We start from the raw sequence: 82210 nt of genomic DNA on the forward strand, positions 1-82210 counted from the left end.
CTCCACACAGAATGATGCCATCGCTGAGCCGTAAATAATCGCCCGTTTCATGTTCTCAAAAGAGATGTCATCCGTGCTGGCCAGGTATCCTATAAAACCACCGGCAAAAGAATCGCCTGCTCCGGTCGGGTCAAAAACTTCTTCCAGTGGGAGTGCCGGCGCAAAAAATATCCTGTCTTCCTGAAACAACAACGCACCATGTTCCCCCTTTTTAATGATCAGCGTTTTGGGGCCCATGCCCATGATTTTTACAGCCGCCTTCCTGAGAGAATATTCTCCTGAAAGCTGCCGTGCCTCTTCATCATTGATGGTTAACACATCCACAAGTTTCAGTACCGCGTGCAGATCTTCCAGTGCAATATTCATCCAGAGATTCATAGTATCCAGCATGATGAGCTTGGGACGCTGCGCCATGCGCTCGATTACCAGCTTTTGCGTAGCCGGTACGGTGTTTCCCAGCATCAGGAATTCGGTACCCTGATAGGACTTCGGAATAACAGGATCAAAATCAGCCATTACATTCAGCTGGGTTTCAAGGGTGTCACGGGTATTCATATCCGCATGATATTTCCCTGACCAGAAGAATGTTTTTCCATCCTGTTTCACTTCCAGCCCTTCGGTACTCACGCCATGTTCTTCCAGCAGTCCGATCATTTCCTTTGGAAAATCCCCTCCTACAACGGCTACAAGATTATTCTGTTTGGTAAAATAGGATGCGGCCAAAGTAATGTAGGTTGCTGCTCCGCCAATGATTTTATCCGTTTTACCAAATGGCGTTTCAAGGGCATCAAATGCAACCGACCCGACTGTCAATAAGCTCATAAATAGTATTGTGTTGATTTATAGAATGTTCGAAACAAAAAATACGCAAAACGCTGCGAAGATAATGAAAACAGCCGAATAGCATATTTTGAACCGGTGATTCTGAAATATGGTTAACAATGAATCGTCCCTTATTCCTATTTTTGCAGGGTGGGTAATAAATCCAGTTTAGGATACTGCATACCCCGGTTAAACCATTTATACTACTTCATCAAAACAGAATATCAGAACATGGAAGCGATCATTGAAGCCAGGCGGCATATTGATAACGCAAATGGATTTCTGCGTAATAATGCCCATAAAGAAGATGGCTTATACCGAGATCGCAAATATGTGAAGATAGCCGGTCATACGGCCTATACGGGAATCCTTCTTGCGCTTAATGAAATACTAATTCTTGAAAGGAAGAAAACAAGAAAAAGTGTGGAATGGTACCAGCAGGAACTGTCGAGGCTGGATAAAAAGATAAATTCCAGGTTTGCGACTGCTTATCAGATCCTGCACCTGGATATGGGTTATGACGGAACGAGAAGTGCCAAATTAGCGCAGCTGGGAATAGAAGAAGCTGAAAAAATAATAGTCTGGGTTGAAAACAGATTATCTCAATCCAGAACCTGACCACATTCATGCGCGCAATGTTACAGTATAAATCGGGATGTCTGAACCGTTTTTAGCCTATATTCGCAGACATTTCCCGAAAGTTGATCTTAAAAGAAGTAAAATACATGGCCGAAATTACCTACCAGCCTCTCCGAATTTTTAATACACTTACCCGCAAAAAGGACCTTTTCGAGCCGATAGCGGCTCCTTATGTGGGTATGTATGTTTGCGGGCCGACAGTTTACAACAATGTCCATCTGGGCAATATCAGAACTTTCCTGTCTTTTGACATCCTGTTCCGGTATCTGACACACATCGGTTACAAGGTAAGGTATGTCAGAAATATTACAGACGTGGGCCATTTGGTGGGAGATGGTGAAGAAGGCGAGGATAAGATCGGAAAGATGGCCAAGCTGCAAAAGCTGGAGCCAATGGAAATTGTACAAAGGTATACCAATGATTTTCATGATGTTACAGCCATTTTTAATCTTCTTCCCCCCAGTATTGAACCTACTGCCACAGGGCATCTTATTGAACAGATCGAAGCGGTGGCAGCTCTGATTGACAAGGGGCTGGCCTACGAGGCCAACGGTTCTGTTTACTTTGATATCATCAAATACAACGAAGGTGGTAATAGTTACGGAAAGCTTTCGGGCAGGGTTATTGAAGATTTGCTGAACGAAACCCGCGAGCTGGACGGCCAGGCAGAAAAACGGAACCCGCTCGACTTTGCACTCTGGAAAAAAGCAAGCCCGGAACATATCATGCAGTGGGACTCGCCCTGGAGCCGTGGTTTCCCTGGCTGGCACCTGGAATGTACCTGCATGAGCTCCAAGTATCTGGGCAAACAGTTTGATATTCACGGTGGCGGCATGGATCTCAAATTTCCACACCACGAATGTGAAATCGCTCAGGGAAAAGCGCTTACTGATACTGAGCCGGTCAGGTATTGGATGCATACCAACATGCTGACAGTGAACGGGCAGAAAATGTCCAAATCACTTAATAACTCCTTTCTTCCTGCGGAACTGTTTTCCGGAAATCATGAATTGCTCGACCAGGCGTACAGCCCCATGACGGTCCGGTTTTTCATGCTGCAGAGCCAGTACCGGAGTACGCTCGATTTTTCCAACGATGCGCTGAAAGCTGCGCATAAGGGATATAAAAAACTGGCGAACGGATTACGCATTGCCAAAATGCTGACATACCTGCACGAAGAAGACATTCCAACCGATGAGCGAAAAAAATCGGATGTAGAGAAAACAATCGAAGGGTTTTATGCCGCCATGAATGATGACCTGAATACGGCGGTAGCCATAGCGAACATGTTCAACCTGCTGAAGTACATTAATATGCTCAACGCAGGCCAGTTGAAGTCAGCAGCGCTGGGGGAAGCAGTATTTACCTCTCTTATTGAGAATTTCATCATTTTCTTTGAAGAGGTATTGGGCCTGAAAGAAGAACCCGCAGAAGGACAGGCGATCCTGGATGGCATGCTCAATTTATATCGTGAATATAAATTGGTACGTAACTACGAAAAAGTGGATGAGATTCGTTCTTACTTCAAAAACCAGGGCCTGGTAATCCGCGATACCAAAGATCGTATCGACTGGGCGTATGAGGAATAATTCATGAAGAACAGACAGTCTTTGTTTGCCTACATCCTGCTCGCTGTTTTTATCATTGGCGGGCTGGCTTATTTTTTTGCGCCTTTTCCTCCAGGAAAAAAAGCTGTGGATGCTGTTTCTTCGACACCTCCCTCCACAGCAGGGTTTGTTAAAGAAGGGGAAATTGTTTTTTTGCGTAACGGACAGAAGATCAAAAAGATCGATGTAGAGATTGCCGAAAATGAGGCCGAACAAAGCAAAGGTTTGATGTACCGCCCCTATCTGCCCGATTCAGCAGGAATGCTCTTTATATTTAACGATTCTGCTCCCAGAAATTTTTGGATGAAAAACACGATTATACCGCTGGATATCATGTATGTTGATGCAGGCAAAAAAATTATTTCAATTGCTAAAAATACCAAGCCCTATTCCGAAGAAAGCGTTCCGTCACTTGGAAATGCCCAGTATGTGGTGGAGGTTAATGCCGGATTTAGTGAACGTCACGATATAAAAACAGGAGATGCCATTTCGTTTTAATTTATTACCTGCCGGAAAAATATCCGCCATTTTATTTCTTTCGTTGCTGGCAATCCAAGGTTGCAACAACTCAACGAGTTCGGAGCAAACCAGCGAACAGCAAGCCCCTAAACTGGTTCCGGCACCCGCGTTCAACGCAGATTCGGCTTATCATTTTGTAAAACAACAGGTAAATTTCGGTCCACGGGTCCCCAACACTGCTGCTCATAAGGCCTGCGGGGATTATCTTGTGGCCACACTCCGGAAATTTGGATTCCAGGTTACCGAACAGACCTTTGTAGCCACAACTTTTGACGGCAAAAAACTGAATGCCAGAAATATTATCGGAAGCTATAATCCACAGGAACCCAAACGCATTTTGTTAGCCTCTCATTGGGATTCCCGCCCTTTTTCCGACCAGGACTCTACCGTTAAAACCAAGCCCGTTCCGGCAGCAAACGATGGGGCCAGCGGGGTAGGCGTCTTGCTTGAGATAGCACGGGTTATTTCAACCCAGGCCCAGAAACCCGGCGTTGGCGTGGATATCATTTTTTTCGACGCCGAAGACTGGGGCAACTCTTCCGAAGCTACGGATGAGTACAGTGGATTTTGCCTTGGATCCCAGCATTGGGCGGCTAACAAACATGTGCCCAACTATACCGCTTATTTTGGTGTGTTACTGGATATGGTCGGGGCAAAAGGTGCAACCTTCCAGAAAGAAGGATATTCCGTTCAGATGGCGGACGAAGTGGTACGGGAAATCTGGGGCCTTGCAAGCCGGTTGGGGTACAGCAATTATTTCATCGATCAGCGCGGTGCAGCCATTACGGATGATCACCTTCCGGTGAACAAAGTGGCCCGCATTCCCATGGTGGATATTATTCATACACAGCAGAATAACCTGTCCCATACTTTCTTTGACCAATGGCATACCAGCCAGGATACCATGGAACACATTGATCCCAAAACCTTGAAGGCGGTTGGGCAAACGCTGGTTCAGGTGTTATACCAGGAAGGACAGCCGGAGCCCGGTATGTGATTATCAGAGGGTAGGATTTTCAGGTCGAAGTGATTGACAGTCACATCCGTTTGACATCAATCCATATATCGGTATTTCGCCCTTTGTCGTCACTGCAGGAAATCTTGACCCTACCCAGTGGCGGGTTGATAAATACAACATCCTGCGGACCTGCCTTTTTAAAGAGTTTGTCGTTGAGGTACCAGAAAACCTCCTGGGCGTCACTTTGAGCCTGGCAGCTCAGCTGCAACTGAGGTGCCTCATCTTTACGGATATAATACTCGCTGCCATCATTCGGGCTGATAATCATCGGAGCTCCTTCATGAAAAACACGTTCACAGGCGGGGTTATGCGGAGGTAGCTTCGGATAAGGAATTTTCTGGATTTCATAGTAGGCCACCAGCTCCGGGGCAATATCCGGAAGGGCCCTTTTTTCATAATCCTTTTCGGGAAGGCAATAGGTACAATAAGACATCTCGCCATTTTTATCCGTATATACCCATTTCAGATGCCGGCACTTTTGGTAGGACGATACCCCCATAATATAATAATCGGTGATCTGATTGCTGCAGAAATCCGACGGGATATCCCCTGTTACCGCGCAGACTTTCCGCAATGCAACGTTCTGCGGCATGGTATACCACCCCTTTTCTGAATTGTAATCCAGTGAATTAAATACCGAGAACAATAAGGGAGTAGCTGTATTGGCTCCGCTGAGCTCAGGAACCCCTTGTCCGGAAAAATTGCCAACCCACACTCCTACTGTAAACTTCTTGTTGTAACCCACACTCCAGGCGTCCCGTTTTCCGTAAGAGGTACCCGTTTTCCAGGCAATTCGCGGTAAATGATAGGTATTGTCAAATTGTGTCGGAAGATCCGGCCGGGTTACCTGTGTCAATATATTGTTGAGCAGAAAAGATGATTCCTCCGAGATCAGCGTACTTCCTCTCACATTGTTATGTTCCTGAATATATCTTAAATCCCGAAATTTGCCTTTATTTGAAAATACGGCAAACAATCTGGTGAGTTCCTCCAGCGTAACGCCGCAGCCTCCGAGTATCATGGATAACCCCAGGTCCTTCTCCTGCCGGGCGACAGTCCTGAAACCCGCTTTCCTGAGCTGCCCCACCAGACCAGCCGTTCCCATATCCCTCAAAATCCTCACCGCCGGAATGTTAAGCGAATGAGAAAGTGCAAACCCAGCAGTAACCGCCCCGTTGAACCGCTGGTCAAAATTTTCAGGCTCATATCCTGCAAAATTTGTCGGGACATCGTAAACAACACTTCGGGGTGTCAGCATTCCTTTATCAAATGCAGTTGCATATAACAATGGCTTCAAGGTACTGCCCGGCGAGCGAACCGCTCTGATACCATCCACCTGCCCCCCGTCATAAGGATTAAAAAAATCTGCAGAACCAACATACGCTTCCACAGCCATGGTCTCATTATTCACTACCAGTACGGCCGCATTATGGATATTCATGCCGTTCAGACGGTTTATGTAGTTCTTCACCTGCCCCTCAATCTGTCGTTGTAAATGAAGATTAAGATTTGATCTGACAATTTTTTGGTCCGGAAATTCTTTCTTTAATCTTTGAGAAAAATGCGGGGCAAGCCGTGGCGCAGCCAGCCTTCTGATGACCAACGGCTCTCTTAACGCATCCTGAATAACATTTTTATCAAACAAGTTCGCCTTTTCAAATCTGAGGAGCCACCTGTTCCTGGCCTGGATCAGCTCCTCATTCCTTCTTCCGGGCTGTAGCCCAGACGGGCGGTTTGGAACTATCGTAAGCGCCATAATTTCGGCAAGGCTTAGCAGCTGCGGCAACTTCCCAAAATACAAAAGAGAAGCCGCCTTAATCCCTTCAATATTACCTCCATACGGCACACGGTTAAGGTACATCAGGAGGATTTCTTCCTTAGAATAATGGAATTCCAGCTGAAGGGCGCGAAATGATTCCAATATCTTATTGAAGTATGTCCTTTTCCGGGGTTCGAGAAGCCTTACAACCTGCATCGTGATCGTAGACGCCCCAGAAGTTCTTCTGCCTTTGACCATGTTAAGCGCTGCTGCCCGCAGCATGGCCAAAGGATTAATACCAGGATGATAATAAAAGAACTTGTCTTCCTTGTGTATCAATGTTTTGCGTAAAAGCGGCGTAATCTCAGAGATGTCCGCATAAAGCCGCCATTTATCATCCCCGCTTAAAAAGGTATGGATGACAGTACCGTCTTTCGCCAGAATCTGGGATGAATAATCAACCTCAGCCCTAAAAGGAAAAGTAAAATCAAGCAGTAAAAAGGTCAGGAAACACCCCCCCGATATCAGGGCGGCCCTCTTGAAAATAGAATGTGATTTCAGTTTCAGGTTCCGTTACAGGGTTACATAATTTTCGGAGGATCAAATTTAAATTTTAAAATGCCAAGGTAGCCAATGACATTTGTCCTAACCGAATAAATTTCCTTATTTACTAGCTTAATTGCAAATTAAGCCAATCATAGTACCATTATGTCTAGATTTATCGCCGCCATCGACCAGGGAACAACCAGCACCCGCTGCATACTTTTTAATCCCCAGGGAAATATTGTTTCAGTAGCACAGAAAGAACATGAACAAATTTACCCCCAACCCGGCTGGGTAGAGCACAATCCCGACGAAATCTGGAAAAATACGCAGGAGGTGGTTGCGCTGGCAAGGATACAGGCTTCGGCCAACGCTTCGGATATTGCAGCCATCGGCATTACCAATCAGCGTGAAACCACCGTTGTATGGAACCGTAAAACCGGTAAGCCTTATTACAATGCACTGGTATGGCAGGATACACGTACGACAGATTTCGTAGCTACTTACGAAAAAGATCGTAGAATCAATGAATTCAGGGCTATTACCGGGTTGCCCGTCTCTACCTATTTCAGTAGCCTCAAACTTAAATGGCTGTTATCCAACGTAAAAGGGCTTCGTGCCGACGCGGAAAAAGGAGATGCGCTGTTCGGAAATATGGATACCTTCCTGATATGGCATCTTACAGGTGGAGCGCAGGGCGGCATACACGTTACCGATGTGAGCAATGCGAGCAGGACCCAGTTAATGAATCTCCGAAGCCTTCAATGGGATGAAAAAATGCTTAAGGAATTTGATATCCCCGCCGTTATGCTGCCTGCAATTAAAAGCAGCAGCGAGATTTATGGTTATGTTACCAGCGAAGTGATCCCGGGTGTTCCGGTAGCTGGAGACCTGGGAGATCAGCATGCAGCCCTGGTAGGTCAAACCTGTTTTGAACCGGGGATGGCCAAAAATACTTACGGTACAGGCTGTTTCCTGGTAATGAACACCGGTAATGAAATCAAACTATCGGAAAACGGATTACTTACAACCATGGCTTATCAGTTTGGCAATCAGCCCGCTAAGTACGCGCTGGAAGGAAGTGTAGCTGTAACAGGTGCATTGGTACAGTGGGTACGCGATAATTTAGGATTGATCCGAAAAAGCAGTGATATAGAAAAGCTGGCCAAAACCGTGGAAGATAACGGAGGTGCTTACTTCGTGCCAGCGTTTTCGGGGCTTTATGCTCCGTACTGGCGAAATGATGCCCGGGGCGTAATTGCCGGATTAACCCGTTATGTTAACAAAGGGCATATCGCCCGTGCCGTACTTGAGGCTACCGCCTACCAGACTACCGACGTGGTGAAGGCAATGGAACAAGACTCAGGAATAGAACTTTCATCTCTGCGTGTGGACGGCGGCATGGTGGCCAATCAGTTGCTGATGCAGTTCCAGTCCGACATCCTGAACCGGCAGGTGGTCTCCCCAGCCGTGGCCGAAACCACCGCCCTGGGTGCAGCCTATGCTGCTGGCCTTGCCGTGGGCTACTGGAAAAACACTGAAGAACTCAAACAGAACTGGGCCATTGCCCATACCTGGAATCCCGCCATGGAAGAGCATAAAAGATCTGGGCTGTACCAGGGATGGCAAAAAGCGGTTACAAAATCTTTCGGCTGGATGGAATAGTAAGCGGTAATAACCCGGCTATTTCCGCTTTTTTACTATAATCTTTTAAAAAAAATATGTCTGATTCCTTAAAAAAGCCTTTTTGGAATCTGTATAAACTAATGGGTGATTTGCTCTATCTAACCGTAACGCTTAACTTCGCGGCGATAATCGTTTTTTATGAGTGACCTTATGCATACCCTTCAGCTGAAAAAACCACTGGCTTTTTTTGATCTTGAAACAACCGGCGTCAGCATTGTCCGCGACCGTATCGTTGAGATCTCCGTGGTGAAGGCTTTGCCTAATGGAGAAACGGAAATCAGAACGCGCCGGATCAACCCAGAAATGCCTATTCCGCTGGAAAGCAGCCTGATACACGGTATTTATGATGAAGATGTGAAGGATTGCCCTACTTTTAAAGGTATAGCTAAAAACCTGGCCGCGTTTCTGGAAGGCTGTGACCTGGCAGGGTTTAACAGTAACCGGTTTGACATTCCGATGCTGGTGGAAGAGTTTCTCAGGGTAGGTGTGGAATTTGACCTGAAAAACAGGCGTACAGTGGATGCACAGCGTATTTATCACATGATGGAGCCGCGTAATCTTTCTGCTGCCTACAAGTATTATTGCGGAAAAACACTTCTGGACGCCCACAGCGCAGAAGCAGATACCATCGCAACTTTTGAAGTATTACAGGGGCAGATCGCTAAGTATGAAGGCGTTAAGATTACGGATGCCCACGGGAACGAAACCGAACCGATCAAAAATGATGTAGCTGCCCTGCATGAACTTACCGCTTCCAACCTCATAGATTTTGCGGGACGGATGGTTTATAACGATAAAGGTGAAGAAGTTTTTAATTTTGGCAAGCATAACGGCAAGCGTGTGGCGGATGTACTAAAAAACGAACCATCCTTTTTCGACTGGATGATGAAGGGAGAATTTCCACTGGACACCAAAAGAAAGCTTACCGAGATAAAATTACGAGGTTTGACTCAGCGCTAAACCTGTTACAGGATTTTCAGTTGTTTCTAAGTCGTTTTTATAGCTATTTTTGTTGTCACTAATAAAATACCGGGCGTCGGATGCTCACGATATTTTAACTGAATTTGAAATTAATCATAACCGAATTTCCATAAAGGTAAATCTTCTATGTTCCCGAACCCCAATTTGTCACCAGTCGTCATACCGGAGGTTATTCAAAGTATCCCGTTGCAGAGTTACCTCATTCTGAGCACCTTACTTTTTGTAATTGGAATAATCGGTGTACTTACCAGAAGAAATGCCATTATTATCTTTATGTCGGTGGAGCTGATGCTGAACGCGGCCAACCTGTTGCTCATCGCCTTTTCATCCTATCGTTCGGATCCTTCCGGCCAGGTTTTCGTATTTTTTATCATGGCTGTGGCTGCAGCAGAGGTTGCGGTAGGCCTGGCTATTATTGTTATGATCTATCGAAATACAAGAAATACAGATATCGGTTTCCTGAACAAGTTAAAGTGGTAACCGGTTTTTTTACATTTGAGACGCCTTAATTAGCTGATATAAAAGGCATTAAAGAAAAGTCAACAGATATTCAGAGATTAAAGCATAATTCATAGACATGTCTGCATCATTACTTATTCTGATTCCCCTACTGCCTCTTGCAGGCTTTTTGATCAATGGAATCGGCTTTACCCATGTACCGAAAGGACTGGCAGGAATTATTGGCTCACTGGCCGCAATCGGAAGTTTTGTTTTATCAGTACTTACTTTTAATGCATTTCTGGCGGGAGGTAGTGAGCCTTCTGTTATCCCGCTTTTTGACTGGATCAGTGTGGGCACGCTCAATATCCCTTTCTCTTTCCAGATCGACCAGCTTTCACTTCTGATGCTGATGATCATCACTGGAGTAGGTTCCCTGATCCACATTTATTCTTTTGGTTATATGCACCATGATGGAGGTTTCGGTAAGTTTTTTGCTTATCTCAACCTCTTTTTGTTTTTCATGCTGCTGCTGGTGCTGGGCTCCAATTATGTCATTATGTTCATTGGCTGGGAAGGCGTTGGGTTATGCTCTTACCTGCTGATCGGATTTTGGAATAAAAACACAAACTATAACAACGCGGCCCGTAAGGCGTTCATTATGAACCGTGTGGGCGACCTTGGTTTTTTACTTGGTATCTTCACCATCATTGCTACCTTCGGCTCGGTTGAATATCTGGATGTCTTCCGGCAGGCAACGGGATTTAAAGTGGGGGATCCGGTTACCGTTACCATCACCCTGTTTCTTTTTGTAGGAGCAATGGGTAAATCGGCCCAGATACCCCTCTACACCTGGCTGCCCGACGCCATGGCCGGCCCAACGCCTGTCTCAGCGCTGATCCACGCTGCTACAATGGTTACTGCGGGTATTTACATGGTAATCAGGTCCAATGTCCTGTACTCTCTTGCTCCTTCTACGCTGGAAATTGTTGGAATAATCGGGGGTGCCACAGCCATTTTTGCGGCATCCATAGGACTTCTTCAAAATGACATCAAAAAAGTTCTTGCGTATTCAACCGTCAGTCAGCTGGGTTATATGTTCATGGGGCTTGGAGCCATGGCCTACTCTGCCTCTATGTTCCATGTCATTACACATGCCTTTTTCAAAGCTTTGCTCTTCCTTGGTGCGGGTAGCGTTATCCATGCCATGTCAGACGAGCAGGACATACGGTATATGGGTGGACTCAGAAAAAAACTACCCATCACTTTTCTGACATTCCTCATTGCAACAATTGCAATTTCCGGAATTCCTCCATTTGCAGGATTTTTCTCGAAAGATGAAATTCTGGCGCACGTTTTCGAACATAACAAAATATTGTGGGTGATTGGGGTGATTGGCTCACTGATGACTTCATTCTATATGTTCCGGTTGCTTTTCCTTACGTTTTTCGGGACATTCAGAGGTACTCATGAGCAGGAACATCACCTGCATGAATCACCGGCTTCCATGACCATCCCCCTGATTCTTTTGGCCGTTCTTTCGGCAGCAGGTGGATTAATCGGTGTACCCGAAGCCCTTCACGGCACACACCAGCTTGCTACCTTTATGAGTCCGTTATACGATGCCGCACGGCAGGTCAATCCGGCTGCATTTGCGGGAACCAGCCTTTCTCATTCCGAAGAATACATGCTCATGGCAGTCTCGGTAGGTGTTGCACTTATCTCGGCCATTGCAGCTTACGTCATGTATGTGTCCAAAGCCTCAGTACCTGCTCCGGACACAACGGAAAAATCAGGTTTACAGAAACTGATTTACAACAAATATTATGTGGACGAACTCTATGATACTGTTTTTGTAAAACCCGTTAAAATGCTTTCCAATATCTTGTACAGTGCAGGAGAGTTTGTCATCGACCTGTTTGTTTACGCAGCTGTAAAACTGGTTAATCTGCTTTCCGGATTGCTGAAGAAAACACAAACGGGATCTGTGGGAGATTATGTATTTGCTATGGTGCTGGGGATTGTTGCACTTTTGTTCTGGAAACTTTTGCTCTGATTTTGTTGATATACCGTTCACATTTGTTGCTGACCGTTGACCTGAAAATATGCTTACTCTATTTCTTATACTTTTACCAATTGCCGCCGGCCTCATTACCTTCCTTGTTGGTGACCGTCTTGCAAAGCAGGTAGCACTCATTGGCGGACTGGCTGAACTGGCCCTTGCAGCTTCGGTATGGTCTCAGTTTGACCCTTCTGCCGGTATTCAATTCTCTTTCAGATACAACTGGCTGGCATCAGGAAGCATTTCGTTTGCAGGCGGTATTGATGGTATAAGTATGCTGCTTGTATTGCTGACCACTTTCCTCACCCCTCTGATCATACTTTCTGCATTTGGCAACAATTATAAAAATACAGCTTCCTTTTACGCACTGATCCTTTTCATGGAAGCAGCGCTCATAGGGGTATTTACGGCAACAGATGCATTCCTTTTCTATCTTTTCTTTGAAGCCGCGCTGATTCCCGTTTATTTCCTGGCGGCAGTCTGGGGCGGGGAAAACAGGCTGAAAGTTACATTCAAGTTTTTTATCTATACCATTTTCGGAAGCCTCTTCATGTTTGTTGCGCTGGTATACCTGTACTATCAGACACCCGGTGCACACTCTTCGGAGATTCGCGCATTGTACGGCCTCCAGCTCAGTCCTTTAAGCCAAGGCTTCGTTTTCTGGGCATTCTTCATTGCCTTTGCTATTAAAATGCCTTTGTTTCCCTTCCATACCTGGCAACCCGATACCTACACCGAGTCTCCTACCCCGGCAACCATGTTACTTTCTGGTATTATGCTGAAAATGGGGGTATATGGGCTGATCCGTTTGCTGCTGCCCATTGTTCCGGAAGCGCTGGGTTCCTGGGGAATTGTCGCTGTCATATTATCGGTAATAGGGATTATATATGGATCCATTATCGCGATTCAGCAAAGTGATATGAAGCGGCTGATCGCCTATTCATCCTTTGCACACGTGGGGCTGATGGCCGCGGGTGTGTTTTCCTCCTCTGCCAACGGCCTGCAGGGAGCCCTGATTCAGATGCTTGCGCACGGTATCAATGTAGTTGGCTTGTTTTTCATTATTGATATTATCTACGCCCGCACCAAAACAAGGTACCTGGACCAGCTCGGGGGTATCAGTCAGAGCGCTTCTCATTTAAGTGTTTACTTTATGATACTGCTACTGGGAAGTGTGGCATTACCTCTTACAAATGGCTTTGTTGGTGAATTCCTGCTGCTTTCCAGCGTATTTCATTACGACCATTGGCTAGGTGCTATTGCCGGTCTGACGATCATACTGGGTTCTGTTTATATGCTGAGATTATTTCAGAAGTCGATGTTCGGACCGAAATCCAAGTGGGTGGAAGGCTTTCAGGATTTAACGCTTAAGGAAAGAGCTGTTTTGTTGCCGCTAATCATTATGGTTTTCTGGATTGGTATTTACCCCAACACCTTCCTGAAACTCACAGAACCGGCTGTTAATCAACTGTTAACACTTGTGAAGTAATCAGTGAGATATCCGGACTATGTACCGGTTGTCTGTATTAAAATGATAAACGATAAATAATAGATATGTATCCCATTATCCTGTTGTCAGTTCTTGGAGTCGTGACACTGTTTCTAGGGTTCTCGAAATCGAAGAATGTTTTATTGCCTTCTGTTCTGTTTTTTCTGATCGTTGCTTTGGCGGGTAACTTCATTGAATGGAACCAGGGTCCCCTGCTTTACTTTTATGACATGTTCAGGGTGGACAACCTCACATTGGCATTCAACGGGATTGTGCTGGTTTCAGCATTTATGATCGTGGCAATATCCGGTGGCTTTCGCGACAACTCAGATTCCGAACCGGCTGAATACTATGCTCTGATGTTATTTTCAATTGTTGGTGCCATTATGATGATCGGATTTGAACACCTGATCATGCTTTTCATCGGCATTGAAATCCTTTCTGTTGCCATGTACGTCCTCACCGGAAGCAACAAACGAAATTTACGCTCCAATGAGGCCGCATTGAAATACTTCCTGATGGGTGCTTTTGCTACCGGATTCATCCTTTTTGGAATAACACTCATCTACGGTGCAACTGGCTCGTTCAAACTGAGCCAGATACAGTCTTTTGTCACCATTACCAATACCGCAGCACCTTCCTATCTGCTTTACGCGGGTCTGATGCTCCTACTGATCGGTATGCTGTTTAAAGTTTCGGCAGCACCCTTTCACTTCTGGACACCCGACGTTTACGAAGGAGCACCAACCATCTTCACAGCATTCATGTCCACCATTGTTAAGACAGCAGGCTTTGCTGCCATTTACCGGTTGCTGGATCATTCCTTTGGAAGTGCTTACAGTTTTTGGGGCATTGTGATTGCTGCCATTTCCGTGCTGACACTCGTTGTGGGAAATATCGGAGCAGCCGGGCAAAGCAGTTTCAAACGGATGCTTGCTTATTCAGGTATATCACATGCCGGTTACATGCTGATCGCCATCACTGCTTTCACCAGGCCATCCGAGAACGCCATCGTCTTTTATTCGATCGCTTATTCTCTTTCCACGATATGCGCCTTCGCAGTGCTCATGCTTGTTTCAAAAGAGAAGACCGTCGAAGGCCAGCCATTTGAACATTATGATGCTTTCAACGGCCTGTCTAAAAAGAATCCTTTACTAGCGTTTGTCATGACAGTTTCTATGCTGTCGCTGGCAGGTATACCTCTGACTGCCGGTTTTTGGGGCAAATTTATGGTCTTCAGCAGCGCTGCTGAAAGAGGTATCATCTGGATTGCAGTAATCGCGGTACTTATGTCCACAGTCGGAATATATTATTACTTCCGGGTCATTATTGCGTCTTATCTTAAAGAGGGGAATCTGATTCAGATACGGATCGCTCCTTTTTATCAGATCATACTGGTTGTAGCTACCTTTATAACGCTCTTATTAGGTTTAGCTCCTGGTTTGCTGGAGGGTATCATTTAATGCAAAAAACTCGTTTTCTAAAGGAGGCTTAGAACGAGCCTCCTTTTTTTGTAATGTTTAATACTGGCACGACAATTATACAGTATTAATTATCTATCGGAGAATAATTTTAAGTATGCTTCTGTATATTTGGTGTTCGCACGCATTCCTATGTAACTCTTTGACCCGTTAAGAATGATTGCTAAATCTATAGAATTCTTATTCACCAAAGTACTGGAGAGTTACCAGCATCGTTTCGTATCACGCCGTCTCATACTTTCTATCGATCTCGTAATCGTCACATTTTCCTTTTTGCTGGCATGCACGTTAAGGTTTAATTTCAATTTTGACGACATCCCCTGGCGTATGTATCAGTACTTCCTGCTGATACTGCTACTGGTAAGGTCCGCTTTTTTTATCTTTTACAGGTCTTATTACGGAATTGTCAGGCATACGAGCATGGAAGATATCAAGATCATCTTCCAGACCGTCAGTTCAAGTACGTTGATGATTGCTTCATTTTCCGGGCTTGTATACTACTTTTCCGGAAACGTTTATCTGTACATACCTGTTTCCGTACTCCTTATTGAATATTTCATCTGTCTTTTCCTGCTGATCGCCAGCAGGTTTTTTGTTAAATCGATGTATGTCGATATCATGAAAGGGACCAAAAGGCAATCCGTGCAATCTGTGATCATTTATGGTGCCGGGTCGCTGGGTATCATTACGAAAAATGCCCTGCTACAGGAGGCCGGAAAATATGAGATCAAATGTTTTATTGACGACAACCCAACCCTTACCAACAACTCGGTTGAAGGCGTGCGGGTATTTGACCTGCCTACCGCACTACAGAGATTTGTCGAGGGGCAGGGGGCAGTTCCCCAGATTATTCTGGCGGTGCAGAGTATATCCTCAGCAAGAAAAAAAGAACTCGCCGAGTTGTTTCTAAAATATAATATTGTGATGCGCATTGTTCCGTCCACGATTCAGTGGATGAATGGAACGTTTAACAGTGAACAAATCAGGAACATTAAAATTGAGGATCTGCTGGAGCGGGAACAGATCATTTTGCATGATGAAAACATCCGGGCACAGATCACCGGGAAAAGGATAATGATCACAGGTGCGGCAGGGTCTATCGGAAGTGAGCTCACCCGTCAGATTTCGGTTTATGCCCCGGCAGAGCTTTATCTGCTCGATCAGTCGGAGTCTGGCCTGTACGATCTGGAGTTTGATATCCAGCAGAACCTGGACAAGAAAACAAAAATGTCCGTCCATTCCGTGGTTTGTGATGTGAAGGATGTCGTTCGCATGCATACCGTTTTTGAGGAGGCGCGTCCCGAAATTGTTTTTCATACCGCTGCATACAAACACGTGCCCCTGATGGAAAAATTTCCGTATGAGGCGGTAAAAACAAATGTGCTGGGAACCAAAACCGTTGCAGACCTCAGTGCCAAATTTAAGGTAGAAGAATTTGTTTTCGTATCTACCGATAAGGCCGTAAACCCAACCAACGTAATGGGTGCTTCCAAGCGGCTGGCAGAAATATATCTTCAGGATTTAAACAGTAACCCAAATATAAAAACCCGCTACATAGTCACCCGTTTTGGTAACGTGTTGGGCTCCAACGGGTCAGTGGTTCCCCTTTTCAAAAAACAAATCCAGGCGGGCGGCCCTGTGACCGTAACGCATCCGGAAATCATAAGGTATTTTATGACGATCAGCGAAGCCTGCCAGCTGGTACTGGAAGCCGGGGCAATGGGTATGGGTGGCGAAATTTTTGTTTTCGATATGGGCGAGGCTGTCAGGATTCAGGATCTTGCCCGCAAAATGATCCAGCTCTCGGGTTATATCGTGGATAAGGATATCTCCATCTCTTATACCGGCTTACGTCCCGGCGAGAAATTATATGAAGAACTTCTGGCCGACCACGAGCATAATATTCAGACGCATCATCCAAAAATCATGATTGCCCGCATGCAGCCAATGGATTTGTCGGGTATACGTGAAAAAATTTCTCTGCTTTCTTTAGCCATGCAGTCTGCGGATGCAGAACAGATTGTAGCCCTTCTGAAAGCATGTATACCGGAATTTATAAGTAATAATTCGGTCTTCGAGAAACTTGACATAAAGCCCGATCATAAAATCGGAAAGTCGACCTTACCTTGGCAGAAATCCAGTGTCTGACATCCAAGCCAGATTTCGTCCGAACCATTCTGCAAAAGCTGGCCTTTTAAGGTACCCGTGTTCCCCCCTGGCATAAATATGCATTTCTGACAAAACCTTATTCGCTGTTAACGCTTCATAAAACAGGATACTGTGGGCAACAGGAACCACAGTGTCATCACTGGCGTGGGTTATGAAAGCTGGTGGCGTCTTTGACGTTACCTGAAATTCGTTTGAAAAATAACGCTGCTGGCCTGAGGATGTAGCAGATCCCAACAAATTCTTGGCGGATCCGACATGTCCTATCCCGTCCATGAAACTGATGACCGGATAAACCAGAATCATAAAGTCGGGGCGCAGACTTGTTTTGTTTTTATTTTCTATGAAAGTACTGTCAAAGTGCGTTCCGGCAGTGGCTGCCAGATGCCCTCCTGCGGAGAAACCCATTACCCCTATTTTCAGAGGGTCCAATTTCCAGCCCGTTGAATTCTCACGGATTGTTTTTATAGCCTGCTGAACATCCTGCAACGGGCCGACCGCCTGGTTCTGCATGTGCTTACTGTCTGGCAGCCGGTATTTCAGTACAAATGCTGTAACCCCGGCTTCGTTAAAGGCCTTAGCCACCTGGTACCCTTCCCTGTCGATCACCAGTACGCCGTAGCCGCCCCCCGGGCAAATGATGACGGATGTACCATTTGCCTTTCCTGCTGGCGGTGTAAAAATCGTTAAGGTCGGATGAGAAACTTTTCTTGCCACTCCATCTTTGATAACCTCTTCATCGGCTGCGCCTTTAGCCCCCGGAATTTCACCAGGATACAGATCCATTACCTTTTGGCTATATGCCACGCCCGAAATCATCACGACTCCAAGGGCAATCAAAAATTTTCTCATCCGGATATTTTCAGAAATATACTATTCGCTGATCGCACGATCCAGGTGAACATAACCGCCATCCACATGAATAAGCTGCCCGGTGGTGTGGCTGGAACGTACGGATAAAAGGAAGACCGCCATATTTGCAATTTCCTCCGCAGTGGTCATGCGGTTTTCCAAAGGAATTTTGCTCACAATGGAAGCAAGTTTCTCCTTAGGATTTGGAAGAGTCTGTATCCATTTCTCATACAGCGGTGTATAGCACTCCGCAACAATTACGGCATTGACACGGATTCCAAATGGCAACAATTCAACTGCCCATTCGCGGGTGAGTGCGTTTCTTCCTCCGTTTGCAGCCGCATACGCCGAAGTTCCTCCCTGCCCTGTTTCAGCGGTTTTCGAACCTATATTCAAAATTGCGCCCCGCGATTTCTTAAGAGCAGGAAGTGCATGATGCGCTATCAGATAATAATGGATGAGGTTACTGTGCAAGCTTTGCATAAACTTTTCGTAACTGCCTTTTTCCAGCCCCACACCATCATTTACACCGGCGTTATTCACAAGGCCATCAATGCTTCCGAAAGTATCCAGCACGGTATCCACCACTTTTGCGCATTCCTGCGGGTCAGACAGCTCCGCCGTAACCTGAAACGCACGGTATCCCTCTTCTTCTATTTCCGAAACAGCCTGCTGGTTATCCGCTCCGTTACGGCCGATGATCACCGGTACGGCCCCTTCCTTTGCTAATACGCCCGCTATTCCGCGGCCAATTCCCTTTGCCCCTCCCGTAACGATGATAATCTTGTCCTTTAATTCCAAATCCATGATACCTGTTGTTCTAATTTTTTTCTAATAATGATAAATGATACTATTTCTTAACTTTCAGCTGCCTATCGTTCTGATACACTTTTTAAACCGCATTATAGCAGAAACAGGCTATCCCGGGCACATTCATATTAAGGCTCCGACTGCGGGAATTTACCGTATAGGCTGCCGGATTGTACCAGCTCTTTCCTTCTAAATGCATATCTGAGAATTGCATCATTCTATGTTTATTGTGTTAATATCATTAATTTAATATAATATTTACAAGAAAATAAAATTATGTTTGTCGCCCGTTTACTTCATGAAATGCAAAAAATTAGTTAGTTTTGTGTACTATCCGAAAGTTACACTAGTTTCTTTGATGAGTGATATATCGAATTATTGAACTCTTTTTTACTATAATGACTTTCCCTTTACAAATAAAAACTGATTGAAGAGAATGAAATATTCAATACATGCCGAAGGCAAGTTTCAATTTATCGACGAAGGAAAAGGCGAAACGTTGCTCCTTTTACATGGCCTTTTCGGTGCCTTGAGTAATTGGGATGGTATTATTGACGGATTTTCTTCCCGCTTCCGGGTAATTATCCCTTTGCTTCCCATTTATGAACTGCCTCCGCGCGAGGCCGGGCTGGAAGCACTGCTGGCATTTCTGGAAGATTTTGTTTCATTTAAGAATCTGACAAATGTAACCGTCATCGGAAACTCTCTGGGCGGACATATAGGGTTGTTGTATACCTTAAAAAATCAGGACAATGTGGTCCGGCTTGTTCTGACAGGCAGTTCAGGGCTTTTCGAAAACTCGATGGGCGGCTCGTTCCCCAAAAGAGGAAGTTATGAATATATTAAGGAAAGGGTTGCTTATACCTTTTACGACCCCGCAGTGGCAACAAAAGATCTGATCGACGAAGTTTTTGAAACCACATCGAGTATTCCAAAGTGTATGAGTATTGTAGGGATAGCCAAATCCGCTCAGCGGCACAACCTTGCAAAAGATCTGCATGAGATAAAAGTTCCGACTTTGCTCGTCTGGGGACTGAATGATACAATCACCCCACCACATGTGGGGTATGAATTCAACCGTCTGATTGAGGGTTCTGAACTTTATTTTATTGATAAATGCTGCCACGCTCCCATGATGGAGCATCCGCAGGAATTTAATACCATCCTGGAAAGCTTTTTAGAAAAACATATTTCGGTTCCGGTCGAATAATTTTTTAAAGAGCCTGCTGGCTCTTTTTTTATAGGAAATAATATCTTTTACATACGAAAGTTGACACATATTCAGTTTTTTTATAGCTTCGGCTAAACGACACCAAATTATGATTGCCACCTCCTTGATAAATCCTATGATCCCAGCGCTCAAGCTTACCGACACGGTAAGCATGGCACTAGACTGGATGGATGAGTTTGAGGTAAAGCAACTGGTTGTCGTAGATGCAGGAAGTTACAAAGGCATTGTTTCCGAAGATATTCTGTTTGACTTCACCGACAGTTCGCAGCCACTCACCAAAATAATCATTCAGCACGAAGATATCTTCGCATTGGAAGATCAGCATACTTATGAGCTACTACGGCTGGTCAACGAATTCGGACTGGCTGTCGTTCCTGTGTTACACGACGACCGTACCTTTGCTGGTACCATTATCGCCACCGATCTTGTCGAACGTTTCGTTAATGATCTGGGTATTCAGGAAAAAGGTGCCGTTCTGGTACTGAAAATTGCTGAAAGAGATTACTCCCTGTCCGAAATAAGCCGGCTTGTGGAGTCCAACGGCACCAAAATTCTGAGCAGTTACTATTCGTCCGGTGATTCGATGCGGCCCGTTTCCGATGCCCGTCTTACCCTAAAGTTAAACCGTACGCACATTACACCTTTAATTGCTACGCTGGAAAGGTTCGGATATGATATTGAAGAGGCTCATGCCAATGATCCGATCGAAAGCGTTGACCAGGAACGGCTTGATATGCTGCTTCGCTACCTGGCCACCTGATACCTTGCACTTAATTTTATTTCTTCCTTCAAAAGCCGGGACTGTTTTTGAATCGGTATTTTTGCCCGTATCTTTCGGGTGAAACAAGCTCACTTAGATTTTCTTTCATGAAAATTGCAATTCACGGACGGAATTTTAATGATTCTGCCCGCCCGTTTATCGAAAACATGTTCCATGAACTGGCAAAGAGGCAAATTGAAGTTCAGCTATCCCTGCCTTTTCGCTCCTTTCTGGACAAAAACGGTATATCTCATTTTTCCACGTTGGTTTATGACAAGCCCGAAGAGCTTTTCGATGCACGCCTCGTAGTGAGCATGGGTGGTGACGGAACGCTGCTTGAAACAATTTCACACGTTGGAAAAAGACAGATCCCCGCTATAGGGATCAACGTGGGTCGTTTGGGATTTCTGGCCACGGTTCCTCCTGAAAGGATTTCGGACATGATCACTGCCCTGGAAGTAGGCGAATTTAAAATTGATGAAAGATCCCTGGTTGCCATCGAATCTAATATCGATTTATTCGACGGGCTTAATTTCGGGCTAAACGATTTTACGATCACCAAAACGGATACTTCGTCCATGATCACGGTCCATACCTATCTGAACGAGGAGTTCCTGAATTCATACTGGGCCGACGGCCTCATCGTTTCCACGCCAACAGGCTCAACAGGATACTCGCTAAGCTGCGGCGGACCGGTACTGGTACCCCATTCTCAGAATTTTATCGTAACGCCCATCAGTCCCCATAACCTCAACGTACGCCCGCTGGTGGTGGAAGATACCGCTGTCATACGTCTTGAAGTGAAAAGCAGAAGCAGCAACTTTCTGATTTCCCTCGACGCCCGCTCACGGGTGGTGGACGAAAACACGCAACTGACGGTCCGGAAAGCTAATTTTACAGCACGGCTCATCAAAATGCTCGACGACAGTTTCCTTAACACATTGCGAAGCAAACTTTCGTGGGGCCTTGATATGCGGAACTAATTACCTGGTACTCTAAAGTAATAATCTGGCAGATTTATATATGCAACTTCTTTTTCATCCGTTTGACCTCCATCTGAAACATACCTTTACCATTGCCCACGATTCGCGGGATATCCAGAAAACGCTCGTTGTGGAATTACGGGACGGCGATTTCCGCGGATTCGGTGAAGCAACTGCCAATCCTTATTATGGCATAACCGTTGACAACATGATGGACGCATTGGCCGGGGCCAGAGTTCTGGTTGAAAAAGGGCGATTCTCCAGCGCAGAGGAGCTATGGGATCATGTTCATCCGGTATTACAATCCAACTCATTTGCGCAGTGTGCGTTGGACGAGGCCGCACACGACCTTTTTGCCAAACAAAACGGGCAGAAATTATACAAAAGCTGGGGCTTGTCAATCGACCGCAATCCGCTCACCAATTTTACAATTGGAATAGATACCGTTGAAAAAATGGTATCTAAAATGAAAGAACTTCCCTGGCCCATTTACAAAATAAAACTCGGGACGGATGACGATCTGAAGATCGTCAGAGAGCTCAGAAAAAATACTGATGCCATTTTCCGTGTGGATGCCAACTGTGCCTGGACGGCAGAACAGGCTATTGCCTTTGCCCCGGAGCTGAAGCAGCTCGGAGTGGAATTCATAGAACAGCCTCTGGCAGCAGATGATACCGCAGGGATGAAAAAAGTGTTCGCAGAAAGCGCTTTGCCGGTGATCGCAGACGAAAGCTGTATTCTGGAATCAGATGTAAAAAAGTGCCATGGCCTGTTCCACGGCGTGAACATAAAACTCACCAAATGCGGAGGCCTTACTCCTGCGAAAAGGATGATTGCAGAAGCCAGGTCACTGGGAATGAAAACGATGGTGGGATGCATGACTGAAACCAGCGTAGGTATCTCTGCTATTGCGCACCTGCTTCCCCTGCTGGATTATGTGGATATGGACGGCTCACTGCTTATCCGGAATGATCCGGCTTCGGGTGTTACCTTTGATTTTGGCAAAGTAATTTATTCCGCGGAAAACGGAACCGGCGCCGTATTGAAATAACTTAACACCTGCTTTCGATTATTTCAATGATCTACCCAACAAACCAGCTCCCTGGCAGGAAAGTGATAATGACGGACGGAGCGGAATATCTTTGGTTCAGCGGAACCGACTACCTCGGTATGGGCCACCATCAGGCTTATAAAGAATTCTTAAAACAGGGATTTTCGAGATACGGTACCCATTTTGGCAGTTCCAGGAATAACAGCCTTCGTCTGGAAATATATGAGGAAACCGAGACACTGTTTGCCGGATACGCGGGGGCCCCTGCCTCACTTCTGGTATCTTCAGGCATGTGGGCAGGCCAGCTGGTACTTAAGGAAATAGAATCAATCGCAGGAAATTCAACAGCTGATTTGGCGAAGGAGCGCATCCGGTATCATTACGCACCTGGATCACACCCCGCTATCTGGGGAAACAATTTCTGTAGTAACAATCTTGCCTGGCAGCAATGGGCTTCGCGAACGATACAGGAAATCCGGGAAAACCCGGATCATATCCATATTGTTTGCTCCGATGCCGTTGGTTCTCCCTGGGTAGCGAAACATGATTTTTCCCTGTTTTCCGATCTTCCCCGGTCCCAAAATATTTGGTTTGTAGTGGATGATTCACACGGGATTGGGGTAACAGGTGATAACGGAAAAGGTATTTATTCACCGCTTGACAAATTGCAGCAAAATAGTATTGTCGTAGCCTCTCTCAACAAAGGTATGGGGATTCCTGCAGGCGTAATTTTAGCGGCTCAGGATATCCTTGACAGACTCCGCCAATCTCCCTGGTTTGCAGGTGCGTCTCCTTCCGTGCCCGCTTACATATATGCCTTCAGGGAACTGCTCCTGGCCAATGCGTATCAGGAATGTTACGAAAAAATGATCACCAATATCCGGTATTTTGCCGATGCGCTAACTAGTTCCGGTCTTTTTGTCGGAATAGCGGATTATGCCGTCATGTGCAGCCGGAATATATCCCTTTTTGACTATCTGCTGACAAACGGGATATTCGCTTCCTGTTTTTCATATCCCCTCCCTACAGACGAACCTGTAACCAGGCTGGCCATTTCAGCATTACACGAAAAAGAAGACCTCGACCGGTTGGCCGAGGTCTGTATTCACTTTGAAAGTTAAGTTCCCTTCATGGATCAGGAATCCCTTCCGTCCAATTTGGCAAGTCGTTTCTCTTCCCTGAGTTTTTCCCTTTCCACCCTGGCCGAAACCAGAATACTTACTTCATAAAGCAGGAACAAAGGAATTGCTACCAGGATCTGGCTGTAGATATCCGGTGAAGGAGTAATGATAGCCGCTACAATCAGGATAACGATGATAGAATGCTTCCGGTACTCTCTCATGAACCCTGGCGTTAATACACCTACTCTTGAAAGCACATATACCACAACTGGAAGCTGGAACGCCACACCGCAGGCCAAAGTTAAAGTTGCCACCAGCGAGATATAAGAGGATAAGCTGAATTCATTGATGATCGACTCGTCGAGCGTAAAATTGGCGAGGAAGTTCATCGCCAGAGGTGTGACGATGTAATAGCCAAAAAACACGCCGGAAAAGAAAAGGAATGTCACATAAAATACAGCACCACGAGCGGACCGTCTCTCATAGGACCGAAGGCCCGGTTTGATGAAACGCCAGATTTCCCAGAATGCGTAGGGAAAAGCAAACACCAGTCCGGCAATAACAGCCGATGTCATACTCATCGTAAACTGATCTCCCACTCCGATGGCCTGGAGCTTGAAATTCAGCGCCTTAATACACAATTCGTCGTAACCCACTTTATCCGCCAGCTTACAAAGCATCCTGTAAGTCCAGAAGTCGGGCTGCGAAGGTGCAATGATAACATAGTGATAAATTTCCTTAATATAGACAAAAGAAAGTATGGCGAATACCAGAATCGAAGCTCCTGCCCTGATCACATGCCACCTTAACTCTTCCAGATGCCCGAGAAACGACATCTCTTTCCCTTCTTCTCCTTCTTCTTCTTCGTTATCAAATTCCTGATCTAGAGGCATACTTTTAAAATAATACTTGAAGACCTGTAATGTTTTTGCAGGATAATTCCCGCATCCATACTACCGGTACACCCGTTTTTACTAATGTTAATTAAATGCTACCTACGTGTAAATAACAGGATGCGATTATTTTACTTCCCATTAAATGAAATTACTTAAAAAAACCCGCCGGATATTCGACGGGTTACGGTATAATTTTCCTGTCCTGGATCAATCCATTACGAAAGGATAATCATTTTCCACATACACGTCTGTATATGCTTCGGATGCATCCGGAAATTCTGACTCTTCCGCAAATTGTACTGATTCAGCAACGATATCCTTTACTTTTTTGTCAACTGCCTCCAGTTCCTCTTCTGTTGCAAGCTTATTTTCCAGTATTACTGCACGGATCTGTTCAATCGGATCACGGTGTTTGTACTCTTCCACTTCCTCCTTGCTACGATATTTCTGAGGATCAGACATCGAATGTCCGCGGTAACGGTAGGTCCGGAATTCCAGGAAGGTAGGTCCGTCACCTTTACGTGCACGTTCTGCTGCTCTGGAAACAGCTTCGTGAATGGCTTCAACACTCATGCCATCCACTGGTTCAGAAGGAATGTCATATGCCTCTCCCAGTGTATAAAGCTCCGTAACATTGGATGAGCGCGCCACCGAAGTTCCCATGGCATAACCATTGTTTTCAACAACGAATATCACGGGCAGTTTCCAGCTCATGGCCATGTTCAGCGCTTCGTGAAATGCTCCCTGGCGAATTGCTCCGTCACCAAAATAACAGATACACAGGTTGCCGGTTTTATTGTATTTCTCTGCAAATGCAATACCTGCACCCAGCGGAATCTGTGCACCTACGATACCGTGCCCTCCAATAAAGTTATTTTCCTTATCGAAAATGTGCATGGAACCGCCTTTTCCCTTAGTAGTACCGGTTTTTTTACCATACAACTCTGCCATAATCGCTTTTGGATCCGTGCCCAGTGCCAGCGGAATGCCATGATCGCGATACGCGGTGATATACTTATCTCCCTTTGTCAGCGCTGTAACCGCGCCGGAAGAACAGGCTTCCTGGCCGATATAAAGGTGACAAAAACCACGGATTTTCTGCTGGCCGTAAAGCTGACCGGCTTTCTCTTCAAAACGTCGTTGTAAAAGCATATTCTCGAACCAGAACAAATATTGTTCTTTCGGATGCTGTAATTTTTTGGAGGCTGCTGCTTTCTTTTTTTCAGTAACGGTGGCCATGTATTTGGTTCTCGTTTATAAAGACAGAACTTTGTCTTAAAGTTAGTGGTTTGAACAGAGTCTGTTTTTTGCCGTACTCACGCAAATGATTTGCGAAAATAAGCATAAACTATATAACAAAGAAGTTCATGTGGCTAGAAAAGCTCCATCTTACATACTTTAAGAGTTATGAGGAGCGGGTGTTTACGTTTGGAGAACATGTAAACTGTATCATTGGCGAAAATGGAAGCGGTAAAACCAACCTTTTGGACGCGATTTATTTCCTTACGCTCACCAAAAGTGCTTTTCATAATCAGGATGCCCTGGGTATCCGGCATTCGGCAGATTTTTTTTTGATCGATGGTATTTTTTCAGATCTGGGCAGACATACACAAATTACCTGCAGCCTCCAGCGTGGACAGCGTAAAGTTTTTATGGCCGACAAAAAAAACTATGACCGCCTCAGCGAGCATATCGGCCTTTTTCCATTAGTACTGATTGCCCCCAATGATACCGACCTGATCCGCGACGGCAGTGAGGAGCGCCGCCGGTTTTTTGATGGCGTACTGGCGCAAGCCACACCGGGTTATCTCAACGATTTTTTGCAGTACAATAAAATTCTGGCACAGCGCAATGGCCTGCTCAAACTTTTCGGCGAAAGGAATTATCTTGATGAAGACCTTCTGGAAACTTATGATGAGCCGTTGATCTATCTGTCGCAAAGTATTTACGCGCACCGGAAAGCCTTCATGGATCGGTTCATGCCGCTTTTCAGAAAACATTATGCTTTTTTGAGCAGTGAAAGAGAAGAGGTTGATATCTCCTACGAAAGTGAGCTCGCCGGCGTGGATTTCCCGGCGGCATTCAGGAAAAACCGTTCCAGAGACCTGTACGCGCAAAGAACCGGAAAAGGCGCGCATAAGGATGAGTTTGTATTTGAAATCGATGGTGTTACCCTCAAAAAATTCGGATCACAAGGGCAACAAAAATCCTTTGTTATTGCCCTGAAACTGGCTCAGTTTGAGCTATTGAAAGCCGAAAAAGAAAAAACGCCCATCCTGTTGCTGGATGATATCTTTGACAAGCTGGATGACAGAAGAATCCACAAACTGATTGAACTGATCGATATCGGATTTCTCGGGCAGGTATTTATCACCGACGCTCGCCCCGAACGCTCCGAAAAAATCCTAGAAAGGGTACAAGCCGATGTGCGTTTTTTCGAGATCAGTAAGTGATGCACTCACCTGCTGGCTTATCTCATTTCATTAACAGATCATACCGTCCTTTTCCCTTCCCATCTTAAAATCCACTACACATATTTCGGATCCAGTTCCTTTGCCTCATTTACGAATTCCTTTACCTTTTGCTCATCCTCTTTTCGGCAGATCAGCAACACCCCGTCGTATTCGGCTACAATGAAGCCATCCAGCCCATTGATCACCACCAGCTTGTCTTTGGGTGTTTTGATGATCGAATTGGTTGTATTGTATAATAACAGGTTCCCGTCGGTAACATTCTGATTTTCATCTTTTTCGGATACTTCATAAAGCGATTTCCAGGTGCCCAGATCCGACCAGCCAAAACTGCTCAGCACCACATGGACGTTCTCTGCCTTTTCCATAATACCGTTGTCGATGGATATGCTTCCGCAATGCTGATAAGCTCTGCCGATAAACGCCTCTTCGGAATCCTGGTAGTAATGCGGAATCCCGCTCTCAAAAATTTCGGCGATATCCGGCTGGAACGATCCGATCGCCTTTTTAAAGGCGTTGATATTCCAGACAAAAATTCCGGCATTCCAGACAAAGTCTCCGCTTTCCAGAAATTTTATGGCCAAGTCCAGGTGTGGTTTTTCGGTAAACGATTTTACACGTTTGATCGTGAGTTTATCAGGTATATACTGAATGTAACCATATCCCGTGTCGGGTCTTGTAGGCTGTATCCCCAGCGTCACCAGGATATCTTCGTTCCTGGTGGCACCAAGTGCGATCCTGATGGTATCCTTAAAAGTTTCTTCTTTCAGAATGATATGATCGGCCGGAGCCACAACTACGTTAGCGGCCGGATCTCTGGCTGCTATTTTGTAACACGCATAAGCAATACAGGGTGCTGTATTACGCCTGTGAGGTTCCAGCAGGATCTGGTCGTCCGTAAGGGCAGGCAGTTGCTCTTTCACCAGTTCCTTATATTCCTGACTTGTAACAATATATACATTTTCTACTGGGCAAACCCCCTCGAAACGATCAACCGTTTGTTGTAAAAGCGTTCGTCCCGTCCCCAAAACATCGTGAAACTGTTTTGGAAAGTTAGTCCTGCTAAATGGCCAGAACCTCGAACCCACTCCCCCAGCCATTATAATTACATACGTATTTTGCATTGTGGAAATATTTGTTGCTATCAAACCAATAATACAAAGCTAAACATTAAAGTTTTACCATCACTCCCTTCCCCATACCCTCAGCCTGCGAAAATCTATTTATTCACTGACACTCCCGAAAAAAGTACCGATCAGGTATTGAACCGGGCAAAAGTTCTTCCCGTAATAACTTCCTAAATGATGCTGCATCCAACATTCCACATTTAAGTGATGATTCAAAGAAATTATTGAAATATAAGACGAATATTTTGTTAAAACATCTAACTTGCTGCGTACAACTTCAACAACTACCAACCATGTATGCTACATTTTTAAAACTGCTGATGATCCTGCCACTGCTTCTGTTTGGCGGGCTGTCTTACGGACAAATAACGCTTACCGGTACCGTAACGGAAGAATCTACAAATGAGCCGCTTATCGGAGTAAACCTTCAGATCAAAGGCAAAGTTATCGGGACAACAAGTAATGCACACGGTCATTTCAGTTTCACAAGTTCCACACTACCTCCTTTCGTACTCGTCGTATCCTCGGTAGGGTTTGCAACCCAGGAAATAAATATTTCCGCCGGACAGACCAACGTTGACATCAAGATGAAGGAACAGGCCGTTCTGGGGCGGGAGCTGATTGTTTCAGCATCCAGGGTCGAAGAAAGTGTGATGAAGTCACCGGTTTCGATTGAGAAGATCGATATCCGGACCATTCGTGAGACGCCGCAGGCCTCCTTTTACGACGCGTTACAAAACCTGAAAGGTATTGAAATGAGTACCCAGTCGCTCACATTCCGGTCCGTAAGTACCAGGGGGTTTGGTGCCAACGGAAATACGCGGGTTGTTCAGATGATCGATGGCATGGATAACCAGGCACCAGGTCTGAACTTCCCAGTCGGCAACATTGCAGGTATGCCGGAGCTGGATGTCGAAAGTGTGGAAGTACTTCCTGGCGCCGCCTCTGCGTTATACGGCCCCAATGCCATAAACGGCATCATCCTGATGAACAGCAAGTCGCCTTTTACCTATCAGGGATTGAGTGCTTATGGGAAAACCGGAATCATGTCTGCCTCTAACAGAGATCAAAAAAACACCCCTTTCTACGACTTCGGGATCCGTTATGCCAAAGCTTTCAACAACAAAATAGCTTTTAAGGTAAACGCCTCCTATCTGACTGCAAAAGACTGGCAGGCAACAGATTACCGGGACCAAAGCCTGCTGAACGGCACTACGCTTGAAAACAATAATATGAACGTCATGAAAAATCCCAGGTATGACGGAGTCAATTATTTTGGTGATGCGGACGTAGGTGCAAATGTTTACAACGTATTGTATGCAAACGGGTTACCCGGAGATGGAACCAACGGCACTTCTGGTGCACTTGGAATTATTTATTCCACCAAAATTCCCCAGGCCGGGAATATTACGCTTCCTCAGCTGCTGGGCGGGCAAACCCCTCAGGACCAATTGCGGATTGCCCGGGATATATTTGGCAAAGTAGTTCCGCAGTATTACCTCAGCGCACCCGGCTATGCAGAGAATTCACTTACCAACTATCCCGCCAAAAGCCTGAAACTGAATGCTTCCTTACATTACCGGATCAATGATAACATTGAAGCCATTCTGCAGGTCAATTGGGGGAAAGGTTCTGCCGTTTACACAGGCGCCGACCGTTACAACATCCAAAATTTTACCATAGGACAATACAAAGCCGAAATCCGTGGCAGCAATTTCTTTGTCAGGGCCTACACCACCCGCGAAAATTCGGGCGACGCCCATGCACTAGGTGTATTGGGAAGCCTGCTGAGCAAACGCTATCTTGAAGCCACGCTGGGTGCTGCTCTGCCCTCCTTTCTGAATACTGCCATTACCCAGTATGGAGGAGCACTTTTACAGGCCTACCAGACAGCACTCGCCGGAGGAACTCCACAGCAACAAGCTCTACAAATGGCGTATCAAACGGCTAACAATTATGCCACAGCCAATAATGTGCAGTGGATGAATACAGCAGTGGCACCCGCCGTAACCGCAGCCAACGGCCTATACCTGCCGGGAGGAAGTCAGTTTCAGTCCGCCATTTCCGAAATCAAAAAAGCACCTATCCCGAACGGTGCCAGGTTCCTGGACAAATCTAATCTGTATCATGCCGAACTGATGTACAATTTCAGCAAGATCATCAACCCCAAAACACTTGAGATTGTTGTAGGTGGTAACTATCGCCAGTACGACCTCAATTCGGAAGGGACATTATTTGAAACACAGGATGGTACGCCGGAGGGAAAAGAATTTAATATCAATGAATACGGTGCCTATGCCCAAGGTTCAAAAAATTTCAACGACATTTTCAAACTGACTGCATCGGTCAGGTATGACAAAAACGAAAATTTCAAAGGACAGTTCAGTCCGCGGATTTCAGGGGTTCTTACAGTGGCCAGGGACCATAATTTCCGTTTATCCTTTCAGCGAGGATTCCGAATACCAACGACTCAGAATCAGTATATTAACCTCAATACTCCGACGGTCAGGCTGGTGGGAGGTCTGCCACTTTTCCGGGATAAGTACAACATGACGGGTAATCCGGTGTATGCGCAAACCGATATCACGCAGGCAGCAATCCAGAACGGGACACTGAAACCGTATCAGTTTAAAGAATGGCAGCCTGAGCGCGTAGAAACTTACGAAATAGGATACAAAGGAGCCGTGGCCAATAAATTGTATGTCGACGCTTTTTATTATTACAACCGTTTTCTAAGCTTCGATGGCGTACAGGTAGTACTTCAGAAAAAAGATATGAATGGCCCCGTTACCGACTTGCTGGATCCCTCCAAAAGAAACGTATTCAGTTTTCCTGTTAATGCAGGACAGATCGTCAAAAATTCGGGATGGGGATTTGGTCTGGAGTATGTGCTCGGAAAAGGATACACCTTCAATGGAAATGTAACACAGAACATGCTGAATAACGGTAAAGAACTGAAACAGAATGACCCCTCTTTTGTTTCCTTTTTCAACTCTCCCAAATACCGGTTTAATCTGGGGCTTGCCAACAGGGATATTAACAGAACCGGCTGGGGTTTTGGCCTCACTTTCCGGTACCAGACCGAAATGGTATGGCACGCTACTGTTGCCAGCATAGCCGCAAATCTTGCCGATCAAACGGTCATTCCTTCCTATTCAACCCTCGATGCACAGATCAGCAAAAAGATTTCATCCATCAAGTCGATCATCAAAGTGGGAGGCACTAACCTCACAGGGAAGTTGTATACCACCGGCTGGGCCAACCCATCCGTAGGAGCCATGTATTATGTATCTATTACTTTTGACGAATTGCTGAATTAATTTGATTAACAATCGAAAAAAGTAACGATTCCCAGTTACAAGGGAGGCTGGGGCTCTGGCCTCCCTTTTATTTGGGCCCGAAGGAGAGATCTCCCGCATCACCCAGGCCGGGCACAATGTAATATTGTTCGTTTAATTTTTCATCCACAGCACCAAGCCACAGTCTGCATTGCGGCATTCTGCTCTGAAGAAAATTGACTCCTTCCGCACTGGCTATCACCGCTGCGATATGCGTTTGAGAAGGAATACCAAAACGGAGCAAGGCGTGGTATACCTTTTCCAGCGACCTCCCCGTAGCAAGCATAGGATCCATGAGTATCAGTGTTTTACCGGTAAGGTCAGGGCTGGTGATGTAATCCATCTCCACCTCGAAATCATCCTCGTCGCTGATATGATGCCCTCTGTATGCGCCGATAAAGGCATTGTCGGCGTGGTCAAAAATATTCAGGAAACCTTGGTGCAGTGGCAAACCTGCCCTGAGAATTGTACCCAGTACCACCGGCTGCAGCAAAGATCTCGACGAGGCTACTCCAAGTGGTGTTTCTACCTTTCCGGTACGAAAAGTAAGCGTTTTAGAAATTTCGTAAGCCAGCAATTCTCCAATTCGTTCAATATTACGCCTAAACCGCATTCTGTCCTTCTGACTGTTGAAATCACGTAATTCGGCCAAATAGTGGTCAGCAATAGAAGGTTTTTGGGAAAGTAAATACATAACTTTAAGGGTTTTTTAGGCTCAACTATGCAAGATAATACAAATTCATTGACGTAATTTGAAACATTTGTTTCCAGGATCGTCTGCAGGAATCCCAATATATGTGAAGAATCTACTTTTACAACCTATGTATCAAAGATTTAAAGAGTGGTTGTCGTTTTTATTTTTCGTACTGATTGCAACAACTTTTACCCAGGCTCAAAGTTCTTTTATACCACTCAATGACGACTACTACCACCTGATCGACAGACTTGAAATAAAAAGAGGAAAACTTTCTGAGGGGTTTCATTCCAATGTAAAGCCTTTCGAAAGAAAGGCGGTAGTTGCTCTGACAGACTCCATCCTGAGGGAAGGTAATGTTAAATTAACCTCCAGGGACTGGGAAACCATTGACTATCTCCGCGAGGATAGCTGGGAATGGACGGGCGGTTCCGCTGCAACGGACTCTGTCAGGTATAACAAACTGGCCAGGCTTGGATGGAGGAAATCACTTCCGGACGGCCAAAAGAGAAAGTTTTGGGAACATGCCGCAGACCTTTACGGAAAACACAATAAAGACTGGGACCTTCATTTCAATTTTGTTACTACAAACTTCATCGGTAAAGACAATGACTCCGATACCAGCCGTACCTTGTGGTTCACTGGCCGGGGTGTGGAGATCAGGGGAATGATCAACGACAAGCTGGGATTTTATACTTTTGTTTCAGACAATCAGGGACGGTTTCCAAGGTATGTAAGGGACTTTTCACCGCAGTACAGCTTCCCGGGTGAGGGCCTGGCCAAGTACACCAAAAACCAGGGAACCGATTTTCTCTCCGCAAGGGGATATATCACTTTTCGTCCGCTAAAAAGTGTCAATGTAAAATTCGGGCATGACTACAACGTGTTCGGAAGCGGTTACCGGTCTTTGATTTTATCGGATAACAGCAGCCCCTATCTCTTCCTGAGGCTGGATACCCAGCTGGGCCGTTTTCATTATACCAACCTGTGGACCAGCATGTTGGATAGTGACGTAAAGGATGGACTACGTGGCAAGAAATTCGGAGCCATTCACCATTTAAGTTTGAACCTGACCGACAAAATCAACCTTGGAATTTTTGAAGCGGAGGTATTCAGCAGGGATTCGGTCGGTGGTGGTTATGATCTTAACTATCTTAATCCGATTATATTTTACAGATATATCGAGTCCTATATAGGAAGCCAGGACAATGCGCTGTTAGGACTGGATTTCAGATGGCTGGTAGGGAAAAAAGCTTCTATTTACAGTCAGTTCATTCTCGACGAATTCCTGACCAGGTATATGTTCAACGGCAGTAAGTCGTGGACCAACAAGTACAGCTTTCAGCTGGGTACAAAATACGTTGACGCTTTCGGAATTCCCAACCTGGATATTCAGGCGGAATACAATCTGGTAAGGCCTTATACCTACTCCCACAAGGATTTGGGGCGCAACTATGCACATTACGGTCAGTCGCTCGCACACCCTTTGGGTGCCAATTTCAGAGAATTCGTTGGTATCGCACGTTACAAAGCTACTTCCCGGCTTTCTGTTTATGGTACATTGATGTTTGCCTCGCAGGGCAGGGATTCTCTTTTCACCGACAGGAGTTTCGGAGGTGATGTCATGAAAAGCTATGAACTGAGGTACACAGATGAAGGAAATAAGCTGGGGCAGGGTATCTCCACTAAAACGGCTTCGCTGGATCTGAGGCTCTCTTATTCACTCGCACATAATTTATTTCTGGACGGACGCCTGCTTGTTCGCAACGTAGCTTCACCAGAACCACGTTATGATGCCAGGACAAGTGTATTTTCGCTGGCTATTCGTTATAACATGGCTTACCGGCAACAGACTTACTGACAACTACATTTTAAAAGATCCTGGTCTTTTAAAAAATATCTGTTCATTCACATGACTTCAACAATTGAAACCGACCCACATCAGATCAAGGATTTAATTCACCTGGCACTGCTGGAAGACATCGGTGACGGAGATCATTCTTCTTTATCCTGTGTACCCGAAGGTGCTACAAAAAGGGCCCGTTTGCTCGTAAAACAAGACGGTATACTGGCCGGTGTGGAAGTAGCCCTGATTATTTTTGAAGAAACCGCCAGACAATATGGCCACAAACCGCTTGAAATTAAAGTGTTACTTCCAGACGGTTCCGAAGTCAAAAAGGGCGACGTGGTATTAACGGCTGAAGGAAGCGCCAGACTGATCCTGAAAGCGGAGAGGCTGGTACTGAACATCATGCAGAGAATGAGCGGTATTGCAACCTATACACGCCAGATGGCGGCGCTGGTCAGCGATTTACCTGTAAAGCTGCTCGATACACGCAAAACCACTCCCAATTTCCGGCTGTTTGAAAAAATGGCAACAAAAATCGGAGGGGCCGTCAACCATCGGATGGGACTCTACGACATGATCATGCTAAAAGATAACCATGTTGATTATGCGGGTGGGATAGAACAGGCCATTCTGAGAAGCAATGAATATCGGAAAAAAACGGGAAAGTCGCTTAAGATCGAAATAGAAACCAGGAATCTGAACGAGGTAGACGAGGTATTGAGAGTGGGGAAAGTGGATATCATCATGCTGGATAATTTTAACCTGGCAGATTTAAGCGAAGCCGTGAAGCGGATCGCAGGAAGATTTGAAACCGAAGCATCGGGAAACATTACAGAAAAAACACTTCGTGAAGTAGCGCTTACGGGCGTCGACGGGGTTTCGAGCGGTGCACTCACACACCAGGCCCGAAGCCTTGACCTGAGCCTGAAGGCCTTCTGAGCCTTAAACCCCCAACAAGCGTATGCAAATACTTTTAAAGCTGGCATACGCTTTTTCTCCTGCGGAATACCTTGCTTCTGCGTTTATTTTTTGCTGTATCTTCTTCCCTGCTTCATTAAAAGCGCAGGAGCCACCCCGGCCTGAAATTGATATCAATACCTTCATTCAGAACCTCCTGCCAATTCCAACAGAAGATGCGGATTATACAGATGTGTATGAAGCTCTTTTTCAGCTGTACACCAATCCGCTAGACCTTAATCAAGCCACTCGTGACGAGTTATCCGCGGTTTTTGTATTATCAGAAATTCAGCTAAATGCATTTATCGATTACAGGGAAAAATCAGGGGCCCTGCTCTCTCTTTATGAGCTACAGGCCATCCCCGGCTTTGACCTTACAACCATTGGCAAGCTGCTTCCATTTGTGACCGTTGAGCCACGGCAAATCACACTGAGAGAATCCTTCAAGAATCCTACCCAGCATTTTCTGCTGCTGCGTTCAGCAAAGTTACTGGAGCAACAGAAGGGATATTCCTCTTTGGACTCTACTTCACGGTCGGCCACCCGGTATGCCGGTAAACCATGGAACGGTTATGCCAGATACCGTTATGCCCGCGCCGGAGTTTACAGCCTGGGTTTCACTTTTGAGAAAGACGGAGGAGAAGTTTTTTGGGACTGGAAGCCTAAGAACCAGATTTTCGGGATCGATTTTACTTCCTTTCATGCCCAGATTATGAACAGGGGGCAGCTTAAAAACTTAATCATTGGTGACTTTCAGATGCAGGCTGGGCAGGGCTTGGTGATGGCAGCCGGCTTTTCACTGGGGAAAGGCTCCGAGGTGATCCGGACGACGTATCGTAGTACTCTGGGACTCAAACCTTACACTTCTGTTCTGGAAGCCAATTTTTTCCGTGGCATGGCAGCCACTTTTGCCTTTCACAGCCAATTGGAAATGACAACCTTTTACTCCCTTACCCGCCGTGACGCCAGTCTGGATAATACAGCGGATGATCCAGACGCGGTTGTTGTTTCCTCCCTGCTGGTTTCGGGGTACCATCGTACGGCTGCCGAGCGTGCCAAACACGGAACCATTCCTGAACAAAATGCAGGGCTACATTTTATTTATAAAATGCCCTCCCATAACGGCCAGCTGGGACTTACGATACTAAATACCCACTACGGAACTTCACTCCGCAAAAAAGATGTACCCTATAACCGCTTTGAATTCACAGGCAACAATAACCTGATCTTTGGTTTACACGGTGATTATCACTGGCAGAATTTCCATTTTTTTGGTGAAGCCGCACGCTCCCAGAGCGGAGGTACCGGGGCTGTCGGCGGATGGATAGCTGGCCTAGGGAAGACGCTGGATTTCACCATGTTGTTTCGCCGCTACGATAAAGATTTCCACTCCCAGTATGGAAACGCTCTGGCAGAAGCGACCCGCCCTATCAACGAAACCGGTATGTACTGGGGACTTCGTTATATGCCGAACCGGAAATGGCAGTTCAGCGGGTTTTATGATTACTTCAGATTCCCCTGGCTGAAGTATCAGGTGAATGCCCCGTCGGACGGTCATGATATTTTTCTTCATTCCTTATGGAAACCCAGCAAAAAATTGAACACCTATTTGCTGTTTCATGAAAAACACAAACAGCGAAATGCCCCGGAAAGTGATGCTAATGTTATTCCGGTGGTCAACTCGGTCAGGCGGACAATTATGTTTAATCTTGAATATGAAATACCGCTGAAGTATGCTATCCGGACACGTGTTCAATATGGTGACCTCCGTTATGAAGGCGGCTCCAAATCAGCAGGTTTTACTGTAGTTCAGGACGTCACCCGGCATTTTCCAAAATTTGAAATCAGTGCCCGGATTGCCTTTTTCAAAACAGACAATTATGATTCGCGCCAGTATGTTTACGAAAAAGATATGTTATACGCCTTTACCATTCCTGCATATTACGATACAGGAACGCGGCATTACCTGATCTTGAAATATAATCTGTCCAAAAAAATGAAAGTCTGGGTTCGCTGGTCGCAAACCAGGTACAGTAATCTGGAAAAAATCAGTTCGGGACTCAGTGAGATTCAGGGAGATACCCGAAGTGAAGTAAAAATGCAGATGATGTATCAGTTTTGAGTAACTATTTTTGCAGCACTTTTGAAATCCCGCATCATGCCCGTTCATAAATCAGACGCTTTAAAAAAATATTTTGGATACGATTCTTTCCGTCCGCAGCAGGCCGAAATTATTGACAATGTTATGGCGGATAAGGATTGCCTGGTACTGATGCCGACGGGAGGGGGAAAATCCATCTGTTTTCAGATACCGGCCATTCTGCGCCCCGGGCTGACCGTCGTTATTTCTCCGCTGATCGCCCTGATGAAAGATCAGGTGGAAGCACTGAAAGGCAATGGGATTCCTGCCGCATTTCTTAACAGTACTTTATCCGCCACCGAAGCCGATCAGATTATGTGGCAGGCAAAACTCGGCGAACTCAAATTACTCTATATCGCTCCGGAACGGTTGTTCTCCGGAAATACTTTTGATTTCCTCCGAAGCTGGAACGTGGGCCTCTTCGCCATTGATGAATCACATTGTATTTCTTCCTGGGGACACGACTTCCGACCGGAATATCGCCAGCTGAATGCGCTGAAAAAACATTTTCCCAATATTCCCATCATCGCGCTCACTGCCACTGCCGACAGAGTCACACGCCGCGACATCCTGAAACAACTTGGTATTGAACATGCTGAAACTTTTGTGGCCAGCTTTGACCGGCCCAATCTTAACCTGACGGTATCTCCCGGCAGAAAAAGGATTGAACAGATCAGGCGTTTTATTTCCAAGCACGAAAATAAGGCGGGTATTATTTATTGCCTGAGCCGCAAGGGGACCGAAACGGTAGCTACCAGTTTGAAAAACGCGGGATTTAAGGCTGAATATTATCACGCCGGGATGGGAGCAGAACAGCGGTCCAAAGTACAGGAGCAATTTTTAAAAGATGATATCCAGATCATCGTCGCCACAATTGCTTTTGGAATGGGTATTGATAAATCCAACGTGCGGTGGATCATTCATTACAATCTGCCTTCCAATGTCGAAAGCTTCTACCAGGAAATAGGGCGGGCGGGGCGAGACGGGTCTCCGGCAGATACTGTATTATTTTACAGTTACATGGACATCATCACCAGGCAGGATATGATCAACCAAACGGAACAGCCTGAAATTCAGAAAGAAGTGCTGCATGCAAAACTCAACCGGATGAAGCAATATGCCGAAGCGGATATTTGCCGCCGCAGGATATTGTTAAGTTATTTCAACGAAGCCGTTGACCAGGACTGTGGAAATTGTGATGTATGCCGCAATCCCAGAACCCGTTTTGACGCCACGATCATTGCACAAAAAGCACTTTCGGGAATTGCCCGGACAGACCAGAAAGTAGCGATGGGTATGCTGATCGATATTTTAAGAGGAAGCCGCAACCGTAATATTCTTCAGCATGGCTATGACCGGCTGCCGACCTTCGGCGTAGGCGCAGACCTGCGTGCAGAAGAGTGGGCCGAATACATCATCCAGCTACTGAACTCCGGAGTGATAGATATTGCCTATGATGAGGCACATGCCTTTAAATTAAACCCGGTAAGCCGCCAGGTGCTGAAAGGCGAGCGCAGCGTGGAGCTTGTGAAATTCATCCCGCTGTCGGAACGGAAAGCGAAGGAAGAATTAATTCCACAGGAAAAACCGAAGCAGGAAATTGTCAGAGATGCCCTTTTTGAGCGGCTGAGGTTATTGAGAAAACAAATGGCAGACGCCATGGCTGTTCCCCCCTACGTAATTTTCAGCGACGCTACCCTGTCCGAAATGGCCCAAAAGCGCCCTGTTTCCGAAGCGCAGATGAAAACTGTTTCAGGTATAGGTGCTGAAAAATACCGGCGGTACGGGGAAGTCTTTATCAATGAGATATTATCGTTTGACAAAGTTAACCCACCCGCAAAAACCAGGCTGGCAAAAGGCATGACTTACACCGAAACCCTGGAATTATTTACAGAAGGCTATTCGGTGAAGGTAATTGCTGAAAAACGTGGACTAAGTACAGTTACCATACTCTCACATTTGATAAAGCTCAAAGACGATGGCCACGAGATAAACCTGAAAGCACTGATAGACGACCAATCGTATCAGACCATCACAAAAGCTGCACAGGAAATGAACATCCGCAAAGACGATGCCTTAAAGCCTTTGTTTGAATTACTAAACGAGCAGTTCGACTACGGCCAGATAAGGCTGGCACTGGTGATCATGGAGGAAGGTTATCACTAAATTTGACTAGCCGAAAGTCGCGTTAGGGACGTAAGCTTTGTAGAAAAAGATAATCATCGTTCGAAGTACGGTGTGCCGTAGGTACACAACAGGAGTATTCTAAGGCATTGTTTTGTACATAAGGCACAAGGGATCTATTTTCTGATGTAATATGCTACAAAGCTTAGGTCCTTGACGAGACGGGAATCAGAAAATAACCCTGAAATCTATTCCGGATGATGAGTAAACAGAATCCCAAATGGTCATATTTTCGGAGTCTGAAATGAACAAAGGCCTGTTCGGTACTGCTTATCCGCGGCCAGCTGAGCCAATTTCAGATCTTTGATTCCAGACTCGAATTCCCTGGCGAAATCGCCTGCAATGCAAACCCGAATTCAGGTTATTCAGATAATTTTTGTGCTGCCGATGTTATTAAATGCCGCCTGCTAATATCTTTACCTGAAGTATTCACGAAATTTTTAATTAAATGCCAAGACAAAATATCCTTTCCGGCTCTCCCTGGGAAGACAAAATGGGTTACTGCCGTGCAGTAAGGATCGGTAATATTGTGGAAGTAGCCGGAACCGTAGCCATTGTGGACGGTGAAAAAGTGAGAGCCGACGACGCCTACGCACAAACCAACAACATTATTGAGCGGATTGCCAAGGTACTGGAAGATGCGGGTGTAAGCCTGAGTGATGTGATCCGTACGAGGATTTTCACAACGGATATCAACTACTTTGATGATATCGCCCGGGCACACGGTGATTATTTCCGTGATATAAAACCCACAACGGGTATATACGAAATCAGCAAGCTTGTTTCGCCTGATTACCTGGTAGAGATTGAGTTCACAGCTGTGGTTGCGTAAAGTAAATTATTGAGGGTCAAATGAATTTGTTCCGGAGATGGATTTTGAAATTTCCGGAATATTTAGGCCCAATATCTTTTTCTTCTGAATTTCCTCGTAAATTTGCGGCACTTTTGCTATCCCTTCTAAAACCGGAGAAGCAGAAGTGCTGAATCATTTATATTCCATTTAATCCTAATGCAAGAATGAAAATCGCAGTAGTAGGCGCTACCGGTCTGGTAGGCAGCGAAATCCTCAAAGTGCTCGAAGAGCGTAATTTCCCGGTGACGGAATTGTTGGCCGTTGCATCTGAAAGATCTGTTGGTAAGGAAGTTACATTCAAGGGTAAACAGATAAAGGTGATCGGCTTTGAAGATGCTATTGCTGCAAAACCTGAGATTGCGATCTTCTCCGCTGGCGGAGGTACCTCTCTGGAACTTGCTCCTCAGTTTGCCGCTGCAGGAATTACGGTTATAGATAACTCATCGGCTTGGCGGATGGACGTTACCAAAAAGCTGGTAGTACCCGAAATCAACGCCAAAACTTTAACCAAGGAAGACAAGATCATTGCAAATCCTAACTGCTCAACCATCCAGATGGTGGTTGTACTGAATCCTTTGCATGAAAAATATAAAGTGAAACGTGTGGTGGTATCCACCTACCAGTCAGTAACCGGAACGGGAAAAGCGGCTGTGGATCAGTTATTTTCGGAGCGTGTGGGAGATCACAGCAAATCCAAAGTATATCCGCATCAGATTGACCTGAACGTACTGCCACATATTGACTCTTTCCTGGATAACGGTTATACCAAAGAAGAAATGAAGATGACCAATGAAACCAAAAAGATCATTGGTGACGATAGTATTGCAGTGACCGCCACAACGGTTAGAATTCCTACGATCGGAGGTCATTCTGAGGCAGTTAATATTGAGTTCGAAAACGAGTTTGACCTGGAAGAGGTTCGTCAGATACTGAGAGAGGCTGAAGGTGTTGTTATTCAGGACGACCCTAAGAATTTCCTGTATCCAATGCCGCTCACAGCTCACGGCAAGGACGAAACTTTTGTAGGACGCATCCGTCGGGATGAATCCCAGCCTAAAACTTTAAATCTGTGGATCGTTGCGGATAACCTTCGCAAAGGTGCCGCCACCAATGCTGTCCAGATTGCCGAGTATCTGGTAAAACATGAACTGGTTGCAGTACCTCAGGAGGCTTAATATCTCCTTGTAATGATTTTGGAAACCACTTTATTCTGAAGGTATCCTTCCGGATGAAGTGGTTTTCTATGAAAGGCTTATCGGTCTACTTCTCCCATGACCATATCAATGGATCCAATAATGGCGACCAGGTCGGCAATTAAGGCTCCTTTGGAAAGTTCTCCGATGGCCGAAAGGTTATTAAAGGAGCACGCCCGGGCCTTGCATCGCACAGGGATATCCGAGCGGCCGTCGGTGCGGAAGAAAAAGCCCAGTTCTCCTTTAGGGTTTTCGGCCCGGACATAAAAATCCATGGCTTTGGGGCGTATCTTTTTGGGAACCATTGCCTGCGGATCAAAATCGGAAGTTCTTTTATAATTTCCCATCAGCTGTTGCAGGCTTTGTTCTATGATTTTTACAGATTCCCGACATTCCACAACACGTACCCAGGTACGGTCCCAGCAGTCACCGGTTTTCCCCATTTTTCCTTCGCCAATGGGTACTTCAAAATCAATATCTGGGTATACCGAGTAACCGTCTACTTTCCGAAGGTCATATCTCAGCCCTGAACCCCGGAGCATGGGGCCCGTACAACCGTAATTAATGGCAACCGGCAATGGCAAAACGCCAACATTGGCCGTTCTTTGGATAAATATTTTATTGTCTATTACAAGCTGCTGCAATTCGTCCAGCTTGGGTTTGAGGTATTGTATAAACTCAAGGCAGCGCTCTTCAAAACCTACGGGCAGATCATAAAATAACCCGCCAATCCAGATATAATTATAAAGCATCCGCGCACCGCAAATCCATTCCAGCAGGCGCAGGATCTGCTCACGGTCACGCATCATCCAAAGGAATGGCGTGTAGGCCCCGATATCCATGGCATAAGATCCCAGTGCCACAAAGTGAGAAGCCAGCCTGTTGAGTTCCGCCGTTACTACCCGAATATATTCAATCCGTTTCGGAATATCATTTTCAATCCCCAGCATACGTTCCACGCCCATTACATATGCATGCTCCGAATTCATGGCAGCTACATAATCCAGACGATCCACATAGGGGATGATCTGATTAAAAGGCAACGCCTCCGCGTGTTTCTCAAAACATCGGTGCAAATATCCCAGGTGCGGTACCACATCCACAATCACCTCTCCGTCCGTAACCACCTCCAGCCGCAGTACACCGTGCGTGGAAGGATGCTGCGGTCCTATGTTCAGTACCATTTCTTCGGTCCTGAGATTTTCCGGCTTATATTTGGTAGGTACCGAAACCGCCATATGTTCCGGGCGGTACTCGTATTGGATTTTATTACTCATGCAGGATGTTACGGTCAGCGGGATATGCAACAAATATACGAACAAAAGGGAGGCCTCCCCGGTTCGGCCCAATCACCTGATCGGATCAGAAACGGATCACCTTTTGATCCTGTATTTCAACCTTCAGTGGCCCAACCGGTCTTCCTTCGTTATGCAGCCTGTCCACCGCAGTGATGTAGTATACATATCTTTTCCCGTTCTGCACGGTTGCATCCACAAAGTGCTCTCCTTCGTAACACAAAGCGACGATATTCCTTGGGTCGTGAGCTGTTGGTTTTTCATCAGGGGCAAAGCGGTAAATGACATAATACCAGGCACTTTCTCCATCCGAGGCAGGGTCTGGTTTCTCCCAGAAGAGCTCAAGGCCCTGTGGCAAGAGAGTCGCCTTCAGATTTTTAGGACTTAACGGTGCGATACGGTCCTTCCAGGGCATAGTGGGAACCAGGGCCGGATAACGAAAAAGTTCTGTCCTCAGGGAATCAACAAAACCCAGGCTATTGTTTTTTAACGATCTGGAACTAAAAAAAATAGCCCCGTCGCTTTCATTCTCTCTGAGGTATCTGATCTGGTTCGGCAGCTCCGAAGGGTTGGCCCAGGTTTTATCCTTCTCTTTGTACCCTACCCGGTAAGCACCCAAGCCTACATAAAAATGCCGTCCATAACTATTTTCAATCCACCAGTCCACCATGTTACGGTAGGGAACCCTGGCAAAACCGGAGGAGAAATACAATTGCGGCGCAATGTAGTCGACCCACCCCTCCTTCGCCCATTTCCGGCTATCGGCAAAAAGATCGTCATAGGAGGCCAGTGCGCCATAGGTTTTGGACCCCTCCGCATCGGAATCCTTATTCCGCCATACGCCAAATGGGCTGATCCCGAATTTTAACTTGGGCTTTACTTCCTGCAGGGCATCATGGATCTGCTTTACGAGCATATTGATGTTATGCCTTCTCCAGTCTGCCTTGCTTTCAAAATCCTGCCCGTATTTGCTAAAAGCCTCCTCGTCGTGGATTACCTCTCCGGCCACTGCATAAGGATAAAAATAATCGTCAAAATGAATTCCGTCGATATCATAATTTTTTGCCACATTGACCGTCACATCCGTAATAAACTGCCTTACCTCCGGTATTCCGAAGTTGAACAGCTTATAACCATCATAACTCAGTATCCATTCAGGATGTTTGCGGCTGATATTTTCGGAGGAGATACTCTTTGCCGATTTGTGAACCAGCCTGTTGAGGTTAAGCCAGGCGTGGAATTCAAGGCCTCTTCTGTGTGACTCCCTGATCATGAAGTCCATCGGGTCCCATAAAGGGCTTGGCTGGCGGCCCTGCAACCCGGTGAGCCATTCAGACCATGGTTCAGCACTTTTAGCATAAAATGCGTCTCCGGCCGCTCTTACCTGGACAAAAACTGCGTTCATACCGTTTTTTTTATGAAAGTCCAGCAGATTCGAAAATTCTTCCCGCTGTTCGTCCGGCATAAGATTTTTACTGCTCGGCCAATCGATGTTATCGACAGTGGCAATCCAGACGGCTCTGAATTCCCTTTTAGGGGGAGCATCACTTTCAACGTCCGCGCTCTGAGCCTTACAACCGCAAAGAGAAAATAAACTCAATATTAATGAAAGCGTACAAGCCTGAATTTTTTTCACTAGAAAACCAATGCAAAATGTTAATCTGACCAAAGTAACGTAATTTGGTCCAAAGTTAGCCCAGAACATCCGAATTTTGTAAATGGGGTAAATAAACATATACCTGTCTATTGTTATTCTGAATTATTTTTCTGGATATTTATTGTGTAATTACAAGGAAATTTTGTGTGATATCTGAATTTGTTATTTGTCAGACCGCTATAACGCTTTAACCTGTATCCGATATTGGAACCATTTGTCAAAACCACTAAAAAAAATGTCCTCTTTGAGGTTGCATGGGAAGTTTGCAACCAGGTAGGAGGAATTTACACTGTTATAAGGACCAAGGTGCCTGCAATGGTTGAAAAGTGGGAGGAAAATTACTTTTTACTTGGGCCCTACTTTGAGAAAAAAGCTTCATCAGAATTTGAATCAATAACAGACCTGGACGATTCTCCCGCCGGCCGTATCGTACGACGGATGCGAGAGATGGGCTATGCTGTTTATTATGGTTACTGGCTGGTTACCGGCAAACCCCGTGTGATACTTTTTGACCTGGACAGCGTTACCAAAGACCTGGACGGGATCAAGTACAACCTGTGGGAAAGAAACCGGATTCCCACCATTAACGTAGAGCATCTGGTTAATCAAACCTTGTGCTTTGGTGAAATGGTAAGGATTTTCCTGAAAGAATATGCCGAGGAAAATGCAAAGAGAGAAGAAATTTTCGCGCAGTTTCATGAGTGGATGGCCAGCAGCGGCCTGCCCGATCTGAAAAAAGATAACGCCAAAATTGCTATCACATTCACCACGCACGCCACCATGCTGGGCCGGTATCTGGCGCAGAATGTGGACGGATTTTACAGTAAGCTTCCTTTCTTTGACTGGGAGCAGGAAGCCCGCAATTACAATATCGTGGCCCAGGCTTCCATTGAAAGGCAGGCAGCACTTAACGCGCACGTACTCACTACGGTGAGCGACGTTACCGCAAGGGAATGTGAAGTGTTCCTGGGGCGCATGCCTGACCTGGTAACCCCTAACGGCCTGAACGTGGTCCGTTTTCAGGCAGTTCATGAATTTCAAAATCTGCATTTAAAATACAAGGAGCGGATTCATGAGTTTGTATTAGGGCACTTTTTTCCGAGTTATTCTTTTGATCTGGATAAAACCCTCTATTTCTTCACTTCCGGGCGTTATGAATATAGTAACAAAGGGTATGACCTTACCCTGGAAGCACTGGCGAGGCTAAACTGGAAAATGGTACAGGCAGGGATGGACATGACCGTGGTCATGTTCATCGTTACCAAGCAGCCCTATTATTCTGTGAATCCGGATGTACTGCAGTCCCGGGCGGTGCTCAATGAACTTCAGGAAACCTGCACGGCTATTGAAAAAGAGGTTGGCGAAAAATTGTTCCTGGCGACAGCTTCCGGTGCAGATCACAAAATGCCCGATCTTAATAATTTTGTAGATGAGTACTGGCGTCTGCGCCTTCGGCGTACCATCCAGAGCTGGAAAACGGAGAAACTCCCCGCCTTTGTCACTCACGACCTGAAGGAAGAAGACGGTATTACTGAATTCTGCCGGAAGGCCAATCTGGTGAATAATGAAAGGGATCGTGTTAAAATCGTTTATCACCCTGATTTTATCTCTTCCACTAATCCTCTTTTTGGTCTGGACTACGGCCAGTTTGTGCGGGGTTGCCATCTTGGCGTTTTCCCAAGTTATTATGAACCATGGGGTTACACCCCGCTCGAATGCGTCGTTCGCGGGGTACCTACCGTCACCAGCGACCTTTCGGGCTTTGGAGATTATATCATGCAGATCATGCGTGACTACGAAAACCGGGGCATTTATGTAATTAACCGCAAATCCCAGACCTACTCTCAGGCTGCGGACCAGTTGGCTGATATCCTTTTCAAATTTGTAAAAATGCAGCGCCGCGACCGTATCATGCAGCGGAACCGGGTGGAGAATATTTCTGATGTATTCGACTGGATGAACCTGCGCTCTTACTATGATACTGCGCACGATCTCGCCGCCAAGCGCAAAAAGCCCTGATCGTACCATTATCCCTTTCAGCAAGCCCGGCTTATCAGCACAGATAACCCGGGCTTTTTGATTAACCGCCATGGTATGGCCGAGGCCTTCCGATTTGCCCGATCTGCTTTACAAACAGCGCTGCTAATCAAATACCTTCATGAGATCTGCCGCTTTATCTTTTCTTTCCTGAAAAAAATCTACACCTTCACAAACAATTAGACAATATAAATTGGCAATGAATTACATAGAAGTTGATCTGCAGGCCGACTCCGATTTTACGGAAATATTAATGGCCGAACTGGGAGAAATCGGTTTTGAATCCTTTGTTGAAACAGATGAAGGGTTACTGGCTTACATCCAGGAAAATGATTTCAGCGAAAACCGTATGAACGAACTGATCGGTAAATACCAGGATCTGACGACAATAGCAATATCCTGGAAATCGTTAGAAAGAAAGAACTGGAACGAGGAATGGGAAAAAAGTTATGAACCCATTGAGGTAGGAGATCAGGTACGTGTCCGTGCAACTTTTCATGACCCGGACCCCTCTTTCACCTACGACCTTCTCATTCAGCCCAAAATGTCGTTTGGTACTGGGCACCACGAAACCACCTGGCTTGTCATGAATGAGCAGCTTAGCCTTCCTCATCAGGGGCTTAGCGTGATGGACGTTGGCTGTGGTACCGGAATCCTGACCATTCTGGCCTATAAGCTGGGTGCTGTAAAAATGCTTGGATTTGATATTGACGAATGGGCTGTGGAGAATACCAGGGAGAATTTCGAAATGAACGATCTGCCCGAAGAAGCAGAAGTTTTTATGGGAACCATTAAGGATGTACCGGCCTCACGGATGTTTGGCGGTATACTGGCCAACATCAATCGAAATATATTACTCAGCGAAATACCTAAATACGTAAAACATCTGGAGCCCGGCGGCTGGCTTGTGACCAGCGGATTTTACGAAACCGACCAGCGTGACATTGAAAATTGCGCTCTGGAAAACGGTTTGAAAAAAGTAAGGTCGAACACACGCAATCAATGGGCAACCGTTGTATTTGAGAAACTATAATTTATCCCGGCCAAACATCGTTTCAGCTTTAAACGGACTGGCACAGAAACCGTTGGGATTTAGATAAACTATGAAACACATTACTATCTGCCTGATTCTTTCCCTGGGAGTTTTTACAGGACCTGTTCTGATGGCCCAAAACCTGAAGGCCGCCCAGGATCCCGCACAATTTATGGTGCAGGTAAAAAAGCTGATGGATGGAAGCCGCAATCCGCAGTATATGAAGGCAGCAGCACAGTTGGACAGCGTTTGGCTGAGCGGCGTTTCCTCTGCCCAGCAGGCAAAATTTATTTCAGTGGTAGGAACCCAGTTCGCAAAAGGGCAGAAGGCCGGGCCGGTACTTTTTCTCCTGCTTCGCAACGCACATACATTCACCCGGCAATCTCCTGCCCAGTTGGACGGCTTCCTGGATCTTGCGGTACAGGCAGGCGAAAAATACGATTCCAAAACTTTCCAGAAGGTACTCGAAACAGTAAAGACAATCAGCGAAACCAATAAGTTATACAGCGCCAAATACAATTCACTATACCTGTTGGAAGGCACATATCAGTACCGTTTTGACACAACAAATGCTGGTACAGCCAGCGCCGACGCCAAGTTAGCGGCGGCCAATGACAGCTGGGATACTCCTGTAGATTCCAATTTTGTGATCGCCCCGGTCTCCAATCCCCTGCCCGCGATCTCAGGTGCCATACTTGAACTTAAAAATGCTGTTTTCGCCATGGTAACCGCTGGCGACTCCGCTGTTTTCGGGCCCGCCAATGGGAGTGTCTCTTTAAAAGACGGCATTTTTGTAGGACAAAATGGGAAATTCACCTGGGAAGTGGCCGGCAATCCTGATATATATGCGGATCTGGATAAATATTCCTTCAACATCACTCAGCCGAGGATCCTGGCAGAAAATGTGACCATTCACCATGACACCAAACTGGCGGCTCCTGTAAAGGGGACGCTCGAATACCGTGGTATTAAAAAAATCAAAAATCAACCTCCACCTTACCCGCGCTTCGTATCTAACGGAACAGACGCCCGTCTCAAGGAATCCAGCAGGAACATTCAGTACAAAGGCGGCTTTACATTAATAGGTACCGATGTTTACAGCTCTTCCCTGAGCGGACATCCCTCTGTAATTACAGTTGCATACAAAGAGAAACCGGCTTTCAAGGTTGTCAGTACCAAGTTTCAACTGAAAGACTCCGTTTTCAATGCTCCGCTGGCTTATTTCTCCATGCCCCTGGGAGAAGACTCTCTGTATCATCCGGGCATAAGGTTCAAGTACAACGATACCGAAGGGCAGCTCAGGCTTGAGCGCGCCGACAAGACGGATTTTGCCCCGCTGCCCTATAAAGATACCTACCACAAAATGGATATCTGGTCGCAGGCGATGCGCTGGAATTTCCCTAATAACAAGGTAGAATTTTATCGCATTGATGGCAAGCAGGTAGTACCCGTTAAACTGGAATCTTTTGATTTTTTTAAAAAGGAACGTATTAAGGATATCAGCAAGGAATATGGTTTTCAGCCTTTGCTAATGGCCGCTAATTATACCCAGACCGAAAAAAAGCAAGGATTCCTGGCCGAAGAACTGGCGGTTAAATTCAAACAGAATCCCAAAATCCTGAGACGCACCATGGAGCGGCTTTCGCTGGAAGGTTACTTCATCTATGACAAAGTCACAGATCAGTTTGCGTTGAGTAAAAAAGGCATTTTGTATGTCCTGGCCAATCTGGAAAAAACTGATTACGATAATTTCCAGATCACCTCGCAGTACACCGCCAATAATGAAATTGCCAATGCCACGATCAATCTGTCAGATACCCTGCTGACGGTACTTGGTGTTTCGCGGTTCGTTATCAGTGACAGCCTTAAGATTTATGCCGTGCCCGCCGACAAAAAAGTCGTGATCGGGAAAAACCGTAATTTTACGGTGAACGGCCAGCTTGTAGCATCCAATTACCAGTTCCGGGGCCAGAACCTTAAGTTTGATTATAAACAGTTTTTTGTAAACGTCAGCCCTACGGATTCCATTACTTTCACGCCGAGGGAAAAATATGCCAAGGGCCAGCAAAGCGAAGTGGGCGGACACGTCAAATATGAAAAAGGGGGAACATTTTACCTGAGTGACCCCTCGAATAAATCAGGGATACTGAAAGGAAAAAAATCTCCCAGGCTGGTCGTCCCCGATGGCATGATCGTTTATTTCGATCAGCCAGAGCGCGGTACGCTTCTCTACCCCAGAGAGGTATTCTTCAAAATCCCGAAAATAGACATGGACGGATTGGATAAGCGCGATGTCATTTTTGGAGGTACATTTAACGCCAATGGCATTATTCCGCCGATCCAGACCATCCTGAAAAGTATGCCTGACAACTCCCTGGGATTTGAATATAAAGCCCCGCCTGTTGAAATGAAAATTTATGACGGAAAGGCCATGGCTAAGTTCACAGATACCCTGACGATGGATAATTCCGGTCTTCACTCCAGCGCCATTCTGCGGTATCTGTCGGCCTCCATCACCGCTAAGAAAGTACACCTCGGCTCTGATTCCCTTTATGCAACCGGCGAAATGGCCAGTATCAAGGAAGCGGTAATAGGCAAAGGGTACTTCCCCGCCGTAGACTTGAAAGATTATGCTTTACAATGGTTCCCCACGGCAGACAGCATGCTGATCAATACACAGGGGAAATCTTTTGCCTTTCATAAAGGGACTACCAACCTCGAAGGAAGCCTGTTACTACGATCGTCGGGTCTTTACGGCAATGGAAAACTCAAACGTGCCGATTCCGAAATTTCTTCAGCAGATATTAAATTCAACAAAGAAGGCTTTCTTGCTAACAAGTCGTTGTTCTCCATTCATACGAGCGGCGCCAACGCGGGCAAAAAACTGCTGACGGGTAAAAACGTCAATATTGATTTTAACTTTAAAACAGGTATTGCCAGTTTCCTCACAGACGAGTCGGGCTTCGGGACTGATTCTTCCGGAATGGATATCCCCACGGCATCTTACCGGACCTTAATCGGTTCGGCCAAATGGGATATGACCAAAAAAACAATCCTGATGAAAGGATTTGGAGAAACTTCGTCCTATACTTCCACTGCCCCCGAACAGGAAGGGCTCTCCTTCCAGGGGTCGGAAGCCATATATGATATCGAAAAAGTTACGCTTAACGTCAAAGGAGTTCCTTATATACAGACCGCTGACGTAAAAATCATCCCCGACAAAGGTTATGTTGCCATAGACGGCAAGGGAAAGATTAGCCCCTTGAAAAACGCACGCATCGAAATTGACACACTCAATACGTCTCACCGGATGCGCGACGCCAATATCCGGATTGACTCCCGAAATCATTTTGAGGGTTCAGCCACTTACCAGTACATCACAGCACGTAAGGATACCTTCAATGTTAAAATGCAGAATTTTGAACTGAGGGAAATTGAAACCGCCACAGCGGGCCGGAAGTCTCGGCCCGACAATACCAATGCTGCGCCGGTTAAATTCTATACTACTGCCCGCGCTGATATCAAGGAAACAGAAAACCTCTTCCTTTCACCACGCATCCAGTTCAAGGGCGGTATCAACCTTATTGCCTATCAACCGTCTCTGAAGCTCGACGGTTTTGTGAAACCTGTACTGAAATTCAGAAAAGATTTTCAATCTTCCTGGATTGTCTATAATGAGTCTCCGGGGGAAACGGTGGCAATCAAAATTGACAAAAATCTTAAAAATGAGCATGAGATCCCCCTATCGGTGGGTTTACATTATAATGAAGCAAGAGGAATGTACATGTCATTTTTATCTCCAAAAGATTCCGACGGTGACGAGGATATATATACAGCAAGCGGCGCCCTCAATTTTGATGAGGAAAGCAAAGCCTTCAAAGTAACCCCTCCTCCGGGCGCCGACGGGCTGATAGATGAAGCAAATACTTTAAAATTTGATGATAAAACAGGTCTGGCTACTTTTTCAGGCCCTTTTAAATTTATCGGGTCCGATTGGCTAAAATCCACCGGTTCGGCGGAAGTACAGGTAGACAGTGCCCGGTTTTCCTTTAATGCACTGCTTATTCTGCAAATGGCCGGATTGGAACCGGTACTCCAGCCGCTGGCTGCAAAAATCGTTGAAACCAACCTGGAAGAACAAAACAGTACCGCCGCGGACGACGACGCAGATCAGCTGAATGCCAAATTATCGGCCCTCATCGGCCCCAAAGCCACGGATGCCTACGTAAAATTAACTGCAGCAGGATACAAACCCCTCTATGACGCCTCGCCGCTTTTGGATGCACCCATGGTACTGTCCAATGTTAACCTCCGCTGGTCTGCCGCACATGGCGCGTATTATTCACAAGGCCCGATTGGCGTGGCACATTTTGGGAAAAACAATATCAACGCTCAGATGGAAGGCGTCATGGAGATCCGCAGAACCGCAGAAGGCGACGAGTTCAGCTTGTATCTGCAGGCTTCTCCGGATATCTGGTACTATTTTGATTACCGTCAGGACGAGATCGGCGTGGTATCCTCTCAAGTCGATTTCAACGATCAGCTCACGGCTAAATCAAAGAGCGGCAAATCTAAAATGGCGCTCGTATCCCTCGGCGTAGAAGAAAAAGATATGTTCGTTAACCGGTTTGATGATTTTTACCAGCCTGCCGTGAAAAAAGCGAAACTCGTGAAAGCAACTGCCAAGAAAAAGGTAGCTCCCGCAGCCGAAAAGAAGAAAAAAGAAGAACAAGCAGACGGCTTCTGATCTCTCTTTGTAGTAATTGTTTGACAGTGTCCGAATATTATCTTAATTTTGTATTTGCGGTTCTGTTTGCTAAATCCGGGCTTTATTGTATATTTGAAATCTGCTTATTCAAGTTCAAATTAATCGCCGAATAGTACAAAATGAGTGTTGCCTTATTTATATTTACAATTGTTGCCGCTTACTTGCTAGGCTCTATCCCAAGTTCAGTCTGGTACGGAATTGGTTACTTCGGTATTGATGTCAGAAAATACGGCAGCGGAAACGCAGGTGCAACCAATACCTTCAGGGTACTGGGCAAAAGAGCAGGTACAGTTGTGATGCTGATAGATGTACTGAAAGGCTGGACAGCAACCTGCCTTGCTTCTCTCCTGTTTTATATGGGGACCATCGGTCAAACCGAGCTTTTGATGTACAAGATCCTCTTCGGCATTATTGCGATTATTGGGCATATTTTCCCTGTTTTTGTTGGCTTTAAAGGCGGAAAAGGCATTGCCACGCTTTTAGGAATGGTACTGGCCATTCATCCTGAACTTGCCCTTGTTTGTATTACAATTTTCCTGCTGACGCTGATCGCTTCGCAATACGTTTCGTTAAGTTCGATACTGGCCACGCTGGCATTTCCGGTACTTTCCTGGGCAGGCCTTTTTGGACATCCTGAGCCGCTACTTATTGTTTTTGGGTTTGTTATGTTCCTGCTTGTGGTACTAACACATCAGAAAAATATAATAAGGCTGGTCAACGGAAATGAAAACCGTGTCAATCTGTTTTCTAAATCCAAATCAGGCAGGACTCATTCATAACTACGGCCGGATCACCAGAAATTCCCACCCCTAAGGTCCTTACCTTAGGGGTTTATTTTTTAACTTGGCTCCCTTAAAGTAAATACTCTTTCGCATCAATAAAACCGGATAATGAATACTTATATTGAACAAAACAAGGATCGCTTTTTGAATGAACTACTGGAGTTGCTCAGGATACCTTCCGTCAGCGCTGATTCCAAATTTAAGGGTGACATGATTGCCGCAGCGGAATACGTCAAAAAAAGTATACTGCAGGCTGGTGCCGACAAAGCCGAAATTTATGAAACTGCCGGACATCCGGTGGTGTATGGTGAAAAAATCATAGATCCGTCCTTGCCCACTGTTCTGATTTATGGCCATTATGATGTACAGCCAGCAGATCCTTATGACCTTTGGGATTCTCCGCCATTTGAGCCGGTTATTAAAAATGAACGCATTTACGCCCGTGGCGCCTGTGACGACAAAGGCCAGTTTTATATGCACATCAAGGCACTGGAAACGATGATCGCCACCGGGTCCCTCACCTGCAACGTCAAAATGATGATCGAAGGCGAAGAGGAAATAGGCTCGGATAATCTTGAAACTTTTGTAAAGGCGCACCGTGACCTGCTGAAATGTGATACCATCCTTATTTCTGATACCAGCATCATTGCCAATGATGTGCCGTCCATTGAAACAGGGCTAAGAGGTCTAACCTATGTGGAGGTTGAGGTAGTGGGTGCCAACCGTGATCTGCATTCCGGTGTTTATGGCGGAGGCGTTGCCAACCCGATCAATATCTTATGTGAGATGATCGCGTCAATGAAAGATGAAAATGGGCATATTACCATTCCCGGGTTTTATGACAAGGTGGTTGATCTGTCGGAAGAGGAACGCAACGCATTGAATTCTGCCCCTTTTGATCTGGACGAGTACAAGCGTGACCTTGGTATTGATGATATTACCGGAGAAAAAGGATATACAACCATTGAAAGAACCTCCGTCAGGCCCACGCTTGATGTAAACGGCATCTGGGGAGGTTATATCGGAGAAGGAGCTAAAACCGTTCTGCCCTCCAAAGCAAACGCTAAAATTTCCATGCGCCTGGTACCTCACCAGACCGACAAGGAAATATGTGAATTATTTAGCCGTCATTTCGAATCCATTGCGCCGGCATCGGTGAAAGTGAAAGTAACACCCCATCATGGCGGCCTTCCTTATGTAACCCCTACCGACTCGGTTGAATACAGAGCAGCCGAACTTGCCATGGAAGAATCGTTCGGCAAAAAACCGATTCCTACCCGGGGCGGCGGCAGTATCCCGATTGTAGCTCTCTTTGAGCAGGAATTGGGCCGGAAAAGTATACTGATGGGCTTTGGGCTCGATATTGACTCCCTACATTCTCCCAACGAAAGTTACGGCCTTTTCAACTACTACAAGGGCATTGAAACCATACCCCTGTTTTTTAAACATTATGCGGAGCTGAAAAAATAATGGGTTGGGGCAGTTGACAGTCCAATTTCTGTGAACTGCCCTCTTAAAATTATAAACCGGTCAACGCTTCCTCCGCTGCTCCCGACGTAGTTTTTTAAGATTCTCAATCGCTTTTTTGGCCTCCTTATTCTGGCTCGACTTTCTGTCCGCTTTGTCGTCTGCCAGTTTATAGTACCTCAAGGCCTCGTCGTAGTTCTTTTTCATTTCGGCTATCTTGCCAAGCCCCAGCAAAGACGAAACGTAATACCCGGCGTTGAGGGAATTGGTTTTCACGGAAAAATCAATCGCTTTCTGGTAAAACTGTGCAGCTAAATCGTACTCTTTATGATACTGCATATTGTAGTAGGCCAACACATAAGCCGCGTTTCTCCCGCTGACTCCCTCATAACCCGGCATACCCTTTTCAATTTTGTCAAGGATATTCCGGGCCGCCTCAGTTGCTTCTGCCATTTTTCCCGTAACGAAAGCCGTACGACAAAAATACCTTTCAAAATAGGGGTTATTTGGAAAAGTCTGCCACATATACCTGGCCATTTCATAGGCTTTGGTATATTCATTTTCCATGCTGTAAATCTGCAGAAGAAAATAACGGGCTTCCACACGGGTGTAAAAAGCATTGTTGGCAACCTGCTCGAGCTGTTTTTCACCCAGTTTTTTATTCCCCTTAGGAAAAAGGGCCATCACCGGTTTCAGGATCGGGTATTCCTTAGGTACCCACTCTGCATAGTAGTTATACAGCCCGTCGCCAAATAACAACTCAGGCGAAAGGTCCCCGTTTCCCTTACATACTTCAAAGTACTTCAAAGATTTTTTGCCGGCAAAAGCGGCTTTGGTCCAGCTCTCTCTTTCTGCATATAATCTTCCCTTAAAGGCATAGGCCGCAGCAAGAAAAAAGGCAGGCTCTATTTTGTTTTTTTCGTCGTCATATAATTTCTCTGCCAGCACAATGGTGGAATCCATATGTAACAGAAACTTATCGTCATACTGTTCATTGTCTGTGTTCGGAACAATTTTCCACCATTCTGCCAGGCCTAGCAAAAAATGAGGCATAGGATGCTTGGGATACCTGTACTTTAGCCAGCGGAATTCCACATCGGCCTCTTCAAACCTATAGTTGTACAACATATTAATCGCTTCCGACGACTCTATCTGCACACCAGGGTTTTTGAGCACCATATCATACTTCTTATCCAGCTCGGCTGATGAATAAAGCTGAGCAAAAGCCGGTACTGAAAATAGCATCACGGCCACATAGATCATCCATATTCTCTTTAGTCCAATCTTCATATCAGGGGTAAAATCTGTCATTAGTAACGCCGGTTTTTTATTTTACGTTTGCCGGCAAGCTGGTTTTTGAAAAAAGAGTTAATATTGAAGTCTTAGAAAATAAAGTTATGATAACGATACTCGATAAAACTTTTGTCCCCTTCATTTCGCGGAGCAACATCGAAAGCCGCATTGCCGAAATGGCGGTGCAAATTAGTAAAGATTATGAAGGTAAGTCTCCCCTATTTATTATAGTGCTCAACGGAGCTTTCCTTTTTGCGTCAGAGCTTTTAAAAAATGTTTCGCTTCCCTGCCAAATCACTTTTGTAAGGCTGGCCTCCTATCAGCAAACAGAAACTACCGGACAAGTACGTCAGATCATAGGGCTGGAAGAACAAATTACCGGGAAAGACGTGGTGATTGTCGAGGATATCGTTGATACCGGGCTTACAATGAACCAGCTCCTGGAGCAGATACAAGCGCTGCAGCCTGCTTCGGTGGAGATCGCTACGCTGCTTCACAAACCGGAGGCGATCCGCAAGCCTGTCAGCATGCGGTATATTGGCTTTGAAATAGAAAATCGTTTTGTAGTAGGATACGGTCTTGATTATGACGGGCTCGGCCGGAACGAAGATGCCCTGTACGTTTTAAGTGAATAACCTGCTTTTTAACATATTCTGAATATGATCCCGTCCTATTAATATGATCAAACTCCAGCTAAGATCAAAAGGAGATGCCGTGGCTATGCTGCAGGAACTGCTCAATGAGTTTGGCTACGAAATTATAGTCAACGGAAAGTTTGATGCAGCCACTGATATGGTCGTGAGAGACTTTCAGAAAAGCAACGGGCTGGTGAGCGATGGTATCGTATATACCAAAACATGGACCAAACTTATCAATAACGCGCCGGTCGATCTCAGCCAGATGGACGCCTGGTTCCTAAAGGAGCAGGACATTAAGGATGCCGCCGAACAGCTTGAGATTGAGGTGGCTGTGGTAAAAGCAGTTAATGAAGTGGAAAGCAGCGGAAGAGGTTACCTGATAGACGGCCGGGTAAAACTCTTGTTTGAAGGACATATTTTCTGGCAGCAGCTAATGGCCAGAGACATCAACCCTGTCCCCCTGGTTTCGGGTAATGAAACGGTGCTTTACCCCAAATGGACCAAAAAATTTTACCTGGGCGGCAAATCCGAATATTCCCGGCTGAACAAAGCAATAGCCATTCGTGACGAGGCAAAAGTAGCAGAAGCCGCCTATGCCTCTGCATCCTGGGTCCTTTACCAGATCATGGGCTTTCATTACAACTCACTTGGTTACACCGAGATCATGCAGTTTGTAGCCGAAATGAAAGAAAGTGAGGGTAATCAGCTGAAAATATTTTCAAAATTCCTGCAAGTAAACAACCTGACCAAATACCTTAAGAAAAAACAATGGGCCGAGTTTGCAAAACGTTACAACGGAGAGGGTTACAAAGAAAATAAGTATGACGTAAAACTGGAAAAAGCTTACAAAAAGTATAAGGCTTTGGAAAGCTAAAAGTTATCAGGACAACAGATTGCCGGAATGAATACATTTCTTCATCTAAACATCAACAACTATGCACATACAGTTTTTTGGAGCCGCCCGCACCGTGACGGGAAGTAAACACCTGATTACCACCGAAAAAGGCACTAAAATACTTTTGGATTGCGGCCTCTTTCAGGGGATACAAACCGACGAATTTAATCAGGAATTCGGTTTCAAACCGTCTGATATAGATTATGTTATCCTTTCCCATGCGCATATTGATCACTCCGGTCTACTGCCCCGCCTGGTAAGGAAGGGATATAAGGGCCCTATTTACTGCACCTCGGCCACAGCTGATCTTTGTCGCATTATGCTTCTGGACAGTGCTCATATCCAGGAAAAAGATCTGGAACGTATCAACAAAAGGAGGCTCCGCCAGGGCCGCCCGCTACTGGAGGAATTGTACAATGCCCAAGATGCCGAAAACACCATGGCCCTGCTGCAATCCGTTGCTTACGGGCAACCTTTCCATTTGGGAGACAATGCAGAAATCACCGTTGTACTCACAGATGCTGCGCATTTATTGGGAAGTGCTGCGGTGCACTTAACCATACCGGATAAGGGAACCTTTAAACAGTTGACCTTCACCGGCGACATAGGGCGGCCGGAAGACAGAATCCTAAGAAAGCCAGATATTTTTCCACAAGCTGATATCATCATTTGCGAGTCTACCTACGGCGACAGGCTTCATGAAAAAGAGATCGATATGCACGCGCACCTGCTTGAAGTTGTGAAAGCAACCTGTGTGGAACAAGGCGGAAAACTGATTATTCCTGCCTTCGCCATTGACCGCACACAGGAACTTATTTATGCGCTCGACCAGCTGTCCAGTTCCGGCCTGCTTCCGCGTATTCCTGTGTATATAGACAGCCCGCTAGCCATCCGTGCCACGCAGGTGATGAAGGAACATGACGAATGCTTTAATCCTGAAATTCTGGATTATATAGAAAAAGACGGCGATGCTTTCGCCTTCCCTAATCTGAAATACATTTCCGCAGTAGAGCAGTCGATGGCGCTGAACGACTCACGAGAACCCTGTATCATCATTTCGGCATCCGGGATGGCGGAGGCGGGCCGTATCAAGCACCATATTAAGAATAACGTTGGCGATGTACGTTCGACGATCCTTCTGGTGGGATACGCTTCGCCTAATACTTTGGCAGGCGCTTTAAAAAGGGGGGATAAACAGGTAAATATTTTTGGCGAAACATTCGACGTCAAATGCAAGGTATCCGTAATGGACTCCTTCTCCGGACATGGCGATTACAACGAAATGTTACGCTTTCTTTCCTGCCAGACCCCTTCCAGGGTAAAAAAAGTGTTTCTGGTACATGGTGAATACGAAACCCAGGTGGTTTTTAAACAGAAGCTGGAAGCCGTGGGTTTCAAGGACATAACCATTCCTGCCTTGTACCAGAATATAGAATGTTAGAAATTTTTATAAGTAATGTGGGCTATTTACTTTGCATAAACACAATAATTACTATTTTTGCGCTCCCTGACTGCAAGCCGAAGTGGTGAAATTGGTAGACATGCACGTTTCAGGGGCGTGTGGGAGTGATCCCGTGCGGGTTCGAGTCCCGCCTTCGGTACTAAGCCGAACTTTTGTGAGAAATCACTTAAAGTTCGGCTTTTTTCTTGTCCTAAATCACTGTTTATCTGAAAGATCAGAGCTGCTGCTTCATTGATTTTTGTGGTTCGATATCCACTTTCCGAAAACACCAGTTTTTCGGGGTATATCGAACCAATGATTTCACGCTTCTGATTTGTATCTGATCTTGTGTAGACAAGGTCGATGCTTGAAAGTGCGTTCACTGCCTTATCTAACATCTTTTGAAGATTTACAGGACTGTTGACACTCGTTGCCATCTCCGTTAAATTGGCTTCCAACCGCACAAGCTTTTCCTCAATTTCTGCTTTCATCGTCCGGTAGTCTTTTGGGTCAATATCAGAAGTCAACAAGAGTTCTCTTGCCTTACCAAGTTTACTATTCAGTGCATCGATCTGGTCGAGAACATGTTTCTTCTCGATTTGTGAATGCTTTGTCTGCCCGTTGAATGCTTTATTTACAGCCAGTTTAAAAAGCTCTGTCACACCTTTGTGAGGTTTAAACTTTTGAAGTTCTTTTACAAACTGATCGTTAACCACGCCGCATGTATATCTTGGCCCGCAGGAGGCCACACAGTGATAATAGTGGTACCTGCCGTTTCTGCCTTTCGAAGCGCTTGCCGTTAACAGCCTATGACAATTAGGACATTTCAGAAAACCCCGCAGCGGAAACATATCATTGGATATTTCTTTCACATTAGGCCGCTGTCTCTTCTTTTTTCCGTCAATCGAATCCTGTACTTCGTAAAACAGATTCTCGGATATCAGCGCTTCATGCTGCCCTTGCGCTAACCGGCTTTCTTCATCCTTGTAACCGGGTATGAAGATCTTACCGAAATAAAGCGGATTTTCGATTGCACGCCAGAAGCAGGTTTTGCTGCATCTGAGTCCTTTACGAACCGCCTGTCTTCTGACTTCTTCTACCGAATATATACCTTGCGCCAATTCTTCAAAGGCCCATTTTAAGACGGATGCCTGCGGCTGTTGTAGTGCGATGTATTTTCTGCCGCTTTCAGTGATCTTATTTATGTAACCCACCGGAGCTACACCCATATACCTGCCTTCCTTCCTAGCCCTTCTCATGCCGTGAAACGTATTGAGTGCCCGTCGGTCATTTTCCACTTCGGGTGCAGCCAGGTAAAAGGCCAGCATCATTTTATTTTCCGGAATAGAAAGATCCAGCGGCTGCTCAATGGCCTGGGGCTCCACGCCCAACCTTCTAAGTATACTGATCATCTGGTAGGCATCGCCCGCGTTGCTGCTGAACCTGTCCCATTTGGTAAAAAGAACCAGATCCACCTTGCCTTTTGATTTTTTCAGGTCCAGGAGCAACTGTGACCATTGAGGGCGGTTGAAGGTTTTGGCCGAATGGTCTTCATAAATCACCTTTCTAACCTCAATATGATTGATGCCACAATACTTTCTAAGCATTTCCTCCTGTCCTCTTTGGGAGTAGCCTTTATCTGCCTGCTCGTCCGTGCTGACACGGACATATAAATCTGCCGTTTTCATCTCAATACAGTTACATCATCAATAATTAAATAAATCAGATTTAGTTACAAAACATCATCCTTTAAATCTTTAAGACATTGATTTACTGCTATATTAGCCAATTTTTCCAAAAATTCCAAGATTTTCTTAGCCTGACTTTCTGTTACTTCGAGTCCTTCACGCCTTAAAACTTCCACCGCTTTTTGTGGAGATACCCTCTCTTTTTCTATCGCCTCCATCCTGCTCACCATGTTTTGGACCAACATGCCGGAAAATAATCTTTGATGGCCAGCAAGATCTTCCCGCGATACTTTCCGGAATAAAAAGAATCTAATTTCTTCTTTTTTATAATTAGACACGGTCTGACATTCCTAAATCAGACCGTGCTGTTTAATAATCAGTCCATAAAAACATGACCTTCGTACTGTGAATAGCCATCTAAAAATAGGTCCCTTGCATAAGCTTCGTAATCAAAATATCTTTGCAACAGCTCGGGCACGTCTGAGAGCATTCCCGTATCTTCAATGTACTGATAGGTAAACTCCAACTCCGGATCTTTCGATCGTGAAAAATAACCTTGGTAAGCATCTTCAAATCCTTGCAGTGTTTCATCTAAATCATATCCGTTTGAGGGCCATGATACGATCTTGGAACAGTAAATCTCAAATGCCTCCGCGCGTTCCTCACCCATTTCATCCGTCAGTTCAAAGTACTTGAATGTGTCCTCATGCAGACTGCATTCTGAAATCAGAAAATCCGGAATATATTCCCAATCCTGGAACATTAACTCAGGCAGAAATTCATTTCGGTGATATTCATAGCAGTCCTTGTAGAACGCTTGGCTATCAGAGTAGTCTGAGAGATCAAACCATTTACCGAAAAGTGATCCGTCGTTATACTGCCCGTAAGTTCCAACATAAATTTTTGGAATGTTTTCAAGATTTTTCATGATTGAAAGACTTTAAAAGTAGCTTAGCCCAGCGTTGTGCTCAGGGCAATCGCTATCTCCACTCAAAGAAAAAATGACGGGGTTCACCCCTTGGCTGCAAGAGTGGCCAGCGGTTTAAGGAGCGGCATTAAGCCGGGGGCGCCAAGCCGCGGTAAATAGCGGGCTACTCTTGTAGTCGTCATTTTTTGCTTTGTAACTTTCGTTGCTCTGACTGACAACCTGTGCGGCTGGTGCTTTTCTCAAAGCTTTGGACATTGCAGTTTAATCATTCGAGATATTCTACAGAATTTAAAGTCTGACCAAGTTACCTTTCAATATTTTTGTCCTTTAGCAGATTCCAAGCCTGTTATGGTCATTATCTGACAAGGTTATATTCGAGCAGCAAAAGAACGCCGGAATTGAATACGCCATAGGTTGCTAACCCAACTTTTCTTTTTGGGCGTTACATCCACTCCACCAAGAGAGAAATAAATTTAAGTATCCAAGATTCCGCATCCTCGTCAGGTTACTTTTCTCTACCCGAAAACGGGATTACTTCGCCATGCATAGTTTTTATATACCGAATCGTTAAATTTGTAAGTAACCATAAAAGTAAGGGTATGGCGGTCAAGGAAATGAGATATGAAAATGGGAGACTTTCGGGTCTTTTCATACCTATTGAAGATATAGAAGAACTTAAAGGCGACCTTAAAGGCGATTCACAATTTCTGAGTTATCTGGATGAAATTCTGTTCAAACAGCAGGAATCGGAATCGGCCTTACAGCAGCCTCTACCCAATGGTCTTTCTTTGCAGCAGACCAATGAAAGAACGGCGGAAGTAATCACAAATCTTCATAGAGAAGCCTTTTCCAAAGGAATCCCTATGTATTACCGGGACGCCAGGGCAACTCCCCCCAAAGAATTTATCAGGGCTAACCCCGACGGTTCAGAGGATTTGGTCTCATTGGATCTTTCGACTGCTGACTATACCTTAATAAAACAGTTAGTGCCTAAGGGAAAAGGAAGTTGGGCGTTTGTGGTTGCGGACAGGTAATTTCTCTACTTATGAAGCCGCAATTCTACATTCTAGGTGGTCCAAACGGAGCAGGAAAATCTACCGTAGGCCATTTACACGTTATTGCCGGTACCCATATTTTTAACGGTGACCTGATCTATGCTGCACTCCTCGAAAAATATCCTAATTACGACCCTGAGAAACTCAAGGGTGGCGTACCATCACAACTGGAAAAAGACAAGGCCGTAGCTATTTCCCAACAAAAGCATTTTGCCTTTGAAACAAATTATTCCACCGATCTGGCAAAAGAGCTCACCCAAGAGTTCAGGAGCAATGGTTATGAATCTACAATGATCTATTTTGGTATCGATGACCTGGAAAGCTCGCTTTCCAGAGTTAAAGTGCGTGTGTCGCTCGGCGGACATGATGTCCGGTTAAAGGATATCGCCTTCAATTTTTCAGAGGGTATTGTTAGAGTCAAAAAGGATATCAGGATTTTTGATAACGTTTTGTTTGTTGACACAAGCACCCTAGGAAAAGCGTCCGTGATTGCTTCATATCGTAAAGACACAGGAGATCATCTAATTCTTCAAGAGGACGTCAATTGGTTTAACCTCAATTTCAGGGAACAGATAATAGAAATGGCTCTTCAAAAGAAAAAAGCTCTCAAAACGCTGGAAAGGTTGCAAGCCGAAGAGGAAACATCAACCCAAAAAAAGCAAGGGAGAAAAGGGCCGAAGTTTTGAGATTTTATCCTTGACGGAAATCAGAATTTAAGACTCCACAACTCTAAACAGGAGACAATCTTATTTGACATTATTAGCAATCATCTGAAAAAATCTTATTAATATAAGACTCACAATACAATCCCATTTATATATGCTAATTCAAGCTGCACAAAAAGACATTTTGCTCACATACTTCGTAACTGAATGTAAACTAGGTAAATGGACTGAAAGGGGGCTAGGTGAACTCAATGAAAGCTTGGAAGAGGTTGATGAAGAGAAAGCTATGTATTTGTATTTTGAAAGGATAGGACTAATTAATTGCAGAGACAACGAATTTAGTTTTATGAGTGTATCCTTCAAAGTCAATGTGGAAGCCCATGACTTCTACAATCGTGGAGGTTTCTACGGACAGGAAGATCTGTTTAAAAAGAACGTCGAAAAGCTTCTTTTGGAAGTTGAAAGATTAGAAATAATTGACTCATCTGGGTATTTCGGAGAAGTTGACCACCTGATTCCGTGGCAAATTGACCACCTAATTAACTGGCGGCCGGTAGTAGAAAATGCTAGTAGAAGCGATTCAAAATTAGTAAATAAAAGTTATAATTATTCGTAGCTGGTTTCGAGCTCCGTTTTTCGTTTTCTTCTCATTGATTCCCCCTTTAATTCAACCCGGTGTGCATCATGTACTATACGATCTAAAATGGCATCAGCAATGGTTTTTTCTCCTATTACTTCATGCCATTTGCTAACAGGCAACTGAGAAGTAATTATCAGGGATGTTTTTCCGTGCCTGTCTTCTATGATTTCCATCAGTGCTGCCCGGCTCTGGGCATCGAACGGCTGGATACCAAAGTCGTCCAGGATAAGAAGTTGTTGCCGTTCTATTTTTGTAATTTCTTTGATATAGGATCCATCCGCCTTGGCCATTTTGAGTTTGGCAAACAATTTGGGAGTACTGGCATACATTACGCGGTAGCCAAGTATACATGCCTGATGACCAATCGCAGATGCTACATAGCTTTTACCGATTCCGGTACTGCCTGTGATCAGTAGGTTTTCATTTCGGCCAATAAAGGAGCATTCTGCTAGGCGCATGATCTGATTACGGTCAATACTTCTATCAGCATGATAGTGGATATTTTCGACCATGGCCTTATAGCGGAACCGTGCGTACAAGATCTGGCGTTCGACCCGACGGTTATTTCTGTCATCCCATTCAGCGTCAACTAGATGAGCTAAAAGCTCATCCGCCGTGTAATCATTAGTCTTTCCACTTTCCAGGCTACTTTTAAAGGCATGGAACATGCCGTAAAATTTTAGCTTGCGTAACTTTTCCAAAGTGTTTGTGTTCATTTTTATTAATTGTTTAAAGGATTATTGATAATAGTCTTCGCCTCTGATATTATCGTGTTTGGGCATGGGTAATTCGTCTGCAAACAGGCTGTCTTCATATTGATCCATATTTTTTTCCAGTATAGTCTGGATTGTTTTATAGTTGTAGATACCATAGCTTAAAGCCCTTTGGCACGCGCTGATCAGGCGTTGTTCACCAGCTTTCTTCGCAAAAGAGAGGATACCAATACAGGAGCGGTAGGCCTGTTCGGGATGCTGTTTGCGATCCAGGATTTTAAGAATATACAACCTGACATCTTCATGGATCGAGGAAGCCCACTCCAAGAATCGATCTGGTGTCCAGTCTGTTACGAAGCGGTGTGTACTGGCCAGATGTTCTTTATCGGTAGAATAATTATAGGGACTTTTAAGCCTTTTATGAAGGGCGATACGTTCGTAATGATAATATGCTTCAACCACAGAATTGGAATACAACAACTTGACTTTCTTGCCGATAAACCGGTATGGGACACTATAATAGTGCTTGTCAACGCTCAGGCAGACATGTCCGTTCTTCATTACAGTGGCATGTAGCTGTTTTTTGAACTCATAATGCAGGATCGGAAGCGGGGCCAGAGCACTGCGCTCAATTTCTTCAAACTGGAGTCTGCGACTGTAATTACGGCCCCGAAGCAGTTGGTTATTATGAGCCTCGAGAGCAATCAATATAGCTGCGTTTAACTCTGTCAGTGAGTTGTAAACCTGCTTTCTTAAAGGCGCATAAATACGGCTGTAAACGATTTTGACAGCACCTTCCACCAACGCCTTATCTCTTGGCCGGTAAGCGCGTGCAGGTAATATCGTAGTCCCATAATGATCAGCAAAATCGGCAAAGGCCTCGTTCAGCGTAGGTTCGTATTTATTGCTTTTTATAACAGCAGCTTTAAGGTTATCCGGAACAATTGCTGCCGGCACACCACCGATATAATGAAGTGCATTCTCGCAAGCTGCGATCAGATCTTCTTTTTGCTGGCTACTGACTGCTTCCACGTAAGTGAGTTGACTCGCTCCCAGGATAGCCACAAACACTTCAACCTCAGTTAATTCACCAGTCTCTTTATCTACAATACTTAATTTAACACCTGCAAAATCGATGTACAGCTTATCGCCGGCCTTATGGTCCTGATGCATCACAGGGTTAACGCGGGCCTTCCATTTGGTCAGATGAAAGCAAAACTGGGTATAAGCAAATCCTTCCGGAAATTCCTTTTTATAGGCTTCCCAAAGCATATGACGGGTAACACCTGTCCGTTTTAATTCTTTGTCTATTTGCGGAAAACAACGTTGCAGATTCAACAATCTGTCTTGCGGTGGCTGCTGTTTAACCGTTCCGAAAAAGTCATCCAGCTCTTTATCATTCAGGCTGTTGATCTGTTCAAAGGTAAGTCCGCTCGCATCAAAAGTGGTCATGTACTTCTTAGCGGTATTGCGGGAAACACCTGTCTGTTCCGCTATCCAGAGCTTGCTGCGGCCCTGGCTGTACATCCGTAAAATCTGTCTTATTTTGCTCATGCTGATTGTCGAATTGGCCATACCTTTTACACGATTGGTTCGTGCCAAAAATATGGTTGATTCTACAGCATTTTCTAATCTCTCAGGTGGTCAGTTTACTCCGGAATCAGGTGGTCAGTTTGATCCGAAATGGGGTGGTCAATTTCGCCCGGAACAGGTGGTCAGTTTAAACCGAATTGGGGTGGTCAGTTTCACCGAATTTTCCAATTAAATGGCTCAAAAGCTTTAAATCTTCCAGCAAATGGTTCGAGATTTGTCCCAGCGGGATCACACAAACGTCTTTGTCGTGATCCCGCTGGGATTCGAACCTTAAAAAAATCCACGGGGCATTGCCTAAAACATTTCCCCTGTCAATACATCAATGTCTAAATAATTTGGATATTGTTTGTAAATCATCGAGGAATTGGTTCGACAACTGTTCGGGAAGGGGTACTAAGCCGAACTTTTGTGAGAAATCACTTAAAGTTCGGCTTTTTTCTTGTCCTAAATCACTGTATATCTGAAAGATCAGCTCTGCCGCTTCATTGATTTTTACAGTCCCCCCCTATTTCAGAAACTCTTCTGGAATTGGGCTGCCTTTCAAGAGCTGCTTAACGTCTTCGATTTTATCCTGTACAGCTTTTGGCGCAACATAATGCTTCCCAGCGAAAGGATCTATCTTCTCCGCGAAACCTGTGATTTTCTTCTTCTTCAACTTAATAGCAGGCTTATGTTCTACGTATTCGATGTTAGCGTGTACATCTCTGTTAGCAGAACCCAGTATAGTAACACCATCTACTCTTAAGCATTGTGCTGTAAGAGGTTTTGAAAGATCTGCTGCACATTTATAAGGCGTAAAACCATCACGAAATATCAGCCTAGCTGTTGCTTGCTTCCTCTCTTCCGGTTGAAGTGTTTGATTAGTCATGTTTTCTACTATCTACACTTGTTCTTCTACTTCTTTCTTCAAACTTAACAAAAAGGCATCATAATTAGTGCGTTCTCTAAATATTTCCCATCTTCCTGTCCAGTTGGGATACTTACCTAGTATATTACCTTTACCATCCTTATCAGCAACAAGTGCTCTGATATCATAATGCTGTGATAAGAAGTCGTGGTACTTATTTATCCCCATCTGGTATTTCCTAGTTCTCTTCCTTGGTAAATCATTGCCATCTTTATCTTTGATAACTGTACCTGCTGCTATTAGTGTTGCATCAGGGTTTTGTGCCAAGAACTCTAAGCCTATCACTCCTGCAGTTGCAAGTATCTTCTCATCATCACCGTTCTTCGTCTCGATCCTATCGCTCCATTTCCCTCTCTTGTCCAATACAAGTAGGGCCAGATTGAATATCTGCTTATTTTCGAAGACCCGATCCACGGACACAAGCATCGGAAAATATCCATTTTCACCTTCGCTGTAAAAAAGGTATGCATTTTCACTTTGCTGTTCGGTCTGATACCTTTCTAACTCCATGCCTTCGTTTTTGGAAATGAGATCCCAAATCTATGGAAAAAATCTCCCCATTTGCACTTTTCGATTGTCCCAGGGACACATACACTCTATCCATTAACTTTGGTAGGATTTTTGAAATTTACTGGATTTTCTTTATCTAGTGATTGTGAATCGAGATAACTTCCTTCTTGGCCTTGCCGGACTTCGATTGTCTGTAAAAAAAATTGCATATTCAATAATCTGCTGCGCCTGTCTATACGTTTCAGTCACTTTACTGTCTTGCAAAGACGAACAGAGAAATTCGGCGGCAAAAGTCCGCATTGTTCAATCTGACAATGGCTATGCTATTCTGCGCAATGGGAAAGTATTCGAGATTAAGGGAGCAAGCGGAACATCAAACTTCCAAACGCTTCATGAGGCTGGCGGGAATTGTCTTCGTGTTTGGGACACACTGCACCTTCGCCAGATTCTAGACAGTGCGTACGCGAACGATATTGCGGTCATAGCAGGCCTTCCCATCCAAAATAGTGATCAGACCGAACTTTACAATGATCCTATTAAAACTTTAAGACAATTATCTAAATTTCAGTCAGTTATTGATAGACATAAGAATCACCCCGCGCTTTTAATGTGGTGCCTGGGTAACGAGCTGGACTTTCCCTACAAACCTTCTTACAACAGTTTTTACGCTGCATTCAACGCGATCACAAAAATGATCCGCCGGATAGACCCTGATCATCCGATCACCACCACCGTCATGAATTTTAATAAAAAATACATTACAAACATTCAGCTCCGCTGCGACATTGATGTGGTTTCCTTTAATATTTTCAGCAATCTAGGCCTCCTGAGAAAAGATCTCAGCGAATTTTCATGGTTTTGGAACGGCCCCTATATGTTGTTGGAATGGGGAACCGATGGGCCCTGGCCTGGATGCCAAAGCACTGCATGGGGCGCTTTCATTGAGTACCCAAGCAAAAAGAAGGCTGACATTATCCTACATCGTTACCGACAACACATGCCGCTGGAAGACCCTCGCCTGATAGGCAACTTTATATTTTTCTGGGGGAGCAAACAAGAAACTACCCATACCTGGTTCAGCATATTTGATGAACACGGCAGAAAGTCGGAGCCTGTTGCAATAATGCAATACATTTGGAAGAGAACCCTTCCAGACGAGCACTATCCGCAGATCCGTTATATGCTGCTCAATCACAAGGGCGCCGGCGACAATATCTTACTCAATCCAGGACAAACAATGCTACCTGAACTGGTCATGCATGACAAAGACAGCGTCATGTCCGTCAATTGGGAAATATTCAAGGAGGATTGGTATAAAGAAAATGGACAAAACAATACGCGCAAGCTTATCCCTCTTGATACGAAATTTGAGACCGACGGGAAACTTACCACTCTGTTTAAGTCGCCTATGGAGGAAGGCCCCTACCGTATTTTTGCAAAAATATATGACTACAATGGCAACTTCGCAACCTGCAATACGCCTTTCTATGTTATGAGTGATCGATGAGGCACATTTCAATCACACCTCCAACAAAGAAAGAGCTTATCACACTTCGGGTGATGATCTTGATTGGATGCGTTGCAATAGTCTTTTTTCTTTACAGTGTTCTGAACCGCGCCGTGCACGGATACGCGCCGCTCTATTGGATGCTGATGGTAACGTTCCTTTTCACCTGCCTTAAACTGCTTTACGAATGGTACCTTTATCTTTATATTACTGTTCCAGCGACTCCACCACTGACCAGCGATTTCACGGTTGACGTATTCACAACTTTCTGTGCGGGTGAGCCTTATGAGATGATCCTGGAAACACTTAAGGCAGTTAAAGCAATCACCTATCCCCATGAAACCTACCTGTGTGATGAAGCAAATGATCCCTTCCTAAAAGAGGTTTGTCATCAGCTAGGCATTCATCATATCACCAGGACTTGTAAGACAGATGCAAAAGCAGGAAACATTAATAATGCCTTAAAACAGTCAGCGGGTGAGTTATGCCTCGTTCTGGACCCGGACCATGTCCCTGCTGCCGATTTTCTAGACCACGTTGTTCCACATTTCGTCAATCCTCAAATCGGTTATGTCCAGGTTGTCCAGGCTTACAGAAACGCAGACGAAAGTCTTATCGCCAAGGGGGCAGCCCAGCAGACCTACCAATTTTACGGGCCAATGATGATGACCATGAACAAGTATGGAACCGTACAGGCTATTGGCGCCAATTGCACCTTTAGACGAACTGCCCTTGATTCAATTGGCGGGCATGCAGCAGGTCTTGCAGAAGATTTACACACCTCTATGCGCCTTCATGCGAAAGGATGGAAGTCGGTGTATGTGCCGGAAGTTGTAGCACGCGGGCTGGTGCCGTCGACGCTTTCTGCCTATTACAAGCAACAATTGAAATGGTCCAAAGGTGTTTTCGATCTATTTGTTACGACATATCCTAAACTGTTCAGCCAGTTTACCTGGAGGCAAAAACTGCATTATGCCTTGCTTCCGATGCATTACATGTCCGGCATAATTTACCTGATTAATTTTCTGATCCCGGTTATCGCACTTTGTTTTGGAGCAAGCCCTATGCACATGGATATCTCCGAATTTGGTCTGGCTGTTTTTCCATTAACTGCATCCATTGTATTGATCCGGCTTTTTGTCCAATGGTGGGTGATGGAAGACGAAGAACGCGGTTTTCACATAGTTGGGGGTTTACTGCTGATCGGCAGCTGGTGGATATTTATTCTTGGCTTAATTTACACAATCGTCGGGAAAAAAGTGCCTTACGTGCCCACGCCCAAAGACGCAAATGAAGCCAACAACTGGCCGCTCAATATCCCTAATCTCATTGTGCTGGTTATTTCTGCTATCGCAATAAGTTACGGATTACTCACAGACTGGAACCCTTACAATCTGGTCATGTCCGGTTTTGCCGGACTGAATTGCCTCTTTATGTGCTTTTCGATTGCGGCAAGCCGTCAGCAGCAGTTTCGGCTCTTGAGGGCAAATCATCGCTGGCTAGATGCACTGATGGGCCGGGTACAAGTTGTAAAAGGTATCTTATGGACGTTAAGGCGCCAGCTTTATACCGGCCTGCGCAACACATCCATGCTGGTCATGCTGCTGCTGCTCGGTGTCTGGATCTATAGCGCAAAGTTTAAGTTTCTGGGAAATGAACCGGGGTTTGACAGAAATGAAATTAATAAAATGCCCAGTCAGAACCCACCTGGAGATAATCCAAATAAAGCCGAAAAGCAGTATAATCAAGTCTCAATTGACCGCGGGTCTTGTCAAATAGATTCTAGTTCTTTGACTTCATTTACAGGAGCGCATGGAATAAATTATTTAAAAGGCTCTGATTGGAAAAACGAATATCAGGCGTTTACAAAAAAAGAACTCGTCGCAGATTTTCAAGAAATGAAAAAGATTGGCATTAACACTGTCAAGTTCTACGGCCCAAGCTTTTACGATCATAATATACTCAGCGTTGCGGGCCAGCAAGGAATGAATCTTCATTATGGATTTTGGGTACCAGATAACCTTAACTTTGCAAAGGACAAACAAAGTTTAGAAGCGTTAACCCAAAAAATATTACGAGTCATAGGCAAGAATAAAGCAAACAAGAATATCATTTCCTGGAACCTTGGAAATCCTGTCTTTCAGAATTTGATCCTGTATCATCGGCAATCGGATCTGGTTCATCAGCAGGATGCATATCTTGTTTGGCTTAAAAAGCTGATTTTGCAAATGAAAAATGCTGATCCCACACGCGAGATCACATTAGACATTGAGGTATCTGAAAAGATGCTTGCCGTCGTTGCGAGGATAAGCGCTGCCATACCAGAAATCGGATCTTATGGACTCGTATATAACAATAACACGCCCGATTTTACCATCCCGACCCACTTTCCACATTTCATCAGTTACGCCGAATTCGATGTATATAATAAACTTTCGGATGATTCTGCCGGTATATTTATTTCAAATTGGCAGGATAAACATACTTATGAGCGTGTAAGTTTTGATGGGGTCAAAGACCAGGCTGGCCGCAAAAAAAATGTATTTTTAAAGCTTGCCGCCAAATGGAAAGGTGGCGAAGAACCAATGGAATCACCAAAAATCAAAATACTGAGACCCGCTGCCTCGACCGTTGCCGGCTCAGTTCTTGACTATCATGCAGTAATAAAAAGGGATGAAAATTGGTCGTTGGCAAAAAACATTAAGACCAATCTAAAATTTGAATGGAAGCTGGTGCAAATGGATGATTTCTTCAACCTCATTTCCTCGAAGGACGTGGGTAACGGCACTGATCTTAGCCTGCGAATACCCAATGATCCGCTCACTTACAGGCTTTACTTGTTTGTGCTCAATAATGACCTGGTGATAGATATTATTGATTCCAGCCTCAACACACCGCTTACCCTGCCTGCCAAATCATCGGGCCGTTGATAAGGTTTTTACAAAATGCTGAAAGGTTTGTTTGCTCACACTCCAGTCTGGAGCTGGAATATCACCCCAGACTTTGGGGTTATCGACTAGATTGAAATAGCTGACCCCTTTGATCTCGGGGGCATTACCAATGATTTTGGCCGCTTTTTCCAACCATCTTTTCTGGAAATCTTCCGGGCCCTTCACACCAAATTCAGTGATGAAGATTGGCTTCTTTACCAGCCGCATCCGGTAACGTTTGCGATTGTAAACGGTCTCGAAAGACTCCTGTTGCTCAGGATCTGTAATATTTTTATCAGGCAAACCGTATATGGCGATGCTGATGTAATCCACAACATCATCACCGGGCCACCATTCAATTGCGCCCCGGTCGCCAGCCGGCCCCCACACTTTTTTAATGCGCCTATTTTTTGACCCGTTAAAATGCATAAAATACCGAAAGGCTTTAATATAGAGTACCGGATCCTGGCTCTGCCACGCATACCTGTGGATCGGGATCTCCATTTCGTGTGCAAAACGCAGGTAAACGGTGCGTTTACTGGTTGAAAGCACACGGTAGATCTCAGCAAACTCAGCATCATAAATGCCGTTAATAACATTGCTAAGCACATTTGAATCTTTTTTGACTGCTGCATTATGCCACGGCTCTACGCTCACAATTACGTCGTGCTGGCGAGAAACGATTGCATTGAAATCCCTTTCGAACTGCCCGTTCTGCACATTAATCAGATCAACAAAAACATGTTCTGCACCAATCAGTCCGGAATTGACCAGCAATTCTTTTGGATCATACACACCGACCAGCGGTGCTCCCCTCTGAGTAACCTTTGAAGTGCTTGCAGTGTCTTGTGTCTGATACAGAAGCTTAGCATTTAGCCGCGTACCTGCAGCAGCTTTTGCCAATGCCGCTTTAAGATCAGCCTCACTGCCGGTTCCTGCATTTATTACAAGCACCGGCTTTCCAAACATCCGCATTCGCTGTATTTTCCGTCTGACATTCTCCTCAAGGTCCTTGACATCCGGGAAGGCAGTCGCTGCCGATTCTGACTTACCGTTGATCGTCACGCTTATGTAGTCCACAAAAGCAGGTCCAGGCCAATATTCATCTGAACCAGGGTAACCCGCTGGCCCCCACACAAATTTTACCGCCGGAAAAACGGACTTAGCTAATTTACAAAAGTGATTAAATGCTTCAATGTAGTCATTTGGCGCCTGGTATTGCCAGGGATGCAGCTTCACAGGAACTTCCATCTCTGGATTCCAGCGCAAATAGATAGTACCAGACCTCTTCGCCAATGCCAGGCAAAACGCCTCGATCTTTGCGTCATAATCCCCTTCACGCACCTCTTCAAGCAAATTCGGTACCGAAGCAAAGTCGGTTCCCGGCATTAAAATAGTAATGATCAGATGCTCTGCTTGCGGGATTTGTGCAATCAATTTGTTGATTGACCCCGCATCAGCGTGCTTATCAAGTTTCAAAAAGTAGTGTGAGAATGAATACGTCATTTTCTGCTCATTGAGCTCGAAAGTGCCAATGACAGGTTCATGAGATGTTGAGTCCAGAGAATCGCGGGATATTATGGAAGACGATTTCAATTTTTGAATGAAGAGAACCAGCAAAAATGTCGAAATAACCCCTGCTGAAATCATTAAAATCCTGGAGATTTTCATACTGTGACCCAACGTTTGTTACAGAAGCCAATTTAATGTTTTTAAAGTCGGATCGAATTATATGAGTGCCATTTAATCAATAAAAACCTGGCAAGGGGAAAGCAGCATCCGATATTGCCTTAACATTCGGCTCCCCGCAACAATTAAAGATTGAAAAGTAACCGATTGATCCGTTCGAGCGGTTTTTTTTACTAGCTTTCGGACAACATTAATCCCACCAGTATGAAGCGGTACGCGCTATTCTTGTTATTCGCCATTGTTTCTTGTAAAAAGGAAGCGAACCCCGACCTTGCAAACGGCTTCGTCGGCAATTATTACTTTAAAGAAAAGACGCCGCTTTCCGTCATCGAAACGATTTGGAAAATTTCCAGGATAGACAACAACCACGTCAAGATAGCAATCGAAGAAAATACTGACTACGCGGATACCACACCAGATGAGCAGGAGGTTATGACGATGAATAATGTTTTCGTGGAATTTCAGAACGCATTGATATTCAACAGCGAGTATGAATTAAATGGGAACAAGGGTCTGCTGACAGGTACTGCATTACTTCTGGGAGATACGCTCAGCTACGATATCATTGCCACAGAAAAGGACGTTTCCCTAGCAATATCAAAGGTGGTTGTTCGGCGATAATCTCCTGATTACCAATCTGATTCAATTGTGTTACATCAGGTTTGATAATAGATCCGCTAATATGAAAATAATCTGTTTTTTATGTTTTGCAGTATTTCTGTTTTCCTGCACAAAAAGGAACGTCCTGCATACCGAAAGTATTTTATCCGTACATCCGGTTTTTCAGGACACTTCTCACAATCACTGGCAAGGATATAGGGTCAAAAAAGAATTGATTCCGTATGATGTAAATAACGGTTATGTAAAAGAGTATTTGTCAAGAAATCTGAATAACATTAATTCCTTTAAAGAAGAAGAAAATTTAAGCCGGATAGCTGATAAAATTAAAAATAGCAAAACCAATAAGTATTTTCCAATCAAGGTTATCCCGCTCAACGAGTTTGGCTATGTCCGATTAACAAATAACAAAACCATTCTTTACGGCCTGATGGGAAACTCAGCATTCATCGATTTAACCAATAATAAAGTATACATGAGATAAATGCTCCGCCCGTTGGTGTATTTTAAAGAATAACTTTTATTCAAAACGCCAGTTGAGGATATATCTTAAACCCCGGCTAAACCCTTGGATATAGGAATTTCCATGATCGTCATTCAGATGTTCGGTTTTGAATTTCAGGTGATTCTGGTCATGGGATTGATAGAGGTACTTTCGGAAAATCGAAAAGTCTGCCTGCATATCTGCGGCCACATCCTCCATAAATCCATACGCCACATCAGAAGAAGCCAGGTAAAGTCTCTTTTTGTCCAGATTTTGCCGTAAAAGGGTATCCGTTTCGGAATACATATTTTTAAGACTGGGATCTGTGGCAAGGTAACCATCAAACATGGATGGGTTGGTTAAAAGTGTATGAACGACAAAAATACCTCCATGAGAATGCCCGGCAATATATCTTACCCCGCTTGTTTTAAAATTTTTCTCTATAAAAGGAAAAACTTCCGTTGACAGAAAGTCCGTAAAGTTTTTTGATTCACCTCCCATTTTTGCAGGCAGATAATCCCGTTTCCTTGCCTGAGGGTTTGGATTACTGATTCCCACAATAAGCACTTTCGGTATTTTAGTTGTAATGTAAAAATACGAAATGATGCTTTGAGCCAAGGCAAATCGGTATTCAGCATCCAACACGTAAATTACCGGAAGGTTACCTGTCAAGGTATCATATCCGGGAGGTTTATTGATGTAGATTTCTCTCTCTTCCTGCAAAATCTTTGAATGCAGGGTTAATATTTCTCCTGTTTTTATTTCCTTATGCTTACCCATTTGAGGTTGCGCCAAAAGCGTAACTGTCAGGAACGTGCCTACGAATACCATCAAAATCAATTTTGCTTTCAAAAGTACATTAGTTTGGTTTTTCATTTAATTGAGTTGTTGCTGGTTACCATTGGTTTATGGCTCTTATTTTCAGAATATTCTAATACACACCTTACTTATCTTAAATATAGCTATTTACCAGTCTGGAAAACCCCGGTATATCTAAAAACTCCTATTCTCCGGTCGTAATCAAATTTCCTGAGTTATTTAATAGACTTTTCTAGCCAGACAGAAGTATCCTTAGCGTCAAATCTTAATCTACCAGCGCACATGTTACGCATTTTTCTTATACTGTCTACAGTACTTTTTAGTATACTGCCCGGGATGGGGCAAAGGTCTTCCTCCGAAAATCTTGTCGTGATTGTCCTGGATGGCATGCGCTGGCAGGAAGTATTTGCCGGTGCAGATTCGGCTTTGATCAACAATCCCTCCTTTACCCGTAACAAAAATCGCGTTTTAAGCCGATTCTGGGACGCAGATCCTCAAATCCGAAGGAAAAAGCTCTTTCCATTCTTCTGGCGGACCATTGCAACATCCGGCCAGTTGTACGGCAATCGTTGGCAGCAAAGCTATGTAAACGTCCGGAACCCTTATCAGCTCACTTATCCCGGTTTCAGTGAAATGCTGACAGGACATGTGAATCATGAGATCAGTTCCAACCGGTTGGTCACCAATAAATCGACCAACGTACTCGAGACGATTAACGCACAAAAGGGTTTTGAGTACAAAGTGGCGCTCTTTGCTACTTCGGATCTTTTTCCATTTCTGATGGATAGAAAAAATAGTAAGGTATATGTTAATGCCGACAGCGACTCTCTGGCTTTCGCAGCACCGGAGTTCATGCTGCTGAACGAAATGCAGCACCTTACCGCTAAACCGACAACCGAACGGCCCGATCTGCTCACTTATTTTGCTGCAAAAGAGTATGTAAAAAAATACAAACCTCGGGTGCTGTATCTGGCAATGGGTGAAACAGATGCCTTTGCGCACGAAGGAAACTACGATCAATACCTTGAAACTGCATTAGCGCAGGATAAGATGATCGAGCGTTTCTGGACAATGATCCAATCCATGCCGCAATACAAGAACAAGACCACACTGCTGATTACCTGTGATCATGGCCGTGGCGATGCGGCGAAACAGCAATGGACCTCACATGGACCAAACATTCCGGATTCGGGGGAAATCTGGATTGCTGCAATGGGGCCGTCTACCAAGGCCTATGGCGAGATGAAAGGACATCCGGCTATTTACCAGGAGCAGCTGGCTGCAACCATGGCAGCTGTACTGGGACTCCCTTACAAACCTGCTACACATATCGCCGCTCCGCCTGTTGAATCAATTTTCAGTTTTAAATAACAAAGGAATACCCGAAGTCGCTTGAAGTAAATTTTAGTAATTTGAGCACCCGGAATAGCAAATCCATCCAACCCATTTAATATTCTACCGCTTATGACCGAAACAGAAATATACATCCGCCAAACCTCCGATGCTTACGAATGGGTCAATAAATTGGTTGGGACAACTCCTGTTGAGAAATGGAAAATCATTCCAGATATTATTGAAACCAGTATCGACTGGCAGGTGGGGCATTTGATTATCAGCCATTACTTCCACTCCATTATGGTCATCCGAGGGCACCAAATGGATATTCTCAAGCAGCTTCCGATCAAAGAATATAGTACCTGGTTTACGGAGACATTCCCCTCCTACTCCGAAGGAAAAACAGACTCCCTGCAATTATGGGACGATTTGAAATTTATGCAACGAAGATCTTTGGAAATTCTGGCCGCTCTGTCGCCGACAGAACTGGATAATCCGCTTGAACCAACGCCCACACCTCACCCCATTGCCCTGACCAAGCGCGAAGCAATTGAGTGGAACATAAAGCACACCATGTACCATTGCGGGCAGATCGGTATCCTCAAGAGGGTTGTTGACCAGCGTTACGACTTTGGGCTGAGGCTTGCCAAATGAAAAATAAACCAAGGGATCCGGTGCTGATCATGAAAAGATAAGCCCCCAGGCAAGTACTTTGACTGCTTTGCCTAAAAGACGTCAACCTGCGGTTATTTTTTTCACAACAAATGTGGCTCATAAGCTGCCCTTGTTAAGTCCTGAGACGAGGTACCAGCCTGTGATCCTATGTTTAAAACGTATAAACGTCACAGCTTGGCTTTTTCAGCTTAACCAGCCGTAACAAAGGCTGCTGATAGACCGTATCAATATTTTCCCTGGGGATAAGCTCTCTTATCAGATTCGCATCATCGGCAAGGATATAATCATAGCAAAATGGTTTCTTCGCATTCTCAAGCACAGAAAGTTCCTTTCGATACCGTATGTATTTCATCATGCCGGGATTCTCTTGTTTCTCCGCCATAGCTGCCCAATAATGATAAAAGCCAACATCTCTCAGAAATAAGATCCCTACATTTTTATGGTTGAAATTCATGTGATCAAGCAGGGGCCCAAAGCTCTGGTAATTCGCCAGATGACTTAAAAAATAACCCTTCGCACGAGATGTTCTGAAAACCGTAGCATTTCGGTCTTCATCATAATATCCGTATTTTTCCAATATAGAAAAAACCTTTCTTCTCTCCCAGTAACCGGAGGGCCATTGTTTTAAAGGGTGGCAATCATTTCCATCCTTAAATAAGTAATATTCACTCAAATGCTTGCGGAACATTTCAAGCCTGAGGCTGTCCTGATAACAAATGGCCACAGGAATATGCGCAACTGCCTTCTGAGTCAGATAAACAACAGGAACCAGCGCTTTGTTCGGATTACCATATACGAAGAGACTTGACATGACCAGGAAGGGGATGACCAGAAATTCAATCCTCCAGCGGAGTACATCGCTGTAAATATAGCTCACCAGTACAATGCCCATCGCGAAAAACGGCATGTGGGTTCGGCTGCTCCATAATTGGAATTTAAGCAGGGTACAAAAAAGAACAAAACCCAAAAACGAACACACCCAGAACCACTTTATAGTGCGTGCTCCCGAAATAAAGAAAACAAATACTCCTCCAACAAGAATCAATAGAAAATGAAAGGTATTAGGAACCATATCTTCATGCACAGAATACCTTACCCGAAAGCGGTCTAACCTCAAAGCGGGGTCATCAATGTCTACGCCCATTTTATCATGGAGGTTTCTCACCACTTTTTCAATAGAAAAATTAACCGCCGTACTCGGGATATTCAGGTGCAGGCTTGCATTTTTTACTATACCGGATACCGTAAAGAGAAAAGAATGCTTGTCCGAAGGTATTTTCTCAGCAAAGAGCCGGCTATCTTCCGGCGGGCTCATAATATGGCCCAACAATTGGTAGTTTCTGCTAAAAAAAGGCGCGAAAGTGACCAGCAGGATCACAATAGCTGTGATAACTACCTTAACCGCGTAAGTAAATCTATATTGTATGAGAATACAAACTGCAAAGTAGACCGTAAACGGAATCGCGAAAATCAGGACAGGGTATTTGGTAAAACCACCGAGCGATAGCGATACAAGCATTGCCGAAAGTGTAATCCAGGATCGCTCTTCGAGTAAGCTGTACCCGAAATAAACATAGGCAATAAAGAAAAAACAGGCCACGTAATCTACCTGCACACTTGTACTTTCGAAAATGCCAATGGGCAGGGTGAGCAACAATAGGCAGGCAAGTAGCTGAGTATCTGTTTTCAACCCCAATTTTTTGACAAGCAAGCTAATTAGAGACAAGGAACCAATAAAGGAACCAAATTGAATGAGTCCTGAGAAATAGTCGGAACCTGATAATAGAAATGTCTGAAGTACCAGGTATTCCGCAAATACATTCAGATACAGCTGAAAAATGTGTTGGGTGGGAAAATGTCCAAGATTACCATTATCAATCCAGAACAGCACACGGTTCAGGTGATAGCTGTGACCATCAAAGTTGTTTGCAGGGGCGTAAACCGCCAGAAAAAATAACGGAATGACTATTAGCAACAAACTCACCCAGGTAATGATTTTATTGGAAACACTAAGTCCTTTAAGGCGACTGATTGCTTTAAGAAGGAGCAGATCGTCCAATCGTATTTTTCCTCTTCTGTTGAGATACCAGAGAAAAGTACCAGACAATATGACCACTAAACTCCAGAATATACTAGCCGAAACCTGCCCTATTGCGTCAAAAAAAGAAAAGAGTTCACTGTAAAAAAAGGTAATGATTCCGTTTGCGATCAGAGACAGGACTATTGATAAACGAGCTCTCGTATAAAGGCCCCTTTCTGCCATGTTAAGAAAAAAAAGGCAAAAGAGCAGGAAAAATGAAGATAATAACAAAAAGATACCCATAAAAATATGTTTTTGAAGTCAACCATTAGTAATGGCATTCCTTAACGAGTGTTTCGCTTTTACCATTCCTGACCAGATCCGTTGTCTGGGTTATCTGACAAGCACAAAAAATCCATCCTTTTGAGACGGGCTTTTAGATTTAATAATTGTGGCGGCTAGACTACGCGTCCCGGACTGCGCGTCCCGCCTACTTTACCAGATCGGACCGCGCAAGTTTGACCCAAGAGAGCGTCTCCCGGTATCATCGGCGGTTCGGGGCCGAGCCACGCTGGCTAGGCGCCCCCGGCTTAGGCAGCCCCGCTTAACTTCTCTGTTCGGGACGGGGCGCGTAGCCTGGGAAGAGGTGAACACCAGGCCAATGGCTCAAATGAAAAAAGCCCATCCTTTTGAGACGGGCTTTTTCTTCTTATGGTATTGTGGCGGCTACCTACTTTACCAGGTTTGACCCAAGTATCATCGGCGGTTCGGGGCTTAACTTCTCTGTTCGGGATGGGAAGAGGTGAACACCCGGCCAATAGCCACCAACAAGATCTTTTGAGTCATAAGTATTTAGTTCAGAGTTCGCAATAATCATATTAACTACTGCTTACTTAAAACTGTTTACTTAGTTTTCATGTCATATTGGAAGTAGAAGAGATAAAGAATGATATTAATAATGCAAGCTGTTGGGTAATTAGTACTGCTCAGCTCAATGTGTTTCTACACGTATACCTGCAGCCTATCAACGTCGTAGTCTACAACGACCCTTATGTGGAAGATTCATCTTCGGGCTAGTTTCGCACTTAGATGCTTTCAGCGCTTATCTATTCCCCACATAGCTACCCGGCCATGCTACTGGCGTAACAACCGGCTCACCAGCGGTGGGTCCACCTCGGTCCTCTCGTACTAAAGGCAGCCCCCGTCAATCTTCCTACGCCCACCACAGATAGGGACCGAACTGTCTCACGACGTTCTGAACCCAGCTCGCGTGCCACTTTAATCGGCGAACAGCCGAACCCTTGGGACCTTCTCCAGCCCCAGGATGTGACGAGCCGACATCGAGGTGCCAAACCTCCCCGTCGATGTGAGCTCTTGGGGGAGATCAGCCTGTTATCCCCGGCGTACCTTTTATCCTTTGAGCGATGGCCCTTCCATACAGAACCACCGGATCACTATACCCTGGTTTCCCACCTGCTCGATCCGTCGATCTCGCAGTCAAGCCTGCTTGTACTATTGCACTCCACACACGGTTACCAAGCGTGTTGAGCAGACCTTTGGAAGCCTCCGTTACACTTTTGGAGGCGACCACCCCAGTCAAACTACCCACCATGCACGGTCCTGCTCATTGAGCAGTTAGATCCCAGGCCAGCGAAGGGTGGTATTTCAACGTTGGCTCCCCGATGCCTGGCGACACCGGCTCACAGCCTCCCACCTATCCTACACATCCCTGACCCGAAAACAATGCAAAGCTATAGTAAAGGTGCACGGGGTCTTTCCGTCCCGTGGCGGGTAAGCGGCATCTTCACCGCTACTACAATTTCACCGAGCTCACGGCCGAGACAGTGCCCAGATCGTTACACCATTCGTGCAGGTCGGAACTTACCCGACAAGGAATTTCGCTACCTTAGGACCGTTATAGTTACGGCCGCCGTTTACTGGGGCTTCGATTCAATGCTTCTCTTGCGATGACATCCCCTCTTAACCTTCCAGCACCGGGCAGGTGTCAGGCCCTATACGTCAACTTGCGTTTTGGCAGAGCCCTGTGTTTTTGCTAAACAGTCGCCTGGGCCATTTCTCTGCGGCCTCTCTTGCGAGGAGGCTCCCCTTCTCCCGAAGTTACAGGGTTAATTTGCCGAGTTCCTTAGCCGTGATTCACTCGAGCACCTTAGAATATTCTTCTCGACTACCTGTGTCGGTTTACGGTACGGGTTGCAATAAGCTGATGTTTCAATAGCTTTTCTTGGAAGTATCTTCGATGATTCGCTTCGCCCGTAGGCTCTGCTCAACGCACTATTCCGTCAGTACGTACCATCCACGGCACTCCGTCACTATTTCACACTCATTGCAAGGGCAGGAATATTAACCTGCTGTCCATCGGTAGTCGCCTGTCGGCTGTACCTTAGGCC

Annotated in this window: 62 protein-coding genes, 1 tRNA gene, 2 rRNA genes and 1 pseudogene (2 of these 66 running past the window's edge); 42 read left to right on the forward strand and 24 right to left on the reverse strand. The window is 45.2% G+C overall.

Annotated features, from left to right (window positions below; translation table 11 throughout):
* Positions 1 to 822, reverse strand: the 5' portion of a protein-coding gene (locus KOE27_RS22085; protein ID WP_215240953.1) for a PfkB family carbohydrate kinase. It extends 96 nt beyond the left edge of the window; the window shows 822 of its 918 coding nt (coding positions 1-822); the start codon lies at positions 820 to 822; its stop codon lies off the left edge, out of view.
* A 231-nt stretch (positions 823 to 1053) separates the two neighbouring features.
* Between KOE27_RS22085 and KOE27_RS22090 the strand changes: the two genes are divergently transcribed.
* The 4 genes from KOE27_RS22090 to KOE27_RS22105 all read left to right on the forward strand — a co-directional run bounded on the left by KOE27_RS22090 (position 1054) and on the right by KOE27_RS22105 (position 4584).
* Entirely contained in the window at positions 1054 to 1440 is a 387-nt protein-coding gene (locus tag KOE27_RS22090; protein WP_215240954.1) for a DUF5618 family protein, read from the forward strand.
* Positions 1441 to 1547: 107 nt separating this feature from the next.
* A complete protein-coding gene (gene cysS, locus KOE27_RS22095) occupies positions 1548 to 3050 on the forward strand; it encodes a cysteine--tRNA ligase (protein ID WP_215240955.1) in 1503 nt (500 codons plus the stop codon).
* A 3-nt stretch (positions 3051 to 3053) separates the two neighbouring features.
* Entirely contained in the window at positions 3054 to 3566 is a 513-nt protein-coding gene (locus KOE27_RS22100) for a DUF192 domain-containing protein (RefSeq protein WP_215240956.1), read from the forward strand.
* Complete coding sequence (locus KOE27_RS22105) at positions 3550 to 4584, forward strand: M28 family peptidase (protein ID WP_215240957.1); 1035 nt, start codon at positions 3550 to 3552, stop codon at positions 4582 to 4584. Before KOE27_RS22100 ends, KOE27_RS22105 begins: the two co-directional genes overlap by 17 nt.
* Before the next feature lie 40 nt (positions 4585 to 4624).
* Here the strand turns inward: KOE27_RS22105 and pbpC are convergent, their stop codons facing one another.
* Positions 4625 to 6910 (reverse strand): penicillin-binding protein 1C, encoded by a 2286-nt coding sequence (pbpC, locus tag KOE27_RS22110; RefSeq protein WP_406566872.1) that lies wholly within the window; start codon positions 6908 to 6910, stop codon positions 4625 to 4627.
* Between the two features lie 162 nt (positions 6911 to 7072).
* Here pbpC and glpK point away from each other — a divergent pair, with 162 nt between their 5' ends.
* The 7 genes from glpK to KOE27_RS22145 all read left to right on the forward strand — a co-directional run bounded on the left by glpK (position 7073) and on the right by KOE27_RS22145 (position 17192).
* Positions 7073 to 8572, forward strand: a complete 1500-nt coding sequence (gene glpK / locus KOE27_RS22115) for a glycerol kinase GlpK (RefSeq protein WP_215240958.1) — start codon at positions 7073 to 7075, stop codon at positions 8570 to 8572.
* 171 nt (positions 8573 to 8743) lie between these two features.
* A complete protein-coding gene (locus tag KOE27_RS22120; RefSeq protein WP_215241718.1) occupies positions 8744 to 9553 on the forward strand; it encodes a 3'-5' exonuclease in 810 nt (269 codons plus the stop codon).
* A gap of 147 nt (positions 9554 to 9700) precedes the next feature.
* Positions 9701 to 10054: an NADH-quinone oxidoreductase subunit NuoK gene (nuoK, locus tag KOE27_RS22125; RefSeq protein ID WP_229252879.1), complete on the forward strand. Its 354-nt coding sequence runs from the start codon at positions 9701 to 9703 to the stop codon at positions 10052 to 10054.
* A 97-nt stretch (positions 10055 to 10151) separates the two neighbouring features.
* On the forward strand, positions 10152 to 12068 hold the full coding sequence (nuoL, locus tag KOE27_RS22130; protein ID WP_215240959.1) for an NADH-quinone oxidoreductase subunit L: 1917 nt from the start codon (positions 10152 to 10154) through the stop codon (positions 12066 to 12068).
* 49 nt (positions 12069 to 12117) lie between these two features.
* Positions 12118 to 13563 carry a complex I subunit 4 family protein gene (locus KOE27_RS22135; protein WP_215240960.1) on the forward strand — a complete coding sequence of 482 codons (1446 nt, stop codon included), beginning with the start codon at positions 12118 to 12120 and terminating at the stop codon, positions 13561 to 13563.
* A gap of 65 nt (positions 13564 to 13628) precedes the next feature.
* Positions 13629 to 15026: an NADH-quinone oxidoreductase subunit N gene (locus KOE27_RS22140; RefSeq protein ID WP_215240961.1), complete on the forward strand. Its 1398-nt coding sequence runs from the start codon at positions 13629 to 13631 to the stop codon at positions 15024 to 15026.
* 174 nt (positions 15027 to 15200) lie between these two features.
* Entirely contained in the window at positions 15201 to 17192 is a 1992-nt protein-coding gene (locus KOE27_RS22145; protein WP_215240962.1) for a polysaccharide biosynthesis protein, read from the forward strand.
* Here KOE27_RS22145 and KOE27_RS22150 read toward each other — a convergent pair.
* Together KOE27_RS22150 and KOE27_RS22155 are read right to left on the reverse strand one after the other, a co-directional pair.
* Positions 17166 to 18062: an alpha/beta hydrolase gene (locus KOE27_RS22150; RefSeq protein WP_215240963.1), complete on the reverse strand. Its 897-nt coding sequence runs from the start codon at positions 18060 to 18062 to the stop codon at positions 17166 to 17168. The genes KOE27_RS22145 and KOE27_RS22150 overlap by 27 nt on opposite strands.
* Positions 18063 to 18083: 21 nt before the next feature.
* The gene (locus KOE27_RS22155; protein ID WP_215240964.1) at positions 18084 to 18869 is read right to left on the reverse strand and encodes an L-fucose dehydrogenase; all 786 of its coding nucleotides are present in this window, start codon (positions 18867 to 18869) and stop codon (positions 18084 to 18086) included.
* 439 nt (positions 18870 to 19308) lie between these two features.
* Here KOE27_RS22155 and KOE27_RS22160 point away from each other — a divergent pair, with 439 nt between their 5' ends.
* The 5 genes from KOE27_RS22160 to KOE27_RS22180 all read left to right on the forward strand — a co-directional run bounded on the left by KOE27_RS22160 (position 19309) and on the right by KOE27_RS22180 (position 24018).
* Positions 19309 to 20082 (forward strand): alpha/beta fold hydrolase, encoded by a 774-nt coding sequence (locus KOE27_RS22160; protein ID WP_215240965.1) that lies wholly within the window; start codon positions 19309 to 19311, stop codon positions 20080 to 20082.
* Between the two features lie 109 nt (positions 20083 to 20191).
* Positions 20192 to 20863, forward strand: a complete 672-nt coding sequence (locus KOE27_RS22165) for a CBS domain-containing protein (protein WP_215240966.1) — start codon at positions 20192 to 20194, stop codon at positions 20861 to 20863.
* A 107-nt stretch (positions 20864 to 20970) separates the two neighbouring features.
* Positions 20971 to 21846 (forward strand): NAD kinase, encoded by an 876-nt coding sequence (locus tag KOE27_RS22170; RefSeq protein WP_215240967.1) that lies wholly within the window; start codon positions 20971 to 20973, stop codon positions 21844 to 21846.
* A 40-nt stretch (positions 21847 to 21886) separates the two neighbouring features.
* A complete protein-coding gene (locus KOE27_RS22175) occupies positions 21887 to 22897 on the forward strand; it encodes a dipeptide epimerase (RefSeq protein ID WP_215240968.1) in 1011 nt (336 codons plus the stop codon).
* A gap of 26 nt (positions 22898 to 22923) precedes the next feature.
* A complete protein-coding gene (locus KOE27_RS22180; protein WP_215240969.1) occupies positions 22924 to 24018 on the forward strand; it encodes an aminotransferase class I/II-fold pyridoxal phosphate-dependent enzyme in 1095 nt (364 codons plus the stop codon).
* A 14-nt stretch (positions 24019 to 24032) separates the two neighbouring features.
* Here KOE27_RS22180 and tatC read toward each other — a convergent pair whose 3' ends face one another.
* Positions 24033 to 24911 (reverse strand): twin-arginine translocase subunit TatC, encoded by an 879-nt coding sequence (gene tatC, locus KOE27_RS22185; RefSeq protein ID WP_215240970.1) that lies wholly within the window; start codon positions 24909 to 24911, stop codon positions 24033 to 24035.
* Between the two features lie 210 nt (positions 24912 to 25121).
* On the reverse strand, positions 25122 to 26153 hold the full coding sequence (gene pdhA / locus KOE27_RS22190) for a pyruvate dehydrogenase (acetyl-transferring) E1 component subunit alpha (RefSeq protein ID WP_215240971.1): 1032 nt from the start codon (positions 26151 to 26153) through the stop codon (positions 25122 to 25124).
* Between the two features lie 128 nt (positions 26154 to 26281).
* Here pdhA and recF point away from each other — a divergent pair, with 128 nt between their 5' ends.
* Complete coding sequence (gene recF / locus KOE27_RS22195) at positions 26282 to 27367, forward strand: DNA replication/repair protein RecF (protein WP_215240972.1); 1086 nt, start codon at positions 26282 to 26284, stop codon at positions 27365 to 27367.
* A gap of 74 nt (positions 27368 to 27441) precedes the next feature.
* Here the strand turns inward: recF and KOE27_RS22200 are convergent, their stop codons facing one another.
* Positions 27442 to 28509, reverse strand: a complete 1068-nt coding sequence (locus KOE27_RS22200) for a mannose-1-phosphate guanylyltransferase (RefSeq protein ID WP_215240973.1) — start codon at positions 28507 to 28509, stop codon at positions 27442 to 27444.
* 296 nt (positions 28510 to 28805) lie between these two features.
* On the opposite strand from KOE27_RS22200, the gene KOE27_RS22205 reads away from it, so the two are divergent.
* Complete coding sequence (locus tag KOE27_RS22205; RefSeq protein ID WP_215240974.1) at positions 28806 to 31832, forward strand: TonB-dependent receptor domain-containing protein; 3027 nt, start codon at positions 28806 to 28808, stop codon at positions 31830 to 31832.
* Positions 31833 to 31899: 67 nt separating this feature from the next.
* Here the strand turns inward: KOE27_RS22205 and upp are convergent, their stop codons facing one another.
* On the reverse strand, positions 31900 to 32544 hold the full coding sequence (gene upp / locus KOE27_RS22210) for a uracil phosphoribosyltransferase (RefSeq protein ID WP_215240975.1): 645 nt from the start codon (positions 32542 to 32544) through the stop codon (positions 31900 to 31902).
* A gap of 127 nt (positions 32545 to 32671) precedes the next feature.
* On the opposite strand from upp, the gene KOE27_RS22215 reads away from it, so the two are divergent.
* The 6 genes from KOE27_RS22215 to KOE27_RS22240 all read left to right on the forward strand — a co-directional run bounded on the left by KOE27_RS22215 (position 32672) and on the right by KOE27_RS22240 (position 41702).
* Complete coding sequence (locus KOE27_RS22215; protein WP_215240976.1) at positions 32672 to 34405, forward strand: capsule assembly Wzi family protein; 1734 nt, start codon at positions 32672 to 32674, stop codon at positions 34403 to 34405.
* Positions 34406 to 34456: 51 nt separating this feature from the next.
* The gene (gene nadC, locus KOE27_RS22220; RefSeq protein WP_215240977.1) at positions 34457 to 35332 is read left to right on the forward strand and encodes a carboxylating nicotinate-nucleotide diphosphorylase; all 876 of its coding nucleotides are present in this window, start codon (positions 34457 to 34459) and stop codon (positions 35330 to 35332) included.
* Between the two features lie 22 nt (positions 35333 to 35354).
* A complete protein-coding gene (locus tag KOE27_RS22225) occupies positions 35355 to 37472 on the forward strand; it encodes a ComEA family DNA-binding protein (protein WP_215240978.1) in 2118 nt (705 codons plus the stop codon).
* A 36-nt stretch (positions 37473 to 37508) separates the two neighbouring features.
* On the forward strand, positions 37509 to 39656 hold the full coding sequence (gene recQ / locus KOE27_RS22230; RefSeq protein WP_215240979.1) for a DNA helicase RecQ: 2148 nt from the start codon (positions 37509 to 37511) through the stop codon (positions 39654 to 39656).
* Between the two features lie 466 nt (positions 39657 to 40122).
* On the forward strand, positions 40123 to 40506 hold the full coding sequence (locus KOE27_RS22235) for a RidA family protein (RefSeq protein ID WP_215240980.1): 384 nt from the start codon (positions 40123 to 40125) through the stop codon (positions 40504 to 40506).
* A gap of 185 nt (positions 40507 to 40691) precedes the next feature.
* Entirely contained in the window at positions 40692 to 41702 is a 1011-nt protein-coding gene (locus tag KOE27_RS22240; RefSeq protein WP_215240981.1) for an aspartate-semialdehyde dehydrogenase, read from the forward strand.
* Between the two features lie 77 nt (positions 41703 to 41779).
* Here the strand turns inward: KOE27_RS22240 and KOE27_RS22245 are convergent, their stop codons facing one another.
* Entirely contained in the window at positions 41780 to 42997 is a 1218-nt protein-coding gene (locus KOE27_RS22245) for an NADH-quinone oxidoreductase subunit D (protein ID WP_215240982.1), read from the reverse strand.
* A gap of 85 nt (positions 42998 to 43082) precedes the next feature.
* Positions 43083 to 44615: a glycoside hydrolase family 10 protein gene (locus KOE27_RS22250; RefSeq protein ID WP_229252880.1), complete on the reverse strand. Its 1533-nt coding sequence runs from the start codon at positions 44613 to 44615 to the stop codon at positions 43083 to 43085.
* A 261-nt stretch (positions 44616 to 44876) separates the two neighbouring features.
* Here KOE27_RS22250 and KOE27_RS22255 point away from each other — a divergent pair, with 261 nt between their 5' ends.
* From KOE27_RS22255 to KOE27_RS22275, 5 genes are all read left to right on the forward strand, one after another.
* The gene (locus KOE27_RS22255) at positions 44877 to 46691 is read left to right on the forward strand and encodes a glycosyltransferase family protein (RefSeq protein WP_215240983.1); all 1815 of its coding nucleotides are present in this window, start codon (positions 44877 to 44879) and stop codon (positions 46689 to 46691) included.
* Between the two features lie 217 nt (positions 46692 to 46908).
* Entirely contained in the window at positions 46909 to 47742 is an 834-nt protein-coding gene (prmA, locus tag KOE27_RS22260; RefSeq protein ID WP_215240984.1) for a 50S ribosomal protein L11 methyltransferase, read from the forward strand.
* Positions 47743 to 47812: 70 nt separating this feature from the next.
* The gene (locus tag KOE27_RS22265; RefSeq protein WP_215240985.1) at positions 47813 to 52489 is read left to right on the forward strand and encodes a hypothetical protein; all 4677 of its coding nucleotides are present in this window, start codon (positions 47813 to 47815) and stop codon (positions 52487 to 52489) included.
* A gap of 140 nt (positions 52490 to 52629) precedes the next feature.
* Positions 52630 to 53289, forward strand: a complete 660-nt coding sequence (gene plsY, locus KOE27_RS22270) for a glycerol-3-phosphate 1-O-acyltransferase PlsY (protein ID WP_215240986.1) — start codon at positions 52630 to 52632, stop codon at positions 53287 to 53289.
* Between the two features lie 111 nt (positions 53290 to 53400).
* Positions 53401 to 54762: a dipeptidase gene (locus tag KOE27_RS22275; protein ID WP_215240987.1), complete on the forward strand. Its 1362-nt coding sequence runs from the start codon at positions 53401 to 53403 to the stop codon at positions 54760 to 54762.
* 60 nt (positions 54763 to 54822) lie between these two features.
* On the opposite strand, the gene KOE27_RS22280 is transcribed toward KOE27_RS22275, so the two are convergent.
* On the reverse strand, positions 54823 to 56022 hold the full coding sequence (locus tag KOE27_RS22280) for a tetratricopeptide repeat protein (RefSeq protein ID WP_215241720.1): 1200 nt from the start codon (positions 56020 to 56022) through the stop codon (positions 54823 to 54825).
* A gap of 134 nt (positions 56023 to 56156) precedes the next feature.
* Between KOE27_RS22280 and hpt the strand changes: the two genes are divergently transcribed.
* The 4 genes from hpt to KOE27_RS22300 all read left to right on the forward strand — a co-directional run bounded on the left by hpt (position 56157) and on the right by KOE27_RS22300 (position 59186).
* Positions 56157 to 56687, forward strand: coding sequence for a hypoxanthine phosphoribosyltransferase (gene hpt, locus KOE27_RS22285; protein WP_215240988.1), 531 nt, complete (start codon positions 56157 to 56159; stop codon positions 56685 to 56687).
* Between the two features lie 43 nt (positions 56688 to 56730).
* Positions 56731 to 57564, forward strand: coding sequence for an N-acetylmuramidase domain-containing protein (locus KOE27_RS22290; RefSeq protein WP_215240989.1), 834 nt, complete (start codon positions 56731 to 56733; stop codon positions 57562 to 57564).
* Between the two features lie 61 nt (positions 57565 to 57625).
* Positions 57626 to 59026 (forward strand): MBL fold metallo-hydrolase RNA specificity domain-containing protein, encoded by a 1401-nt coding sequence (locus KOE27_RS22295; protein WP_215240990.1) that lies wholly within the window; start codon positions 57626 to 57628, stop codon positions 59024 to 59026.
* Positions 59027 to 59102: 76 nt separating this feature from the next.
* Positions 59103 to 59186 (forward strand) — tRNA-Leu (locus KOE27_RS22300).
* Between the two features lie 748 nt (positions 59187 to 59934).
* On the opposite strand, the pseudogene KOE27_RS29695 reads toward KOE27_RS22300, so the two are convergent.
* From KOE27_RS29695 to KOE27_RS22320, 4 genes and pseudogenes are all read right to left on the reverse strand, one after another.
* A pseudogene (locus KOE27_RS29695) lies at positions 59935 to 60714 on the reverse strand (recombinase family protein); the annotation flags it as partial.
* 44 nt (positions 60715 to 60758) lie between these two features.
* Entirely contained in the window at positions 60759 to 61052 is a 294-nt protein-coding gene (locus tag KOE27_RS22310; protein ID WP_215240991.1) for a hypothetical protein, read from the reverse strand.
* 38 nt (positions 61053 to 61090) lie between these two features.
* The gene (locus KOE27_RS22315) at positions 61091 to 61642 is read right to left on the reverse strand and encodes an antirestriction protein ArdA (RefSeq protein WP_215240992.1); all 552 of its coding nucleotides are present in this window, start codon (positions 61640 to 61642) and stop codon (positions 61091 to 61093) included.
* A 114-nt stretch (positions 61643 to 61756) separates the two neighbouring features.
* Positions 61757 to 61897, reverse strand: coding sequence for a hypothetical protein (locus KOE27_RS22320; RefSeq protein WP_215240993.1), 141 nt, complete (start codon positions 61895 to 61897; stop codon positions 61757 to 61759).
* 344 nt (positions 61898 to 62241) lie between these two features.
* Here KOE27_RS22320 and KOE27_RS22325 point away from each other — a divergent pair, with 344 nt between their 5' ends.
* The 3 genes from KOE27_RS22325 to KOE27_RS22335 all read left to right on the forward strand — a co-directional run bounded on the left by KOE27_RS22325 (position 62242) and on the right by KOE27_RS22335 (position 63978).
* Entirely contained in the window at positions 62242 to 62676 is a 435-nt protein-coding gene (locus KOE27_RS22325) for a hypothetical protein (protein WP_215240994.1), read from the forward strand.
* An 11-nt stretch (positions 62677 to 62687) separates the two neighbouring features.
* Positions 62688 to 63383 carry a hypothetical protein gene (locus KOE27_RS22330; RefSeq protein WP_215240995.1) on the forward strand — a complete coding sequence of 232 codons (696 nt, stop codon included), beginning with the start codon at positions 62688 to 62690 and terminating at the stop codon, positions 63381 to 63383.
* 133 nt (positions 63384 to 63516) lie between these two features.
* Entirely contained in the window at positions 63517 to 63978 is a 462-nt protein-coding gene (locus KOE27_RS22335; RefSeq protein WP_215240996.1) for a hypothetical protein, read from the forward strand.
* Here the strand turns inward: KOE27_RS22335 and istB are convergent.
* Both istB and istA read right to left on the reverse strand, forming a co-directional pair.
* A complete protein-coding gene (gene istB / locus KOE27_RS22340; RefSeq protein WP_215236847.1) occupies positions 63969 to 64718 on the reverse strand; it encodes an IS21-like element helper ATPase IstB in 750 nt (249 codons plus the stop codon). The genes KOE27_RS22335 and istB overlap by 10 nt on opposite strands.
* Before the next feature lie 21 nt (positions 64719 to 64739).
* A complete protein-coding gene (gene istA, locus KOE27_RS22345; RefSeq protein ID WP_229252658.1) occupies positions 64740 to 66269 on the reverse strand; it encodes an IS21 family transposase in 1530 nt (509 codons plus the stop codon).
* Here istA and KOE27_RS22350 point away from each other — a divergent pair.
* On the forward strand, positions 66268 to 66480 hold the full coding sequence (locus KOE27_RS22350) for a hypothetical protein (RefSeq protein ID WP_215241772.1): 213 nt from the start codon (positions 66268 to 66270) through the stop codon (positions 66478 to 66480). The genes istA and KOE27_RS22350 overlap by 2 nt on opposite strands.
* Before the next feature lie 333 nt (positions 66481 to 66813).
* Here KOE27_RS22350 and KOE27_RS22355 read toward each other — a convergent pair whose 3' ends face one another.
* On the reverse strand, positions 66814 to 67176 hold the full coding sequence (locus KOE27_RS22355) for a hypothetical protein (RefSeq protein ID WP_215240997.1): 363 nt from the start codon (positions 67174 to 67176) through the stop codon (positions 66814 to 66816).
* A gap of 12 nt (positions 67177 to 67188) precedes the next feature.
* A complete protein-coding gene (locus tag KOE27_RS22360; RefSeq protein ID WP_215240998.1) occupies positions 67189 to 67725 on the reverse strand; it encodes a DUF6934 family protein in 537 nt (178 codons plus the stop codon).
* Positions 67726 to 67870: 145 nt separating this feature from the next.
* On the opposite strand from KOE27_RS22360, the gene KOE27_RS22365 reads away from it, so the two are divergent.
* Together KOE27_RS22365 and KOE27_RS22370 are read left to right on the forward strand one after the other, a co-directional pair.
* On the forward strand, positions 67871 to 69232 hold the full coding sequence (locus tag KOE27_RS22365) for a glycoside hydrolase family 2 TIM barrel-domain containing protein (RefSeq protein WP_229252881.1): 1362 nt from the start codon (positions 67871 to 67873) through the stop codon (positions 69230 to 69232).
* Positions 69229 to 72162: a glycosyltransferase gene (locus KOE27_RS22370; protein ID WP_215240999.1), complete on the forward strand. Its 2934-nt coding sequence runs from the start codon at positions 69229 to 69231 to the stop codon at positions 72160 to 72162. The genes KOE27_RS22365 and KOE27_RS22370 overlap by 4 nt, the downstream gene beginning before the upstream one ends.
* Here the strand turns inward: KOE27_RS22370 and KOE27_RS22375 are convergent.
* Positions 72148 to 73833, reverse strand: a complete 1686-nt coding sequence (locus KOE27_RS22375; RefSeq protein ID WP_215241000.1) for a glycoside hydrolase family 26 protein — start codon at positions 73831 to 73833, stop codon at positions 72148 to 72150. The genes KOE27_RS22370 and KOE27_RS22375 overlap by 15 nt on opposite strands.
* Positions 73834 to 74055: 222 nt before the next feature.
* Between KOE27_RS22375 and KOE27_RS22380 the strand changes: the two genes are divergently transcribed.
* On the forward strand, positions 74056 to 74472 hold the full coding sequence (locus tag KOE27_RS22380; RefSeq protein WP_215241001.1) for a hypothetical protein: 417 nt from the start codon (positions 74056 to 74058) through the stop codon (positions 74470 to 74472).
* 517 nt (positions 74473 to 74989) lie between these two features.
* On the opposite strand, the gene KOE27_RS22385 is transcribed toward KOE27_RS22380, so the two are convergent.
* Positions 74990 to 75829, reverse strand: a complete 840-nt coding sequence (locus KOE27_RS22385) for an alpha/beta hydrolase (RefSeq protein ID WP_215241002.1) — start codon at positions 75827 to 75829, stop codon at positions 74990 to 74992.
* Positions 75830 to 76054: 225 nt separating this feature from the next.
* Between KOE27_RS22385 and KOE27_RS22390 the strand changes: the two genes are divergently transcribed.
* Complete coding sequence (locus KOE27_RS22390) at positions 76055 to 77143, forward strand: alkaline phosphatase family protein (protein ID WP_215241003.1); 1089 nt, start codon at positions 76055 to 76057, stop codon at positions 77141 to 77143.
* Positions 77144 to 77236: 93 nt separating this feature from the next.
* On the forward strand, positions 77237 to 77761 hold the full coding sequence (locus KOE27_RS22395; RefSeq protein ID WP_215241004.1) for a DinB family protein: 525 nt from the start codon (positions 77237 to 77239) through the stop codon (positions 77759 to 77761).
* 172 nt (positions 77762 to 77933) lie between these two features.
* Here KOE27_RS22395 and KOE27_RS22400 read toward each other — a convergent pair whose 3' ends face one another.
* The 3 genes from KOE27_RS22400 to KOE27_RS22410 form a co-directional block, all read right to left on the reverse strand.
* Entirely contained in the window at positions 77934 to 80045 is a 2112-nt protein-coding gene (locus KOE27_RS22400) for a glycosyltransferase family 39 protein (RefSeq protein ID WP_229252883.1), read from the reverse strand.
* 474 nt (positions 80046 to 80519) lie between these two features.
* Positions 80520 to 80631: ribosomal RNA gene (gene rrf, locus KOE27_RS22405) — 5S ribosomal RNA — on the reverse strand.
* Between the two features lie 127 nt (positions 80632 to 80758).
* Positions 80759 to 82210 (reverse strand): 23S ribosomal RNA (locus KOE27_RS22410); it runs 1365 nt beyond the window's last position.

It is taken from the genome of Dyadobacter sp. CECT 9275, from assembly GCF_907164905.1.
Taxonomy (GTDB): domain Bacteria; phylum Bacteroidota; class Bacteroidia; order Cytophagales; family Spirosomataceae; genus Dyadobacter; species Dyadobacter helix.

What these genes read in the sequence shown, in the direction of transcription:
- KOE27_RS22090 (WP_215240954.1), top strand. Translation starts at nt 1,054, where the DNA reads ATGGAAGCGATCATTGAAGCCAGGCGGCATATTGATAACGCAAATGGA.
- cysS (WP_215240955.1), top strand. Translation starts at nt 1,548, where the DNA reads ATGGCCGAAATTACCTACCAGCCTCTCCGAATTTTTAATACACTTACC.
- KOE27_RS22100 (WP_215240956.1), top strand. Translation starts at nt 3,054, where the DNA reads ATGAAGAACAGACAGTCTTTGTTTGCCTACATCCTGCTCGCTGTTTTT.
- KOE27_RS22105 (WP_215240957.1), top strand. Translation starts at nt 3,550, where the DNA reads ATGCCATTTCGTTTTAATTTATTACCTGCCGGAAAAATATCCGCCATT.
- glpK (WP_215240958.1), top strand. Translation starts at nt 7,073, where the DNA reads ATGTCTAGATTTATCGCCGCCATCGACCAGGGAACAACCAGCACCCGC.
- KOE27_RS22120 (WP_215241718.1), top strand. Translation starts at nt 8,744, where the DNA reads ATGCATACCCTTCAGCTGAAAAAACCACTGGCTTTTTTTGATCTTGAA.
- nuoK (WP_229252879.1), top strand. Translation starts at nt 9,701, where the DNA reads ATGTTCCCGAACCCCAATTTGTCACCAGTCGTCATACCGGAGGTTATT.
- nuoL (WP_215240959.1), top strand. Translation starts at nt 10,152, where the DNA reads ATGTCTGCATCATTACTTATTCTGATTCCCCTACTGCCTCTTGCAGGC.
- KOE27_RS22135 (WP_215240960.1), top strand. Translation starts at nt 12,118, where the DNA reads ATGCTTACTCTATTTCTTATACTTTTACCAATTGCCGCCGGCCTCATT.
- KOE27_RS22140 (WP_215240961.1), top strand. Translation starts at nt 13,629, where the DNA reads ATGTATCCCATTATCCTGTTGTCAGTTCTTGGAGTCGTGACACTGTTT.
- KOE27_RS22145 (WP_215240962.1), top strand. Translation starts at nt 15,201, where the DNA reads ATGATTGCTAAATCTATAGAATTCTTATTCACCAAAGTACTGGAGAGT.
- KOE27_RS22150 (WP_215240963.1), bottom strand. Translation starts at nt 18,062, where the DNA reads ATGAGAAAATTTTTGATTGCCCTTGGAGTCGTGATGATTTCGGGCGTG.
- KOE27_RS22155 (WP_215240964.1), bottom strand. Translation starts at nt 18,869, where the DNA reads ATGGATTTGGAATTAAAGGACAAGATTATCATCGTTACGGGAGGGGCA.
- KOE27_RS22160 (WP_215240965.1), top strand. Translation starts at nt 19,309, where the DNA reads ATGAAATATTCAATACATGCCGAAGGCAAGTTTCAATTTATCGACGAA.
- KOE27_RS22165 (WP_215240966.1), top strand. Translation starts at nt 20,192, where the DNA reads ATGATTGCCACCTCCTTGATAAATCCTATGATCCCAGCGCTCAAGCTT.
- KOE27_RS22170 (WP_215240967.1), top strand. Translation starts at nt 20,971, where the DNA reads ATGAAAATTGCAATTCACGGACGGAATTTTAATGATTCTGCCCGCCCG.
- KOE27_RS22175 (WP_215240968.1), top strand. Translation starts at nt 21,887, where the DNA reads ATGCAACTTCTTTTTCATCCGTTTGACCTCCATCTGAAACATACCTTT.
- KOE27_RS22180 (WP_215240969.1), top strand. Translation starts at nt 22,924, where the DNA reads ATGATCTACCCAACAAACCAGCTCCCTGGCAGGAAAGTGATAATGACG.
- tatC (WP_215240970.1), bottom strand. Translation starts at nt 24,911, where the DNA reads ATGCCTCTAGATCAGGAATTTGATAACGAAGAAGAAGAAGGAGAAGAA.
- pdhA (WP_215240971.1), bottom strand. Translation starts at nt 26,153, where the DNA reads ATGGCCACCGTTACTGAAAAAAAGAAAGCAGCAGCCTCCAAAAAATTA.
- recF (WP_215240972.1), top strand. Translation starts at nt 26,282, where the DNA reads ATGTGGCTAGAAAAGCTCCATCTTACATACTTTAAGAGTTATGAGGAG.
- KOE27_RS22200 (WP_215240973.1), bottom strand. Translation starts at nt 28,509, where the DNA reads ATGCAAAATACGTATGTAATTATAATGGCTGGGGGAGTGGGTTCGAGG.
- KOE27_RS22205 (WP_215240974.1), top strand. Translation starts at nt 28,806, where the DNA reads ATGTATGCTACATTTTTAAAACTGCTGATGATCCTGCCACTGCTTCTG.
- upp (WP_215240975.1), bottom strand. Translation starts at nt 32,544, where the DNA reads ATGTATTTACTTTCCCAAAAACCTTCTATTGCTGACCACTATTTGGCC.
- KOE27_RS22215 (WP_215240976.1), top strand. Translation starts at nt 32,672, where the DNA reads ATGTATCAAAGATTTAAAGAGTGGTTGTCGTTTTTATTTTTCGTACTG.
- nadC (WP_215240977.1), top strand. Translation starts at nt 34,457, where the DNA reads ATGACTTCAACAATTGAAACCGACCCACATCAGATCAAGGATTTAATT.
- KOE27_RS22225 (WP_215240978.1), top strand. Translation starts at nt 35,355, where the DNA reads ATGCAAATACTTTTAAAGCTGGCATACGCTTTTTCTCCTGCGGAATAC.
- recQ (WP_215240979.1), top strand. Translation starts at nt 37,509, where the DNA reads ATGCCCGTTCATAAATCAGACGCTTTAAAAAAATATTTTGGATACGAT.
- KOE27_RS22235 (WP_215240980.1), top strand. Translation starts at nt 40,123, where the DNA reads ATGCCAAGACAAAATATCCTTTCCGGCTCTCCCTGGGAAGACAAAATG.
- KOE27_RS22240 (WP_215240981.1), top strand. Translation starts at nt 40,692, where the DNA reads ATGAAAATCGCAGTAGTAGGCGCTACCGGTCTGGTAGGCAGCGAAATC.
- KOE27_RS22245 (WP_215240982.1), bottom strand. Translation starts at nt 42,997, where the DNA reads ATGAGTAATAAAATCCAATACGAGTACCGCCCGGAACATATGGCGGTT.
- prmA (WP_215240984.1), top strand. Translation starts at nt 46,909, where the DNA reads ATGAATTACATAGAAGTTGATCTGCAGGCCGACTCCGATTTTACGGAA.
- KOE27_RS22265 (WP_215240985.1), top strand. Translation starts at nt 47,813, where the DNA reads ATGAAACACATTACTATCTGCCTGATTCTTTCCCTGGGAGTTTTTACA.
- plsY (WP_215240986.1), top strand. Translation starts at nt 52,630, where the DNA reads ATGAGTGTTGCCTTATTTATATTTACAATTGTTGCCGCTTACTTGCTA.
- KOE27_RS22275 (WP_215240987.1), top strand. Translation starts at nt 53,401, where the DNA reads ATGAATACTTATATTGAACAAAACAAGGATCGCTTTTTGAATGAACTA.
- KOE27_RS22280 (WP_215241720.1), bottom strand. Translation starts at nt 56,022, where the DNA reads ATGATCTATGTGGCCGTGATGCTATTTTCAGTACCGGCTTTTGCTCAG.
- hpt (WP_215240988.1), top strand. Translation starts at nt 56,157, where the DNA reads ATGATAACGATACTCGATAAAACTTTTGTCCCCTTCATTTCGCGGAGC.
- KOE27_RS22290 (WP_215240989.1), top strand. Translation starts at nt 56,731, where the DNA reads ATGATCAAACTCCAGCTAAGATCAAAAGGAGATGCCGTGGCTATGCTG.
- KOE27_RS22295 (WP_215240990.1), top strand. Translation starts at nt 57,626, where the DNA reads ATGCACATACAGTTTTTTGGAGCCGCCCGCACCGTGACGGGAAGTAAA.
- KOE27_RS22315 (WP_215240992.1), bottom strand. Translation starts at nt 61,642, where the DNA reads ATGAAAAATCTTGAAAACATTCCAAAAATTTATGTTGGAACTTACGGG.
- KOE27_RS22320 (WP_215240993.1), bottom strand. Translation starts at nt 61,897, where the DNA reads ATGTCCAAAGCTTTGAGAAAAGCACCAGCCGCACAGGTTGTCAGTCAG.
- KOE27_RS22325 (WP_215240994.1), top strand. Translation starts at nt 62,242, where the DNA reads ATGGCGGTCAAGGAAATGAGATATGAAAATGGGAGACTTTCGGGTCTT.
- KOE27_RS22330 (WP_215240995.1), top strand. Translation starts at nt 62,688, where the DNA reads ATGAAGCCGCAATTCTACATTCTAGGTGGTCCAAACGGAGCAGGAAAA.
- KOE27_RS22335 (WP_215240996.1), top strand. Translation starts at nt 63,517, where the DNA reads ATGCTAATTCAAGCTGCACAAAAAGACATTTTGCTCACATACTTCGTA.
- istB (WP_215236847.1), bottom strand. Translation starts at nt 64,718, where the DNA reads ATGAACACAAACACTTTGGAAAAGTTACGCAAGCTAAAATTTTACGGC.
- KOE27_RS22350 (WP_215241772.1), top strand. Translation starts at nt 66,268, where the DNA reads ATGCTGATTGTCGAATTGGCCATACCTTTTACACGATTGGTTCGTGCC.
- istA (WP_229252658.1), bottom strand. Translation starts at nt 66,269, where the DNA reads ATGAGCAAAATAAGACAGATTTTACGGATGTACAGCCAGGGCCGCAGC.
- KOE27_RS22355 (WP_215240997.1), bottom strand. Translation starts at nt 67,176, where the DNA reads ATGACTAATCAAACACTTCAACCGGAAGAGAGGAAGCAAGCAACAGCT.
- KOE27_RS22360 (WP_215240998.1), bottom strand. Translation starts at nt 67,725, where the DNA reads ATGGAGTTAGAAAGGTATCAGACCGAACAGCAAAGTGAAAATGCATAC.
- KOE27_RS22370 (WP_215240999.1), top strand. Translation starts at nt 69,229, where the DNA reads ATGAGGCACATTTCAATCACACCTCCAACAAAGAAAGAGCTTATCACA.
- KOE27_RS22375 (WP_215241000.1), bottom strand. Translation starts at nt 73,833, where the DNA reads ATGAAAATCTCCAGGATTTTAATGATTTCAGCAGGGGTTATTTCGACA.
- KOE27_RS22380 (WP_215241001.1), top strand. Translation starts at nt 74,056, where the DNA reads ATGAAGCGGTACGCGCTATTCTTGTTATTCGCCATTGTTTCTTGTAAA.
- KOE27_RS22385 (WP_215241002.1), bottom strand. Translation starts at nt 75,829, where the DNA reads ATGAAAAACCAAACTAATGTACTTTTGAAAGCAAAATTGATTTTGATG.
- KOE27_RS22390 (WP_215241003.1), top strand. Translation starts at nt 76,055, where the DNA reads ATGTTACGCATTTTTCTTATACTGTCTACAGTACTTTTTAGTATACTG.
- KOE27_RS22395 (WP_215241004.1), top strand. Translation starts at nt 77,237, where the DNA reads ATGACCGAAACAGAAATATACATCCGCCAAACCTCCGATGCTTACGAA.
- KOE27_RS22400 (WP_229252883.1), bottom strand. Translation starts at nt 80,045, where the DNA reads ATGGCAGAAAGGGGCCTTTATACGAGAGCTCGTTTATCAATAGTCCTG.